General features: G+C 71.5%; 86 protein-coding genes (1 of these 86 running past the window's edge). 24 read left to right on the top strand and 62 right to left on the bottom strand.

Going from position 1 to position 115,343, the window contains the following annotated elements:
* The 5 genes from ACZ58N_RS31705 to ACZ58N_RS31725 all read right to left on the bottom strand — a co-directional run.
* Window positions 1–15,842 (bottom strand): type I polyketide synthase (locus tag ACZ58N_RS31705; protein ID WP_471166891.1); only part of this gene is annotated, 15,842 nt, incomplete at its 3' end.
* A gap of 268 nt (window positions 15,843–16,110) precedes the next feature.
* Entirely contained in the window at window positions 16,111–17,955 is a 1,845-nt protein-coding gene (gene asnB / locus ACZ58N_RS31710) for an asparagine synthase (glutamine-hydrolyzing) (RefSeq protein WP_471166894.1), read from the bottom strand.
* Between the two features lie 299 nt (window positions 17,956–18,254).
* Window positions 18,255–19,793: a PH domain-containing protein gene (locus ACZ58N_RS31715; RefSeq protein WP_471166897.1), complete on the bottom strand. Its 1,539-nt coding sequence runs from the start codon at window positions 19,791–19,793 to the stop codon at window positions 18,255–18,257.
* Window positions 19,794–19,807: 14 nt separating this feature from the next.
* The gene (locus ACZ58N_RS31720) at window positions 19,808–20,308 is read right to left on the bottom strand and encodes a PH domain-containing protein (protein WP_281210584.1); all 501 of its coding nucleotides are present in this window, start codon (window positions 20,306–20,308) and stop codon (window positions 19,808–19,810) included.
* Window positions 20,309–20,312: 4 nt separating this feature from the next.
* The gene (locus ACZ58N_RS31725) at window positions 20,313–20,861 is read right to left on the bottom strand and encodes a hypothetical protein (protein WP_471166900.1); all 549 of its coding nucleotides are present in this window, start codon (window positions 20,859–20,861) and stop codon (window positions 20,313–20,315) included.
* A 172-nt stretch (window positions 20,862–21,033) separates the two neighbouring features.
* Here ACZ58N_RS31725 and ACZ58N_RS31730 point away from each other — a divergent pair, with 172 nt between their 5' ends.
* Window positions 21,034–22,311 carry a sensor histidine kinase gene (locus ACZ58N_RS31730; protein ID WP_471167102.1) on the top strand — a complete coding sequence of 426 codons (1,278 nt, stop codon included), beginning with the start codon at window positions 21,034–21,036 and terminating at the stop codon, window positions 22,309–22,311.
* The gene (locus ACZ58N_RS31735; protein WP_471166903.1) at window positions 22,304–22,936 is read left to right on the top strand and encodes a response regulator; all 633 of its coding nucleotides are present in this window, start codon (window positions 22,304–22,306) and stop codon (window positions 22,934–22,936) included. Before ACZ58N_RS31730 ends, ACZ58N_RS31735 begins: the two co-directional genes overlap by 8 nt.
* A gap of 159 nt (window positions 22,937–23,095) precedes the next feature.
* Here ACZ58N_RS31735 and ACZ58N_RS31740 read toward each other — a convergent pair whose 3' ends face one another.
* From ACZ58N_RS31740 to ACZ58N_RS31760, 5 genes are all read right to left on the bottom strand, one after another.
* A complete protein-coding gene (locus tag ACZ58N_RS31740; RefSeq protein ID WP_471166906.1) occupies window positions 23,096–25,948 on the bottom strand; it encodes a helix-turn-helix transcriptional regulator in 2,853 nt (950 codons plus the stop codon).
* A 217-nt stretch (window positions 25,949–26,165) separates the two neighbouring features.
* Entirely contained in the window at window positions 26,166–26,972 is an 807-nt protein-coding gene (locus ACZ58N_RS31745) for a thioesterase II family protein (protein ID WP_471167105.1), read from the bottom strand.
* A 179-nt stretch (window positions 26,973–27,151) separates the two neighbouring features.
* Window positions 27,152–27,508, bottom strand: coding sequence for a hypothetical protein (locus tag ACZ58N_RS31750; protein ID WP_471166909.1), 357 nt, complete (start codon window positions 27,506–27,508; stop codon window positions 27,152–27,154).
* Window positions 27,505–28,137, bottom strand: coding sequence for an RNA polymerase sigma factor (locus ACZ58N_RS31755; protein ID WP_471166912.1), 633 nt, complete (start codon window positions 28,135–28,137; stop codon window positions 27,505–27,507). The genes ACZ58N_RS31750 and ACZ58N_RS31755 overlap by 4 nt, the downstream gene beginning before the upstream one ends.
* Before the next feature lie 211 nt (window positions 28,138–28,348).
* Window positions 28,349–30,262, bottom strand: coding sequence for an FHA domain-containing protein (locus ACZ58N_RS31760; protein WP_471166914.1), 1,914 nt, complete (start codon window positions 30,260–30,262; stop codon window positions 28,349–28,351).
* A gap of 170 nt (window positions 30,263–30,432) precedes the next feature.
* On the opposite strand from ACZ58N_RS31760, the gene ACZ58N_RS31765 reads away from it, so the two are divergent.
* Window positions 30,433–31,998, top strand: a complete 1,566-nt coding sequence (locus ACZ58N_RS31765; RefSeq protein ID WP_471166917.1) for a protein kinase domain-containing protein — start codon at window positions 30,433–30,435, stop codon at window positions 31,996–31,998.
* A gap of 52 nt (window positions 31,999–32,050) precedes the next feature.
* On the opposite strand, the gene ACZ58N_RS31770 is transcribed toward ACZ58N_RS31765, so the two are convergent.
* The 8 genes from ACZ58N_RS31770 to ACZ58N_RS31805 all read right to left on the bottom strand — a co-directional run bounded on the left by ACZ58N_RS31770 (window position 32,051) and on the right by ACZ58N_RS31805 (window position 40,390).
* On the bottom strand, window positions 32,051–33,064 hold the full coding sequence (locus ACZ58N_RS31770; protein WP_471166919.1) for a TIGR03842 family LLM class F420-dependent oxidoreductase: 1,014 nt from the start codon (window positions 33,062–33,064) through the stop codon (window positions 32,051–32,053).
* 13 nt (window positions 33,065–33,077) lie between these two features.
* Window positions 33,078–34,478 (bottom strand): dihydropyrimidinase, encoded by a 1,401-nt coding sequence (gene hydA / locus ACZ58N_RS31775; protein ID WP_471166922.1) that lies wholly within the window; start codon window positions 34,476–34,478, stop codon window positions 33,078–33,080.
* 10 nt (window positions 34,479–34,488) lie between these two features.
* Window positions 34,489–35,742, bottom strand: a complete 1,254-nt coding sequence (locus tag ACZ58N_RS31780) for an aspartate aminotransferase family protein (RefSeq protein WP_471167107.1) — start codon at window positions 35,740–35,742, stop codon at window positions 34,489–34,491.
* A 38-nt stretch (window positions 35,743–35,780) separates the two neighbouring features.
* Window positions 35,781–36,623 (bottom strand): nitrilase-related carbon-nitrogen hydrolase, encoded by an 843-nt coding sequence (locus tag ACZ58N_RS31785; protein ID WP_471166925.1) that lies wholly within the window; start codon window positions 36,621–36,623, stop codon window positions 35,781–35,783.
* 167 nt (window positions 36,624–36,790) lie between these two features.
* On the bottom strand, window positions 36,791–38,413 hold the full coding sequence (locus ACZ58N_RS31790) for a hypothetical protein (RefSeq protein ID WP_471166928.1): 1,623 nt from the start codon (window positions 38,411–38,413) through the stop codon (window positions 36,791–36,793).
* Window positions 38,414–38,458: 45 nt separating this feature from the next.
* A complete protein-coding gene (locus ACZ58N_RS31795) occupies window positions 38,459–38,839 on the bottom strand; it encodes a PPOX class F420-dependent oxidoreductase (protein ID WP_471166930.1) in 381 nt (126 codons plus the stop codon).
* Between the two features lie 122 nt (window positions 38,840–38,961).
* Window positions 38,962–39,327 carry a hypothetical protein gene (locus ACZ58N_RS31800; protein WP_471166932.1) on the bottom strand — a complete coding sequence of 122 codons (366 nt, stop codon included), beginning with the start codon at window positions 39,325–39,327 and terminating at the stop codon, window positions 38,962–38,964.
* A gap of 811 nt (window positions 39,328–40,138) precedes the next feature.
* Entirely contained in the window at window positions 40,139–40,390 is a 252-nt protein-coding gene (locus ACZ58N_RS31805; protein ID WP_471166934.1) for a helix-turn-helix domain-containing protein, read from the bottom strand.
* 64 nt (window positions 40,391–40,454) lie between these two features.
* On the opposite strand from ACZ58N_RS31805, the gene map reads away from it, so the two are divergent.
* The gene (gene map / locus ACZ58N_RS31810) at window positions 40,455–41,222 is read left to right on the top strand and encodes a type I methionyl aminopeptidase (RefSeq protein ID WP_471166937.1); all 768 of its coding nucleotides are present in this window, start codon (window positions 40,455–40,457) and stop codon (window positions 41,220–41,222) included.
* Between the two features lie 27 nt (window positions 41,223–41,249).
* On the opposite strand, the gene ggt is transcribed toward map, so the two are convergent.
* The 7 genes from ggt to murJ all read right to left on the bottom strand — a co-directional run bounded on the left by ggt (window position 41,250) and on the right by murJ (window position 49,856).
* On the bottom strand, window positions 41,250–43,049 hold the full coding sequence (ggt, locus tag ACZ58N_RS31815) for a gamma-glutamyltransferase (RefSeq protein ID WP_471166939.1): 1,800 nt from the start codon (window positions 43,047–43,049) through the stop codon (window positions 41,250–41,252).
* Between the two features lie 139 nt (window positions 43,050–43,188).
* Entirely contained in the window at window positions 43,189–43,953 is a 765-nt protein-coding gene (locus ACZ58N_RS31820; RefSeq protein WP_471166942.1) for a phosphorylase family protein, read from the bottom strand.
* 184 nt (window positions 43,954–44,137) lie between these two features.
* Window positions 44,138–45,397, bottom strand: coding sequence for a cytochrome P450 (locus tag ACZ58N_RS31825; protein WP_471166945.1), 1,260 nt, complete (start codon window positions 45,395–45,397; stop codon window positions 44,138–44,140).
* A 68-nt stretch (window positions 45,398–45,465) separates the two neighbouring features.
* Entirely contained in the window at window positions 45,466–45,987 is a 522-nt protein-coding gene (locus tag ACZ58N_RS31830) for a hypothetical protein (RefSeq protein WP_471166947.1), read from the bottom strand.
* Window positions 45,984–47,438: an ATP-binding protein gene (locus tag ACZ58N_RS31835; RefSeq protein ID WP_471166950.1), complete on the bottom strand. Its 1,455-nt coding sequence runs from the start codon at window positions 47,436–47,438 to the stop codon at window positions 45,984–45,986. Before ACZ58N_RS31835 ends, ACZ58N_RS31830 begins: the two co-directional genes overlap by 4 nt.
* A 6-nt stretch (window positions 47,439–47,444) precedes the next feature.
* The gene (locus tag ACZ58N_RS31840; RefSeq protein WP_471166953.1) at window positions 47,445–48,125 is read right to left on the bottom strand and encodes a response regulator; all 681 of its coding nucleotides are present in this window, start codon (window positions 48,123–48,125) and stop codon (window positions 47,445–47,447) included.
* Between the two features lie 39 nt (window positions 48,126–48,164).
* A complete protein-coding gene (gene murJ / locus ACZ58N_RS31845; protein ID WP_471166955.1) occupies window positions 48,165–49,856 on the bottom strand; it encodes a murein biosynthesis integral membrane protein MurJ in 1,692 nt (563 codons plus the stop codon).
* 319 nt (window positions 49,857–50,175) lie between these two features.
* On the opposite strand from murJ, the gene ACZ58N_RS31850 reads away from it, so the two are divergent.
* Both ACZ58N_RS31850 and ACZ58N_RS31855 read left to right on the top strand, forming a co-directional pair.
* On the top strand, window positions 50,176–51,393 hold the full coding sequence (locus ACZ58N_RS31850) for a L,D-transpeptidase (protein WP_471166958.1): 1,218 nt from the start codon (window positions 50,176–50,178) through the stop codon (window positions 51,391–51,393).
* A gap of 145 nt (window positions 51,394–51,538) precedes the next feature.
* Window positions 51,539–53,128, top strand: coding sequence for a CocE/NonD family hydrolase (locus tag ACZ58N_RS31855; protein ID WP_471166961.1), 1,590 nt, complete (start codon window positions 51,539–51,541; stop codon window positions 53,126–53,128).
* 40 nt (window positions 53,129–53,168) lie between these two features.
* Here the strand turns inward: ACZ58N_RS31855 and ACZ58N_RS31860 are convergent, their stop codons facing one another.
* The 12 genes from ACZ58N_RS31860 to ACZ58N_RS31915 all read right to left on the bottom strand — a co-directional run bounded on the left by ACZ58N_RS31860 (window position 53,169) and on the right by ACZ58N_RS31915 (window position 63,192).
* Complete coding sequence (locus ACZ58N_RS31860; protein WP_471166964.1) at window positions 53,169–54,047, bottom strand: amino acid ABC transporter permease; 879 nt, start codon at window positions 54,045–54,047, stop codon at window positions 53,169–53,171.
* A complete protein-coding gene (locus ACZ58N_RS31865; protein ID WP_383990085.1) occupies window positions 54,044–54,688 on the bottom strand; it encodes an amino acid ABC transporter permease in 645 nt (214 codons plus the stop codon). The genes ACZ58N_RS31860 and ACZ58N_RS31865 overlap by 4 nt, the downstream gene beginning before the upstream one ends.
* 17 nt (window positions 54,689–54,705) lie before the next feature.
* On the bottom strand, window positions 54,706–55,614 hold the full coding sequence (locus ACZ58N_RS31870) for a glutamate ABC transporter substrate-binding protein (protein WP_471166967.1): 909 nt from the start codon (window positions 55,612–55,614) through the stop codon (window positions 54,706–54,708).
* Between the two features lie 9 nt (window positions 55,615–55,623).
* A complete protein-coding gene (locus ACZ58N_RS31875; RefSeq protein WP_471166969.1) occupies window positions 55,624–56,367 on the bottom strand; it encodes an amino acid ABC transporter ATP-binding protein in 744 nt (247 codons plus the stop codon).
* Between the two features lie 142 nt (window positions 56,368–56,509).
* Window positions 56,510–56,950, bottom strand: coding sequence for a DUF6278 family protein (locus ACZ58N_RS31880; RefSeq protein ID WP_471166972.1), 441 nt, complete (start codon window positions 56,948–56,950; stop codon window positions 56,510–56,512).
* An 83-nt stretch (window positions 56,951–57,033) separates the two neighbouring features.
* The gene (locus ACZ58N_RS31885) at window positions 57,034–57,813 is read right to left on the bottom strand and encodes an exodeoxyribonuclease III (RefSeq protein WP_389709750.1); all 780 of its coding nucleotides are present in this window, start codon (window positions 57,811–57,813) and stop codon (window positions 57,034–57,036) included.
* 30 nt (window positions 57,814–57,843) lie between these two features.
* The gene (locus ACZ58N_RS31890) at window positions 57,844–58,476 is read right to left on the bottom strand and encodes an MBL fold metallo-hydrolase (RefSeq protein ID WP_471166974.1); all 633 of its coding nucleotides are present in this window, start codon (window positions 58,474–58,476) and stop codon (window positions 57,844–57,846) included.
* Window positions 58,477–58,505: 29 nt separating this feature from the next.
* Window positions 58,506–59,096, bottom strand: coding sequence for a hypothetical protein (locus ACZ58N_RS31895; protein WP_471166977.1), 591 nt, complete (start codon window positions 59,094–59,096; stop codon window positions 58,506–58,508).
* The gene (locus ACZ58N_RS31900; protein WP_471166979.1) at window positions 59,093–60,271 is read right to left on the bottom strand and encodes an ROK family glucokinase; all 1,179 of its coding nucleotides are present in this window, start codon (window positions 60,269–60,271) and stop codon (window positions 59,093–59,095) included. Before ACZ58N_RS31900 ends, ACZ58N_RS31895 begins: the two co-directional genes overlap by 4 nt.
* Before the next feature lie 16 nt (window positions 60,272–60,287).
* Window positions 60,288–61,154: an ATP-binding cassette domain-containing protein gene (locus ACZ58N_RS31905; protein WP_471166982.1), complete on the bottom strand. Its 867-nt coding sequence runs from the start codon at window positions 61,152–61,154 to the stop codon at window positions 60,288–60,290.
* The gene (locus tag ACZ58N_RS31910; protein WP_389709740.1) at window positions 61,151–62,188 is read right to left on the bottom strand and encodes an ABC transporter permease; all 1,038 of its coding nucleotides are present in this window, start codon (window positions 62,186–62,188) and stop codon (window positions 61,151–61,153) included. The genes ACZ58N_RS31905 and ACZ58N_RS31910 overlap by 4 nt, the downstream gene beginning before the upstream one ends.
* A complete protein-coding gene (locus tag ACZ58N_RS31915) occupies window positions 62,185–63,192 on the bottom strand; it encodes a sugar ABC transporter substrate-binding protein (RefSeq protein ID WP_471166985.1) in 1,008 nt (335 codons plus the stop codon). The genes ACZ58N_RS31910 and ACZ58N_RS31915 overlap by 4 nt, the downstream gene beginning before the upstream one ends.
* Window positions 63,193–63,334: 142 nt before the next feature.
* Here ACZ58N_RS31915 and ACZ58N_RS31920 point away from each other — a divergent pair, with 142 nt between their 5' ends.
* Entirely contained in the window at window positions 63,335–64,339 is a 1,005-nt protein-coding gene (locus tag ACZ58N_RS31920; protein ID WP_471166987.1) for a Gfo/Idh/MocA family protein, read from the top strand.
* A 34-nt stretch (window positions 64,340–64,373) separates the two neighbouring features.
* Here ACZ58N_RS31920 and ACZ58N_RS31925 read toward each other — a convergent pair whose 3' ends face one another.
* The 3 genes from ACZ58N_RS31925 to ACZ58N_RS31935 all read right to left on the bottom strand — a co-directional run bounded on the left by ACZ58N_RS31925 (window position 64,374) and on the right by ACZ58N_RS31935 (window position 67,344).
* Complete coding sequence (locus ACZ58N_RS31925) at window positions 64,374–65,558, bottom strand: cytochrome P450 family protein (protein ID WP_471166990.1); 1,185 nt, start codon at window positions 65,556–65,558, stop codon at window positions 64,374–64,376.
* A 56-nt stretch (window positions 65,559–65,614) separates the two neighbouring features.
* Complete coding sequence (locus ACZ58N_RS31930; RefSeq protein WP_471166993.1) at window positions 65,615–66,529, bottom strand: DMT family transporter; 915 nt, start codon at window positions 66,527–66,529, stop codon at window positions 65,615–65,617.
* 197 nt (window positions 66,530–66,726) lie between these two features.
* Window positions 66,727–67,344 carry a dihydrofolate reductase family protein gene (locus tag ACZ58N_RS31935; RefSeq protein WP_471166996.1) on the bottom strand — a complete coding sequence of 206 codons (618 nt, stop codon included), beginning with the start codon at window positions 67,342–67,344 and terminating at the stop codon, window positions 66,727–66,729.
* Window positions 67,345–67,540: 196 nt separating this feature from the next.
* Here ACZ58N_RS31935 and ACZ58N_RS31940 point away from each other — a divergent pair, with 196 nt between their 5' ends.
* Window positions 67,541–68,278: an SDR family NAD(P)-dependent oxidoreductase gene (locus ACZ58N_RS31940; RefSeq protein WP_471166999.1), complete on the top strand. Its 738-nt coding sequence runs from the start codon at window positions 67,541–67,543 to the stop codon at window positions 68,276–68,278.
* A gap of 139 nt (window positions 68,279–68,417) precedes the next feature.
* Here the strand turns inward: ACZ58N_RS31940 and alc are convergent, their stop codons facing one another.
* Both alc and allB read right to left on the bottom strand, forming a co-directional pair.
* Window positions 68,418–69,536 (bottom strand): allantoicase, encoded by a 1,119-nt coding sequence (gene alc / locus ACZ58N_RS31945; RefSeq protein ID WP_471167002.1) that lies wholly within the window; start codon window positions 69,534–69,536, stop codon window positions 68,418–68,420.
* Window positions 69,537–69,538: 2 nt separating this feature from the next.
* Window positions 69,539–70,873 (bottom strand): allantoinase AllB, encoded by a 1,335-nt coding sequence (allB, locus tag ACZ58N_RS31950; protein WP_471167110.1) that lies wholly within the window; start codon window positions 70,871–70,873, stop codon window positions 69,539–69,541.
* 336 nt (window positions 70,874–71,209) lie between these two features.
* Between allB and ACZ58N_RS31955 the strand changes: the two genes are divergently transcribed.
* A complete protein-coding gene (locus tag ACZ58N_RS31955; RefSeq protein ID WP_389709724.1) occupies window positions 71,210–72,013 on the top strand; it encodes an IclR family transcriptional regulator in 804 nt (267 codons plus the stop codon).
* 92 nt (window positions 72,014–72,105) lie between these two features.
* On the opposite strand, the gene ACZ58N_RS31960 is transcribed toward ACZ58N_RS31955, so the two are convergent.
* Window positions 72,106–72,798, bottom strand: coding sequence for an ABC transporter ATP-binding protein (locus ACZ58N_RS31960; RefSeq protein ID WP_471167004.1), 693 nt, complete (start codon window positions 72,796–72,798; stop codon window positions 72,106–72,108).
* Window positions 72,795–73,883, bottom strand: a complete 1,089-nt coding sequence (locus ACZ58N_RS31965; protein ID WP_471167007.1) for an ABC transporter permease — start codon at window positions 73,881–73,883, stop codon at window positions 72,795–72,797. The genes ACZ58N_RS31960 and ACZ58N_RS31965 overlap by 4 nt, the downstream gene beginning before the upstream one ends.
* A 133-nt stretch (window positions 73,884–74,016) precedes the next feature.
* Between ACZ58N_RS31965 and ACZ58N_RS31970 the strand changes: the two genes are divergently transcribed.
* The 3 genes from ACZ58N_RS31970 (at window position 74,017) to ACZ58N_RS31980 (ending at window position 76,491) form a co-directional block, all read left to right on the top strand.
* Window positions 74,017–75,210: a sensor histidine kinase gene (locus tag ACZ58N_RS31970; RefSeq protein ID WP_471167009.1), complete on the top strand. Its 1,194-nt coding sequence runs from the start codon at window positions 74,017–74,019 to the stop codon at window positions 75,208–75,210.
* Window positions 75,210–75,842: a response regulator gene (locus ACZ58N_RS31975; RefSeq protein WP_389710390.1), complete on the top strand. Its 633-nt coding sequence runs from the start codon at window positions 75,210–75,212 to the stop codon at window positions 75,840–75,842. Before ACZ58N_RS31970 ends, ACZ58N_RS31975 begins: the two co-directional genes overlap by 1 nt.
* 280 nt (window positions 75,843–76,122) lie before the next feature.
* Window positions 76,123–76,491 (top strand): hypothetical protein, encoded by a 369-nt coding sequence (locus ACZ58N_RS31980; RefSeq protein WP_471167012.1) that lies wholly within the window; start codon window positions 76,123–76,125, stop codon window positions 76,489–76,491.
* A 10-nt stretch (window positions 76,492–76,501) separates the two neighbouring features.
* Here the strand turns inward: ACZ58N_RS31980 and yczR are convergent, their stop codons facing one another.
* The gene (gene yczR, locus ACZ58N_RS31985; RefSeq protein ID WP_471167015.1) at window positions 76,502–77,989 is read right to left on the bottom strand and encodes a MocR-like transcription factor YczR; all 1,488 of its coding nucleotides are present in this window, start codon (window positions 77,987–77,989) and stop codon (window positions 76,502–76,504) included.
* 88 nt (window positions 77,990–78,077) lie between these two features.
* Here yczR and ACZ58N_RS31990 point away from each other — a divergent pair, with 88 nt between their 5' ends.
* The 4 genes from ACZ58N_RS31990 (at window position 78,078) to ACZ58N_RS32005 (ending at window position 82,329) form a co-directional block, all read left to right on the top strand.
* A complete protein-coding gene (locus tag ACZ58N_RS31990) occupies window positions 78,078–78,296 on the top strand; it encodes a hypothetical protein (protein WP_471167018.1) in 219 nt (72 codons plus the stop codon).
* The gene (locus ACZ58N_RS31995; RefSeq protein WP_471167021.1) at window positions 78,239–78,949 is read left to right on the top strand and encodes a nucleotidyltransferase family protein; all 711 of its coding nucleotides are present in this window, start codon (window positions 78,239–78,241) and stop codon (window positions 78,947–78,949) included. Before ACZ58N_RS31990 ends, ACZ58N_RS31995 begins: the two co-directional genes overlap by 58 nt.
* A gap of 241 nt (window positions 78,950–79,190) precedes the next feature.
* The gene (gene aceB, locus ACZ58N_RS32000) at window positions 79,191–80,810 is read left to right on the top strand and encodes a malate synthase A (protein ID WP_389710400.1); all 1,620 of its coding nucleotides are present in this window, start codon (window positions 79,191–79,193) and stop codon (window positions 80,808–80,810) included.
* 316 nt (window positions 80,811–81,126) lie between these two features.
* The gene (locus ACZ58N_RS32005) at window positions 81,127–82,329 is read left to right on the top strand and encodes an SGNH/GDSL hydrolase family protein (RefSeq protein WP_471167024.1); all 1,203 of its coding nucleotides are present in this window, start codon (window positions 81,127–81,129) and stop codon (window positions 82,327–82,329) included.
* 141 nt (window positions 82,330–82,470) lie between these two features.
* Here the strand turns inward: ACZ58N_RS32005 and ACZ58N_RS32010 are convergent, their stop codons facing one another.
* The 9 genes from ACZ58N_RS32010 to ACZ58N_RS32050 form a co-directional block, all read right to left on the bottom strand.
* Complete coding sequence (locus ACZ58N_RS32010) at window positions 82,471–82,956, bottom strand: CAP domain-containing protein (protein WP_471167026.1); 486 nt, start codon at window positions 82,954–82,956, stop codon at window positions 82,471–82,473.
* A gap of 240 nt (window positions 82,957–83,196) precedes the next feature.
* Complete coding sequence (locus ACZ58N_RS32015) at window positions 83,197–84,291, bottom strand: saccharopine dehydrogenase (RefSeq protein WP_471167028.1); 1,095 nt, start codon at window positions 84,289–84,291, stop codon at window positions 83,197–83,199.
* A 410-nt stretch (window positions 84,292–84,701) separates the two neighbouring features.
* Window positions 84,702–86,093: a nucleobase:cation symporter-2 family protein gene (locus tag ACZ58N_RS32020; RefSeq protein WP_471167031.1), complete on the bottom strand. Its 1,392-nt coding sequence runs from the start codon at window positions 86,091–86,093 to the stop codon at window positions 84,702–84,704.
* Window positions 86,094–86,446: 353 nt separating this feature from the next.
* The gene (locus tag ACZ58N_RS32025) at window positions 86,447–87,850 is read right to left on the bottom strand and encodes an 8-oxoguanine deaminase (RefSeq protein ID WP_471167034.1); all 1,404 of its coding nucleotides are present in this window, start codon (window positions 87,848–87,850) and stop codon (window positions 86,447–86,449) included.
* Window positions 87,851–88,042: 192 nt separating this feature from the next.
* Window positions 88,043–88,966 (bottom strand): factor-independent urate hydroxylase, encoded by a 924-nt coding sequence (gene pucL, locus ACZ58N_RS32030; protein ID WP_388902632.1) that lies wholly within the window; start codon window positions 88,964–88,966, stop codon window positions 88,043–88,045.
* A 1-nt stretch (window position 88,967) separates the two neighbouring features.
* The gene (gene uraH / locus ACZ58N_RS32035; protein ID WP_281204049.1) at window positions 88,968–89,357 is read right to left on the bottom strand and encodes a hydroxyisourate hydrolase; all 390 of its coding nucleotides are present in this window, start codon (window positions 89,355–89,357) and stop codon (window positions 88,968–88,970) included.
* A gap of 2 nt (window positions 89,358–89,359) precedes the next feature.
* On the bottom strand, window positions 89,360–89,866 hold the full coding sequence (gene uraD / locus ACZ58N_RS32040) for a 2-oxo-4-hydroxy-4-carboxy-5-ureidoimidazoline decarboxylase (protein ID WP_471167039.1): 507 nt from the start codon (window positions 89,864–89,866) through the stop codon (window positions 89,360–89,362).
* Between the two features lie 154 nt (window positions 89,867–90,020).
* Window positions 90,021–90,416, bottom strand: a complete 396-nt coding sequence (locus ACZ58N_RS32045) for a helix-turn-helix domain-containing protein (RefSeq protein WP_471167041.1) — start codon at window positions 90,414–90,416, stop codon at window positions 90,021–90,023.
* Window positions 90,413–90,664, bottom strand: a complete 252-nt coding sequence (locus tag ACZ58N_RS32050) for a thiamine-binding protein (RefSeq protein ID WP_471167044.1) — start codon at window positions 90,662–90,664, stop codon at window positions 90,413–90,415. The genes ACZ58N_RS32045 and ACZ58N_RS32050 overlap by 4 nt, the downstream gene beginning before the upstream one ends.
* A gap of 126 nt (window positions 90,665–90,790) precedes the next feature.
* On the opposite strand from ACZ58N_RS32050, the gene ACZ58N_RS32055 reads away from it, so the two are divergent.
* From ACZ58N_RS32055 to ACZ58N_RS32065, 3 genes are all read left to right on the top strand, one after another.
* Window positions 90,791–91,624, top strand: a complete 834-nt coding sequence (locus tag ACZ58N_RS32055) for a TIM barrel protein (protein WP_471167046.1) — start codon at window positions 90,791–90,793, stop codon at window positions 91,622–91,624.
* Between the two features lie 75 nt (window positions 91,625–91,699).
* The gene (locus ACZ58N_RS32060) at window positions 91,700–92,590 is read left to right on the top strand and encodes a 2-hydroxy-3-oxopropionate reductase (RefSeq protein WP_471167048.1); all 891 of its coding nucleotides are present in this window, start codon (window positions 91,700–91,702) and stop codon (window positions 92,588–92,590) included.
* Between the two features lie 232 nt (window positions 92,591–92,822).
* Window positions 92,823–94,280 (top strand): catalase, encoded by a 1,458-nt coding sequence (locus ACZ58N_RS32065; RefSeq protein ID WP_471167113.1) that lies wholly within the window; start codon window positions 92,823–92,825, stop codon window positions 94,278–94,280.
* A gap of 433 nt (window positions 94,281–94,713) precedes the next feature.
* Here the strand turns inward: ACZ58N_RS32065 and ACZ58N_RS32070 are convergent, their stop codons facing one another.
* The gene (locus ACZ58N_RS32070; RefSeq protein ID WP_471167051.1) at window positions 94,714–96,198 is read right to left on the bottom strand and encodes an APC family permease; all 1,485 of its coding nucleotides are present in this window, start codon (window positions 96,196–96,198) and stop codon (window positions 94,714–94,716) included.
* Window positions 96,199–96,401: 203 nt separating this feature from the next.
* Window positions 96,402–98,189, bottom strand: coding sequence for a glyoxylate carboligase (gene gcl, locus ACZ58N_RS32075; RefSeq protein WP_389710420.1), 1,788 nt, complete (start codon window positions 98,187–98,189; stop codon window positions 96,402–96,404).
* 266 nt (window positions 98,190–98,455) lie between these two features.
* On the opposite strand from gcl, the gene ACZ58N_RS32080 reads away from it, so the two are divergent.
* Together ACZ58N_RS32080 and ACZ58N_RS32085 are read left to right on the top strand one after the other, a co-directional pair.
* Window positions 98,456–99,283, top strand: coding sequence for a hypothetical protein (locus tag ACZ58N_RS32080; RefSeq protein ID WP_471167055.1), 828 nt, complete (start codon window positions 98,456–98,458; stop codon window positions 99,281–99,283).
* Between the two features lie 133 nt (window positions 99,284–99,416).
* Window positions 99,417–99,905, top strand: coding sequence for a glutathione peroxidase (locus ACZ58N_RS32085; protein ID WP_389710423.1), 489 nt, complete (start codon window positions 99,417–99,419; stop codon window positions 99,903–99,905).
* A 24-nt stretch (window positions 99,906–99,929) separates the two neighbouring features.
* Here ACZ58N_RS32085 and ACZ58N_RS32090 read toward each other — a convergent pair whose 3' ends face one another.
* On the bottom strand, window positions 99,930–101,609 hold the full coding sequence (locus ACZ58N_RS32090) for an AMP-binding protein (RefSeq protein ID WP_471167057.1): 1,680 nt from the start codon (window positions 101,607–101,609) through the stop codon (window positions 99,930–99,932).
* A 45-nt stretch (window positions 101,610–101,654) separates the two neighbouring features.
* Window positions 101,655–102,791 (bottom strand): winged helix DNA-binding domain-containing protein, encoded by a 1,137-nt coding sequence (locus ACZ58N_RS32095; protein WP_471167060.1) that lies wholly within the window; start codon window positions 102,789–102,791, stop codon window positions 101,655–101,657.
* Window positions 102,792–103,064: 273 nt separating this feature from the next.
* Between ACZ58N_RS32095 and ACZ58N_RS32100 the strand changes: the two genes are divergently transcribed.
* From ACZ58N_RS32100 to ACZ58N_RS32110, 3 genes are all read left to right on the top strand, one after another.
* Window positions 103,065–104,231: a magnesium and cobalt transport protein CorA gene (locus ACZ58N_RS32100; protein WP_471167063.1), complete on the top strand. Its 1,167-nt coding sequence runs from the start codon at window positions 103,065–103,067 to the stop codon at window positions 104,229–104,231.
* A 790-nt stretch (window positions 104,232–105,021) separates the two neighbouring features.
* Window positions 105,022–105,651 (top strand): restriction endonuclease, encoded by a 630-nt coding sequence (locus ACZ58N_RS32105; RefSeq protein ID WP_471167066.1) that lies wholly within the window; start codon window positions 105,022–105,024, stop codon window positions 105,649–105,651.
* Window positions 105,652–105,818: 167 nt separating this feature from the next.
* Complete coding sequence (locus ACZ58N_RS32110; RefSeq protein WP_471167068.1) at window positions 105,819–106,868, top strand: serine hydrolase domain-containing protein; 1,050 nt, start codon at window positions 105,819–105,821, stop codon at window positions 106,866–106,868.
* Window positions 106,869–107,065: 197 nt separating this feature from the next.
* On the opposite strand, the gene ACZ58N_RS32115 is transcribed toward ACZ58N_RS32110, so the two are convergent.
* The 4 genes in view from ACZ58N_RS32115 to ACZ58N_RS32130 are tightly spaced (each overlapping or abutting the next) and all read right to left on the bottom strand, a layout consistent with a single transcriptional unit that may run on beyond the window.
* Window positions 107,066–108,370: a TIGR02679 family protein gene (locus ACZ58N_RS32115; RefSeq protein WP_471167070.1), complete on the bottom strand. Its 1,305-nt coding sequence runs from the start codon at window positions 108,368–108,370 to the stop codon at window positions 107,066–107,068.
* Window positions 108,367–112,524 carry a TIGR02680 family protein gene (locus tag ACZ58N_RS32120; RefSeq protein WP_471167073.1) on the bottom strand — a complete coding sequence of 1,386 codons (4,158 nt, stop codon included), beginning with the start codon at window positions 112,522–112,524 and terminating at the stop codon, window positions 108,367–108,369. The genes ACZ58N_RS32115 and ACZ58N_RS32120 overlap by 4 nt, the downstream gene beginning before the upstream one ends.
* The gene (locus ACZ58N_RS32125; RefSeq protein ID WP_382540230.1) at window positions 112,521–113,834 is read right to left on the bottom strand and encodes a TIGR02678 family protein; all 1,314 of its coding nucleotides are present in this window, start codon (window positions 113,832–113,834) and stop codon (window positions 112,521–112,523) included. The genes ACZ58N_RS32120 and ACZ58N_RS32125 overlap by 4 nt, the downstream gene beginning before the upstream one ends.
* A protein-coding gene (locus ACZ58N_RS32130; RefSeq protein ID WP_471167076.1) for a TIGR02677 family protein crosses the window boundary here: on the bottom strand, window positions 113,831–115,343 show its 3' portion. 44 nt of this gene lie beyond the right edge of the window; the window shows 1,513 of its 1,557 coding nt (coding positions 45–1,557); its start codon lies beyond the right edge, outside the window; its stop codon occupies window positions 113,831–113,833. The genes ACZ58N_RS32125 and ACZ58N_RS32130 overlap by 4 nt, the downstream gene beginning before the upstream one ends.

Genomic DNA, 115,343 nt, shown 5'->3' on the forward strand with positions numbered 1-115,343 from the left:
GCCCAACCCGTCCCGTCCGCACCCTCCGCGAACGACTTGCACCGACCATCCGCGGCAAGACCACGCTGACGACTGAAATCGATGAACGTCTCCGGTGTCGCCATGATCGCCACACCACCGGCGAGCGCCATGTCGCACTCACCCTGCCGCAACGCCTGAATCGCCCAGTGCAACGCCACCAACGACGACGAGCACGCCGTGTCCACCGTCACCGCCGGACCCTCAAGCCCGAAGGTGTAGGCGATGCGTCCGGAGGCGATGCTGCCCGCGTTGCCGGTGCCGAGGTAGCCCTCGACTCCCTCGGGTAGTTCGTCGGCACCGCCGGCGCCGTCGCCCATGCCTATTCCGGTGACGTAGTCGTGGTACATGACGCCGGCGAAGACACCGGTGCGGCTGCCACGCATCGAGGTCGGGTCGATACCCGCCCGCTCGAACGCCTCCCACGAGGTCTCCAACAGCAACCGCTGCTGCGGATCCATCGCAAGAGCCTCACGCGGCGAAATACCGAAGAACGCCGGATCGAACTCCGCCGCATCATGCAGGAACCCGCCCTCACGCGTGTACGACGTACCCGCATGATCCGGATCCGGGTGATACAGCCCTTCCACGTTCCAACCACGATCCGTCGGGAACCCGGTAATACCGTCCCCACCCGACGACACCAACTGCCACAGATCCTCCGGCGTCCGCACCCCACCCGGGAAACGGCACCCCATACCCACGATCACGATCGGATCGTCGGCGACGCCCACGGAGTTCCGTACTGGTGTCCGCAGGCCGTGCTCACCTCGCGGACCGGAAGCATCGGTCACAGCGAGTTCGTCCAGCAGGTGGCGGGCCAGAGCGTGCGGCGTCGGGTAGTCGAAGATCAGCGTCGGCGGGAGCCGCAGACCGGTCTCCGCCTTCAGAACGTTGCGCAGCTCCACAGCCGTCAGCGAGTCGAAGCCCAGGTCCCGGAAGGCACGCTCGGCGTCGACCGCCTCGGCACCCCCATGACCCAGAACGGCCGCCACACGACCGCACACCAGCTCCAGCAACACACCCTCGTGCTCCGCCACCGGCAGCCCGAGCAGACGCGACACCAGCACGGACGAACCCGGATCCGCCGCACCACCACCACGCCGCTCCACCATCCGCCGCGCCGGAACCCGCACCAGCGCACGCAACAACGCCGGCACCGAACCCGCCGACACCGCCTGCGCCCGCAACACCGCCACATCCAGATGCATCGGCACCAACACCGCCGCACCCATCACCATCGCGACGTCGAAGAGCGCAAGCCCCTCGTCTGCCGCGAGGGCGGCGACGCCGTCCCGTGCGATGCGGCGCAGGTCGACCTCGTCGAGGGTCGATGCCATGCCGCTGTCACTGCCCGCTTGCGGGGCCCACAGGCCCCAGGCCAGCGCAGTTGCCGGCAGACCCGCTGCCCGACGCTGCTCGGCCAGGGCCTCCAGGAAGGCGTTCGCCGCCGCGTAGTTGGCCTGACCGGCCGCACCGAACGCGGCAGCCGCACCCGAGAACAGGACGAAGGCCGAGAGGTCGAGTTCGCGGGTGAGTTCGTGGAGGTTCCACGCTGCGTCGACCTTCGGGCGCAGCACGGTGGTCACGCGTTCGGGGGTGAGCGAGGAGAGTACGCCGTCGTCCAGGACTCCTGCGGTGTGCACCACGGCCGTCAGCGGGTGCTCGGCCGGTACGAGGTCCAACAGGGCGGCGAGCGCGTCACGGTCGGCGATGTCACAGGCCACAAGATCCACCTGGGCACCCAACCCTGCGAGCTCCGCCACCAGCTCGTCGGCACCCTCGGCGTCGGGACCCCGACGGCTGGTGAGCAGCAGACGCCGCACCCCGTACGCGGTCACGAGATGACGGGCGAACAACCGACCCAGGCTGCCCGTGGCACCGGTGACGAGCACCGTGCCGGATCCGGCTCCGAACCCGGACGGCATCTCGGTGATGCCGTCGGAATCGTTGCCCGAGACGCTGTCCGAGGACGGTACGCGCACCAGGCGCGGCACGCTGACGGCGCCGCCCCGGACCGCGAGTTCCGGTTCGCCGGTGGCCAGCGCGGCGGGTACGGCCGCCGCCGACGCACCCTGGGGGTCCAGGTCCAGCATGACGAGCTGGCCGGGGTTTTCCGACTGTGCCGAACGCAGCAGGCCGCGCACCGCACCGGCCGCCAGGTCCCGCACACCCTCACCGGCACCGACGGCCACCGCACCCGACGTCAACCACACCAGCCGCGTCCCCGCGAACCGATCGTCCGCCAACCAACCCCGCACCGTCTCCAGAGCCGCGTGCACCGCCGCGTGCACAGAACCGACCGTGTCGGCGGGGTCCGAGAAGACATCCGGCAGTACGAAGACGGCGTCGGGGGCCGGAGCCCCGGCGTCCAGGGCCGCGCCCAGGGCGGCGGCATCGGCGTATTCGGTGACCTGCGCATCCGTGGTTCCCAGACCGACCCGGTCGTCGCCGAGCACGGCCCACCGGAGGCCCACGGCCTCGGCTGCGGCGGCGGGCGCGGGCACCCATTCGACGCGGAAGAGGGAGTCCACGTGGCTGCCCGCGGCGGCGTTGACCTGCTCGGCCGAAGCCGGCCGCAGCGTCAGCGACTCCACCGCCGCCACCGCCCGACCCGACTCGTCCGCGACCAACAACGCCAGCGTGTGCGGATCATCCGCGGACACCGGCGTCAACCGCATCCGCAACGCCGAAGCACCCGCTGCGAACAGCGACACCCCGGCCCACGAGAACGGCAACAAGGCACCCTCGGCGGCCGTGGCGGGGTCGCCGTGGCCGATGGCGTGCAGACCGGCATCGAGCAGGGCCGGGTGCAGACCGAACCGCGCCGCGTCACGACGCCCGTCCTCCGGCAGCACCACCTCGGTGAACAGCTCACCACCACGCCGCCAGGCCGCCTTCAAACCCTGGAACAGCGGCCCGTAGGTGACACCGCTCTCGGCGAGTTCCTCGTACAGTCCGCTCACGTCGACGGCGACGGCATCGACGGGCGGCCATACCGCCGGCGCGTCGAAGCCGGCTGCCGCCTCCGACCGGGCACCAACGGCCAGCACGCCGGACCCGTGGCGCGTCCACAGGTCTTCCGTGGCCCCGTCCTGGCGTCGGGAGTAGACGGCGAAGGGGCGTCCGCCTCCTGCGACCGGTGCCTCGACCACGAGCTGGAGCTGTACGCCGCCGCGCTCGGGCAGGACGAGCGGGGCTTCCAGCGTCAGTTCCTCGACCACGTCGCATCCGACCTGGTCACCGGCGCGAACGGCCAGCTCGACGAAGGCCGTGCCCGGCAGCAGCACACCACCGTGGATCGTGTGGTCGGCGAGCCAGGGGTGGGTGTCGAGGGACAGGCGGCCCGCCAGGATCGCGCCTTCGGAGTCGGCGAGCGCGACGGTCGCACCCAGCAGCGGGTGCTCGGCGTCGCCGAGACCGATCGCCTCGGGGTCCCCGCCCACGAACGCCGCCGCGTGGGGCCAGTACCGCCGGCGCTGGAAGGCGTACGTCGGCAGGTCGACCCGGCGGGCACCGCTACCGGCGAAGAACGCGGCCCAGTCGACGGCCACACCGTGAACGTGAGCCTGGGCGACAGCGTCGACGAGGCTCTCGACCTCGGAGCGGCCCTTGCGCAGCACGGGCAGAACGAGGGGGGAAGCATCCTCCTCCGTCACGCACTCCTGCGCCAGTGCCGACAGCACGCCGTCCGGTCCCAGCTCGACGTATGCCGTCGCACCTGCGGCTTCCAGGGCGCGCATGCCGTCGAGGAAGCGGACGGCTTCGCGGACGTGCCGGACCCAGAACTCCGCCGTACCCATCTCCCCTTCGGTGACCAGGGCACCGGTCAGGTTGGAGACGATCGGAGTGTGCGGGGCGCCGAAGGACAGCCCCTCCACGACCCGGCGGAAGTCGTCGAGCATGGCATCCATGTGCGGCGAGTGGAACGCGTGGCTCACCGTGAGCCGCTTGGTCTTCCGGTCCGGGAGGGCCGCCACGACCACGGCCGCCGCGTCCTCGTCACCGGCGATCACGACCGACTGCGGACCGTTCACCGCCGCGATGCTCACCCGGTCCGTCAGCAGCGGAAGGACTTCATCCTCCGACGCCTGCACGGCGATCATCACGCCACCCGCCGGCAGCGCCTGCATCAGGCGACCACGCGCCGCCACCAGTGTGCACGCGTCCTCCAGGGAGAACACGCCCGCCACATGCGCGGCAGCGATCTCGCCAATGGAGTGCCCGGACAGGAAGTCCGGCTTCACACCCCACGACTCGACGAGCCGGAACAACGCCACCTCGACCGCGAACAACGCCGGCTGCGTGAACGCGGTCCGATCCAGCAACTCCACGTCCGACCCGAACAGCACCTCCTTCAGCGGCAGTTCCAGCCGGTCATCCATGTGGGCGCAGACCGCGTCCAGGACGTCCGCGAACTCCGGGAAGGCGTCGTACAGTTCACGTCCCATCCCGAGGCGCTGGCTGCCCTGGCCGGTGAACAGGAAGGCGGTGCGCCCGCCGTCACGGGCCGTGGCCGTGGCCGTGGTGAGTCGGGCCGAGGTCTCGCCGTCGGCGAGGTCCTTCAGGGCGGTCCGCAGGTCCGTGTCCTCACCGATGGTCAGGAGGGTGGCGGCGCGGTGGTCGAGGTGGGCGCGGCTGGTGGCCAGCGAGTAGGCCACGTCGAGGGCGACCGTGGCGGCCGCTCCCTCGATGCGTGCGGCGGCGTCCAGGTGTGCGGTGAGGGCCGCCGCCTGGGCCCGCAGGGCTTCCTTCGTCTTCCCGGACAGGAGGTAGGGAACGATGCGTGCCGGTCGTGCGGCGGGCAGCGCGGGGCTGTTCGTGGACGGCTCGGATTCCGGCGCCTGCTCGATGATGGTGTGGGCGTTGGTGCCGCTGATGCCGAACGAGGAGACGCCGGCCCGGCGCGGGCGGCCCGTCTCGGGCCACTGCACGGACTCGGTCAGCAGCTCGACGTCGCCGGTCGTCCAGTCGACGTGCGGGGTGGGCGCGTCGACGTGGAGGGTCCGGGGCAGGACACCGTGCCGCATCGCCATGACCATCTTGATGACGCCGGCGACACCGGCGGCGGCCTGCGTGTGCCCGATGTTCGACTTCACCGACCCCAGCAGCAACGGCCGCCCCTCGGCACGCTCCTGCCCGTACGTGGCAAGGAGCGCCTGCGCCTCGATCGGGTCCCCGAGCTTCGTACCCGTACCGTGCGCCTCCACCGCGTCAACGTCCGCCGCCGACAGACCCGCACTGGCCAACGCCTGCCGGATCACCCGCTGCTGCGACGGCCCGTTCGGGGCGGTCAGACCGTTGCTCGCACCGTCCTGGTTGATCGCCGAACCACGGACCACCGCGAGGACGGGGTGTCCGTTGCGGCGGGCGTCCGACAGCCGCTCCACGAGCAGCATGCCGATGCCTTCACCCCAACCGGTACCGTCCGCACCCGCCGCGAACGCCTTGATCCGACCATCCGCCGCAAGCCCACGCTGGCGACTGAAATCGATGAAGTTCTCGGGCGTCGACATGACCGTCACGCCACCGGCGAGGGCCAGGGTGCACTCCCCCTGTCGCAGCGCCTGGACGGCCCAGTGCAGGGCGACGAGGGAGGACGAGCAGGCGGTGTCGACGGTGACGGCGGGGCCTTCGAGCCCGAACACGTAGGAGACGCGACCGGACATGACGCTGCCGGCGTTGCCGGTGCCGACGTGGCCTTCCAGACCGTCCTGTTCGCGTGCGACCAGGGAGAGGTAGTCCTGGCCGTTGGTACCGATGAAGACGCCCGCCCGGCTGCCGCGCAGTGTCCCGGCGTCGATGCCGGCGCGCTCGAACGCCTCCCACGACGTTTCCAGCAGCAGGCGCTGCTGCGGGTCCATCGCCGTGGCCTCGCGCGGCGAGATCCCGAAGAAGTCGGCGTCGAAGTCCGTCGCGTCGGCAAGGAACCCGCCCTCACGCGTGTACGACGTACCCGCCCGGTCGGGGTCGGGGCTGTAGAGCCGCTCCAGGTTCCAACCGCGGTCGGCCGGGAAACCGGCCACCGCGTCCGTGCCCTGGGCGAGGAGCTGCCAGAGGTCTTCGGGGGTGCGCACGCCGCCGGGGAATCGGCAGCTCATCGCGACGATCGCGATCGGATCGCCGTCGACGGCCGAGGCGACGGGCAGCAGCGCGCCGGAGACGGGGACGCCACCCACGAGTTCGGCACGAAGGTGGTCGGCCAGGGCCGCGGACGTGGGGTAGTCGTAGATGAGCGTGGCGGGAAGCCGCAGTTCCGTCGCCGCTCCGAGGCGGTTTCGCAGCTCGATGGCCGTGAGCGAGTCGAACCCGAGTTCCTTGAAGGCGCGTTCAGCACCCACTGCTTCGGAGCCGTCGTGGCCGAGGACGGCGGCGACGTGCGTGCGGACCAGAGTGAGGAGCTCTCGCTCCTGCTCGGCGGGCGTGAGGACGGCGAGCCTGCCGGACAGGGTGCGCGGCAGGCCGGCGTGCATGTCGGCCCGTCCGTGGGCGTCGGTCCCCGCCTGCGCCGCCGCGCGGGTCGCGCGTACTTCAGGGAGGTCGCCGAACAGTTCGCTGCGGCGTACGGCGGTGTGCTGGGAGAGGTACCGGTCCCATGCGACGTCGGCCACCGTGACGGCGGCGTCCCGGGAACCGACGGCCTGCCCAAGAGCTCGGATCGCCCGATCGGCGTCCATGGGCGGTACGCCGTCCCGGCGCATCCGGGCCTCAAGGGCCTCGTCGGCGGCCATGCCGCCGTCGGCCCACGGACCCCACGCGATCGACGTCGCCACCAGACCGGAAGCGCGACGCTGCTCTGCCAGAGCATCCAGGTACGCGTTGGCAGCGGCGTAATTGCCCTGCCCGGCAGCACCGACGGTCCCGCTCATCGAGGAGAACAGAACGAACGCCGACAGCTCGATACCGAGCTCGACCGTCAACTCGTGCAGGTTGAACGCGGACGTGGCCTTGGCCCGCAGCACGCTCTCGAACCGCTCCGGCGTCAACGCATCCAGAACGCCATCGTCCAGAATCCCGGCGGTGTGGATCACCGCGGTCAGCGTCTCCGCCTCGGCGGCCAGGACCGCACGCAACGCGTCCCGGTCGGCGGCATCACACGCCACCACCGAAACCTCCACACCCAACCCCGACAACTCCGCCACCAACTCGGCCGCACCGGGCGCATCCGCGCCCCGCCGGCTCGTCAGCACCAGACGTGCCGCACCCGCACCGGCCAACCACCGAGCGACCCGGCCACCCAGAGCACCCGTACCACCGGTCACCAAAACCGTCCCGGACGGAACCCAGGAGGGGTCGCCCTGAACGGCGGCAGCACGGACCAGGCGACGCCCGAACACACCGGAGGAACGAACGGCGAGCTGGTCCTCACCGGTGGCGCCACCGGCCAACGCGCCGGCCAGGCGGGCCATGGCCCGCTCGTCCCACACCTCGGGAAGATCGACCAGACCACCCCAACGCTCAGGGACCTCCAGCGCCGCAACCCGACCCAGACCCCACACCTGCGCCTGAACCGGCGAAACAAGCCGATCCGAACGACCCACACTCACCGCACCACGGGTCACGCACCACAACGGCGCCCCCACCCCGGAATCACCCAACGCCTGCACCAGAACAGCCGTGTCCATCACACCCGCCGCCCCGTCCAGGGCCAGCAGCGACACCACACCCGTGACGGGTCCGGGGGCCACGTCGGACAGCCGCTGGGCCAGCGCTGCCCGATCCGAGCCGGCTTCGACCAGTACCCGGTGGACCTCGGTTCCCCGGCCGGTCAGGGCGTCCGCGACGGCCGTGGTCGAGGATTCGTCCTCGGTCGCGGCGGAAGCGACGACGAGCCACTGCCCCCCGGGCGCCGCCGAGGTGAGCGCCGGAGCCGTGAGGGGCTTCCACGACGCCCGGTACCGCCAGCCGTCGACCTGTGCCTGTTCCAGACCCTGTCGACGCCAGGCCGACAGAGCAGGGACGAAGTCGCTGAAGCTGGCGTCGTCGGCGACCTCCAGTTCGGACAGGAGAGAGGCGAGGTCGCCGCGTTCCACGGCCTCCCAGAACCTTGCGTCCACTCCGTCGACCGCCGGGCCGGGTGCGGGTGCGCCGCTCGGCGCGGTCGTCTCGGGCCAGAATCGCTGTCGCTGGAACGCGTACGTCGGCAGCTCGCCCCGTACGGCGCCCGTACCGCCGAAGAAGGCGGCCCAGTCCACCTCCATGCCCCGGACGTGTGCCTCGGCCACGGCCGTGACCACGGACTCCGACTCCGCTCGACCCGCGCGCAGGACCGGTACGAACGCTGCGTCGGCGTCGCCGGTCAGGCAGTCCTGGGCCAGTGCGGACAGCACTCCGTCGGGGCCGATCTCGACGTACGTCGAGACGCCCGCCGCCTCCAGGGCCCGCACACCATCGGCGAAGCGAACGGCTTCCCGCACGTGCCGGACCCAGAATTCGGCCGAGTTCATCTCGTCGGTGACGAGAGCGCCGGTGAGGTTCGATACCAGCGGGATCCGCGGGGCCTCGTACGTCAGCCCTGCGGCCACCTGGCGGAAGTCGTCGAGCATGCCGTCCATGTGCGGCGAGTGGAACGCGTGGCTCACCGTGAGCCGCTTGCTCTTGCGCTCACCGAGAGACTCCACCACCGCGACAGCGGCATCCTCGTCACCGGCGATCACCACCGACTGCGGACCGTTGACCGCAGCGATGCTCACCCGATCCGTCAGCAGCGGCAGAACCTCCGCCTCCGACGCCTGCACCGCGATCATCACCCCGCCCGCCGGCAGCGCCTGCATCAACCGGCCACGCGCCGCTACCAGCGCGCACGCGTCGTCCAACGACAGCACACCCGCCACATGCGCGGCGGCGATCTCACCGATCGAATGCCCGGACACGAAGTCCGGCCGCACACCCCACGATTCGAGGAGCCGGAACAACGCCACCTCGACCGCGAACAACGCCGGCTGGGTGTACTCGGTGCGGTCCAGGGGTTCTGCTTCGGACCCGAACAGCACGTCCTTCAACGGCACGTCGAGGCGCGAGTCGAAGCGGGCGCACACCGCGTCCAGCGCGTCGGCGAACACGGGCTGGACGTCGTACAGTTCGCGCCCCATCCCCAGCCGCTGACTCCCCTGGCCGGTGAAGAGGAAGGCTCGCGAGCCACCCGACACCGTGCCCTGGACGAGGCCCTGCGCGGGCTCGCCCGCAGCGAGCCGGCGAAGGCCGGCCGTCAGCGTTTCGCGGTCGGCGGGGGCCGAGACCAGGACGGCCCGGGTGTCGAACTTCGTCCGCTCGACGGCGAGGGAGTACGCGGTGTCCAGGGCGACGGCCTGCGGGTTGCCGGCCAGCCACGACGCGAGCCGGCCGGCCTGGGCGCGCAGGACGTCGGGGTTCTTACCGGTGATGATGTACGGAAGGGCCGGAGTGGTGCCACCGGCGTGCTGTTCGGCGGCAGTGGGCTCGGCCGGGACCGGGGCTTCTTCGATGATGGTGTGGGCGTTGGTGCCGCTCAGGCCGAACGAGGAGACGCCTGCCCGGCGCGGGCGGCCGGTTGCCGGCCACTCCCGATCCTGGGTGAGGATCTCGACGTCGCCGGTCGTCCAGTCGACGTGCGGGGTGGGCGCGTCGACGTGCAGGGTCCGGGGCAGGACACCGTGGCGCATCGCCATGACCATCTTGATGACGCCGGCGACACCGGCGGCGGCCTGCGTGTGCCCGATGTTCGACTTGATCGAACCCAGCAGCAACGGCCGCCCCTCGGCACGCTCCTGCCCGTACGTGGCAAGGAGCGCCTGCGCCTCGATCGGGTCCCCGAGCTTCGTACCCGTACCGTGCGCCTCCACCGCGTCCACGTCCGCCGCCGACAGACCCGCACTGGCCAACGCCTGCCGGATCACCCGCTGCTGCGACGGGCCGTTCGGCGCGGTCAGACCGTTGCTCGCACCGTCCTGGTTGATCGCCGAACCACGGACCACCGCGAGGACGGGGTGTCCGTTGCGGCGGGCGTCCGACAGCCGCTCCACGAGCAGCATGCCGACGCCTTCACCCCAACCGGTACCGTCCGCACCCGCCGCGAACGCCTTGATCCGACCATCCGCCGCAAGCCCACGCTGACGACTGAAATCGATGAAGGCATCGGGGGTGGACATCACGGTGACGCCACCGGCGAGCGCCATGGAGCACTCGCCCTGACGCAGGGCCTGAACCGCCAGGTGCAGGGCGACGAGGGAGGACGAGCAGGCGGTGTCGACCGTGATGGCCGGTCCTTCCAGCCCGAACACGTAGGAGAGGCGACCGGAGACGACGCTTGCGGCGTTGCCCGTGCCGACGTGGCCCTCAAGCCCGTCGGCCTCGCCCGCGACCAGGGAGAGGTAGTCCTGGCCGTTGGTGCCGACGAAGACGCCCGCCCGGCTGCCCTTGAGCACAGCGGGGTCGATGCCGGCGCGCTCGAAGGCCTCCCACGACGTTTCCAGCAGCAGGCGCTGCTGCGGGTCCATCGCCGTGGCCTCGCGCGGCGAGATCCCGAAGAAGTCGGCGTCGAAGTCCGCGACGTCGTAAAGGAATCCGCCCTCGCGGGTGTACGAGGTGCCCTGCGTGCTCGGGTCGGCGTCGTAGAGCGCGTCGAGGTCCCAGCCGCGGTCGGCGGGGAATTCGGCGACGGCGTCCGTGCCGTGGGCGAGCAGTCGCCAGAGGTCTTCGGGGGTACGTACACCGCCGGGGAATCGGCAGCTCATCGCGACGATCGCGATCGGATCACCGTCTGTCGGGGTGGCCGTCGGCAGTGCGGAGTCCGCGACGGGCGCTCCGCTGCCGCCCCCGAGTTCGCCCCGCAGGTACTCGGCGAGTGTCGACGAGGTCGGGTAGTCGTAGACGAGGGTGGTGGGAAGCTTCAGGCCGGTGGCCGCGCCCAGGCGGTTGCGCAGGTCCACGGCGGTCAGGGAGTCGAACCCGAGCTCCTTGAAGGCGCGTTCGGCGCCGACGGCGTCCGCGCCCTCGTGCCCGAGCACGGCGGCGACCTGTGAACGGACCAGGGCGAGGAGCTCCCGGTCCTGCTCGGCTCGGGGCAGCTCGCCGAGCTTCGCGAACGCGGCTCCTGCGACGTCGGCGCCCGTGACGACGGTGCCGTGGCCAGTGATCGCGGCTTCGCCCGTGGCCTTGGCGGTGAGGAGGTCGAGAACAAGCGGGTTGGGTCGTACGGCGGCCACGGCGACCGCGAAGCGGTCCCAGTCGATGTCGGCGACGGTCAGGGTGCTCTCACCGGCGCCCACGGCCTGTGCCAGAGCTGCTATCGCGGCGTCCGGCGCCATGGGCGGTACGCCCTCGCGTCGCATCCGGGCGTCCATCGCCTCGTCGGCGGCCATACCGCCGTCGGCCCAGGGACCCCAGGCCAGGGACGTCGCCACCAGACCGGAAGCACGACGCTGCTCGGCCAAAGCATCCAGGTACGCGTTCGCAGCGGCGTAATTGCCCTGTCCGGCAGCACCGACGGTCCCGCTCATCGAGGAGAACAGAACGAACGCCGACAGCTCGATACCGAGCTCGACCGTCAACTCGTGCAGGTTGAACGCGGACGTGGCCTTGGCCCGCAGTACGCTCTCGAACCGCTCCGGCGTCAACGCGTCCAGAACGCCATCGTCCAGAATCCCCGCCGTGTGGATCACCGCGGTCAGCGTCTCCGCCTCCGCCGCGAGGAGGGCACGCAGCGCGTCCCGGTCGGCGGCATCACACGCCACCACCGAAACCTCCACACCCAACCCCGACAACTCCGCCACCAACTCACCGGCGCCAGGAGCATCCGCACCCCGCCGACTCGTCAGCACCAGGCGCTCCGCACCCGCGTCGGCCAACCACCGGGCAACCCGACCACCCAGAGCACCCGTACCACCGGTCACCAAAACCGTCCCGGAAGGAACCCAGGAGGATTCGCCCTGAACGGCGGCAGCCCGGACCAGACGACGCCCGAACACACCGGAGGAACGAACCGCGACCTGGTCCTCACCGGTGGCGCCACCGGCCAGGACACCCACCAGCCGGCCCATGGCCCGCTCGTCCCACACCTCGGGAAGATCAACCAGACCACCCCAACGCTCGGGCGCCTCCAGGGCCGCGACCCGACCCAGACCCCACACCTGCGCCTGAACCGGCGACACGAGTCGATCCGAACGACCCACACTCACCGCACCCCGGGTCACGCACCACAACGGCGCCCCCACCCCGGCATCACCCAACGCCTGCACCAGAACAGCCGTGGCGACGACTCCGGCGGACTCGTCCAGCGCGAGCAGCGACACCACGCCGGCCACAGCCCCGACGTCCGACAGCAGATCGGCCAGGCCCTCCCGACCGGTGCCGGCCTCGACCACGACCCGACGCACCTCGGCGCCTCGCCCGACGAGCGCGTTCGCGACGGGCTCGTCGTCGACGGCACCGGCGGGTACCAGCAGCAGCCAGGTCCCGGACGGGTACCCACGGGTCCCGGCATCGACCAGCGGCTTCCAGGCGTCGCGGTACCGCCAGCCGTCCACCGTGGACCGGGTCCGTACGCGGCGGCGCCAGGCGGACAGGGCGGGGACGACGTCGCTCAGCGGTTGCTCGCCGTCCGCGTCGAGTTCGAGGGTGGCGGCGAGCGCGGCCACGTCCTGGAGTTCGACGGCGTCCCAGAACGCGCTGTCGGCCGGGTCGGTCCGGTGGGCGGGGGCCGTGGCAGGCCCGTCGGTGGGGGTGCGGGCGTCCATCCAGTAGCGCTGTCGCTGGAAGGCGTACGTCGGGAGTTCGACGGTGCGGGCGCCGCTGCCGGTGTAGAGCGCGGCCCAGTCGACGTCGGTGCCTCGTACGAAGATGCGGGCGACGGCGTCGAGCAGGGTGGCGGCTTCGTCGCGGCCGGAGCGCAGGGCTGCGGCGAAGGTCGGGGTGGTGGGCTGCTGCGGGTCGGTGGGCAGGCAGTCCTGGGCCAGGGTGGTGAGGACGGGGTCGGGGCCGAGTTCCAGGAAGGAGTCGGCGCCTCGTGTCCGGAGGGTGTGTACGCCGTCGAGGAAGCGGACGGATTCGCGGACGTGGCGGACCCAGTGTTCGGGGTCGGCCAGTTCGGTGGCGGTGGCCGTGGTTCCGGTGAGGAGGGAGACGACGGGGAGGGTGGGTGCGGCGTAGTCGATGACCTGGGCGATGCGGCGGAACTCGTCGAGCATGCCGTCCATGTGCGGCGAGTGGAACGCGTGGCTGACGGTGAGCCGCTTGCTCTTGCGCTCACCGAGGGACTCCACCACCGCGACAGCGGCGTCCTCGTCACCGGCGATGACGACCGACTGCGGACCGTTGACCGCCGCGATGCTCACCCGGTCGGTCAGCAGCGGCAGAACCTCCGCCTCCGACGCCTGAACGGCGATCATCACGCCACCGCCCGGGAGCGCCTGCATCAACCGGCCACGCGCCGCCACCAGCGCGCAGGCGTCCTCCAGGGAGAACACGCCCGCGACGTGCGCGGCGGCGATCTCGCCGATCGAGTGGCCTGCCACGAAGTCGGGCTTGACGCCCCAGGATGCGACGAGCCGGTACAACGCCACCTCGACCGCGAACAACGCCGGCTGGGTGTACCCGGTCTGGTGGAGGAGGGCGGCTTCGGGGGTGCCTTCCTCGGCGAACAGGACGTCGAGGAGGGGGTGTTCGAGTTGTTCATCGAGGTACCAGCAGGTGTCGTCGAGGGCGTCGGCGAACACCGGGTAGGTGTCGTACAGTTCGCGGCCCATGCCCGGGCGCTGGCTGCCCTGGCCGGTGAAGAGGACGGCGAGGCGTCCGGTGGCGGGGTCGCCGTGGACGACGGAGGGTGTGTCGGTCGCGTCGGCGAGGGCCCGCAGGCCGTGCGTGAGTGCGGTGCGGTCGTCGCCGAGGATCACGGCCCGACGGTCGAAGCGGCCGCGGGTGGCGGCGAGGGAGTGGCCGATGTCGAGGGGGTCGGTCTCGGGGCGGGTGTCGAGCCAGTCGCCGAGGCGTCCGGCGGCGGCGCGCAGGGCTTCGGTGGTCTTGGCGGACAGGATCCAGGGCAGCGGGCCTTCGACGGTGGGGGCGACCGGCTCGACGGCCGGGTCGGGCGCCGGGTGGTCGATCGGGTCGTGGGCCGTTGGCGTCCGGTCGTCGCGGTCCTCGGCCGGCGGTTCTTCGATGATGGCGTGCGCGTTGGTGCCGCTCATGCCGAAGGAGGAGACGCCGGCGCGGCGCGGGGTGTCGGTGGTGGGCCAGTCGACGGGTCGGGTCAGCAGGTTGACGGCTCCGGCCTCCCAGTCGACGTGCGGGGTCGGCTCGTCGATGTGGAGGGTGCGGGGCAGTACGCCGTGCCGCATCGCCATGACCATCTTGATGACGCCGGCGACGCCGGCGGCGGCCTGGGTGTGGCCGATGTTCGACTTGAGGGAGCCCAGCCACAGGGGTCGGTCCGCGGGGCGGTCCTGGCCGTAGGTGGCGAGGAGGGCTTGGGCTTCGATCGGGTCGCCGAGGGTCGTGCCGGTGCCGTGCGCTTCGACGGCGTCGACTTCCGCGGCCGACAGGCCGGCGTTGGCGAGGGCCTGTCGGATGACGCGCTGCTGTGCGGGGCCGCTGGGTGCGGTCAGGCCGTTGCTGGCGCCGTCCTGGTTGATGGCGGTGCCACGGACGACGGCCAGGACGCGGTGGCCGTTGGCGCGTGCGTCGGAGAGGCGTTCCACGAGGAGCATGCCGGCGCCTTCGCCCCATGCCGTTCCGTCGGCGGCGGCCGCGAAGGGCTTGCAGCGGCCGTCGGGGGCGAGGCCGCGCTGGCGGCTGAAGGAGACGAACGAGCCGGGGCTCGCCATGACGGCGACGCCGCCGGCGAGTGCGATCGAGCATTCGCCGGTGCGCAGGGCCTGGACGGCGAGGTGCAGGGCGGCGAGTGAGGAGGAGCAGGCGGTGTCGACGGTGACGGTGGGGCCTTCGAAGCCGAAGGTGTAGGCGATGCGGCCGGAGGCGACGCTCGCCGCGTTGCCGGTGAGGAGGTAGCCCTCGTATCCGTCGGCGGCGTCCTCCAGGCGGGGGCCGTATTCCTGGGTTTCGGCGCCGACGAAGACGCCGACCTGGCCGCCGCGGAGCTGGGCGGGGTCGACGCCCGCCCGGTCGAAGGCTTCCCAGGAGGTTTCCAGCAGCAGGCGTTGCTGCGGGTCCATGGCCGTGGCTTCGCGGGGGGATATTCCGAAGAATGCGGCGTCGAATTGGTCGGCGTCGTGGAGGAATCCGCCTTCGCGGGCATAGGTGGTGCCGGGGCTGTCGGGGTTCGGGTCGTAGAGGGAGTCGAGGTTCCAGCCGCGCCCGGTGGGGAATTCGGAAATGGCGTCGGTGCCGTCGGCGACGAGGTTCCAGAGCGCTTCGGGGGAATCGACGTCGCCGGGGAATCGGCAGCCGATGCCGACGATGGCGATGGGTTCGTCGCTGCTGATGGCCGCCGCGACGGGGGTTTCGGTGGGGGTGGTCAGGCCCAGGAGGAGGGTGTGGATCCGGCGGGCGAGGTGGGCGGGGGTGGGGTGGTCGAAGGCCAGGGTGACGGGCAGCCGGAGGCCGGTGCCGGCGACGAGGCGGGCGTGCAGGTCGACGGCGGCGAGGGAGTCGAAGCCGAGGTCCAGGAAGGAGCGGTGGGCGTCGAGCGTGGTGGGTGCGTTGTCGCGGAGCGAGGCGATCACCAGGGTCGAGACCCAGTCGAGGAGGGTGGTGTGCTGTTCGCCCTCGGTGAGGCCGGCGAGGTGTTCGCGCCACTGTTCGGGGCTGTCGCCGCTGCTGACGTCCTGGGTTCCGCCGGCCTGGGGGGCGCCGTCGATTTCGTCCGCGAAATCCTGGGATTCGTTCAACATCGCGCGCTCCATCACTCCGTGCAGAGAAACCTAAGACCGGTTATGACCCTGGCACGGGAGAGGTGCCGCAGAAACCCCTAACAGGCCCCTAGGGGCCCCTATGCGGTGGCGCTGCGGATTGCGCGATGAATATGTGTGTGCGACCGGATCATAATGCCCTCGGAGTGGGGGTGATGGCAAGAATTCCGGGGATGGTTTTCCGTGTCCGGTGGAAATGGGTGCGGGCCGGCAGGGGTGTTGCCCCTGTCGGCCCGTGGCGCGGTTGGTGCTACATGCGGATCTCGGGGCGGTGGACGTCCAGCCAGATCGCGGTGTCGAGGGCGCGTTCCAGTCCGTTGCGGGCGGCCGGGGTGAGGCTCTCGGGGGGTGCCAGGACCGTTTCGCCGAGCCAGTCGCGGCTGACGATCTGGAAGACGGGGCCGTCGTCGCCGAGGAGTTCCTTGGCGTTCTGTTGGAGTGCCTCGGCGTAGCGCCAGTCCTGGATGACGGGGTAGGGGCTCTTGGTGCGTTCGATCACGGACCGCGGGAGGAGGTTCTTGGTGGCGCCGCGCAGGAGGCTCTTCTCCCTGCCGTCGTAGGTCTTCATGGACCAGGGGGTGTTGTAGACGTATTCGACGAGGCGGTGGTCGCAGAAGGGCACGCGGACTTCGAGTCCGACGGACATGCTCATGCGGTCCTTGCGGTCGAGCATCATCCGCAGGAAGCGGGTGAGGTGCAGGTACGACATGACGCGCATGCGCTGTTCGTGGGGGGTTTCGGAGTCGATGCGGCCGATCTCGGCGAGGGCGGTGGCGTAGTTGTCGGCGACGGTTTCGAGCGGGTTGAGCGCGATGAGGGTGTCGAGGTTGTACATCTCGACGGGTTGGGTGTTGGGGGTGGCGCCGATCATGCCGGCGGTGATCCAGGGGAAGGTGTCGCTTTCCTGGACGGTGGGGTTGTGGAGCCAGCCGTAACCGCCGAAGACCTCGTCGGCGGCCTCGCCGGACAGGGCGACGGTGGAGCGTTCGCGGATGGCTTTGAACAGGAGGTAGAGGGAGACGTCCATGTCGCCGAGGCCCGCCGGGCTGTCGCGGGCGATGACGACCTGGCGGCGTACTTCGGGGTCGGCGACGGAGGCCGGGCTGAGCACGATGTCGGTGTGTTCGGTGCCGGCGTGGCGGGCCATCGCGGTGGCGAAGTCGGCGTCGTGGCTGCCGTGGACGCCGGTGGGGACGAAGTCGTCGGACTCGCCGCTGAAGTCCACGGCGAAGGTGTGCAGGGGTAGTCCCTGGGTGGCGCGGTGTTCGGCGGCGATGCCGGTGACGGCGCTGGAGTCGAGGCCGCCGGAGAGCAGGACGCAGGTGGGGACGTCGGCGACGAGTTGGCGGGCGACGCTGTCGTCGAGGAGTTCGCGGACGTGGTCGATGGTGGTGTCGAGGTCGTCGGTGTGTTCGTGGCTTTCCAGCCGCCAGTAGGTGTGGCTGCGGATGCCGGCCCGGTCGACGGTGACGACGGTGCCCGGTACCACTTCGTGTACGCCGTCCCAGATGGTTTCGCCGGGCGGTCGGTTGAAGGCGACGAACTCGCGCAGGCCGCGGGCGCTGACGACGGGCTTGGCCAGGGGGTTGGCGAAGATCGCTTTGGGTTCGGAGGCGAAGAGCACCCCGTCGGTGGTGGGGTGGTAGAAGAGCGGTTTGACGCCCATCCGGTCGCGGATCAGGACCAGTTTGCGGGTGCGGGCGTCCCAGATCGCGAAGGCGTACATGCCGTTGAGTTTGGGTGCCATGGCCTCGCCCCATTCCAGGTAGGCGTTGAGCACGACCTCGGTGTCACTGGCGGTGCGGAAGTGGTGGCCGCGTCCGCGTAGTTCCTGGCGCAGTTCGACGAAGTTGTACACCTCGCCGCTGTAGGTGAGGGCGACACGGCCGTCGGGGGTGGTGGCGTGCATGGGTTGTACGCCGCCGGCCAGGTCGATGACGGCGAGCCGGCGGTGGCCGAGTGCGGCGGGGCCTTCGATCCACCTGCCTCCGGCGTCGGGCCCGCGCCCGGTCAGGGTCCGGACCATGTGGTCCAGGGTCGTGGACTCCTGGGCCAGATCCCGGTCGTAGGCGATCCAGCCGGCTATGCCGCACATGTGGTGCTCCTCAGTCTCGCGGCGCTTCCTCTCGACGCCCGACGGACGCGCCTGTCGGCCCCGACGCTAGGTCCGGACCACGGCGGGCCACATCCCCTACGAGCCCCTATCGCAAAGAGCAAGGCAAGTCGAGGTAAAGGAAGTTCATGGTCAGAGGGGCTGAGGTAAAGCAAGAATAAAGAGAACGCCGGTGCTGCCACAAGAAGGTATCGCCACGCAAAAAAAGGGGGAGGGGCGGTCACCTGGGACCACCCCTCCCCCTCGCGCGCCCGACTCCCGTCGGGCCGAGGCGTGTCGGACTACCGCCCGCCGGCCCCCTCCGGGACCCGTTCGATGAACGGGGCCAGCAGGCCGGGCACGGCGTCCTCCGCGAAGGCGAGGCCGTCGGAGACGGCCACGTCGCGCACCTTGTACACGCCGTTGCCCGCTGCCGTGGCCGCTCCCAGGGTGAGCAGGCCGGCCCGGCGCTGGAAGGCGGAGCGGGTGATGGACCAGCCGATGATCCCGTCGCGCTGGAGGGCCGCGGTGCGGCGGGTGAAGGTTCCGGAGCGGGTGACCAGGTAGGGGCCGTGGAGGGCGTGGCCGAGGTTGCGGTAGGCGTCGAAGGCGAAGGCCAGGCCGACGGAGAACACGGCCAGGGCGGTGATCCAGCCGGTGTGCACGAGCACGGGGGTGAGCCAGAGGCCGAGCCCCACGAAGGGCGCGGCGATCAGTACGGACCAGATCAGGGCGCGGTTGATCCTGCGCCGCAGGGCGGCCCGGGGGTGCGCAGCGAGTTCCGCCGCGGTGGTCGGGGAGACGCTCTCGCCGAGGACGTCGGCGGCGATGCCCCGGGCCAGCGCGAGCGGCACGGGCGGGGTGAGGCGGCTGCGGCTGCTGTTCTCGTCCTCGTCGCCGAGGCCGCTCGCGACGGCCTTGACGCGGGCTCCTCCGGCCCAGCGCAGCAGCAGTGGTTCGGCCACCTCCGCACCGCGCAGGCGCTGCTCCTCGATGCTGACGGAGCGGGTGATGAGCAGGCCGCGGCGGACGCGGAGCATGCCGGTCTCGGGGCGGTCCAGGTGGTAGCCGCCCCAGCCCTCTATGAAGGTGGCCGTCGAGCCGGCGACGCCGATCAGGACGATGACGGCGAAGGCCACGAGGAGGCCGTACCAGAGGGGTACGGAGCCGAAGCGCTCCTCGATGTCCTTGACGATGCCGAGTTCCAGCGGGTCGATCTTCATCTCGTGCAGCGTGCGGTACACGGTACCGACGGCGATGAAGACACCGCCGACGCCCCACAGGGTCAGCGGCGCGTACCGCAGCCAGGCCCAGTCGAGCGCGGCGAGGGTGGCGTCGGTGTCGGGGTCGGCGGTCTCCAGGCCCTGGCGGGCGTGGCGGAGCTCGCTGAGCCGGCCGCGCAGGGCCTCGGCGTCGTGGGTGCTGAGGCCGTCCAGGGACAGGCCGCCGCCGGAGGTGGCCTGGTCGCCGGTGGCGATCTTCAGGGAGGTGAGGCCGAAGATCCGGTGGAGGGGGTTGGCGGTCAGGTCGACGCTACGGATCCGGTCGACGGGGATCGAGCGTTCGCTGCGGAAGAACCGTCCCTTGTGGAGCTCCACCCGGTCCTCGGTGACGCGGTAGCGGGTGGTGAGCAGGCGCATCATGCTGATGCCGGAGATGACGAGGCAGGTGATGAGGAACGAGGCGAAGGTGATCAGGACCTGGAGGGTGATCTCGCCGGTGATGACGGTGGTGGCGGCGAAGGTGGCCAGCGGTGTGGCCACGACGCTGAGGTTGACGAGGAACAGTCGGGGGTTGAGCCGCCCCCAACCGTCGCTCTCGGCGTGATCCTGCTGTCGCACTGCGGTGTCCGGTGTCACGTGGCGTCTCCCGGTACGGCCTGGGTGGACGTGGTCAGCTGCTCCACGAGTTCGGTGGCCGTCCGGTGGTCGATCCCCTTGATCTTCACGGCGCCCGCGGAGGAGGCGCTGGTGACGGTGATCCCCGAGAGCCCGAACATCTGCTGGAGCGGCCCGCGGAGCATGTCGACGGTCTGGACGCGGGAGAGCGGAACGACCCGCCACCTCTGCCACAGCCACCCCGAGGCGGCGTAGACGGCTTCCTCGGTCATCTCCCAACGGTGCACGCGGTAGCGCCACATCGGCATGACGCCCATGTACAGGAGGCCGGGGACGAGCGCGACGAGGAAGAGCGGACCGAACACGAAGCGTGCGGGCGCGATGGTGAGCCACAGCACGCCGAAGACGATCGGGAGCGGCAGGGCGAAGAGGGACGACTGGAGGGTCCACCAGCCGATGGCGCGGGTCTCGACCCGGTTGCGGGGAGGCCGGAGCCTCAGTTCTTCGTTGTGCAGCACTGCGTCACCCTTGTTCCTGGAACGATGTCGATCGGTCGGTGTCCGTTGCCGTGGCGGCCCGTACGGTCCGCAGCCGGGACAGCAGGACCGCCGTCCGGGCCGCGACCGCCGACAGCGACATCAGCGCGAGCGCGCTCACGAGCACTTCGCTGCCGCTGAGTTGGTATTCGGTGGTCAAGCGGGCCGTCCGCGGCCCGAACCAGTGCTCGCAGCCGTAGGCGAAGAGGAGCTGGACACCGGTGAGGAGGATCCAGACCGCAGCGTAGCCCGCGCCGCCGGTGCTGCGGATGTCTCCCGCGAGGGCCCGGTGGGCCGGGAGCAGGGCACCGGCCGCGAGTCCGCAGATGGCTCCCACCCCGATGCCGGCGAGATGCAGCGACGTGTCGTTGCCCGCCGTCGGGAAGGAGTGTACGCAGGCAGCGATGACGAGGACGGCCACGAGTGCGGGGCCGGCGATCCTCACCCGGGTGACGCGCCGGTTGCCGCAGTCGGACGCGAGGACGGCGGCCAGGATCGTCCCGCAGGTGAGGAGCGCCGTCGTGAACTGGCCCACGTGTACAACCTCGTCCTTCCCGATGTCCGCGACGACCCGTCGTCGCGGATCCCTTCCGCTGTCCCCAACGTAGGGCGGGGCGCGCGGGCCCGGTGCCGACTGATCGGTGGGACCGGCTGTCAACCGATCGACGGACACCGGTCGGCGTCGTGGTAGGACTGGTTCCGTGCACATGTACACGCAGGAGGACGTACCGCGGGGCGTTCGGGAACGAGGGCCGGACTCGGGGGTCCGCTGGTTCGGTCTGTGGGACGGCTATTTCGCCGTTTCCTACCTCGTCACGGTCGTTCTGCTGTTCACCTCGGACGAGGACCAGGCCCACCGGGCCCTCGCCATCGGCGCGCTGACGCTGATGGTGCCCTGGTACGCGGGCCTCGGCCGGAGAGCGATGATCCGGCGGACGCACGGCCGGCGCAACCTCGTGTTCGCGGCCGGCCTGTTCCTGCTGTTCGCGTCCTCCAGCACCCTCGACCTGGGCGGGTCCTTCGCGCTGTTCGCGGTGGTTCCCATGCTCATGATGAGCCTGCCGATGCCGCCCGCGATCGTGTTGGTCGTCCTGGCCAACCTGTGGCCGGTGACGGTGGTGTGGTTGCGGGGCGGGCAGTTCGATCCGCACATCCTCTCGGTGCTGCCCATCTCGCTGCTCGGCACTGCCCTGTCGGTGCTGCTCGGGGTGTGGATCACCCGGGTGGTGCAGCAGAGCTCGGAACGCGCCGTGTTGATCGACGAGTTGCGGCGCAGCCGGGAGCGGGAGGCGCACCTGTCGCACCAGGCGGGCATCTCCGCCGAGCGGGAACGCCTCGCCCGGGAGATCCACGACACCCTGGCGCAGAGCCTGACCAGCATCATCAGTCTGGTTCAGGCTGCGGAGTCCGAGGTCGCGGTCAATCCCGAGCGGGCGCGGTCCCGGCTCGGGCTGGCCGGACGGGTCGCCCGGGACAGTTTGGACGAGGCCCGCGGTTTCGTCTCCAAGTTGACCCCGCCGGCCCTGCGGGAGAGCTCGCTGATGCAGGCCGTGCGCCGGCAGGCGGACCTGCTGATGGAGGAGACGGGCCTGACGGTGCGGTGCACGGCCCGGGGCGAGGAGCAGCCGCTGCCGATGGCCGTCAGCGTGGTGCTGCTGCGCTCGGCGCAGGAGGCGTTCGCCAACGTGCGCAAGCACGCCGGGGAGGCCCGTAGGGTGGACGTACTGGTGGCGTACGCGCCGGAGGCGGTACGGCTCGTCGTCCGCGACGACGGCGCGGGCTTCGACGCGCGGGGCCGGCTCGACGCCCTGCCCGCGGCCGACTCCGAGGGTGACGCGCGGGGCGGTTTCGGGTTGCGCGGGATGCGGGCCCGGGTGAGGGAGATCGGCGGCATGGTGCAGGTCGACAGCAGCCCCGGAGCGGGCACGACCATCGAGATGACGGTGCCGCTGGGCCCGGTGGGAGAGGAGCCGGACGATGAGTGAGCGCGAGCCGATCGGGGTGTTGCTCGTCGACGACCATCCCGTGGTCCGGGAGGGCCTGTCCGCGATGCTGGAGCTCGACGAGGGCATCCGGGTCGTGGGCCAGGCCGGTTCGGGTGAGGAGGCGGTGCTCCAGGCCGGCCGGTTGAGGCCGGACATCGTCCTGCTGGACCTGCGGATGGGCGCGATGGACGGCGTCGCGGCGACGGGCCACATCCTGCGCGAGTCACCGCGGACCAAGGTGGTCATCGTGACCACGTACGAGGACGACGCCGACATCCTGCGCGCGGTGGAGGCGGGCGCGGCGGGATACCTGCTCAAGGGCAGTTCCCGGGACGAGCTGGTGCAGGCGGTGAAGGCGGCGGCCCGCGGCGAGACGGTGCTGACGCCGTCGTTGGCGCCGAAGCTGTTCCGGGCGCGGGTGGTGGAGCCGCCGGTGCTGTCGGAGCGGGAGCGCGAGGTGTTGCAACTGGTCAGGCAGGGCCGGACCAACGCGGACATCGGGCGCCGGCTGTTCATCAGTGAGGCGACGGTCAAGACGCACCTGCTGCGGTCGTTCAAGAAGTTGTCGGTGTCGGACCGCACGGCGGCGGTGATGGCCGCCCTGGAGCGGGGTCTGCTGTCCTGACGGGCGGGCCGTCGGGCGGGAGGCCGACCGTCCCGGGGGTTGTCGTGGGCGTCGGCCGCATGCTGCGGGGGTCGGGCACCCGGGGTCGCACTGCCCCGGGTGTCCGACCGCTTCCCGGGTCGGGTCCCCCGCACGGGGCCCGACCCGGGCGCCCGGCCCTCAGGCGATGCCGGGCAGGCTCAGGTCCCACAGCCGGGCGGGTAGGTCCCGACGCCGTTTGACCTGGAGCTTGCGGTAGATCCGGGTCAGGTGCTGCTCGACCGTCGAGACGGTCACGTACAGCTTGGTGGCGATCTCCCGGTTGGTGTGTCCGCGCGCCGCGAGGAGCGCCACCCGGGCCTCCGCCTCGGACAGCACCTCGGCCTCGCTCGGCGGCTCCGCCTCGCGTCCGGCGGCGGGGACGGGCTCGCCGTCGCCCTGTCCCGGTGTGAACTCCTGGCACAGTGGTTGCGCCCCGCAGGACTTGGCCACGTGCCAGGCCTTGCGGACGAGCATCCGGGCCCGGTTGAAGTCCCCGGCCGCCCGATAGGCGCTGCCCAACTCGCCCAGGGTTCGCGCCAGTTGAAGCCGGTCATCGCCTTGTTCCAGGACTTCCACGGCCTCGGTGAGCCGCTTGAGCCGGTAGCCGAGGTCGCCGCTGGTGCGGGCGAGCGCGAACAGCAGGGGTCCTCGCGGCCGGCTGCCGGCCGGGCCCGTCTCGCGCTGCCGCTGCTGCTCGACGTACTCCCGGGCCCGCGGCACGTTGCCGATGGCCAGCCACGCCTCGGCGGCGTCCAGCCGCCACGGCACCGGCTCCGCGGCTTCCATGCCCCAGGCCTGCATCAGCTCGCCACAGGTGAGGAAGTCGCGCAGGGCGGCGTGGTAGCGGCCGGTGGCGAGGTGGCAGCGGCCTCGGGCGCGCAGGTAGTGCAGACCCGTCCGGGTTTCCAGCATCGTCTCGGGCACGGGCTGCTCCAGCAGGGCCATCGCCTCTTCGAGGTTTCCCATCCGGGTCTCGGCCTCGATGAGCACACCCAGCGGCAGGGCGATGCCCACGCCCCAGCACGGCACGGATATCAGGGACATGGCCTGGCGGGCCTGGGTGGCGGCGCCCGGCAGGTCGCCCTGGCGCAGCGCGATCTCGGCCCGGACGGCGCCGAGGGCCGCCTGCCAGGTCGGCGCGTTGCTGGTGGCGCACTCGCCGAGCAGCCGGTCGATCCAGGTCAGGGCGAGGTCGAGGCGGCCCGCGTAGACGAGGGCGAGTACGGCGAGGACGAGGGAGGTGAGGGTGCGGTCGCTGAGGTGGTAGCGCTGCAGGACCCGGGTGGCCTCGGCGACGGCCGCCTCCCCCTGGCCGCCGCGCAGCGCGGTCCGCATCGCCTCGGCGGCCGGGACGTGGGCGTCGTCGGGCATGTCGTGGGACGCGGCCCGGCCGGTCGCGGGCGCGGTGGTGCCGGGGGCCGCGGAGGGCGCGAACACGTCCCGCACCGGAGGGCTGATCAGGGACAGCCAGTTCTGCGCGGCGGCGAGGGTGTCGGGTTCGTAGGCGAAGGGCAGGCCGGCGCCACGGGCCCGGTCGGCGGCGGTCCGCAGGCCCTGTATCGCCTCGGCGGCCTGGCGGGCCTCTCCCATCCAGGCCAGGCAGGACACGGCGTGCAGGAGGTCCCGGTCGGTGAGGCGGCCGGCGCAGAACTCCCGGGACAACTGCCGCAGGTGGCCCTCGGCGGCTGCCGGGCTGCTGCGCCAGACGATGCTGACGAGGCGGGACTTCAGGGCCGTGCGACGGGAGCCCTCCGGGCACGAGTCGACGGCCAGTTCCCCGCAGCGCAGGGCGAGTTGGGGGTCGTCCTCGACGAGGGCGTACTCGGCGGCCTCCTGGAGGACGGGGATCGCCCATCCCTCCACCGGCTTGCGGGCGGCGAGGAGGTGCCGGGCGACGTCGAGGGCGGGCGCCCCTTCCTGGTGCAGCAGTCGCGCGGCGCGCTGGTGGAGCGCGGAGAGGGCCCCGGGCGGGGTCGCGGTGAGTACGGCGTGGCGGGTCGCGGCCTCGCGGAACGCCCCGTCGCGCAGGATCCCGCACCGGCCGAGGTCCTGGAGTGCCAGCTCGGCGGTCTTGACGTGGACGTCGGTGATGCGGCTGAGCAGGGCGGGCGGGCAGGCGTCACCGAGCACGGCGACACCGCGCGCGACGGCCGGCATCTCGGGGTCGCCGCGGTGGAGGCAGTCGAGCACCGCACGTTCGAAGGTCTCGGCGGGGACGAACGGCTGGAACGGCTCGCTGTCGCCGAGGGTGGCCAGGCCGTCCTCCAGCAGGGCCTTGACCAGCAGCGGGTTCCCGCCGGTGGCCTCCTGGCAGTCGGCGGACAGGCGCTGGGCGGCGGCGGTGGAGAAGTGCCCGGCCAGGAGGCGGCCGGTCCCGTCCGCGCTGAGCAGCGGCAGCCGGATGCTGGTGCAGTTGGGTTGGCGCTTGAGTTCGGCGTGGAAGTCGAGTTGCGCGGGCAGCAGCCGGACCGCCTCGGTCAGCACGATGAGGACACCCGCCTGCCGGACCCGGCGTGCGAGGCAGAGGAGGAACGCGCGGGAGAGTTCGTCGCCGTGGTGGACGTCGTCGACGGCGATGACGACGGTCCGGCCGCGGGCGATCCGCAGGAGCGAGGCGCAGACGTGGGGCAGGACGCGCATGCCGGCCTCGACCGCGCCCGCCGCGTCCCGGGCGCTCTCGGCCTCGGCGCTCACGCCGTCGAGGAGCGCGGTGGTCTCGGCGTGGACGGCCGGGTCCAGTGGTGCGGCGCTGTCGAGGATCCGGCGCAGGATCCCGAAGGGGAGGTAGCGCTCGGCGCGGGAGCCGGCCGCTTCCAGGACCAACGCCCCCTCGGACAGGGCTTGCTCGGTGAAACACTCCAGCAGGGTCGTCTTTCCGCCGGCGATGGGCCCACTGATGACGGCGACGCGCCCGCGACCCCGGCGGGCGCTGCCGAACAGGTCGTTCAGCGTCTCCCACTCGTGTTCGCGCTCGACCAGCCTTGCCGCCACGGCCTCGTTCCCTTCCCCCGGAGCACCTGAGATTGCCCTGCACTGCACTGCGTCGTGCCTCCTCGCACCCCCGCCGGGCGGGCGGGGTGGTTGCGGGCACCGCGGGCCGGATCGGGCTCGTCCTCCGTGCGGGGAGGGCGGCCGGTCCGGCCCGGGTGCCTTTGGTCCGTGCGCCGCCGGGTGGGCCGCCGGTCGTGCGGCCGGCCCGGCGTGCGGCTCAGCCCTTCCGGATGGGGGCCGCTGCGAGCTCGTCGGAAATTATCTTCAGAACCCGCGCCTGGTGGTTGGCGAGAAAGAAATGGCCACCGGGAAAACGGTGGATGTCGAATTCTCCGCCGGTGTGGCCTTCCCAGGCGTCCGCCTCCTCCGCGCTGGTGCGCGGGTCGGACTCACCGGTCAGCACGGTGATGGGGGCCTTCACCGTTTCCCCGGGTTCGGCGCGGTAGTTCTCGATCGCCGTGTAGTCGCTCCGAATGGCGGGAAGCACCATCCGCAGGATCTCCTCGTCGCCGAGAATGGCCGAGTTCGTTCCACTGAGCTCACGCATTTCGGCCACGATGCCGTCGTCATCGCGGAGGTGAACGGATTCATGGCGGAAACTCGACGGTGAGCGGCGTCCGGAGGCGAAGATGCGTACGGGGTCCACGCCATGGTCGCGTTCCAGCCGGCGGGTCACCTCGAAGGCCAGGACGGCGCCCATGCTGTGGCCGAAGAACGCCACCGGCCGGTCGGTCCAGGGCAGGAGCGCCCTGGTCAGGGCGTCGGCGTAGACGCCGATGTCGGTGATCCCCGGCTCGTGCCGGCGGTCCTGACGTCCGGGGTACTGGACGCTCAGGACGTCCACCCCCGGGGCCAGGGCCTGGGACATGGGGAAGTAGAAGGAGGCGGATCCACCGGCGTGCGGGAGGCAAACCAGTCGGATCGGGCTTTCGTCCGCGGCGTGATAGCGGCGGATCCAGCCGTCGGCATTCTGCTTGTCGATCAAGGGATGAAAACTCCGTGTTCCAGTCCGGAAGCAGCACATGAACTCGATGAGTCGAGTCCCTTTGCGACTTCCGCACACGCGTTCCGTTGCTCCATGTCTAGCAGAGAGCCAATCTCGCCAGTACCCCTAGGTTTGAAACGGCCTCGACCCCTATAGCGGCTGAAAATCGCCTGCCGCGCTCCCCCGGAGGCCGAAACCGTTCGCAATTCAACTGTTGATCACGGAATGACCTTCCCGGTAGCCGGTCGCGCCGGTACGAGGGTGCACGTGCCGGATTCGTCCCCGCATTGTCGTTCCAGTCGACCGCGGGAAATGGTCTGGGCCAATCCGACCATCCAGCAGGTGGGGCAGCCCCGGAAGGCGATCAGGGCCAGCGGCGCGGCGAGCAGGGAGACCGGGCCGGCGAAGGGCACCAGGGCGATCGATCCACCGATCAACCCGAAGCCGATGGCGCCGCGCACCAGGTGGCGCGGGACGGACCTGCTGGCGAAATCCGGCCCGGTCGGCCCGGCACGGCCGGTGGCCGGAACCGTCACGGACAGCTCGGGCCGCTCGGGCCGCTTCACGATGTTCATCCCCTTGCCTTTCCCGCGTCGTGCGGGTCGATCGATCGACAGGCCCCGTCGTCGCCGGAGGCAGCCTTTCCGGTCTCCCGTTCGGTCGCCGCCAGTGAGTGCCGCACCGCCGCGCGCGCCCTGTGCAGCCGCGACTTCATCGCGGCGTCACTCAGACCGAGCGAGCGGGCGACGACCCTGCCCGGCAGGCCCTGGAGGTCCCGCATGACCAGGACCTGGCGCTGGTCGCGGGGAAGGGCGCCGACCGCGGCCGCGATCCGCGCCACCTCCAGTCCGTGCAGCACCTCCTCCTCCGCGGACGGCTCGACGCACGCCTGCGGCGCGGTCGATGCCGCCTCCTCCTTCCGCGAGACGAGGACCCGTACCTGCCGGAGGCACTCGTTGCGCACGATCCGGAACATCCACGAGGCGAGCGCGCCCGTCGCCCGCAGGGTGCCGATCTTCCGGTACAGGATGATCAGCGCTTCCTGCGCCGCGTCCTCGGCGTCCTGCGGCGAGGCACAGAGCGAGAAGGCGAACTTGCGGACATGGGGCTGCGATTCCATGACGACGGCGCCGAGCGAGGCGACGTCACCGTCCTGGGCGGCTCTGATCAGCCGTTCGTCCGGCCAGCGAAAACGTTGCTTCATGTCCTCAGGCCCGACGTCCGTAGCGCCGCAGCAGGTGGCGGACGCACGCGCCGACGAGCAGGACTGCGACCACCACGATGGCAGTGACCATCATTGACGTTCCTCCCGGTTGTGTGGGCCGACCCGTTCGACCGGCACACACATGAGAGACGGCGAGGCCCGGAAAGGGTTCATCCCCGGCCGAGATTTTTCCGCCGGCGGGCCGCGCCGGCTACCCTCCGACCGGGGACGGGCTGCGGGGGTCGGCCGGGCGCGGCACGAAGACCGGGGACTCGGACTGGTAGAAGAGGTCGATGTCGGCCTCCTCGCCACCGACGATCAGCGTGTCCCAGGCACCGCTCTCGCGCAGCGTGCGGAGGGTCGCGGGGGCGATCCCGGCGAGGTGGGCGCGCAACTCCGCGTCCGTCGGCAGGCCGGGCATCCGCGGGGCCAGCCGTTCGCGGATCCCGACCATCCGGTCCAGCAACGCCTCCAGGTCCTCCCCCTCCGCGCCGACCACCGCGCCGCCGACCACCGGCTCGGCGGCGCGCGCGATGATGTCCCTGATGGCACGGGTGACGCCCTGCTCGTCCGTGGTCACCATGGCGTTCCACGCCCGGCTCTTGTGCCGGTACTGGAGCATGGACATCGCCGCCTCGTGGCGGATGAAGTCGGCGTCCCGCAACGGCTTGCCCCGCCAGGCGCGGCTCAGCGAGCGGGCCAGCGAAGTGGCGGACCCCAGACCGCTGTTGAGACCCCGACCGGGCCAGAAGTGGATCGCGTTGGCCGCGTCGCCCAGCAGGAAGCCGTAGGTACCGGGGCTGGTCGCGGTCGGCCGGTGCAACTGCGCGGTGAAGCGCGGACGTTGCACCATGTCCAGCCGGAAGGAGGTGATCGCCGACAGGTCGTCCTCGGCCACCCCGAACAGGCGCAGCCCCTGCCGGATCTCCTTCCACAGCGGGGAGCCGCGCAGCAGGGCGGGGAGGAAGAGGGTGCCGTGGGTGGGGCAGCGGAACTCGCTGTCCTCCTCCTGCCGGCTCATCAGGCAGGGTCGGGCGGCGATGCACTCCTCGAAGACGTGGCGCACCGGGTCGATGCCGATGACGTTCCTCGCCTCCTCCCGGGTGAGCCGCATGTTCAGGAAGCCCTCGCCGCGCAGCGAGTTGAGGAGGAAGCGGTTCTGGGACACCGTGAGCAGCACGCTCATCGGGTCGGGCAGCCTCGACTTGACGCGCAGCCCCAGGACGACGTCCTGGAGGTGCTCGCCGTCGAGGGAGTAGATCGAGGTGTCGGCCGCGCCGAACCGGTCGGCGTAGTGCTCACGGGTGCGGGAGCGACCGCCCTCGCAGACCACCAGGACGTGCTCCTGCGTGAGTCGGTTCCGTTGCTCCGCCGCGTCGAAGCGCTTCGGGACGAGCCGGATGGCCGGTGCGCGGTTCGCCAGGTCCAGCAGTCGGTCCTCGATGTGGGCGATCCGGATGTTGCGGGGCGGGCGACCGTCGACCGAATCCGGGCCGACGGGCCACATCTCGGAGTACTGACCCTCGTCGTCGAACAGTGCGGAGAGCGCCTCGTCGGGCAGGGCGAGGTACTGCCGGCTCTGGACGGTCACCACCTGCTGCCGACGGAAGTTGCCCTGGGTCTCGTCCTTCCAGACGACCTCGGAACCCTTCCTGGTCCAGCGGCCGTCGTAGAGGGTGATGGCCGTGCGCCCGGGCAGCATCCCGTCGAGCGCCAGGGCGAAGGCCAGGCCCACCGGGCCGCCGCCCGTGATGGTGACCCGTAGCGTTCCGGGGTCCGCCGCGCTCGCCCGGGGGACGTCCAGGAGGGAGAGGTCCATGACCGTTTCCAGGGCGTCCTGCGCCTCGTAGAGAAACGTTTCGTCACCGATCCGGATGCAGTCGCTCGGGCGCAGGACGTGCCGCTTGACCCGTTGGTCGTTGACGAACGTGCCGTTGCGGCTGTCCCGGTCGTGGAGGACGAACCCGGCGTCCTCCACGAGGATCTCGGCGTGCAGCCGCGAGGCACTGGGGCTGACGATCACGACGCCGTTGTCGCTCTTGCGCCCGAAGCTGAGGGGCTCGCTGCCCAGGACCACGCTCTGCCCGGTGAACGGACCCGTGCGCCCGACGATGACCGATGGCACTCCACACCCCTTGAGAAAGACGCCTGCTGACCTCGTACGACAGCAACACGCCCCCGCGAAGGTGTTCGGTTCAACCAATCCTTGGAAATTTTCGCGCACCGTTGAACCGGGGGCCCCGGTCCGTACGTGATGTCTCGCGTCGGCCGGCGACCAAAGGGAGAACTGCCCCCATGCACAACGATGAATCCGATACCGCGACCGTGGCGGAGACCGCGCTCACGTCCACCACCGGGGTCACCACCACGGCCGTCGCATCGGGCGCGGAGGGTACGTCGGGCGCCGCGGCCACGGCGGGCGCAACGGCCGCGGCGGGCGGGGACCGGCTCATCGCGGGCCGCTACCGGCTGCTGTCCCGGCTCGGCGAGGGCGGCATGGGCACCGTGTGGCGCGCCCGTGACGAGACCCTGCAACGGGAGGTCGCCGTCAAGGAAGTCCGGGCCCCCGCAGGCCTGTTGGCCGATGCCATCGCGCGGATGTACAGCCGGCTGGAACGGGAGGCGTGGGCGGCGGCCCGCATACCCGACCGCAACGTGGTGACGGTCCACGACGTGGTCACGGAGGACGACCGGCCCTGGATCGTGATGGAACTGATCCGCGGACGGTCGCTGGCCGATCTGCTCCGCGCCGAGGGGCCGCTCACACCGCGGCACGCCGCGCACATCGGCGCGGAGGTGCTGGGCGCGCTGCGCGCCGCGCACGCCGTCGGGGTGGAGCACCGGGACGTGAAGCCGGCGAACGTGCTGCTCGCCGAGGACGGCCGGGTGGTGCTCAGCGACTTCGGCATCGCGGTGGTCGAGGGCAGCACCGCGCTGACGATGACCGGTGAGGTGGTCGGCTCTCCCGAGTACCTGCCGCCGGAGCGGGCGCTCGGCCGCCCCTCGGGACCCGAGTCGGACCTGTGGTCCCTCGGTGTGCTGCTGTACGCGGCCGTGGAGGGGGTTTCCCCGTTCCGGCAGGACACCGCGCTGAGCACCCTGCGGGCCGTCGTGGACGAGGAACCGCCCGCGCCGGTCCGGGCCGGCCCGCTCGCCCCGGTCATCGCCGGGCTGCTCCGCAAGGAGCCCGCCGACCGGCCCCCCGCCGCCCGCGTCACGGAGGCCCTGCGGGACATCGCGCACGAGCCGGACGCCACCACGGCCGCCGCCCGTATCCTGCCGACGCCCGCCCCGGCGCCGGAACCCGCCATGGCGCCGACGCCCGCGCCCGAGCCCGCGCCGCAGCCCGCGGCGACCGCGCCGGTCCTGCCGGCCACGGCCGAGGCCCCGGTCGTGCCCCCCGCGTCCCCGCCCCGCAAGCGCCGTACGGCGGTCCTCGTCGGGGCCGGCGCGACCGCGTGCGTGCTGATCGCCGGCGGCGTGGCCATCGCGTTGAACGGCGCCGGCGGGGACGCGGCCTCCGGTTCGGGCGTGCGGATGTCGGTGGTCGGCGCGAACACCACCTACACCGGTGACTGCCCCTCCCCCGAGGGCCGGGCCCCGGCCTTCACCGCGACGTTCACCGCCTCCGAGCCGACCCTGATCTCCTACCGCTGGGTGTCCGGTGACGGCTCGGTGGTGGATCCGCACTGGCGCACCATGTCGATCGGGTCGAAGGACGACCCGACGGGCCACGACACCGTGCGCCTGACGACGTGGGCGAAGGCGGGCAACCTGACCACCGGTATGGCCGTGGAACTCCAGAGCCCCACCCGCACCACCTCCAACCCGGTGCCTTTCTCCATCACCTGCACGGGCTGATCATCGGGGGGATCCACTGAATACGGGTCCGTTCCACGACGGGCCCCGGGGGTCAGCCGAACAGCGGGATGATGTCGGAGCCGTACGCGTCGATGGTCGCCTCCCGCGCGTCGTGCATGTCGTACACGGCGAACTGGTCGACGCCCAGGTCACGCAGGGCGCGGAGCTTTTCGACGTGGGCCTCGGCCGGGCCGAGCAGGCAGAACCGGTCGACGATCTCGTCGGGGACGAAGTCGGCCGACGGGTTCCCGGCCCGGCCGTGGTGGCTGTAGTCGTAGCCCTGGCGGGACTTGACGTACTCGGTGAGTTCCTCGGGGACCATCGAGGAGTGCTCGCCGTAGCGGGAGACGAGGTCGGCGACGTGGTTGCCGACCATGCCGCCGAACCAACGGCACTGGTCGCGGGCATGGGCGAGCGCCGCGGGCGAGTCGTCGGCGGTCACGTACGCGGGCGCGGCCACGCACATGGTGATCGCGTCCGGGTCCCGGCCGGCGGCGACGGCGGCCTCGCGGACCGACTTCACCATCCACTCGGTGAGGTAGGGGTCGGCCAGTTGGAGGATGAAACCGTCCGCCTTCTGCCCGGCCAGCGCGAGCGCCTTGGGCCCGTACGCGGCCATCCAGACGGGCAGCCTCCCCTCCCGGATCCAGGGGATGCGCAGCGGCTTCCCGTCCACCTGCGCCTCGCGGCCCTCGGCGAGGTCGCGGATCACGTCGATGGCCTCGCCGAGCCGGGCCAGGGTGTTCGGCGCCCGGCCGGCGACCCGCATCGCGGAGTCGCCGCGACCGATGCCGCAGACCGTGCGGTTGCCGTACATGTCGTTGAGGGTGGCGAAGGTGGAGGCGGTCACCTCCCAGGTACGGGTACCCGGGTTGGTGACCATGGGCCCCACGTGGAGCCGCTGCGTGTTGGCGAGGATCTGGCTGTAGATGACGAACGGTTCCTGCCACAGCACGGCCGAGTCGAAGGTCCAGCCGTAGCGGAACCCGTTGCGTTCGGCGCGCTTCATCAGGCTGACGACCTGGGAGGCGGGCGGGTCGGTTTGCAGGACGAGGCCGAAGTCCATGGCGGGACTCTCCTTACAGGTACTGGCAGGTGGAGCGGTGGACGAAGGCCCCGTGACCGGCCCGGCCGGTGTACTCGCGCCGGTCGATGACGAGTTCGCCGCGTGAGAGGACCGTGTCGACGCGTCCGGTGATCCGCCTGCCCTCGTACGCCGAGTAGTCCACGTTCATGTGGTGCGTCTCGGCGGAGATGACCTGCTCGGCGTGCGGATCGTAGAGGACGATGTCGGCGTCGGCGCCCGGTGCGATGGTGCCCTTGCGCGGGTAGAGGCCGAACATCCGGGCCGGGGTCGCGCAGGCGATCTCGATCCAGCGTCGGCGGCTGATGTGCCCGTCCAGGACGGCCTGGTGGAGGAGGTCCATGCGGTTCTCCACCCCCGGCAGCCCGTTCGGGATCTTCGAGAAGTCCCCGCGGCCCAGCTCCTTCTGGCCCCGGAAGCAGAACGGGCAGTGGTCGGTGGACACCACCTGGAGGTCGTTCGTGCGCAGCCCCCGCCACAGTGCGGCCTGGTGCTCGCGCGGCCTGAGCGGGGTGGAGCAGACGTACTTGGCGCCCTGGAAGTCGGGCTCCGCGAGGTTGTCGGTGGACAGGAACAGGTACTGCGGGCAGGTCTCCCCGAAGACGGGCAGGTCCTTGTCACGGGCCGCGGCCAGCTCCGCGACGGCCTCCGCCGCCGAGACGTGCACCACGTACAGCGGGGCGCCGGCCACCCGGGCGAGCTGGATCGCCCGGTGGGTGGCCTCGGCTTCGAGGAGGACCTTGCGGACCTCGCCGTGGTGGCGGGGGTCGGTCTCCCCGCGCGCCAGGGCCTGTTCGACGAGCACGTCGATGGCGATGCCGTTCTCGGCGTGCATCATGATCAGCCCGCCGTTGCCGGAGGCCCGCTGCATGGCCCGCAGGATCTGCCCGTCGTCGGAGTAGAAGACGCCGGGGTACGCCATGAACAGCTTGAACGAGCTGACGCCCTCCTCGACGAGGAGGTCCATCTCCTTGAGGGTGCTCTCGTTGACGTCCGAGAGGATCATGTGGAAGGCGTAGTCGATCGCGCAGTTGCCGTCGGCCTTGGCGTACCAGGTGTCGAGCCCCTCGCGCAGGGAGCGGCCCACGCTCTGCACGGCGAAGTCGACGATGGTGGTGGTGCCGCCCCAGGCCGCGGCCCGGGTGCCGGTCTCGAAGGTGTCCGAGGCGGCGGTGCCGCCGAAGGGGAGTTCCATGTGGGTGTGCGCGTCGACGCCGCCCGGGATGACGTACTTGCCGGAGGCGTCGATCGTGCGGTCGGCCGTCCAGGCCCGGGCGGCGTCCGAGCCGTGTGCGGCGAGGGCCGCCACCCGACCGTCCTCGATCAGGACGTCCGCGTGGAGCTCGTCGGCGGCGGTGACGACCAGCCCGCCGCGGATCAGGGTGCGGATGCTCATGTGAATCCCCCTACGTGATGCTGCGGAGCGCCTGTTCGAGGATGGCGGCGCCCTCTTCCGCCTCGGCGACGGTGAGGGTCAGCGGCGGTGCGATGCGCAGCACGCTGGTGTCGTGGCCGCCGCCCTTGCCGAGCAGCAGGCCGGCCGCGCGGGCGGCCTCCAGGACGGCCGTGGCGGCTTCCGGGGCGGCCCGGTCGGTGCCGGGTACGGTCAGTTCCAGTGCGGCCATCAGGCCCCGGCCGCGGACCTCCCGTACGGCCGGCACGTGGGCGGCGATGGCGCGCAGCCGTTCCAGGAGCAGGCCTCCGACCCGGCGGGCATTGCCCTGGAGGTCGTGTTCCAGCAGGTAGGAGAGGTTGGCGAGGCCGGCGGCCATGGTGATCGGGGAGCCGCCGAAGGTGGAGATCGAGTTGGCGTCGAGGCAGTTCATCACCTCGGCGCGGGCGACGACGCCGCCGATGGACATGCCGTTGCCGATGCCCTTGGCGAAGGTGAGGATGTCCGGCGGCCCGTTCCGGCCGTGGGCCTGCCAGCCCCAGAAGTGTTCGCCGGTGCGGCCCCAGCCGGTCTGGACCTCGTCGCTGATCCACAGGATGCCGTGCCGGTCGAGGACCTCGCGGAACGCCCCGTACAGCCCGTCGGGCGGGGAGGTGAAGCCGCCGACGCCCTGGATGGGCTCCGCGATGAGCGCGGCCACTCCCCCGCGGGCCTGTCCGAGCACGTCCTCCAGGTCGGCGACGGCCGCCGCGGTGAACTCGGCGTCGGGCAGCGCCGCGAAGGGGCCCCGGGAGCGGACGGCGCCGTGCACGTAGTACGTCTGGAGCGGCGAGAGGCTCGTCGGGGACCAGCCGCGGTTGCCGGTGATCGAGACGGTGGAGAAGGACCGGCCGTGGTAGCTGTTGCGCATGGCCAGGATCTGGTTGGAGCGGCGGTACGTCGTCGCGAGCAGCAGGGCGGCGTCGTTGGCCTCGGTGCCGGAGGTGGTGAAGAAGACCCGGGCGTCGGGGATGCCGGACAGGGCGGCGACCCGTTCGGCCAGTTCGATCATCGGCCGGTTGAGGTACAGCGTCGACGAGTGGATGATCCGACCGGCCTGTTCGGAGACGGCCTTGGTCACCTCGGGCAGGGCGTGCGCGGTCATCGTGGTGAGGATGCCGCCGAAGAAGTCGAGGTAGCGGTTGCCGTCGGCGTCCCAGACGTGGCGGCCCTCGCCGTGCGTGAGCTCGATCGGCCGGTCGTAGTACAGCGCGAGCCAGTCGGGCATGACGGTGCGGTGGCGGCTGTGCAGGGGGATGGGGTTGGTCACGGCTGTACGAGCCCTCCGTAGGCGTCGGGGCGACGGTCGCGGTAGAAGGCCCACTGGTCGCGGACCTCCTTGATCAGATCGAAGTCGAGGTCGCGGACGAGGAGTTCCTCGTCCTTGTCGCTGGCGACGTCGCCGACGAACTTGCCCCGCGGGTCGACGAAGTAGCTCGTCCCGTAGAAGTCGTTGTCGCCGTACTCCTCGCGGCCGACTCGGTTGATCGCGGCGACGAAGTACTCGTTGGCGACGGCGGAGGCGGGCTGTTCCAGCTGCCACAGGTGCGCGGAGAGGCCTCGGTGGGTGGCGGACGGGTTGTACACCAACTGGGCTCCGGCCAGGCCCAGCTGGCGCCATCCCTCGGGGAAGTGCCGGTCGTAGCAGATGTAGACGCCCACCCGGCCGACGGCCGTGTCGAAGACGGGCCAGCCGAGGTTGCCCGGGCGGAAGTAGTACTTCTCCCAGAAGCCCTTGACCTGGGGGATGTGGTGCTTTCGGTACTTGCCGAGGTAGCTGCCGTCGGCGTCGATGACGGCGGCGGTGTTGTAGTAGAAGCCCTCGGACTCCAGCTCGAAGACGGGTACGACGATCACCATGCCGGTCTCGCGGGCCAGGTCCTGCATCCGGCGGACGGTGGGGCCGTCGGGGACGGCCTCGGCCCAACGGTAGTGCTCGGGCTCCTGCACCTGGCAGAAGTAGGGGGCGTTGAACACCTCCTGGAAGCCGATGATCCGCGCGCCCTGGGCAGCCGCCGCCCGGGCGTGCTCCTCATGCTTGGCGATCATCGACTCGGTGTCGCCGGTCCAGGTGGCCTGGACGAGTGCGGCGCGGACGACTTGGGCCATGAGCTGCTCCTCGCGACGGGAACGCCGACTTCTACGCACGTAGACGGGGTGCGTAGGGAGTCGAAGGTAGGCCGCGTCCCAGCCCGGGGCAAGACCGCCGTGCGCAGTTGGAGTAGTCGATCAAGTTACGTCACCACGCGGTCGATTACGGTCGACAGTCGGGCGGTTCAGGCATCGGGAAGTCCGGCGACCCGCAGGGCGTGCGCGAGGTCCCGGTGCCGGGTGCCGGGCTGGGAGCGGGCCGCGTGCAGCAGCCGCGGCACGAACCAGCCCGGGTCCCGACGGGCCAGGGCGGCGGCCTCCTCGGCGGTGCGCAGTCCCACGAACGCCCCGAGCAGGGCGTGGACCTCGCCCTCCCGGCCCGCGACCCCCAGGGCGAGCGCGACGTCCGCCACTTCGGCGGCGGGACGGGCGACGCCCTGACGCAACAGCCGGCCGCTGTCGGTCCCGCGGCCCGCGTCCCCGAGCGCGGCGGCGACCTCGGCGAGTCGGGCGGGCGGCAGCGAGGCGGCCTCCCACAGCAGGGTCGCCCAGTCGGAGGCGAGACCGGCCCGGCCGAGCCCGGTGGCGAGGGCGGGCAGCAGTGGCGCGGGCCAGCCCGCGGCCTCGCACAGCAGGGCGTGCGCCTCGCCTCCCCGACCCCGGGCCCGCAGATCGAGGAGTCTCGCCACGAAGACCGCCACGGGGGCCCGCGCCGGCCCGGGGGCCGCCCCCTCGGCCGGGGCCGGTGCTCCTACGGCCGGGGCCGGTGCTCCGGATGCGGCGCCGGCCTGCGGGACCGGAGTCTGCGGTGGGGTGTGCGGGGCGCCGTAGCGGGCGCCGCGGGGCGCCGGGAGGGCCCCGTCCGGAGCGGGCGCGTCGGGACCCTCCGGCTGCCCCGGCGGCGGGGCGAAGGTCGGGGGCCGCACGCTCGCCGCCCCCGCGTACCGGGCTCCGCCGGTACGCCGCGACCCGCCGCGCGGCCACCGTCCCTCGGCCCGCCCCGCCGCGGCGGGGGCGACGGGTGGCGCGGACTCCTCGGGGCGGGCGTGGGCCGCCCGCGGGCGGGGTACGGCGGGCAGCGGCTCGCCGGGAGCACGGCCCACGGGGGCGTGGTCGACCGGAGCGCGGTCGGCGGGGGCGTGGTCGACCGGAGCGCGACCGGCCGACGCGCGGCCCACGGACACGTGGTCCACGGGCACGTGGTCGGCGGGGGCACGGTCGCCGGGTTCCGCGAACCACGGCGCCCCCGGGGCGGGGGCCGGCCGGACGGGCCGGGGGTGGGAGTCCGGTGCGCGCAGGGGGGCCGGCGCGTACACGCGGGCCGTCAGGTCGGCGTGCCGCGCGGCCGCGCGGGCGGCGTCGTCCCGGCTCCAGGACAGCTCCCGCGCGAGCGCGGCCGCCTCCGCCGGGTCGACCCCCGCCCCGAGCCGCTCGGTCAGGTTCCGTACCGCCGCCTCCGAAACGGCCCGCTGCTCGACGGCGGCCGCGAGCAGCGCCGGCAACTCCCGCGCCCCGTCCGGGTCGGCGTCCCGGGCGGCGACCGCCGCCGCCCGCAGCCGGGCGCCGTACTCGGCCTCGCGCGCCACCGCCCCGGCGCCGGCGGCTCCGGCACGCCCCGCGAGATCGGCGAGCAGGGATTCCACCACGTCCCACGGCGGCACCGCGGCACCCTCCAGACAGGCCCGCATCCCCTCGGGGTCCCGCCGCAGGAACTCCCCGTACCAGCCCGCCCCGGGATCCAGCCTGCGGGTCAAACCCCGCAACCAGTCCGCGAGTTGTTCGATCACCAGTGAAGTCGGCGTCTCCATGACCGCATTGGATCCCACCCGTGTTACGGGCGGGCTACGGGAGTCTCAAAGCTTGACGGCGATCCCGGTGTGCGGCCGCTTGCCGCCCCGCGCCAGCGCGGCGGGTACGTCCACCATCCAGAACTGCCACGTGTACTTGCGCCTCATCAGCCGGCGCACGCGCTTGAGGCCCTCCTCCTCCAACAGGCGCGCCTGCCCGTCCAGCACGGGGGCTCCCGCGATGATGCGTCCGCGCACGTCACAGGCCACGACCGTGACCCTGCTGTCGTTGCGGATGCGCTTGACCTTCCAGGAGTCGCTGCGCGTCCACACGTAGAGTTCGCCGCCGTCGGCGACGGCCCACACGGGGGTGGCGACGGGGGTGCCGTCCTTGCGGAAGGTGGTGAGGCTCACGTACCGGGCCCGGCCCAGTTGTTCAAGGGACATGGGGGTGAGCCTAGGACCTGTCGTCGAACTCCCCCGGACCAGTCCCCCTGCGGACCGGTTCGCCGGGTCGTCGCGCCGGTGGGGCCCGGGATGTCGAATGCGCCGCCCGGGCCCGGCGGGAGCTACTCCCGGGGTCCACCCCGGTGCGGAAGGACGACGTCGCCCGGGTCGGGGGCGGGGGGCCGGTCGTCCGGGACGGTACAGGCGGCGAGGAGCAGTCCGCCCGCGAGGAGGGCTCCGAGGAGCCCGAGGCCGAGCCGCTTCGACGCGTTGGCCGCGTTCAGGGCGTGGACGGATGGAGCGAGGTCGAGGACGTGGACCGGAAGGGACGTGCGGAGTTCGGCGATCGGGACCGCCCCGGTGGGGGCGGACGTGGTCGGGGCTGCCACGGCGGGGGCAGCGGTGAGGGCGCCGGCCGCGGTGGGTGCGCCGGCTGCGTTCGTTGCGTTGGCGGCGTGCGTTGCCTTCGTTGCGTTCGTTGCTGACACGCCCTCACGTTTCCCCCGCGACCGGGCGGTCCCTCACCGATTGGGCTGATCGGCCGTCGGACTCTCCCCGGGCGGCGGCCCGGACCCGCACCCTGTCGGATCATCCCACCGGCGGCGTACGGTGTCCGGGCGCGGCGCCCGGTCCCCGCCGATCGGGGTCGGCGTTGCGCCGGAAGGAGTCACGATGGCCGGGAGGGCGGCGCACATATGCCGTGACTGCGCGCACGGGAGGGGTGTCCACGTGCCCTCGTTGGGCCGGTGCCTGGGCGTCGCGGGCGGGCCGCCCTGCGACTGCCGACTGTTCCGGCGCGTGGACGAGCCCGAAGCCGCGCGGCAGGAGCCGACGGAGCCCGCCGAGCCGCCGTGCGCGGAGTGCCGGTCGCCGTTCGGGGTGTGCCGGTGCGAGTCCTGGTGGGAGCGGCAGCGGTCGCCGTTCGCGCCGTGCGGCGGATGAGGCGGCGGGGTCGGTGAGCGGGGGCGACCGGTTCCCGCCGGCCTTCGCCACGGCGCCGCTCGCCCTGTTCGCGATCGGCCTCACCGTCGCCACCGTCCCGCGTCGCGCCGACCCTCCTCCGCGCGCGGGCTGCCTGCACGGCTTCGAGGAGCACGCTGCGGGCCGTTGCGCGGGGCACGGCAGCCCGTGCCCGTGCACCGGCGACCGCACGCAGTGGACGGACCACGCGGGTCGGCCGCCCATCGGGTGCGGAGGCTGACGGACCCCACCACCCGGGAACGCCCGGCGTGCACACCCGACGTCACACGTCACACATCGCACGTCCCCCGTGGAGCGCCGGGAGCCGGGCGCCCGATGTCAGGCCGGTACGAGGGCGCAGCGCCGCATCACGTCGTCCAGGGACAGCCCGAGGGCTCCCGCGAGCGCGGCGACCGTGAAGAAGGCGGGGGTCGGGGCCCGGCCGGTCTCGATCTTGCGGAGGGTTTCGGCCGAGAGTCCGGCCCCCGCCGCGACCTCGACCATGCTGCGGGTGCCGCGGGCCTCGCGCAGCAGGGCGCCCAGGCGCTCGCCGCGTTCACGCTCTTCGGGTGTCAACGGGGTACGGACCATGGGGCCAGCATACCCCGGACCCCGATTACTATCCCGGTAAAGTTATACCGGTATAGTTATTGGCATGGTGAAACTGAAGACGAACCCCGAGATCGACGAGATGCGCGAGGCCGGCCGGGTCGTCGCGCACGCCCTGGCCGCCGTTCGGAACGCGGCCGCGGTCGGGGTGTCCCTGCTGGAACTGGACCGTACGGCGCGCGAGGTGCTGGACGAGGCCGGTGCGTCCTCGCCCTTCCTCGGCTACCGGCCGCAGTTCGCCCCGGTGCCCTTCCCGGCGGTGGTGTGCGCCTCGGTCAACGACGCCATCGTGCACGGCATCCCCGACGACTACCGGCTGCGCGACGGTGACCTGGTCAGCATCGACTGCGGGGCACAGCTCGGCGGCTGGGCCGGTGACTCGGCGATCAGCTTCACGGTCGGTCGGGCCCGCCCGGCCGACCTGCGGCTGATCGCCACGGCCGAGGAGGCGCTCGCCGCCGGCATCGCCGCCGCCCGTCCGGGCAACCGGATCGGCGACATCGCGTACGCGGTCGGCAGCGTCTGCCGCGCCGCCGGCTACGGCATTCCCGACGGTTTCGGCGGTCACGGCATCGGCCGCAGCATGCACGAGGACCCGGGCGTCCCCAACGAGGGCCCGGCCGGGCGCGGGATGAGGCTGCGCGCCGGCATGGTCCTCGCCATCGAGCCGATGCTGACCGCCGGCGGCACCGACGACTACACCTGTGACGCCGACGGCTGGACCCTGCGCACCGTGGACGGCAGCCGCGCCGCGCACGCGGAGCACACGGTCGCGGTCACCACCGACGGCCCCAGGATCCTCACCGCTCCGTAGGTCCCGGGGCCGCCGACGAGGCGGTGTCTACGGCTTGCCGTGCGGGTGGACGACCATCGCGGACCCGCCGCCGCGGCGGGAGGTCTCGGCGGCCGCGAGCCAGCGGCCGTCCGGGAGGCGTTGGACCCCGGTGGCGGCGCCGATCTCGGGATTCTGCCGGAAACCCTGGCCGAGGGCTTCCAGTTCGGCCCGCAACGGGCTGTTCCACAGGCCCGGTTCCAGTTCGGTGGTGGTCTGGTTGCGCTGGCTGGCGCGCGGCGCCGCGATGGCGTCGACGAGCGGCAGCCCCCGGTCCAGGTGGCCGAGCAGGGTCTGGAGGACGGTGGTGATGATCGTGGCGCCGCCCGGGGAGCCGACCGCCAATACCGGACGCCCGTCGTCCAGCACGATGGTCGGGGACATCGAGGAGCGCGGCCGCTTGCCGGGGCCGGGCAGGTTCGGGTCCGGGACGCCGGGGGCGGCCGGCGCGAAGGAGAAGTCGGTCAGCTCGTTGTTCAGCAGGAAGCCCCGCCCCGGGACGGTGATCCCGCTGCCGCCGGTGGACTCGATGGTCAGGGTGTACGACACGACGTTGCCCCAGCGGTCGGCGACCGTCAGGTGCGTGGTGTTCTCCCCCTCGTACGTGGTCGGCGCCGCCTGCCCGGTGGTGGCGCAGGGCACGGGCCGGCGCGGGTCGCCGGGTGCCAGCGGGCTGGTCAGCGCCCGGTCGGGCCGGATCAGGCAGGCGCGGGAGTCGGCGAAGCGCTGCGAGAGCAGGTCACGGGTGGGGACGTCCACGGCGGCGGGGTCGCCCACCCAGCGGCCCCGGTCGGCGAAGGAGATCCGCGAGGCCTCGATGAAACGGTGCAGGTACTGGCTCTCGGAGAGCTCGCGGACGTCGGAGCGCTCCAGGATGTTCAGGGCCTCGCCGACGGTGGTGCCGCCGGAGGAGGAGGGCGCCATGCCGTACACGTCCAGGCCGCGGTACCCCACCCGGGTGGGTTCCTGCCGCTTCGTCGCGTACGAGCGCAGATCCGCGGCGGTCAGGTCACCGGGGCGGACGATGCGGGTGGCCGCCGGGTCGACCGGGGGCTTGCGGACGGTCCGGACGATGTCGTCCGCGATCGGGCCCCGGTAGAGGGCTCCGGTCCCCTTGCGTCCGAGTTCGGCGTACGTGTCGGCCAGGTCGGGGTTCTTGAACGTGGAGCCGACGACGGGCAGTGCCCCACCCGGCAGGAACAGTGCGCGGGTGTCCGGGAAGTCCCTGAACCGCTCCTCGTTCGCGGCCGTCTGGGCCCGGAAGGTGGCGTCGACGGTGAACCCGTCGCGGGCCAGTTTCTCGGCGGGCCTCATGAGTTGGCGCAGCGGCCGGCTGCCCCAGGAGTCCAGGGCGCTCTTCCAGGTGGCGGGGGTGCCGGGCACTCCGACGCCGCGCCCGCTGGTCTGTCCCTCGGCGAAGGGGATCGGGACGCCGTTCTCCTGGAAGAGGGTGTCGGTGGCCGTGGCGGGGGCGGTCTCGCGGCCGTCGATGGTGTGCACGCGGCGGGTGCGGGCGTCGTAGTACACGAAGTAGCCGCCCCCGCCGATGCCCGCCGAATAGGGCTCGGTGACACCGAGCGCGGCGGCGGTGGCGACGGCCGCGTCCACGGCGTTTCCGCCGGCGCGCAGTACGGCGATCCCGGCGGCGGAGGCGTCCGGGTCGACGCTGGCGACGGCCCCGCCGTACCCGGCGGCGACGGGCACCTTCGGCGGGGCCCCGGGGGACGACGGCGGGGCGGCCGCGCCGGTGGAGACGAGCGCTCCGACCAGGGCGAGCAGTGGTAACGAACGTGCGGCAGGACGGTGCATGGCGGACCTCCGGTCGACAACGTCCGCAGAGCCTAGCGGTCGCCCCGCCGCCGCGTCAGGGGACCGGCCGGCCGCTCGGGGCCGGTGCCGGACCCCACGGCCCGGGACCGGCCCCGACGCCGTGGATCGGGCGGGACGGTCACACCACGCCCTGGTCGACGCTCCCGGCGGTCAGTGCCTCCAGGGCCAGCCCCATCGCCCGGTCGAAGCCGGCGCCGATGAGGGCTCCGTCGGTGGGCAGGCCGAGGCCGGGGTGGTCGCTGGCGACGAGGAGGGTGGCGGCCCGCATCCCGGAGAGCCGGGCCGCGGTGAGGACCGCCGCGGTCTCCATGTCGATGCCGGACACGCCGGTGCGCCGGCATTCCTCGACGAGCGCCGAGTCCTGCGTGTAGACGGCGTCCAGGGTGTGCACCAGGCCGTCGCGCAGGGTGCCCGGGGCGGTGTCGTGCAGGGCCCGTACGAGCTGGTGGTCGGCGACCGCCGGGTAGCGTCCGGGGCACAGGGCGGCGCTGGTCCCGTCGGCGGATACCGCGCCGGTCGGGACGAGGAGGTCGCCGCAGCGCAGGTCGTCGGCGACGGCCCCGCAGTAGCCCACGCCGACCAGGCTGCGCACGCCGCGGCCGGCCGCCGCCTGGATGGCCATCGCGGCGGCGGGAGCGCCGAGCTTGGCGTTGAGGACGGCGATGCGCCGGCCCGCGTACACGCCGATGGAGACCGTGCGGTAGCGCTCCACGATCTTCAGGTGCTTGTCCCACACACCGGAGTCGTAGAGGTCGGGGTTCTCCAGGGGCAGGACCGCCTCGGCCGGCAGCGGGCCGTCGACGTCGGCGAAGAGCCAGTCGTCGGCGATGGAACGGAAGGCGGTTCCCCAGTCCGGCCGGTCCCCGGTCGGTGCGTCAGACATGTTCACGGCTCTTTCTCCACGGGTCGGTGCGTCGACGTCGCCGCGGGGGGCGGGGCGGACCCCGTCCCCGTGCGGTCCCCGCCCCGGGTGGCTGTCCGTCCCCGGCCGCGTGAACGACGACGTGCGCACCATTGTCCCCGGACCGCCGGCCGGCGCCCTCGGCGGGGTTCGGCGGGCGGCGCCGTCAGGCGGGCGGCCCGGACACCCGGAGCGGGAGGCGGGTGATCCCGTTGATGAAGTTCGACACCAACCGGCGCGGCGGTCCCGTCAGTTCGGGGGCGGGTAGCGACGCGCGCCATTCCTCGTGGAGGACGCGGAGCTGGAGGCGGGCGAAGTGCGCCCCGAGGCAGACGTGCGGGCCGTCGCCGAAGGAGACGTGCGGGTTGGGCGAGCGGGTCGGGTCGAGGCGGTGCGGGTCGGTGAAGACGCGTTCGTCGTGGTTGGCGGAGGCGTGGAACACCACCACCTTGTCCCCCGCCCGGATCCGGGCGCCCGCGAGGACGGTGTCGCGGGTGGCGGTGCGGCGGAAGCTGAGCACGGGCGGGTGGACGCGCAGGAGTTCGTCGACCGCCCGGTCCACGGGCGCGCTGCCGTCCGCGAGGCGGCGGTAGGCGTCGGGGTGGCGGGCCAGGGCGAGGAGCCCGCCGGGGGCGGCGCTGCGCACGGTGTCGTTGCCCGCGACGGTCAGCAGGAAGAAGAACATCTCCAGTTCGGCGGGGTCCAGCCCGGCCTGGGCGAGGGCGGTCATGACGTCCTCCCCGGGATGGGCCCGTTTGTGCGCGGCCAGTTCCCGCGCGTACGCGAACATCTCGCCGAGCAGGGCCGGGGAGCGGGGGTTCAGCGGTGTTCCGTCCGGACCGGTGACGGGCTCGGGTGCGTCCTCGGGGTCCTGGTAGCCGATGATCCGTACGGTCCACTCCAGCAGCAGGGCCCGGTCGGCGGGCGGGACGCCCAGCAGGTCCGTGAGGTTCAGCAGCGCGTACTCGTCGGTGACGGCGGCCACGACATCGGTGCTGCCGTCCTCGGCGCGGTCCCGGGCGGCGGTGAGGAGCGTACGGGCGCGGTCGCGGGCCCGGTCGGCGAAGGCGTCGACGCGGGCGGGGGTGAAGGCACGGGCGACGAGGCGGCGGAGCCGGCCGTGCCCGGGGGGATCCTGGTTGAGCATGGTGCTCCGCAGGAACGGCAGGTCGGCCGGGTCCGGGTCGCGGATCTGGGTGGCGCCCGCCCAGGAGGAGTACGTGGCGTGGTCGCGGAGCACGTGCACGACGTCGGCGTGCCGGGTGACGGCCCAGAATCCGGGGCCGGCGGGCCACCCCAGGATCTCGGGCTCGGCCTGCCAGGAGACGGGGTGCCGGTCGCGCAGGGTCCGGTAGCGCGCGTGCGGGACGCCTTCGGCGTAGACGCGGGGGTCGAAGACGTCGGGGACGTCGGCGGCGCGTTGCATGGTCCACACGGTGGCGGGCGGGCGGGGCGTCCGCAAGGGGGCCGCGCGGGAGGCCGGGGCGGCGGCCTTCAGTGGTCCGGCCGGCAGCGTTCGGGGTCCAGGGCGGTGTCGGTGCCGTGCAGGAAGACCTCGTGGTCGGAGCCGAGGGTGGAGGTGGCGCTGCACACGAGCTGGCCGCGGGCCACGGCGTCGAGGCCGGAGACGGGGAAGGGCAGGCGGACGTCCAGGCCGTCGTCGGCGACGGGGACGACGGACACGGCGGCGATGTCGGGGCCCTCGACGGCGGGCAGTCGGGTGCCGAGGCCGGCCCGGAGTTCGGCGCGGCCCGGGCCGCGCAGCAGCCCGAGGACGCCGCTCAGCGGGCCGCTCGTCGCGCTGCGGGGCTGCGGTGAGGGGACCAGCCGTCCGTCGGGGCCGATGAAGAAGGCGAGCGGGCCGCGGGCGGGCGAGGCGACGGCGACCCGTGCGGGAGCGCCGCTCTCGATGACGCCGGTGGGGGCGATCCCGCAGGCGGTGAGCAGCAGGGGGCCGGCGAGGGCCATGCCGGCGAGGGCGGTGGTGCGGCGGCCGGGGGCGGGCGTGCGGGTCACGCGACGGCCTCCAGCGGCATGTCGACGGTGAACACGGCGCCGGCGGCGAGGGCGTTGGCGGCGCGCAGGGTGCCGCCGTGGAGGCGGACGTTCTCCAGGGTGATGGCGAGGCCGAGGCCGCTGCCGGCGGAGCGGGTGCGGGCGGCGTCGGCCTTGAAGAACCGGTCGAAGATGTGCGGGAGCACGTCGGGGGCGATGCCGGGTCCGCTGTCGGTGACCTCGATCAGCAGGCGTTCCCCGTCGGGGTGGGGCTGGGTGCGGACGCCGATCCGTACGGGGGCGGCGCCGTGCCGCAGGGCGTTGCCGACGAGGTTGGCGAGGATGACGTCGAAGCGGCGGGGGTCGAGGCGGGCCCGGATCTCCCGGGGAAGGTCGGCGGTCACCCGGTCGTCGTCCCAGTGGCGCAGTTCGAGGGTCTTTCCGACGGCTTCGGCGATGTCGACGTCGTCGAGGTTGAGTTCGGCGGCGCGGGCGTCGAAGCGGGAGATCTCCATCAGGTCCTCCACGAGCACGGCCAGCTTCCCGGTTTCGGAGCTGATCAGGCGCAGGGCCTTGGCGGTGTCGGGGTCGAGGTGTTCGGCGTCGGCGTCCTCGTCGAGCACTTCGGTGACGGCGAGCATGCCGGCGAGGGGGGTGCGCAGTTCGTGGGAGACGTCGGAGGCGAAGCGGCGGGCCCGGACCTCGGCCTCGCGGAGCTCGGCGACGGATTCCTCCAGGGCGCGTGCGGTCTCGTTGAAGGTGCGGGCGAGGCCGGCGAGTTCGTCGGAGCCCCGTACCTCGATGCGGGTGTCGAGCCTGCCGCGGCCCAGGTGGGTGGCGGCGCGCCGCATGTCCCGTACGGGCCGCAGGACGCTGCGGGCGGCGAGCAGGGCGGGGATGACCGCGATGGCGAGGCCGGGGACGGCGCCCTGGCGGGCGGCTTCGACCATGGCGTCGACGGTCTGTTCCTCGGCGCCGAGCGGCATGACGGCGTAGAGGACGACGCCGGTGGGGCGGGCGGAGCCGTCGGCCGAGTCCATGACGGCGGGCATGCCGATGGTGAGGTAGGACTCGCCGCGGCCGTCGTCGACGCGTTGGAAGGCGCCGTGCGGGTTGGCGGCGACCTGGCGGCGGAGCCGGTCGGTGAGGACGGCGGAGGTCGCGGGGGTGACGTTGGAGGAGGCGCGCAGGGTGCCGTACTCGCCGAAGACCACCCAGGGGTGCGGTTTGCCGCGTTTGCCGATGTCGGTGACGAGGCGTTGCAGTTGGTGCTGTTCCATCGGCAGCGCGAGGGTCTGGCCCTCCAGTTGGTCCCGCAGGGTGCTGACGGCGGTGTCCTGGCTCTGGGTGAGGATCGCCGTGCGGGCTCGCTGGTAGGTGAGTGCGGCAGTGCTCACCGCGCTGATCGCGGCGACGAGGAGGAACGCCGCGATGAGGCGGGTGCGCAGGCCGGGGGGAGCGAGGTTGCGCACGGTCGGCTACAGCGGTCCGAAGCGGTAGCCGAAGCCCCGCACGGTCTGTATGTAGCGGGGGCTGCCGTCGGGGTCCTCGATCTTGTTGCGGAGCCGGCGCACGCAGGCGTCCACGAGCCGGGCGTCGGCGTGGTAGCTGTGCTCCCACACGTACTCCAGCAGTTGCTGCCGGGAGAAGACCTGCTCGGGCGAGGCGCTGAGGTGCAGCAGCAGTTTGATCTCGCTGGGGGCGAGGGGGACGCGCTCCCCGTTCTTCGCGACGGTCAGTCCGGCGCGGTCGACGGCGAGCTCGGCGTGGTGCTCGATGCCCTGGCGGACGGTGGCGTCGCCGAGTCGGCGCAGGACCGCCTTGATGCGGGCCTCGATGATTTCGGTGCGGACGGGTTTGACGACGTAGTCGTCGGCGCCGGCTTCGAGGCCGACGACTATGTCGAAGTCGTCGCCGCGCGCGGTGAGCATGATGATCGGGACCTCGCTGGTCTCACGGATCCGGCGGCAGACCTGGACGCCGTTGATGCCGGGCAGCATGAGGTCGAGCAGGACGAGTTCGGGGTGGAAACCCGCCATGAGGGCGAGGCCCTCCTCGCCGGTCTCCGCGGCGCCCACCTCGTGACCGCGGCGGCGCAGCCCGAGTGCGACGCCTTCCCGGATGGAAGGGTCGTCCTCGATCAGCAGTACGCGTGGCATCCGGTCAGTATCCCCAGAAGGTCGGTGGCTTTCCTCCCGCTAACGGCCGATCCTGCGCCGCAGGGAGTTCAGCAGGGCGGTGATCTCCGTCAGGCGCAGCGGCCCGGCGAGGACAACGACGACGATCACGATCGCCGTGGTTCCCGCGCCGGCGGCGGCGATGTCGCCGAACCGGTCGGCGCCGCGGGCGGCGGCGTACCCGACGGCGCCCGCCGGCAGGCAGGCGGCGAGCAGCCGCAGGTGGGTCCGTACGGCGGTGTCGGCGGCCCGCACGGTACCGACCCCGGTCGTGGGGCGGGGGCCGAGCCGTCGGGCGAGGGCGTACGCGGTGACGGCGGCGCCCGCGGTGAAGGCGACGGTGGTGGCCGCGGCCATGCCGGTGACCGCCCAGCGGGTGGGGAGCAGGAAGTACGCGGCGGCCGACAGGGCGGCGTTCAGCCCGGCGATGACCAGGTTGAGGAAGAAGGGGGTCCGGGTGTCGGAGAGGGCGTAGTAGGCGCGGGAGAGGACGTACTGGCCGGAGAAGGCGATCAGGCCGGGCGCGAAGGCGACCAGGATGCCGGCCATGACCTCGACGTCGGCGGGGGTGGTGGCTCCGTGGCCGAAGACGCCGCCGATCACCCAGGGGGCGAGGACGGCGAAGACCGTGGCCGCGGGCACCACGAGTGCGGCGCTGGAGCGCAGCGCGTACGAGACGTCGCGGCGGACGGCGGCGAGGTCGCCGTCGGTGGCGGCGGCGGCCATGCGGGGGGTGAGGGCGGTGACGAGGGAGACGGTGATGATGCCCTGCGGGACGACCCACAGCTGGTAGGCGTTGCTGTAGGCGGTGTAGCCGACGCCGGCCGCGAGGCCCGCCCGGTCGCCGACGTCCCCGGCGGTGGTGGAGAGGCGGGTGATGACCCAGTAGGCGATCTGGTTGGTGAGGACCAGCAGGACGAGCCAGCCGGCGTTGCGCAGCGGGCGGGCGAGGCCGCTGCCGCGCCAGTCGAAGCGGGGGCGCCAGCGGAAGCGGGCGGCGCGCAGGGAGGGGATCAGCGCCAGGGCCTGGATGACGATGCCGGCGGTGGTGCCGATGCCCAGGAGGCGGGTCTCGGCGGCGGTGAGACCGTCGGGGGCGTCGTGCGAGAGGACGAGGAAGAGGCCGAAGACGCCGATGACGACGAGGTTGTTGAGGACCGGGGTCCACATCATGGCGCCGAAGCGACCGCGGGCGTTGAGCACTTGGCCGAGCAGGGTGAACAGGCCGTAGAAGAGGATCTGGGGGAGACAGAACCGGGCCAGGGCGACGGTGGTGTCCAGCCGGTCGCCGGCGTAGGGGGTGTACGCGCCGATGATGGCGGGGGCGGCGAACACGGCGGCGGCGGTGAGCACGACGAGGGCCGCGGTGCAGGCGGTCAGCAGCCGGTCGGTGTAGGCGGCGCCGCCGTCGGCGTGTTCCCTGGCCGCGCGCACCAGCTCGGGGACGAAGACGGCGTTGAGGGCTCCGCCGACGAGCAGCATGTACAGGATGTTGGGGACGGTGTTGGCGACGGCGTAGGAGTCGCCGAGCCACAGGACGCCGAGGGCCGCGACGACGACCGCGGAACGGACGAAGCCGGTGGCGCGGGAGACGATCGAGCCGGCGGCCATGACGGCGCCGCTGCGCATGAGCGAGCCGCCGCCCCTGACGGGGTCCTGCGTGGCGGTGGGGCCGGCGGGGGCCGCGGCCGGACTCGTTCCGGTGGCGGTCATCGCGGCCTCCAGGTCGGTGACGCCTCGACGGGGCGTCGTCGGGCGGGCGGAAGTCGGAGCGTATCCGCCCGTCCGGCACGCTCCCGAGGCAGGTCTTCGTGAGGGGCCTCCGCCCTCGTGGGGGGTTCTCCTCCCGGATAGGGACTTTCGACCCTGCTTTCGCGGCGATGGTCCCGGGCAGGGGGTCGGGATGGGGGCGAGAGGGGCCTCGGGCGGGTCCGGAGGAGATCGTCCGGATATTTTCCGCAAAACGCGCAACCCGAAGGCGCCCCGTGCGCTCCTTGCTTACGGACGATCGATACTTTCGGAGGGGTTTTCGTTGAGCCGCACACGCCGTACCGCACTGCCGCGCCGTCGGGGCCGCCACGCCACGTTGGCGGGCACCGCACTCCTGGCCGCCGCACTGACCGCCTGCGGGGGCGGTTCGGACGCCGGTGGGGACGGCAAGGCCGAGATGAAGCAGAAGCCGGCCATGGCGGTCTCGGTGAACCTGACGGGCGACCAGGTCAAGGCGGGCGAGCCCGTCACGGTGACGGTGGCCGAGGGCAAGCTCGCGCAGGTGAAGGTGACGGACGGCAAGGGCGGCGAACTGCCCGGGCGGATATCCGCCGACGGGAAGAGCTGGACCTCCGAGCGCAACGCCTCGCCGGGTACCGAGTACAAGGTGGAGGCGCAGAACACCGACAGCCAGAGCGCGAACACCCAGTTCAAGACCTCGGCCGCGGACAAGGTGAACAAGGTCTCGATCAACATCTCCAAGGGCAGCACGGTGGGTGTCGCGATGCCCGTCTCGCTCGTCTTCGACAACCCGGTGAAGAACAAGGCCGAGGTGGAGAAGCAGCTGAAGGTGACGACTTCGGACAACACCGAGGGTTCGTGGGGCTGGTTCAAGGACTACTCCGGCAAGGACCGGGTGGACTGGCGGCCCAAGGAGTACTGGAAGTCCGGCACGGACGTGAAGGTCGAGATGAACCTGAACGGTGTGGACTCCGGGCAGGGCGGCGGACTCTTCGCCCGTGACTACAACACCGAGTTCAAGATCGGCAAGGATCGGCGGATCGAGGTCAGCCTCGACACGAAGAAGCTGTCGATGACCGAGGGCGGTCAGGTGGTCAGCACCATCCCCGTATCGGCGGGCACTCCCGGCGGCCAGAAGGCCTCCTGGTCCGGGAAGATGGTGCTGATGGCGAAGGAGGGCACCATCCGGATGGATTCCCAGACGGTGGGCCTGGGCGACTCCTACGACAAGATGGTCGACTATTCGATGCGGCTGACGTGGTCGGGCATGTACGCGCACGCGGCCCCGTGGAACACCGCCAACTTCGGCAATGCCAACACGAGTTCCGGATGTGTGGGCATGAGCGACGCCAACGCGAAGACCTTCTACGGGCAGGTGCAGGTCGGCGACCCCTTCGAGGTCGTCGGCAAGGGCTCGAAGGGCAACGCCGAGCTCGGCAACGGCTACGGCGAGTGGAACCTGTCCTGGGACGAGTGGAAGACCAAGAGCGCGCTGGGCACCGGCGCGCAGAACGGCTGACCCCGGCGGAGGCCACCGCCCGCCTCCCGCGTATTGACTATTGGTCAATTGTTACCACCACGTAACTTACTCATGGGTTACCCCGAGTAAGCCCCTCCCGTTACCGTCGGGTCACTTTGACACCGGCGCACGTGAGGAGCGACCGATGCCAGTCCGCACCACCACCGCAGCAGCCGTGGCGGGCATGCTCGCCGCCGCCGCCCTGGGCCTGGCCCCCCACCAGGCCCAGGCGGCGACCGCGAGCGTGCCCACCTCGGCCGTCGCCGCTCAGCCGGAGCTGCGTTTCCACGACATCCCCGGCTCCGGCGGCATCACCCTCAAGGGCAACGTCTTCACCCCCGCGGGCGCGACGCCCGGCCGCACCTACCCGCTGATCGTGCTCCCCACCAGCTGGGGCATGCCGCAGATCGAATACATCGCCCAGGCCCGCAAGCTCGCCGACTCCGGCTACGTCGTGGTCGGTTACACCTCCCGCGGCTTCTGGCTCTCCGGCGGCGAGATCGAGACGGCCGGCCCCGCGGACGTCGCCGACGTCTCCGCCGTCATCGACTGGGCCCTCGCCACCACACCGGCCGATCCCGCCCGCATCGGCCTCGGCGGGGTCTCCTACGGCGCCGGCATCAGCCTGCTGGCCTCCGCGCACGACCCGCGGATCAAGGCCGTGGTCGCGCTCAGCGGATGGGCCGACCTCATCGACTCCATCTACTCCGGCCGCACCCAGCACCTCCAGGCGGCCGGCCTGCTCGGCGCCGCCGGCGCCATCACCGGCCGGCCGGGCCCGGAACTGCGGCAGATCCTGGGCGACTTCCTCGGCTCCAGGCTGGACAAGGAACAGGCGATGATCGACTGGGGCCGCAAGCGGTCCCCCGCCGAGAAGGTCGACCGGATCAACGCCAACGGCGCCGCCATCATGCTCGGCAACGCCTGGGGCGACACCATCTTCCCGCCCAACCAGTACGCCGCCTTCTTCGAGAAGCTCACCGGCCCCAAGCGCCTGGAGTTCCGCCCCGGCGACCACGCCACCGCCGAGGCCACCGGCCTGCTCGGGCTGCCCAACGACACCTGGACCAACGCCCACCGCTGGTTCGACCGCTACCTCAAGGGCGAGCGCAACGGGGTGGACACCGAGGCCCCGGTGCAGATCAAGTCCCGCGGCACCGGCGGCTACGAGGGCTACGCCGACTGGAAGTCCGTCGGCTCCGGCGGCACCGAGCGGATCGCCCTCTCCGACAGCGAGCACGTCTTCGCCAACGTCGACTCCGGCGCCAACGGCGGCATCGTCATGCTCTCCAACCTCCTCGACCAGTTCCTCAGGACTCCCCCGGTCGCCTCGATCCCCCTCCTGCCCCGGTCCTTCGCCGCGGTCTGGCAGTCGCAGCGCTACGACGCCGAGCGCCGCATCCGGGGCACCGTCAAGCTCCACACCACCGTGACGCCCACCAAGGGCGACGGCACCTTCGTCGCCTACCTCTACGACGTCGGCCCGCTCGGCCTCGGCAAGCTGGTCAGCAACGCCCCGTACACCTTCCACGGCAAGACCCCCGGACAGGCCTTCGGGGTGGACCTGGAGCTCTTCTCCACCGCCTACGACGTGCCCGAGGGCCACCGGCTCGCCGTCGTCGTGGACACCGTCGACCCGCTCTACATCGAGCACAATCCGACCGGCGCGCAGCTGACCTTCTCCTCGCCGCGCACCGATCCGAGTTGGGTCTCCGTGCCGCTGCGCGAGCAGTGATCCACGGCTGCTGCCGGGCGGTGGGGGCGCCCGCGCGCCGCTACCTCCCCGGCAGCAGCCCGCCGGGGCCGGCGTCCGGGACGGCCACCGCCTCGGTCTTCGGGTTGCCCCGCTCGCGCCGGGCCACCCAGGTCGCGAACCAGGACAGCAACATGCACATGCCGATGTAGATCGGCGAGATGATCATCACGACGGGGATGAACGGCAGGTCGTAGTCCAGGTTGGAGGCGATCAGCTTGCCCGCGTGCAGGAACTCCTCGTAGGTGATCAAGTAGCCCAGCGAGGTGTCCTTCAGGGCCACCACGAGCTGGCTGATGATCGTCGGCAGCATCGCCCGCACGGCCTGCGGGGCGAGCACGTACGTCATGACCTGCGTCTTGCGCATGCCCAGCGCGTACGCCGCCTCGCGCTGCCCCTTCTCCACGGCGTTGATGCCCGTGCGGAAGACCTCGGCCAGGACCGACCCGTTGTACAGGGTCAGCCCGGCGACCAGGGCGGGCAGCGGCTGGACCTTCAGCGCCACGAAGATGAAGAAGATCATCACCAGCACCGGCATGGCCCGGAAGAACTCGACGAAGAGCGTCGCCAGCCAGCGCACGGGACGGTGGACGGAGAGCCGACCGCATGCGAGGACCGCGCCGAGCAGGAGCGAGAGCACCGAGGCGTAGACGAAGGCCTTGAGGGTGTTCCACAGCCCCCTGAGCAGCAGCTCCTGGATCCCCTCGTAGGTGAAGGGGCTCCACTTGGCGGCGGTGAACTGCTCGGTGTCGAACAGCAGGTAGAGGATCCAGGCCAGCAGCCCGAGGATCAGCACCGTGGAGCCGATCCCGTAGAACAGGTGCCGACGTCGGGCCCGCGGGCCCGGGATGTCGTAGAGGGCGGAGGACCCCAGGTCCCCGTGCAGCCCGTGCGCGGTCATCGGGCGACTCCGAAGCGCTTCTCCAGCACGTGGAAGAGCAGGCTGATGGACAGGGTGATGATCAGGTACCCCACGGCGATCCAGACGAAGGTCCAGATGATGCTGTAGCCGAGTTCGTTGAGGGTCTTGTAGGTGCCCAGCAGCTCGGTGACGCTGAAGGCGCCGGCGATCGCGGAGTTCTTGGCGAGGGCGATCAGCGTGGAGCCGATCGGCGGGATGACGGAGCGGAAGGCCTGCGGGAGGATCACCGACCCGAGGTTCTGCTCGAAGGACATGCCGAGGCTGCGGGCCGCCTCGCCCTGCCCCTTGGGCACGGTGTTGATGCCCGAGCGCAGCACCTCGCAGATGAAGGCGGACGTGTAGCAGCCCAGGGCGAGGACGGCGAAGAGCTGGAAGGGCAGCACGATCCCGAAGCGGGGCAGGCCCAGCAGCACGGCGAAGAAGAGCAGGGTGAGGGGGGTGTTGCGCAGCACGGTCACCCAGACCGTGCCGAAGACACGGAAGGAGCCGACGGGCGCGACCCGGAAGGAGGCCATCAGGAAGCCCAGGACCAGGGCCAGCAGGCTCGCGTAGACGGTCAGCTCCACGGTGCCGAGGAAGCCCTCCCCGTAGAGGGCGAAGTTGTCGGTGAGTACGTCCATGGTGGTGCGCTCTCCCCTCAGCCCGCCGGGTAGCGGTCGATGGCGGGCGGTGTCGGGGCCGGCTCGCCGGACAGGCCGAGGGTGGCCTCGTAGGCCTTCTGCCAGTTGCCGTTCTTCTCGTTCTCCTCCAGCGCGTCGTCGAGGGCGAAGCGCAGGGCGTTGTCCGAGCGCGGTACGCCGATGCCGTAGGGCTCGTTGGAGAAGCGGTCGCCGACCACCTTGAGCTCCTCGGGGACCTTGGCCGCGTAGCCCAGCAGGATGGAGTCGTCGGTGGAGACGGCGTCGACCTGGTAGGTCAGCAGGTTGTCCACGCAGACGGAGTAGGTGTCGTAGGCGACCAGGACGGCCTTCGGGTACTCCTTCTGGAGCCGCTGGTAGGGGGTGGATCCGGCGGCCGAGCAGACCTTCTTGCCGGCCAGGTCGTCGGGGCCCTTGATGTCCTCCTCGTCCTTGCGGACCAGGAGCGACTGACCGGCCATGAAGTAGGGCCCGGCGAAGCCGACCTGCTTCTTGCGGTTGTCGTTGATCGTGTAGGTGCCGACGTAGTAGTCGATCTGGCCGTTCTGCAGGGCGGTCTCGCGGTTGGCGGAGGCGATGGTCTTGTACTCGATCGTCTTGGGATCGAAGCCGAGGGCCGCCGACATCATCTTGGCGATCTCGACGTCGAAGCCGGAGTACCGGCCGCTCGCGGGGTCCTTCTCCCCCATGTACGGCTGGTCCTCCTTGACGCCGACCACCAGGTGGCCGCGTTTCCTGGCCCTCTCCCAGGTCGGCGACTGCGGCAGCCGGAAGCCGGTGGCGACCTTGTAGACGGGGAGGTCCTCGGGCTGCGGTCCCTTGACGGAGGGGCTGCCGGGTTTGCCGCAGCCGGCGACGGCGAGGAGCAGGACGAGCAGGAGGGCGCCCAGTGCGCGGGTGTGTTTCATCGGGGCCCCTCAGTGCTTGAGGATCTTGGAGAGGAAGTCCCTGGCCCGCTCGCTCTCGGGGGCGGTGAAGAACTCCTCCGGGGTGCGGTCCTCGACGATCCTGCCGTCGGCCATGAAGACGACCCGGTTGGCCGCGGAGCGGGCGAAGCCCATCTCGTGGGTGACGACGACCATCGTCATGCCCTCGGAGGCGAGCTGCTGCATGACCTCCAGCACCTCGTTGATCATCTCCGGGTCGAGTGCCGAGGTGGGCTCGTCGAAGAGCAGTGCCTTCGGGCTCATGGCCAGGGCGCGGGCGATGGCCACGCGCTGCTGCTGGCCTCCGGAGAGTTGGGCGGGGTACTTGTCCGCCTGGTCGGCGAGGCCCACCCGGTCCAACAGCTCCCGGGAGCGCTTGTCCGCCTCGTCCTTCTTTCGCTTCCTGACCTTGATCTGCGCGAGCGAGACGTTGGCGAGGACGGTCTTGTGCGCGAAGAGGTTGAAGGACTGGAAGACCATGCCGACCTCGGCCCGCAGCCCGGCGAGGTCCTTGCCCTCCTCGGGGAGCGGCCGGCCGTCGAGGGTGATCGTGCCCGACTCGACGGTCTCCAGCCGGTTGATCGTCCGGCAGAGGGTGGATTTCCCGGATCCGGAAGGGCCGATGATCACCACCACCTCCCCGCGGCCGACGGTGAGGTTGATGTCCTGGAGGACGTGCAACGTCCCGTAGTGCTTGTTGACGTCCCGCAGCTCGATCAACGGATCGACGGCCATACGCTGCCCTGCCCACTTGTCGGTGTGTCGAGGTCAGCGCAAACTATCCAGCCGCCGAAGGCGACTTCCCCCCGACACGCCTGAAAGGCGCATAAAGCACACCGGGTGCGTCGCGGGTACCGGGCGGGTGTGGGCGGCGGGGTCAGGCCTCGGAGGCCTCGGCGTGGGCCTGGCTGAGTTCGGGGGAGCCGGTCATCGCCCAGGAGACCCCCGACGCGAGTACGTCGAGCTCCCGCCCCGATTCCAGCCGGATCATCGGGCGGCCGTTCGGCCAGACCTGCCAGGCGGCTCCCGGGACGGTCCGGACGACCACCGTCCCGAGGTAGAAGCCGGCGTCGTTGCCCAACCAGGGCACGGCCTCGGGGTCCCGCCGCCAGCGCGGCATCAGTTGGTCGAGGGCCTCCAACGAGCCCGGGGTCTGGTCGAGTTCGAGACCGGCCGATCTCGCCTGGGCCCGCAGCATCTCGCATTCCGAGAACAGTTCGGCGATGCCCTCAGGATCGTCCGCGAGGGCGACGGCGAGTCCCGCACCCTGTTCCGTTTCGTGCCGGTTCAGCCAGTTGGCCAGGAAAGGGATGTGCATGCAGCCCAGCGTGGCACCAGGAAGCGCCGCCGGCCACAGGGCGCGCCTGTCCGGCCGGGATCCCGGAATCCCGGCCGGGGTCCTCAGACCTCCAGGTCGACGACGACCGGCGCGTGGTCGGAGGCGCCCTTGCCCTTGCGTTCCTCGCGGTCGACGTACGCGTCCTTGACCGCCTTCACGAAGGGCTCGTTCCCGTAGACGAGGTCGATGCGCATGCCCCGGTTCTTGGGGAACGCGAGCATCCGGTAGTCCCAGAAGGTGTACGGCCGGTCGTACTTGAGCGCCCGCGGGAAGACGTCGGACAGGCCGGCGGCGCGCAGTGCCTCCAGGGCGGCCCGCTCCGCCGGGGTGACGTGCGTGAGCCCCGCGAAGACCGCCGGGTCGTAGACGTCCTCGTCGGTCGGCGCCACGTTGAAGTCGCCGAGCACCGCGAACGGTCGTGATCCCTTCGCGTCCTCCGCGATGGCGGTCGTGAGGGCGCCGAACCAGTTCAGCTTGTAGCCGTAGTGGTCGTGCTCGACCTCGCGGCCGTTGGGCACGTAGACCGACCAGACGCGCACGCCGCCGCAGGTGGCGGAGATGGCGCGGGGCTCCTGGACGCCCTCGTAGTCGGGCCCGTCGGGCAGGCCCGTCACCACGTCCTCCAGGCCGACCTTGGAGAGGAGGGCGACGCCGTTCCACCGGCCGGTGGCGTTGACGACGGACTCGTAGCCCAGCTCGCGCAGCTCGGCGGCCGGGAACTGCTCCGCCGAGCACTTGGTCTCCTGGATGCAGAGCACGTCCGTGCCGGAGCTCTCCAGCCAGGCGAGCAGCCGCGGCAGCCGGGCGGTGATCGAGTTGACGTTGTACGTGGCGATGCGCATGCGTCCCAACCTACCGCCCCGCACCGACAGTCACAGGTCGGTGTGGTCGCCGGCGGTGAGTCGGCCGTGGGGTGCGCCGGACAGGGCGTTCAGGGCCGTGTCGTAGACGGGGCGGGCGATGTCCGAGAGGTAGGCGTCGTGGATGTCGATGGTCCGGTTCGGCTTGACCTCACGGACGTAGTCGATCACCTCGGCCACCTTGTTCCAGGGGGCGTGCACCGGGATCATCAGCGTCTCGACGGGCTGCTCGGGCACCGTCAGCGCGTCCCCGGGGTGGAAGAGCGAGCCGTCCACGAGGTAGCCGACGTTGGTGACGCGCGGGATGTCGGGGTGGATCACCGCGTGCAGTTCGCCGTACGCCCGGACCTCGAACCCGGCCGCCTCGAAGGCGTCGCCGTGGCCCACGGTGTGCACGCGACCCGGGTAGGCGGGGGCGAGCCTTTCCGCGACGGAGCGCAGCGTCCACAGCCGGGCGGCCGGGTTCGCGTCGAGCGCGGCACGCAGCCGGCCCTCCTCGAAGTGGTCGGGGTGCTCGTGCGTGACCAGGAGGGCGTCCGCCCCGAGGCCCGCGTCGGGTTCGCTGAAGGCGCCCGGGTCGATGACGAGCGTGCGCCCGTCCTTCTCCAACTGGACGCAGGAGTGGAGCCGCTTGGTGAGCTTCATGATCCCAGGCTAAGGGCTGCCCCTGTCCCCTACGGAACGGTGGTGGAGACCACGTAGACCCTGGGGTTGGCCGGGTTGGTGAGGTCGACCGTGACGTCCCGGGTGGGGCGCGGGTCCTTCGCGTCCAGGGTGACCCCGTACCACCGGTGCTTGGGGCTCCAGCTCCAGCCGGCGACGCCTGCGTCGTGCGCGGAGATCGACACCCCGGGGGTGAGCGCCTCCCGGTCGGTGCCGATGTCGGCGAGGAAGGCGTCGAACTGCGCGGGCGTGACCCCGAACTGGACGTAGAGGCGGCTGGTGCGCCAGTTGTTGGTCTCCAGGTAGCCGACGCGTGAGGCCAGCAGTGGGATGGGCACCTCGTAGATGCTGCGCTGCACCTTGGACGGCCAGGCCTCGCGCACCTTGACCGCGCCGACCTTCGCGGCCTTGTCGCGGCCGCTCTGCCGGCTCTGCTGGGCGGAGACGGCGAGGTAGCCCGCCGGGACCCCGACGAGCAGCAGGATGATGATCGCGGTGATCCAACGGCGTCGGACGACGTGTCTGCGGTCCTCGGCGGTGGGCGCGGGCGTGCCGCCGGCTCCGGGGGGCGGGGCCTGGCGGGGCAGGGAGGGCGGGGTCACTGCTGTCCTGTGTCCTTGGCGTCCGGGGCGTCGGAGGAGCCGGTGGCGGCGCGCCGGCCGAGCTGCGCGTAGCGTTCGTGGCGCTCGACGCGGCGGCGGGTGGCGCGCCGGAAGCGGCGGGCGACGAGCCGGGCCAGGTCCGCGGCCCCGACCATGCCGGCCTCGGGTCCGAGCTGGGCCTTGGCGATGCGGGCCTCGGGGCGGTAGCCGCGACCGGTGAGGTGGCGCCGGAAGGCGTCCCGGGCGGGGCCGATGAGCAGGTCGTCGGCGGCGCTGACGCCGCCGCCGATGACGAAGCAGGAGGGGTCGAGGGCGGCGGCGAGGTTGGCGATGCCGACGCCGAGCCACTGGCCGATGTCCTGGAGGAGCTCGACGCACATGGCGTCGCCCTCGCGGGCCAGCTCGGTGATGAGCGGGCCGGTGATCTCGGCGACGTTGCCACCGACGCGGGCGATGATGTTGTAGGCGACCGGGGAGTCGGCGGCGGCGAGTTCGCGGGCCTCGCGGACCAGGGCGTTGCCGGAGCTGTACTGCTCCCAGCAGCCGCGGTTGCCGCAGGGGCAGCGGTGCCCGCCGGGCACGACCTGCATGTGGCCGAACTCGCCGGCGACCCCGTAGCGGCCGCGTTTGACCTGGCCGCCTTCGAGGATCGCGCCGCCGATGCCGGTACCCAGTGTGATCATGACGAGGTGGTCCTCGCCGCGGCCGGCGCCGAAGCGCCATTCGGCCCAGGCCGCCGTGTTGGCATCGTTGTCGACCATGACCGGGACCGCGAGCCGCGACTGGAGGGCGTCGCGCAGCGGCTCGTCGCGCCAGGCCAGGTGGGGGGCGAACAGGACCCGCGAGCGGTCGGCGTCGACCCAGCCGGCCGCCCCGATGCCCACGGCGTGGACGTCGTGCCGGTCGGACAGGTCCAGCACCAGCTCGACGATGGTGTCCTCGACGACCTTGGGGCTCTTGGACTTGTCGGGGGTCTCGGCGCGGATCTTCTCCAGGATGACCCCGTCGGCGTCCACGACACCGGCCATCACCTTGGTGCCGCCGATGTCGATGCCGACGGTCGGAACGCGCGGGGCGGTCAGCAGCGACCTGCGCTCACGGGTCCCGACGGTCCGCAGGACGGTGCCCCGCGCCGCCCCCCGGTGGGCGAGCGTGAAGTCCCGGTACGTGCTCATCGAGTCGTGTCGTCCCTCAGTGTGCGGTGGTGCCCGGTGCGGCGCCGGGTGCGGCGTCCGGTCCTGATTCTGCCACCCGCTCCAGCTCGTGGCTCAGCTCGTCCAGCTCGGAGCCGCCCGCCATCTGGCGGGTGAGCTCGTCCAGGGTGATCGATTCACGGGTGTGGCTGCCTGCCATCGTGCCGCGCTTGAGGAGCACGAAACGGTCCCCCACCAGGTACGCGTGGTGCGGGTTGTGGGTGATGAGGACGACGCCCAGGCCCGCGTCGCGGGCGGCGGCGACGTACTTGAGGACGACCCCGGACTGCTTCACGCCGAGGGCGGCGGTCGGCTCGTCCAGGACGAGCACCTTCGCGCCGAAGTACACGGCCCGGGCGATGGCCACGCACTGGCGCTCGCCGCCGGACAGGGTACCGATGGGCTGGTCCACGTCGCGCAGGTCGATGCCCATGCGCAGCAGCTCGGCGCGGGTGGTGCGGCGCATCAGGTCCACGTCGAGGCGGCGGAACGGGCCGCGGCCCTTCGTCGGCTCGGAGCCGAGGAAGAAGTTGCGCCAGACGGGCATGAGGGGGACGACGGCCAGGTCCTGGTAGACGGTGGCGATGCCGTGGTCGAGGGCCGCCCGGGGGTTGGCGAGGACGGTTTCCTCGCCCTCGATCTCGAAGGTGCCGGCGTCGTGCCGGTGCAGCCCCGCGATGATCTTGATGAGGGTGGACTTGCCGGCGCCGTTGTCGCCGAGCACGCAGGTGATCTCGCCGGCCGAGACCTCCAGGGAGACTCCCTGGAGGGCGCGGATGTTGCCGTAGTACTTGCTGACGTCCGTCAGCCGCACCAGGGCCTCACCGGCCGCGGCGCCCGCCGCGGACTCGCTCCTCGCGCTCACTTGCTCGCCTCCGCCCGCTTGCGCACCCACGCGTTGAGCAGCGTGGCCAGCAGCAGCATCCCGCCGAGGAAGAACTTGAACCAGTCCGGGTTCCACTGGGCGTAGACGATGCCGTTGCTGGTCATGCCGAAGATGAAGGCGCCGACGGCCGAGCCGATCGCCGAGCCGTAGCCGCCGGTCATCAGACAGCCGCCGATGACGGCCGCGATGATGTACAGGAACTCGTTGCCGACGCCCTCGCCCGACTGGACGACGTCGAAGGAGAACAAGATGTGCTGCCCGGAGATCCAGGCGCACAGCGCGACGCCCATGTAGAGGCCGATGCGGGTCTTGACCACGGGCACGCCGGTCGCGCGGGCCGCGTCGGCGCCGCCGCCCACGGCGAAGATCCAGTTGCCGGCGCGGGTGCGCAGCAGGATCCAGGTGGCGACGGCGACGAGGACCAGCCACCACAGGATGGTGACCTTGAGGGTGACGGAGCCGACGTTCCACTGGGACGCGAAGAGCGCCCGGGCGGAGGAGAAGCCCTCCATGTCGGCGATGCTCTTGGTGGAGACGGAGCCGCTGATCAGTTTGGTGAAGCCGAGGTTCAGGCCGGTCAGCATCAGGAAGGTGCCGAGCGTGATGATGAAGCTCGGCAGTTTCGTGCGGGTCAGCATGAACCCGTTGAAGAAGCCGATCGCGAGGGTGACCAGCAGCGACACGAGTACGCCGACCCAGACGTTGGCCGTCATCTGATAGCTGAACATCGAGCTGAACAGGGCCGACGTGGTGACCATGACGCCCGCGGAGAGGTCGAACTCCCCGCCGATCATGAGCATCGCGACCGGCACCGCCATGATCCCGATGGTGGAGGCCGAGTACAGGATCGTGCTCAGGCTGGAGGCCCGCAGGAAGCTGTCGGCCGCGAAGGAGAAGAAGACGAACACGGCGACCGCTCCGACGACCGCGCCCAGCTCGGGCCGGGCGAGGAGGCGGCGCAGCAGCGAGGCCGGTGCGAGGCGCTCGTCCGCGGTGGGGGCGGCGGCGCTCACCGGGTGCCCCGCTCGATGTACTTCTCCAGCTCGGCGGCCTCGGTCCCGGTGACGATCTGCGGCCCGGTGAGCACCGGGCGGCCGCCGCCGAGGACGTCCGCGTTGTAGCGGTAGAGCCACAGCAGGTCCACGGCCTGGTAGCCCTGGAGGTAGGGCTGCTGGTCGACGGCGAAGCCGAGGGCGCCGGACTTCAGGTCCCGGGCGACGGATTCGTTGAGGTCGAAGGTGTCCACCTCGGCCTTGCTGCCCGCCGCGTCCTTCGCCTTGACCGCGGTCGGGGCGAACGGGGCGCCCAGCGTGACGAGCGCGTCGACGGACGGGTCCGCCTGGAGCTTCGCCTGGATGGCCGCCTGCACGGACGGCATGTTCGTGCCCTCGACGTACAGGTTCTCCATCGTCCCGCCGAAGGTCTTCTTGGCTCCGGCGCAGCGCTGCTCGTGGCCGACGTTGCCCTGCTCGTGCAGGATGCAGACGGCCTTCTTCCTGCCGCGCTTGGTGAGCTCGGTGCCGACCGCCTCACCCGCGATCTCCTCGTCCTGCCCGATGTGGGTGAGGGCCCCGTAGGCGGCGGACTGGGCGGATCCCGAGTTGACCGTGATCACCGGGATGCCGGCCTTGACCGCCTTGCCGATGACGTCCTTGAGGGCGTCGGGCTTGGCGAGGCTGACGATGATCCCGTCGACCTTCTGGTCGATGGCGTTCTGCACGAACTGGGCCTGCTGCTGCGCCTGGTCGTCATGGGAGTAGACGAAGTTGATGTTGTCCTTCGCCGAGGCCTCCTTGGCGCCCTTCTGCACGATGTCCCAGAAGGTGTCCCCGTCGCCCGCGTGGGTGACCATCGCGAAGGTCCAGCGCGGTGTGGACACGGCCGGTCGGCCCGCATCGGCCTTCGCCCGCTCCTCGGCGCGCTTGCCGCCGGTGCTGCTGCAGCCCGCGAGGGAGGCTCCCAGTACCACCGCGAGCACCGCGCCCACGACGCGTACCCCTGTCCGAACCCTAGCCACGTCGCCGCGCCCTTCCCTCGTCCGCCATCAATCGGTCATTCCGGTTCCAGCCGCCCAGTATCCGCCACAGTGGACCATGAAGGGCCATCGGGGCATGCGCGGGCAGATTGACAGGTCCCCCGTACGGGGTCAGGTTGAGTGCATGCGCATCGGGCTCATCGGAACCGGCCGCATCGGTTCGTTCCACGCGGCCACACTGGCCCGCCACCCGGACGCCGGCTCGCTGCTGCTCGCCGACGTCGATGCCGGTCGGGCCGCACGGCTCGCGGACCGGCTGGGGGCCACCGCCGCGCCGAGCGTGGACCAGGTCTTCACCTGGGGGGTGGACGCCCTGGTCGTGGCCTGCTCGACGCAGGGGCACGCCGAGCTGGTGCTGCGGGCGGTGCGCGCCGGGCTGCCGGTGTTCTGCGAGAAGCCGATGGCCCCGGACCTGGCACGCGGCCTCACGGTGTTGCGGGAGGTGACGGCCGTCGGCGGGGTGCTGCAGATGGGCTTCATGCGGCGCTTCGACGCGGGGCTGACCGCCGCGCGGGACCTGGTCCGTTCGGGCGCGCTGGGCCGGCTGCACACGGTACGGACGATGACGTCCGATCCGGCTCCGCCGGCCGCCGGGTACCTGGCGACCTCGGGGGGCCTGTACCGGGACTGCCTGGTCCACGACTTCGACACGGTCCGCTGGGTGACCGGGCACGAGGTCGTCGAGGTGTACGCGGCCGCCTCGGACGCGGGGCCGCCGCAGTTCCGCGAGAGCGGCGACGTCGACACCGCCGCGGCCCTCCTGACCCTGGACGACGGGACGCTCGTCACATGCTCCGGGACCCGGTGCAACGGTGCCGGGTACGACGTCCGGATGGAGCTGGCCGGCGAACGGGACCAGGTTTCGGCCGGGCTGGACGACCGTACGCCGATCGCCTCCACCGAGCCGCAGGGCCCGCCCGCGGCGAGCAAGCCCTGGGGCGGGTTCCTGGAACGCTTCGGGTCGGCGTACGAGGCCGAACTGGCGGCCTTCGTCCGGCTGGTCCGGGGCGAGGGCCCCAATCCGTGCGACGGCCGGGAGGCGCTCGCCGCCTTCCGGATCGCGGAGGCGTGCGAGCTGTCCCGGCGGGAACGCCGGCCGGTGCGGCCGGCGGAGCTCCCGGATCTGTGAGCGGGCCCGGTGACGGGCGTTCACGGCGCGGCGCCTACCAGCGCACCGGGTACTGCTTGACGCCGCGGACGAGCGCGCCGCTGATCCATTCGCGCTGTCCGGGCACCTCCGCGAGGTCCGGGAAGCGCTCCAGCAGGGCGCGCAGGGCGATGCGGCCCTCCATGCGGGCCAGCGGGGCGCCCAGGCAGAAGTGGATGCCGTGGCCGAAGGCCATGTGGCCCGGGCCCCGGCGGCGGATGTCGAAGACGTCGGGCTCCGCGAAGCGGGACGGGTCGCGGTCGGCGCCGGCCAGGGAGATCAGTACCGCCGAGCCCTCCTCGATGAAGGTCCCGCCGATCTCCAGGTCCTCGCGGGCGAAGCGGAAGGTGGAGGTCTCCACCGGGCCGTCGTAGCGCAGGATCTCCTCGACCGCCCCGTCGATCAGCCCGTCGAAGTCGGCGCGCAGCGCAGCGAGCTGCTCGGGGTGGGCGAGCAGCGCCCGTACCCCGTTGGTGATGAGGTGGCTGGTGGTCTCGAAGCCGCCGATCATCAGCAGGAACGCCATGGCGACGAGTTCCCGCGGGGTGAGGCGGTCGCCGTCGTCGTCACGGCTCAGGGTCCAGGCGCTGAGCAGGTCCTCGCCGGGGTCGGCGCGCTTGGCGTCGGTGAGTTCGGTGAGGTAGGCGGTCATCTCCCGCAGGGCGGCGTCCTCGGCCGCCTGGCCGGTGGGCGAGACGATCTCGACGGACCAGGCACCGAAGGGCTCGCGTTCGGCGTCGGGCACGCCGAGGAGCTCGCAGATCACGGTCATCGGCAGCGGGTGCGCGAACGACGTGACCAGGTCCGCGCCGCGGGAGGGGTCCGCCTCCATCGCGTCGAGCAGGTCGTTCGTGATCTGTTCGACGCGGGGGCGCAGGTCCTCGACCCGGCGCGAGGTGAAGGGGCGGGAGACCAGCCGGCGCAGCCGCGTGTGGTGCGGCGGGTCGGCGCGGTGCATGTTGTCACTCGCGTCGGTGGTCTCGCGGTCCGCGTAGCTGCGGCCGGAGGTCAGCCAGTTCTTCGAGATGGCGGGGTGGACGAGGGCCTGCCGCGCCGCCTCGTCCCCGACGATGAGACAGATTTCCGTGCCGTCCGTCGCCTTGACCCGGTGGACGGGTCCCTCTTCCCTCATCCGCGCGTAGTGCGGGTACGGGTCTTCGTTGAAGTCTTCGGCGATCGAACTGATGTCGAGAACGGGCATGACGGCCACAGTAGGCCCGACGATCAAGCGACCAGGAGCTACTTTCGGACAATCGTTCAGCCTGCCGTGCGCCGGCCCCACGCGGTACCGACCAGTACGAGGACGACGCCGGCCAGGCCGACGGCGCCGAGGTGCTCCCCGCCGATGGCGATGCCGGCCGCGGCCGCCCAGAGGGGTTCGGTGCCGAGCAGCAGGCTGACCCGGGAGGGGGAGGTGCGACGTACGGCCCACATCTGCACGAAGAAGGCGAAGAGGGTGCAGAAGACCGAGAGGAAGGCGAGTCCGACCCACTGGGCGACGCCGAAGTCGGCCGCGGCCGACCACGGGGAGGCGCCCGTACCGGGCAGCGCCGCGAGCACGGCGAACACCAGGACGGAACCGCCGAGCTGAACGGTGGTCAGGGAGAGCGGGTCCGCGTCCTGGACGGCCTTGATCCGGGCCATCAGCAGCACGTGGACGGTGCGGGCCAGGGCCGCTCCGAGGATGAGCAGGTCACCGAGGCCGGGGGCGGTGAACCCGGCGCCCTGGGTGAGCAGCACGACCCCCGCGACGGACACGGCCGCCGCGCCGAGGAAGGCGGGCGAGGGGGCGGTGCGGCGGACGGCCGATTCGGCGAGCGGCGTGAAGATCATCGTCAGGCTGATGATCAGCCCGGCGTTGGTGGCGGAGGTGTGGACCACCCCGTACGTCTCCAGCAGGAAGATCCCGCCGAGCACCAGGCCCAGCACGCCCGCCCCGCGCAGCTGGGCGGCGTTCAGCGCGCGCAGCCGCGACCAGCCGGCGATGACGAGGACGGGCAGCACGAGCGCGAAGCGCAGCACGAGCACCGCGATCACGGTGTGGGTGGTGGTGATGCCCTTGGCCGCGAGGTAGCTGCCGCCCCAGACGACGGCGACGAGCAGCACGGGGAGGTCGGCGAGCCAGGCCCGGCGGGGGGCGAGGGCGGGCGAGGCGGCGGCGAGGGTGGTCACCGGGGCGTCTCCAACGGTGGGAAGGGGTGGAGACTTCGGCGGCTCGCACGGGTGCGGGCCCACGGTAGCCGAGTCGATCTTCCCGGTCGACCGGGTTTCGGGCACCGCGGCCGGGCCCGTGGGCGGCGGCCACCGGCCCCCGCACCGGCCGCCCCGGCCCCCTCGCCGCCCGTCGGCCGGCGCCCCGGGGGCGCCCCCTATTCGCCGATCGTGCCGAACCCGGCGCGGCCCGTGGGCCGGTAGGTGTGGATGGACGTGCCGCTCGTGGTGGTGCGGGAGGCCGTCAGCTCGAAGGCGGTCGGCAGGCCGCCGGTGGGGAACAGTCGGCGGCCCCCGCCGAGGAAGACCGGGAAGGTCAGCAGGTTCAGCTCGTCGACGAGGTCCCGCGCGAGCAGCCACTGCGCCAGCTGTCCGCTGCCGTGCACCTGGAGCTCGCCGTCCGTCGCGTCCTTGGCGCGCACCACCTCCGCCTGGAGGTGCTCCCCGTCCACGACCGTGGTGCCCGGCCAGGCGGGTTCCTTGAGCGTCGTGGAGGCCACGTACTTCGGCAGGGCGTTCAGCGGGCCCGCGATCGGGTCGGTGGGGTCGGTCTGCTTCGGCCAGTACCCGGCGAAGATCTCGTACGTCCTGCGCCCGAGGAGGAAGGCCCCTGCGCGGTCGAACACCTCGGTCATGAACTCCCCCATGCCCTCGTCGGCGAAGGGGGCCAGCCAGCCGCCGTACTCGAACTCGCCGGTGGTGTCCTCCTGCGGCCCTCCGGGGGCCTGCATCACGCCGTCGAGGGTGAGGAAGGTGGTGAGGGTCAGCTTGCCCATGGCTCTGCGCTCCTTGGATCGGTCCGCTTCGGGTACCCCGTACACCGCTTCAGACTCCCCGGCCGACCGGAACTCATCGGTGCGGCGCGCGTGAACGCCGTGTCCGATTCCCGCCGGCGCCCGACCTCCCGCCTCCCATTTCATTGAACCCGCAACGATTTATGGGGCGCGAGGCCCCTTGACGGGAGGAAGCACGATGAACGGTGCCAACACGGTGGCCCTGGTGACCGGAGGCAGCCGCGGCATCGGGGCGGCCACCGCCCTGCGCCTGGCGCGGGACGGCATGGACGTAGCGATCACCTACGCCCGGGACGCGGGGGCCGCCGCCGGGGTCGTCGGCGGGATACAGGCCTTGGGCCGGCGGGCCCTGGCCGTACGGTCCGACGCGGGCAGCCCCGACGGACCGGAAGCGGCCGTCGAGGAGACGGTGCGCGCGTTCGGCCGCATCGACGTGGTCGTCAACAACGCGGGCGTCGGCGTCCTCGGCCCGTTGGAGTCCCTCAGCCCGGCGGACGTGGACCGGGTCCTCGACGTCAACGTGCGGGGCGTCCTCCTGACCTCTCGGGCCGCGGTCGGGCGGATGACGCGCGGCGGACGGATCATCACCGTCGGCAGCTGCATGACCCAGCGGGTGCAGGAGCCCGGCGGGACCCTGTACGCGATGAGCAAGGCCTCGCTGACGGTCCTGACCAGGGCACTGGCCCGGGAACTCGGCGACCGCGGCATCACCGCGAACCTGGTGCACCCCGGCCCGGTGGACACCGACATGAACCCGGCCGACGGGCCGAACGCCGGGCCGCGGGCCGCGATGACGGCCCTCGGCCGGTTCGGCGCACCGGACGAGGTCGCCTCGATGGTGTCCTTCCTGGCCGGGCCGGATGCCGCCTACGTCACGGGCGGCGAGTTCTCCGTGGACGGCGGGTACGCGGCGTAGCGCGCCGGGCGCCGGGCTCGGGGGACGGCGCTTCGGCCGGACACGCCGAAGGGGCGCACCGCGTCGCGGTGCGCCCCGTCGGGCAGGGCCCGCGCCCCGGGGGTGTCGGCCCCCGGGGCAGTCGTCGGGAGGGGCTGCGTCAGCCGCCCAGCTCCTGGTGACGGGCGGCGTGCGCGGCCGCGCCCGCCTCCGTCAGCGAGCCGAACAGGCGCAGGCGGGAGAAGCCGCCGTCCGGGAAGATGTCGATCCGCACGTGCGTGCCGACCGCCGGGACGTCCAGGACGAAGCGGTGGTTGGTGTCGGGCTGGAGGCGGGTGCGCGGCAGGAACTCGGTCCACTCGCCGTCCTCGCCCGTCCTGATGGACAGCGAGGCCCAGCCGGCCGAGTTGCCCTTGAGGTACGCGGTGTCGATCTCGACGGCGCGGATCTCGGACTCGGCGACGAGCTGGTAGCGGATCCAGTCGTTGCCGTTGTCGCGGCGGCGGGCGGTCTCCCAGCCGTCGTCCATCTTGCGGGAGCGGCCCGGGTTGATGGTGTTGGTCGGCGGGGAGTAGAAGCGGTTGGACGCGTCCTGGACCGAGCCGCCGTTCTCCAGGGCGACCACGTCGAAGGTGCCGAGCGTGGCCAGCCACCGCGGGTCCGGGACGACCTCGCCGTAGACCCGCAGGCGGGCGATGCCGCCGTCGGGGTGCTGGTTGACGCGCAGGTGCGTGAAGCGCTGCTCGGCGGTGACCTCGTAGCCGTTGGCCGCGTGGCCGCCGACCGCGGTGCGCGGGACGAGCACGGTCCACTTGACGTCCTCGCCGAGGAGCTCCTCCGGGGTCGGCGCGAGGGCGCCTTCCCAGTTGGTGCCCTCGATGGAGACGGCCTGCGGCATGTTGCCGCGGAAGTGGGCGGTGTCGACGACGATGCCGCGGATCACGCCGGGGGCGCCGAGGCGCACCAGGGCGTAGTCGTGGTCCTCGGGGGTCGGCCACGGCTGGGTCGCGGAGACGCCGCGGCGGCGGCGGGTCTCCCAGCCGTCCATGACCTTGCCCTTGTGACCGAAGTGCTCGGGGTCGAAGTGCGCGGCCTCGGCGATGAGGAGGTTCTCCCGCATGGCGAAGAACTCGTCGTTGGCGAAGGTGACACCGGCGCCCAGCTCACGGGCGGCGAGGTTCGCGTACTGGGTGAACGGGAAGTCCGCGGTGCGGTAGTCCGCGTACGGGTCGCCGCCCCCGTACGGGTTCGCGTTGCCGGTGAAGGATTCAATCGCCACTGTCAGTTCTGCCTTTCGAGGAGGAGGCCCTTGGGCTCGGTCGGGGTGCCGTGGTCGGCGATCTGCGCGCCGCGCAGCCAGGTGGACTTCACGACGCCGTGCAGGGTCTTGCCCGCGTACGCCGTGACCTGGTTGCGGTGGTGCAGTTCCGCGGGGTCCACGGTGAAGGTCTCTTCGGGTGCCAGGACGGCGAAGTCGGCGTCGCGGCCGACCTCGATCGCGCCCTTCTGCGCCAGTCCGGCGAGGGCCGCCGGGGCGGTGGACATCCAGCGGACGACGTCCTCCAGGCCGCGGCCTCGCTTGCGCGCCTCGGTCCAGATCGCCGGGAGGCCCAGCTGGAGGGAGGAGATGCCGCCCCACGCGGTGGCGAAGTCGCCGGTCTTCAGGTCCGCGGTGGAGGGCGAGTGGTCGGAGACGATGCAGTCGATGGTGCCGTCGGCCAGCGCGTCCCACAGGATGTCCTGGTTGGCGGACTCGCGGATGGGCGGGCAGCACTTGAACTCGGTCGCGCCGTCCGGGACTTCCTCGGCCGTGAGGGTGAGGAAGTGCGGGCAGGACTCGACGGTGATCCGTACGCCCTCGGCCTTGGCGGCGGCGATCAGTGGCAGCGCGTCGGAGGAGGACAGGTGCAGCACGTGGACACGGGCGTTCAGCCGGCGCGCCTGGTCGATCAGGTTCTGGATCGCGGTGTTCTCGGCGTCCTTGGGACGGGAGGCGAGGAAGTCGGCGTACTTGGGGCCCGGGTTCTGCGGTGCGGACTCCAGGTGGTGCGGGTCCTCGGCGTGCACGATCATCAGGCCGCCGAAGCCGGTGATCTCGGCGAGGGAGGAGGCCAGTTGCTCCTGGTCGAGCTGGGGGAACTCGTCCACGCCCGAGGGGGACAGGAAGCACTTGAAGCCGTAGACGCCGGCGTCGTGCAGCGGGCGCAGGTCCTTGACGTTGTCCGGCAGCGCGCCGCCCCAGAAGCCGACGTCCACGTGCGCCTTGGTCCGTGCGACCTCCTGCTTGACGCGCAGGTGGTCGACCGTGGTGGTCGGCGGCAGGGAGTTGAGCGGCATGTCGAGGATGGTGGTGATGCCACCGGCCGCGGCGGCGCGGGTGGCCGTCCAGAAGCCTTCCCACTCGGTGCGGCCCGGGTCGTTCACGTGGACGTGGGTGTCGACCAGGCCGGGGAGCAGGACGTCGTCGCCGAAGTCCTCCAGCCGGGCTCCGGCCGGTACCTCGGCCTCGTACGCCAGCACGGCCGTGATCTTCCCGTCGGCGACGGCCACCGAGGCGGCGCGCGTCCCTTCGGGGGTGATGACGCGCGTCGAGCGCAGTACCAGTTCCACAGCCACGTCGGCCACCGGAACCTCCCCATCTACTTCCACAGAGCGAAATTCAACGTTCTGTTGACGGAGTCTTCACCCCGATCCGGACCCCGTCAAGAGCGACCGGACGGACCGCTGACCCACCGGGGCCGCAATTGGATGTTTCCACAGGATGGAATTAAGATTTCACTATCCAGAATGTAGCTACCACCACCAGGAACTGGACGGGTAACTTCCCGAGGACGTCCGCCACCAGGACAAACCCCCTCTGACCGGCGGGTACGGCAAGGGCCCGGCTCTAGGGCCGGCGCCGACCGACCGGTAGGCTGCTCCCTTGCCTGCCAGCACCGAAAGGACCGCGCCGTGCCGACGTCCAGCGCCAGCACCACCGACGCTTCCGCCAAGCCCACCGCCGCCGGCGGGGGCGTCCAGTCCCTTGAGCGCGCCTTCGATCTGCTCGAACGCATGGCCGATGCCGGCGGCGAGGTAGGACTCAGCGAACTCTCCGCCGCCAGCGGTCTGCCGCTGCCCACCATCCACCGGCTGATGCGCACCCTCGTGGCGTGCGGCTACGTCCGGCAGCAGCCCAATCGACGGTACTCCCTCGGTCCCCGGCTGATCCGCCTCGGCGAGTCCGCCTCGCGCCTGCTGGGCACCTGGGCCCGCCCCTACCTCGCCCGCCTGGTCGAGGAGACCGGCGAGACGGCGAACATGGCCCTCCTCGACGGCGACGAGATCGTCTACGTCGCGCAGGTGCCGTCCAAGCACTCCATGCGCATGTTCACCGAGGTCGGCCGCCGCGTGCTGCCGCACTCGACGGGCGTGGGCAAGGCCCTGCTCGCACACACCCCCGCCGACGAGGTCCGCGCGCTGCTCTCCCGCACCGGGATGCCGGCCGCGACCGAGAAGACCATCACCACGCCCGACGGCTTCCTGGAGGCGCTGGAGAAGGTCCGCAAGGCAGGCTACGCGGTGGACGACAACGAGCAGGAAATAGGAGTCCGCTGCCTGGCCGTGTCGGTGCCGAACTCGCCGACCGCCGCCGCGATCTCCATCTCGGGACCCGCGGGCCGGGTCACCGAGGCCGTCGCCGAGTCCTTCGTCCCGATCCTCCAGGGCGTGGCCGCCGAACTGTCGGTGGCCCTCCAGAGCCAGAACCCGGCCTGATCACCCTCGTACGGAGGCCTCCGCCACCCCTCGGGAGAGGGGCGGCGGAGGCCTCCGTACGTCGTGGGCGGAACGGCCGCTCCCGGGCGGGCTCAGGCCGTCGGCAGGGACGGCGCCGCCGCGGCGAGACGGCCGTCGGTCATCGTCACCGTCCGGTCCGCGCGCTCCAGGTGGGCGTGGTCGTGGGTGACGAGCACCGTGGCCGTGGAACGCTCGCGCGTGAGGGCGACCAGCAGGTCGAGCACGGCCGCGCCCCGCTCGTGGTCGAGGGCGCTGGTGGGTTCGTCGACGAGCAGCACGGACGGCTCGTTCATCAGGGCGCGGGCCATGTTCACGCGCTGGCGCTGGCCGCCGGACAACTCGTGCGGGCGCTTGTTCGCCTTGTCGGCCAGGCCGACCGCCTCCAGCAGCTCCACCGCGCGCCGGCGCAGCAGCCGGGCCGGTCGGCCGGAGATGTGGCTCATCACCTGGAGCTGCTCCAGCGCGGTCAGTGACGCCAGCAGGTTCGGCTGCTGGAAGACGATGCCGATCTCCTCCCGCCGCAGCGCCGACTTCTGCGCGGCGCCGAGCGTCGCGGTGTCGCGGCCCGCGACGACGACCCGACCGGAATCGGGGGTGACCAGGGTGGCGGCGACGGCCAGCAGGCTGGACTTCCCGGAGCCGGACGGGCCTATGACCGCGGTCATGGTGCCCGCGGGCACCTCCAGGGACACCGCGTCCAGGGCGGTGAGGCGGCCGTCCCCGTCGGGGTAGGTGAGCGTGACGTCGTGGACGAGCAGGGTCATCGGGCGCTCCCGAGGGCGGTCAGCGGGTCGACGGCGGTGATCCGCCGGATGGACAGGGCGGCGCCCAGCACGCCCAGCACGATCATGATCGCGGCCGGGACCAGCACCGTGGCCGCGTCGAGGACGAAGGGCACGTCACCACCGCTGATCAGCGCGCCCGCGGCGACGGCCAGGCCGGTACCGGCCCCCGTACCGATGGCGAGCATCACCACGGCCTGCCCGAGCGCGTCCTTCAGCAGGTACGGGGTGGAGGCGCCGAGCGCCTTCAGGACGGCGATGTCGCCACTGCGCTGGATCGTCCACACCGTGAAGAAGGCCCCTATGACCAGGGCCGAGATGGCGAACAGGAACCCGCGCATCAGCTGGAGCGAGCCGTTCTCCGCCTGGTAGGACCCTATGGCGCCGAGGGCGTCCTCGACGGTCAGGGCGCTGGTCGAGGCGGCCCGGTCGCCGGCGGCCCAGTCCACGGACCCGTCACCCGTCAGCGCCAGGACGGTGGCGAGGGACTCCAGGGACGTGCCCGGGTTGCCGACGCGCTGCCAGTCGTTGATGTCCATCCACACCACCGGGGTGTGGCTGTAGGAGGCCGTACCGGCGACGGCGGCCACCGTCAGCTCCAGCGGACCCGCCTTCAACCGGCCCCCCGCGACGAGCCCGCCGAGCTCGGCGGCGGCCTTCTCGCTGAGGACCACCTGTCCCTGGGTGAGCCCGGCCCCGGCGGGGGCGAGGGCGCCCGCCGACTCGACGCCGAACAGGGACACGGCCGCCGTGCGCTCACCCGAGACGGCGTTGGTGGTGCGGATCCCGATCGGCTCCACCGCCTTCACCCCCGGCCGCTCGTGCCAGGCCCGCCACGCGCCCTCGGGCACCAGGGAGCTGGTGAAGGACACCTTCTGGTCCCCCGCGGGCGCGGCGAAGGCCAGTCGGGTCGCGGGCAGCCCCGTGATGGCCGAGATGTTCTCCCGGGCCAGTCCGGAGGTGAGTCCCGACAGCAGGCCGACCAACAGCGTGATCAGCAGGACGACGGAACCCATGAGCGCGAACCGGCCCTTGGCGAACCGTAGGTCTCTCCATGCGACGAACATGTCCCCACCTTGGTCTTCCGTGTGGGCACGGGACATCGCGCCACAGTGGAGATCCTCGTATCGAAAGAGGGCTCCCGACATCGAACTTTTGGTTGACCGGTGGCCCCGGCCAGCGACTTACGCTGGTCGGGCCATGTCCGACACCCCGCGCCCGCGCCCCCTCACCCCCGTCTCCCGCGTCCTGCGCCTGTGCCTGCACGCGCTGCTCTTCGGGCTGCTCGCCCTCGCCGCCGGCCGGGCCGTCGCCGGATCCGCCCCGCACTCCGGGGCGGTGGCGGCGGCCTGCGCGCTGCTGGCCGCCGTCTACGTGGCCGGCGTCCTGGCCCCGGCCGTGCAGAGCTCCCCGCGCGCCGCGGCCGTGTGGTTGGCCGGCGTCGGGGCGGCCTGGGCCGCGCTGCTGGTGGTCTCCCCCGACGGGCTGTGGATCGCCTTCCCCCTGTACTTCCTGGAACTGCACCTGCTGCGGCTGCGCTGGGGCATCACGGCCGTCGCCGTCACCGCCTGCGCGGCGATCGGCGGGTTCCTCGCCCACAGCGGCGCGGTGACCCCCGGGGCCTTCCTGGGACCGCTGCTGGGCGGGGCGGTCGCCGTCGCCACGGTCCTCGGCTACCAGGCCCTCTACCGCGAGAGCGAACGCCGTCGCGAGCTCATCGAGGAGCTCATGGCCACCCGGGCCGAACTGGCCGCCGCCGAGCGGAGCGCGGGCATCCTCGCCGAACGCGAACGCCTGGCCCGGGAGATCCACGACACCCTGGCCCAGGGCCTGTCCTCGATCCAACTGCTGCTGCGCGCGGCCGAACGCGCCCTGCCGGCCGACGCGCCGGCCGCCGAGCACATCGCCCGGGCCCGGGAGGCCGCGCAGGAGAACCTCGCCGAGGCGCGGCGGTTCGTACGGGCCCTGACGCCTCCGGACCTGGAGCACGGTTCGCTCGCCGGGGCCCTGGAGCGGCTGTGCTCGGGGGTACCCGGTCCGCGCGTGCGGTTCTCCGTGAGCGGCGACCCGCGCGTCCTGCCCACCCCGTACGAGGTGGCGTTGCTGCGGATCGCCCAGTCGGCGCTGGCCAACGTGGTACGGCACGCGCGGGCCGGGCGCGCCGAGATCACCCTGACCTTCATGGACACCTCGGTGACGCTGGACATCGTTGACGACGGCCGGGGCTTCGACCCCGCCGCCGCCCCGTCGACCCCGGCGGGCGGGGGCGGCTTCGGCCTGCCCGCGATGCGCGCGCGGGCCGAGACCCTCGGCGGGCTGTTCACCGTCGAGTCCGACCCGGGCCAGGGCACCGCCGTGGCCGTCACCCTGCCCCTGCCCCTGGAGGCGTCCTGATGACGATCCGGCTGCTGCTCGCCGACGACCACCCCGTGGTGCGGGCCGGGCTGCGCGCGGTCCTCGACACCGAACCGGACTTCGAGGTGGTCGCGGAGGCCGCGACGGCCGAGCGGGCGGTGGAACTGGCGGCGTCCGAGCCGGTGGACGTGGTCCTGATGGACCTCCAGTTCGGGGCAGGCATGCACGGCTCGGCGGCCACCGCCGCGATCACCGCGCGCGCGGGCTCCCCCCGGGTGCTGGTGCTGACCACCTACGACACCGACGCGGACATCCTGGCGGCGGTGGAGGCCGGCGCCGCCGGCTACCTGCTGAAGGACGCCCCGCCGGAGGAGCTGGCGGCGGCCGTCCGCACGGCGGCCGCCGGCCAGTCGGCGCTGGCCCCGGCGGTGGCGCTGCGGCTCATGGACCGGATGCGGACGCCCGCCGAGGCGTTGACGAAGCGGGAACTGGAGGTGCTCCAGTTGGTCGCCGACGGCCTGTCGAACCAGCAGATCTCCAAGCGGCTCTTCCTCAGCCAGGCCACCGTCAAGTCACACCTGGTACACGTCTACGCGAAGCTCGGTGTCGACTCCCGGACGGCGGCCGTCGCGGTGGCCGGCTCCCGCCGACTGATCCGCCGCGCCCCGTAGTCCGGCCGGGGTGGGGCCCGCCCCCCTGCCGGGACACCGGCAGGCCGGCGGGCGTGCGGGCCCCCGGTGGCAGGAGCATCGGGGGGTCGCGTCCCCGACCCGAGAGCGAGTGCCCGTGTCCGCCGAGTTCCGACCCGCCTCACCCGACCCAACCACAGCCCGTGCCCCCAGGATCGGTACCCGCGCCCCTGGTTCCCGCCCGCCCGGGCCGGCCGCGGACGCCTCCGTCGCCGGTCCGCCCGCGGTCGTCCGTACCTCCTGGCTCCTGTGGCTCACGGCCGTGGGGGCAGGCGTCTTCGAGACCGCGCTCATGGTCGGACGGACGCCGGGCGACGCGGGAGCGGGCCTGTTGTTACGGTTCGCCGTGTTCACCGTCGCCGTCGTCGTCGCCTTCAGGATGCGCTCGGGCGCCGGTTGGGCCCGGATCGCGCTGGCCGTCGGACTCGGAGTGCTCGGCACCGCCTCGTTGGTCGTCGGGCCGATCGGGTACCTGCTCGACGGCGGCGGGCTCGGCGACGCGCTCGGCCGGGCCGACTTCCTGGACCTGGTCTTCGGCGCGAGCCGAACCCTCCACCTGGCGGCCGTCCTGACGGCGGTGGTGCTGATGTTCCGGCCGGCGGCGAACGCGTACTTCCGCTCCCGCCGCTGACCGCCGGGAGCTACGCCACCCAGTGCGGGCGCTCCACCGCCGGAGCCAGGGGCACGCCGTCGTGGAAGGCTTCCGCGAGGAGCCGTACGCCCTCGTCCAGGCGGTCCGCGGGCAGGGTGTACGGGATCCGCAGGCGGTGTTCGAAGGTGCCCGGGTCGACCCCGAAGCGGGCTCCGCGCCCGATGTGCACGCCGACGGCCGCCGCCCGTTCCGCGAGTGCGGAGCTGACCGGTTCGCCGAGGTCCACCCAGAGGGAGAGGCCCCCCGGGGGCAACTGCCAGGACCACTCGGGCGTGTGCCGCTGGAGGGAGGCGACGAGGGCGTCGCGCCGGTCGCGCAGCTGGTCCAGGCGCTCGGGCAGGGTCCGGTCGAGGGCGTCCATCAGGGGGAGCGCCACGACCTGGTCGAGCACGGAGCCGGTCATGTCCGCCGAGACCCGTACGGCCGTCAGCTCGGTGATCATCTTCGCGGTGGCCCGGACCCAGCCGACGCGCAGGCCGCCCCAGTGCGTCTTGCTGAGCGAGCCGATGGTGATGACGTGGTCGGCGCCGCCGCGCGGGGCCAGCGAGGCCAGTGGCGCGGGCGCCGGCACGTCCAGGGCGATGTCGGCGATGGTCTCGTCGACGACCAGCCAGGTGCCGGTGGCCCGGGTGGCGGCGAGGAGGCGCAGCCGCTGCTCCGGCGGCATCAGCGCGCCCGTGGGGTTGTGGAAGTCGGGGATCACGTAGGCGAGGCGCGGGACGGTCTGGCGCAGCGTGGACTCGGCGATCTCCAGGTCCCAGCCCGCGTCGGAGACGGCGATGGAGCCGGTCCGCAGCCGGGCGTGACGCAGGGCGTCGAGGGCGTTGGCGTAGGTGGGGTTCTCGGTGACGACCCGGTCCCCCGGCCGGCAGAGCAGGCTGACGACCAGGGCGAAGGCCTGCTGGGCGCCGGCGGTGACCAGGATCTGCTCGGGGATGGTGGGGAGCCCGCGCCGGGTGAACCGTTCGGCGACGGCGGCGCGCAGGTCGGGAAGCCCGAAGGGATGGTAGCCGGGGGTGCGGGCCAGTTCGGGAAGCCGGGGCGCCGCCCAGGCCAGGGCTTCCGTGAGGCTGCCGTCGGGGGCTCCCATCGCGGCGATGGCGAGGTCGATGCCCGGTTCGTCGTCGGCGCGGCCGCCGATGCCTCCGACGAGGGCGTGCGCGCCGACGGGGCGGTGGCCGTCGGGTAGTTCGGTCCAGGTGCCGGAGCCTCGGCGGCTGCGTACGTAGCCGCTCTCGCGGAGCAGGTCGTAGGCGCCCGTGACGGTGGCCCGGGCGGCGCCGACGGCCTCGGCGAGCTCGCGTTCGGCGGGGAGGCGGACGTGCAGGGCGATCCGGCCGTCGAGGATCAGGGTGCGGAGCGCGTCGGCGAGGGCCCGGTAGCCGGGGCGGGCCAGGACCTCCGCGGGCAGCAGCGCCGCGAGCTGCCGGCTGCCGATCATTCTGTCCGCCGTGTGGACCACTCGCCCGTTTGCCATGCCAACCTCCCCCGATTGGCTCTGCCTGCCAGGCCAATCCGGGTCCAGACTCGCCTTATTGGACCCCGATTGGCAAGGAGAACCCTCGATGTACACCTCCACGCTCACCGATCGTGACGAGCGGGCCCTGGCGGCCGCGACCGAGAACCGGATCTCCGAGCCGCTGCGGATCGGTGCCGCGCTCGCGGCCGTACGACGCGCGGTGGCGCGGCGCTCGCCCCGTGCGGGGAAGGGGCGAGAATCGGTGCCATGTCAGCAGCCGAACACCTCACCGGGCGCCCCGCCGAGTCGCCCACTGCCGCAGTAGCCGACCCGACCGAAGGGGCGCCGACCGAAGGAGGGGCGGCCGTCGCGGGGCTGCTGCTCGCCGCCGGCGGCGGGCGGCGGCTCGGCGGACGCCCCAAGGCCCTGCTGCCGCACCGGGGCCGCCCGCTCGTCGAGAACGCGGTGCGGGTGTTGCGCGAGGCGGGCTGCGGTCCGATCCACGTGGTGCTCGGGGCCTCGGCGGCCGAGGTCCGCGAGCGCGCCGACCTGACGGGCTGCGTCGTGGTGGACAACCCGGACTGGGAGGAGGGCATGGGCTCCTCCCTGCGGGTCGGCCTCGACTCCCTGGCCGGCTCGGGGGCCGGCGCGGCCCTGGTCTCCCTCGTGGACCAGCCCGGCATCGGGGCGGCGGCCGTGACCCGGGTCCGGGAGGCGTACCGCTCCCCGACGAGCCTGGTGGCAGCGGCGTACGACGGGGAGCGCGGGCATCCGGTGCTGTTCGGGGCGGACCGTTGGGCGGACATCGTGAGGTCCGCCACGGGTGACCGGGGTGCACGCGTCCATCTGAGGGAACACGCGAAGGAGGTCATGCTGGTGGAGTGCGGGGACATCGCGCAGGACTACGACATCGACACCCCACCCGACCTGGCCCGTCTCGACCCGCCCGGGCCGGAGGGCGGCCTGCGCGGGGCGTGACCGTCGTGGCACCGAGGGCCACCACAAGACGGAATCTGTCGACTCGGAGAATCTCGATATCAACAAACCATTGAACTTCCACCATGAGGAAATTACTATCCACTGGTCAGAAGCGCCCTGAACCCCCAGACGGCGCCCGCGACCGTATCCCGGAACTCTCCACACCCGACGGCACTGCGTGCCGTCCAGCGCGAGCATTCCCCCGCGGCCGCCAGGCACCGCCGCTGAAGGAGTGACAGATATGTCCGCACCAGCGCCGTCCCCGCTGGCCATCGTCGACGCCGAGCCCCTGCCCCGGCAGGACGAAGTCCTCACCGAAGCGGCCCTCGCCTTCGTGGCCGAGCTCCACCGGCGGTTCGCCCCCCGCCGCGCCGAGCTCCTCGCCCGACGCGGCGAGCGGCGCGCCGAGATCGCCCGGACCTCCACCCTCGACTTCCTCCCGGACACCGCACAGGTCCGCGAGGGCGACTGGAAGGTCGCGCCGGCCCCGGCCGCGCTGAACGACCGCCGCGTGGAGATCACCGGTCCGACGGACCGCAAGATGACCATCAACGCCCTGAACTCGGGCGCCAAGGTCTGGCTCGCCGACTTCGAGGACGCCTCGGCTCCCACCTGGGAGAACGTCGTCCTCGGCCAGCTGAACCTCATCGACGCCTACGAGCGCCGCATCGACTTCACCGACCCGCGCACGGGCAAGGCGTACGCGCTGAAGCCCGCCGACCAGCTCGCGACCGTCGTCATGCGGCCGCGCGGCTGGCACCTGGAGGAGCGCCACCTCCGCTTCGAGGGAGGCCCCGCCTCCGGTTCCCTCGTCGACTTCGGCCTCTACTTCTTCCACAACGCCCAGCGCCTGATCGACCTCGGCAAGGGCCCGTACTTCTACCTGCCGAAGACCGAGTCCCACCTGGAGGCGCGCCTCTGGAACGAGATCTTCGTCTTCGCCCAGGACTACGTCGGGATCCCGCAGGGCACGGTCCGCGCGACCGTCCTCATCGAGACCATCACCGCCGCCTACGAGATGGAAGAGATCCTCTTCGAGCTCAAGGACCACGCGGCGGGCCTGAACGCGGGCCGCTGGGACTACCTGTTCTCCATCGTGAAGAACTTCCGCGACGGCGGCGCGAAGTTCGTCCTGCCGGACCGCAACGCGGTGACGATGACCGCCCCCTTCATGCGGGCGTACACCGAACTGCTGGTCCGCACCTGCCACAAGCGCGGCGCGCACGCGATCGGCGGCATGGCGGCCTTCATCCCGTCCCGCAAGGACGCCGAGGTCAACAAGGTGGCCTTCGAGAAGGTCAAGGCGGACAAGGACCGCGAGGCCGGCGACGGCTTCGACGGCTCCTGGGTCGCCCACCCCGACCTGGTCCCGATCGCGATGGCCTCCTTCGACGCCGTCCTCGGCGACAAGCCGAACCAGAAGGACCGCCTCCGCGAGGACGTCTCGGTCGCCCCCGGCGAACTGATCGCGATCGACTCCCTGGACGCGAAGCCGACCTACGAGGGCCTGCGCAACGCGGTCCAGGTCGGCACCCGCTACATCGAGGCGTGGCTGCGCGGCCTCGGCGCCGTCGGCATCTTCGGGCTCATGGAGGACGCGGCCACCGCCGAGATCTCCCGCTCGCAGATCTGGCAGTGGATCAACGCCGGAGTCGTCTTCGAGAACGGCAGGACCGCCACGGCCGAGCTCACCCGCGAGATCGCCGCCGAGGAACTGGCCGCCATCCGCGCCGAGGTCGGCGAGGAGGCCTTCGCGGCCGGCAAGTGGCAGCAGGCCCACGACCTGCTCCTGCAGGTCTCCCTGGACGCCGACTACGCGGACTTCCTCACCCTCCCCGCGTACGACCAGCTCATCGGCTGACCACCGCTTCGGCTGTCACGCACAGCAGTCGAATCACCGGCTCCGCCCCCGTCGCCCCCGAGGCGACGGGGGCGGAGCCGTTTTCGGACCGCCGCGAACACGGCCTCCCCGGCGCCCGGTTCGGCCGAACAAGCGGAATCCGCATGCCCCGAACGACCGATCGGTCGTTACTCCATCGTGATCTGCGGCTACCTAGCGGTAACAACCGTTGGCGTGTCACCTTTCCGAAAGCCACCGGCCGGCGGTACCCCCACTTCCCCAGCCACACACCGGAGTTCTTGCCGTCTCCGGCGTGGCCTACCGCAGGAGTTCCGCAGTGATCGGATTCCGCAACGCCAGCAGGAGCAGGACGGGCGGCCGGGTGCGACGGTCCGCCAGGACGGTCGTGGCCCTCTCCGCCGCCGCCGGAGCGCTGATGACCGTCGGCGCCGGCACCTCCACGGCCGTCCCGCGCCCCGGCCCGGGCACGGGACCCACGGCCGTGGTGTCCATGGGCGACAGCTACATCTCCGGTGAGGCCGGACGCTGGAAGGGCAACAGCCTGACGAACAGCGGCAGCAGGAACGGGACCGACCGGGCCTGGACCGGCGCCAGCTCCTACGATCCGGGCAAGGTGTACGGCGCCACCGCGGGCGGCTGTCACCGGTCGGACTCGGCCGAGGTGTTCAGCGCCGGCCCCATCGCCGAGACGGCCGTCAACCTGGCCTGCTCCGGCGCCGTCTCGGCGAACGTGTTCCGGGCCTCCAACGGCGGCGTCGCCTTCAAGGGAGAGGCCCCGCAGGCCGATCAGCTCGCGGCGGTGGCCGCGAGCCGGAACGTGAAGGTCATCGCCCTCTCCGTCGGCGGGAACGACCTGGGCTTCGCCGACATCATCAAGGACTGCGCGCTCGACTTCGTCATCTGGAACTCGTACTGCTACGACGACCAACAGGCGGGCGTGGACCGGAAGATCGACGGGGTCATGGCGAACGTCGGCAAGTCCGTCGACGAGATCCGGGCCGTGATGAGCGCGGCCGGGTACACGGACTCCTCGTACCGCATCGTGCTCCAGTCCTACCCGTCGCCGATCCCGCGCGGCGCCGAGAACCGCTACACCCAGAGCGACTGGAGCCGCCTGAACACCGGCGGCTGCCCCTTCTGGAACCGGGACTCGGACTGGGCGCGGGACTCCCTCGTGCCGCAGATCGCGGGCCGTCTCAAGGCGGTGGCCGCGGCGAAGGGGACACAGTTCCTGGACCTGCGGGACATGATGCAGGGGCGCGAGGTGTGCGCGAAGGCCAGCAAGCAGGTCGGTTCCTCGGTGCCCGCCTCGGCGAGGACGAGCGAGTGGGCCCGCTGGATCGACAACAACGAGTCGCAGGGCCTGATCCAGGAGTCCATGCACCCGAACCACTTCGGGCAGTTGGCCGCCGGCCGCTGCCTGGCCCTGGCCGTCGCCCAGCCCGCGGGCTCCGCCGTCGGTTGCCGGAACACGGCCGGGGGCGACCACACGGGGATGTACCTGACGCCCGTGCCGTAGTCCGGACGGCAGGTGAGCCGAAGGGCCGCGTCCCGGGCGGCCCGCAAGAAGACGGGGCGGGCCGCCACGACCACGTGTGGCAGCCCGTCCCGCTCGTTCCGGCAGCCCCTCCTCGCGCTCGACGCGCGGGTGTCGGGTCCGTCAGTTGGTGAAGACCTGCACGACCCTGTCCCCGGACGCCGCGACGCCGGTCTTCGTGAAGTTGCAGTTCTTGATGTTGCCCGCGTGGCCCGTGCTGTTGAGCCAGCCGTCCACGTGCGTCTTCTCGTCCACGTTGCCCCAGGCGATGTTCTCCGCGGAGGAGGTGAACGTCGCTCCGGCCTTCTTCAGCCGGTCCGGAACCGTGGAGCCGTCCGACCCCGTGTGGCTGGTGGTCGTGTCGTTCGCGTACTCCTGGGCCGCCGCGGTGAGCTTCGGGTCGACCGTGAGCGGTTGGCAACCAGCGGCCGTACGCGCCTGGTTCACCATGTCGAGGATCTTGTTCGGGTCTGCCACGGACGGGGCAGCGGCCCGAGTGTCCGTCGGCGCCGCTACGGCGGCCGAGGCGGTGCCTACGGCTCCTGCGAACAGGAGCAGCGAGGACGCACACGCGATGGTGCACCTGCGCCGTATGGATCCTGAAGCCATGGGGATACCTTCCTTCTTCCGACAAAGGAGCGGCGAGCGCGGTCGCGTCACCGCTCGACCCCCATCACCGATGATTCTCCGCCGGGCCCCGCCGGCCCGCATCTCCCCGCGATGAAAACGCAGGTCAGGTGGCATATCAAGGGGTGGATGCGGGCCTACCCACTCCAGCGGGTGGGGGCGGCCCGGCGGGCGGCACCGCGCCCGATGCACACTTCGCCGCCGAACGCACCCCGGCCGGTCCTACGTCGACACCCCCTCGAACCTCCCCTGGGACGCGTCCGGTTGCCGCGGCAGGCCGGCCAGGGCCGTGGTGAAGGCGGCGCGGCAGCGCAGCCAGTCCGGGTCCGCCGTGGTGGTGTGCAGATCGGCGAGTTTGGGCAGCAGGTCCGCCGAGAAGGCGCGGGCGGCCTCGGCGGGGAGCAGGGACGGCAGGTTGTCGATGGCGATCACGTCGAGCGGCCGGTCCCCGCCCCGCAGCCGCCGGGCCGGGACCGTCCAGTCCGTGAGCCGGTCGTAGACGGGCAGCAGATGCAGCTCGGACCCGGTGTCACAGGTGATGTCGGCGATGACCGAGAGCCTGCGGGAGTCCGTCTCCAGATCGGCCGGGGTCAGGAGCGGCGGCACGGGCCGGGTGGTGAGGACCGCGTTGATCAGGATGTCGTGCTCCAGCAGCGCGGCCCGGTCCAGGCGGACGGTCGCGGTGCGCCCCCAGCGGGTGACCGGTATCCCCGCCCTGGTGAGGGCGTCGCAGGCGCCGCGTCCGCTACGGCCGCCGGCACCGATCACCAGGGCCCGCAACCCGTCGGGCGAGGGGGTCCGCAGGCGGGTGTCGAGTTCCTCGCGGGCCAGCGGTACGAGGGGGGCGGCGAGCCGGCCGCGGGCGTGCAGCGCGGCCAGGGCGGCCCCCGCGTAACCCGCCCAGTAGCCGAAGGCGGCCAGCCTGCGGCCCTGCGCGTCGGCGAGGTACTCCAGGTCGAGCAGGGTTCCGCCGCCCGCGACGAACCGCCGCAACAGTCCGGAGGCCTGCGCCTGCCCCTTGTAGGCGTGCCCGAAGTAGACGTGGCGGTGGTGGAGGCGCTCGGGCGTGGGCGGGAGTTCCTTCAGGCCGAGGACGTACGCGTCCGCCGGCGCGGCCTCGGCCCAGGATCCGGCCGGGGCCGCCCGGCAGCCGGCGGCGAGGTAGTCGTCGAGGGGGAAGACCCGGTGCGCGGAGTCCTCCACGGTGATCCGTACGCCCTGCCGGACGAGCCGTCCGGCGTCCTCGGGGGTCAGCGGCGCGCGCCGTTCGGTGGGGCGGGTCTCGTTGCGCATCCAGAGCTGCGGAAGATCTGCCATCGCTGTGCCACCTGTCTGCTCAGAGGGGTGGGGACGAGCGGGCGGCGCGCGGCCCGGTGAGGGGTACCGCGCGCTCATGCGATGTCTTTCCGCGCCGTATCCGGCGCACGCGGGATCGGGCCCGGAACTCCGGGCCCGGGAGCACCGTGCGCACCTCCCGGGCGCACGGGTCCCAGGACGGCCGCGGGTGCGTCCGGGCGCCGGGGGCGTGCGCCGTGTGGAGGCCGGCCGTGCGGGTGCGGGCGGGCGCGCGACGGGGCCGGACGCGGGGAGGCGGGGACGCGTCGAGGGCGCGCCGCGGCCCGGGCCCGGCAGGTCGTGCGGGGCGCGCGAAAGGCGTGCGGCGGTGCGCACGCCACACCCGCAGTGGGTGACGTACACACCGCCGCACGCCGGTCGGTGAGGGGGCGTCAGTGCACGAAGGCCGGTTCCTTGGCCGGTTCGGACGCTGCGCCCTTCTTGGCGCCGAGGTGGTTGAAGGCCAGGTTGAGGAGGATCGCCACCACGCAGCCGGTGCTGATGCCGGAGTCGAGGACGACGAGGAGGTCCTTCGGGAAGGCGTGGTAGAACTGCGGCGCGGCGATCGGGATCAGGCCGATGCCGATGGAGGCGGCGACGATGAGGGCGTTCTCGCCCTTCTCCATGGCCGCGCCCGCCAGGGTCTGGATGCCGCTGGCCGCGACGGAGCCGAAGAGGACCACGCCGGCGCCGCCGAGGACGGGCAGCGGGACGACTCCGATGACGGAGGCGGCCATCGGGCACAGGCCCAGCAGGATCAGGATGCCGCCGCCCGCGGCGACGACGAACCGACTGCGCACCTTGGTCATGGCCACGAGGCCGATGTTCTGTGCGAAGGCGCTGCACATGAAGCCGTTGAACAGTGGGCTGATCGCGCTGCCCAGGGTGTCGGCGCGCAGGCCGCCCTCGATGGTCTTCGCGTCGGCGGGCCGGCCCACGATCTTGCCGAGGGCGAGGATGTCGGCGGTGGACTCGGTCATGCACACGAGCATGACGATGCACATCGAGATGATGGCCGCGACCTGGAACTGCGGTGCGCCGAAGTGGAAGGGGGTCGGGAAGCCGACGACGTCCGCGTTGCGGATGGCGTCGAAGTTGGTCATGTTCAGCGGTATCGCGATGAGCGTGCCCGCTATCAGGCCCAGCAGGATGGAGATCTGCTGGAGGAAGCCCCGCAGGAACTTGCGCATCAGCAGGACGATCGCCAGGGTGAGGGCGGCCATGCCGATGTTCTGCATCGAGCCGTAGTCGGGGGCGGCGCTGTTCCCGCCCTGGGACCAGTTGAAGGCCACCGGGAGCAGGGAGACACCGATCAGGGTGATGACGGTGCCGGTGACCACGGGTGGGAAGAAGCGGACGAGCTTCCCGAAGTAGGGGGCGGCGAGGAAGCCGACGAGTCCGGCGACGATGATCGCGCCGAAGATGATGGGGATGGCGTTGTCCCCCTCCCCCTTGCCGATGGCGATCATCGGGGTCACGCCGGCGAACGAGACGCCGTTGACGAAGGGGAGTTTGGCGCCGATCTTCCAGAACCCGAGGGTCTGGAGGAGGGTGGCGAGGCCCGCCGTGAAGAGGGAGGCCCCCATCAGGAAGGCCGTCTCGGTGGCGGAGAGTCCGACGGCCGGGCCGACGATCATGGGCGGGGCGACGACACCCGCGTACATGGCGGCCACGTGCTGGAGGCCGCTGGTGAACATCTTCAGCGGAGGCAAGGTCTCGTCGACCGGGTGCTTCCCCTCCGGTACTACGACTGCATCTTTGCGAAACCTGGGCGTTGCGGCCACGGCTTCCTCCGGTCGGTTAGACACGTCGGCAGGGACGTGGGTGTCATGGAGGTGGTGCGAAAGCGTGCTGGTCGAGCCTGTCTTCAGTTGTGGGTGGCACTTCGACTGCTTGTCCCAAGGGGTGCGGAAACGATTCGCCCAAATCGGTTCCACGGATGGCCCGCGCCGGGGCCGGTGGTGCCGTGGCACGGGCCCGGGGCCTGTGCCGCGGTCGGGTGGTTGTCACGAGTCACCGCCCCCGGGGGCGCCCTCGGATCTCTCCTCGGGCGCTTCCCGGGAACGGCTGCCGCGGACCCCGCTCGGGTCCGCGACCGCCGGTCGGGGGCCGTCCCCCCCGACCGGACTCCGGGGGATCAGGCCTGCGCGGAGATCCGCGCGAGGCGCTGGGCCTCTTGCCGCGTGGACACCGCGATGGCGTCCTCGTCGGCGAAGAGCAGTCGGTTGTTCTCGACGATCTGCTTGCCGTTGACGAACGAGGCCGTCACCGGGGCCGCCGCACCGAAGACCAGCGCGGTGACCGGGTCGGCGATCGAGGAGTGCAGGAGGGTGTTCAGGTTCCACAGGACCAGGTCGGCGCACTTGCCGACCTCCAGCGAACCGATGTTGTCCGCGCGGCCGAGGACCTGGGCACCGCCGTAGGTGCCGAGGCGCAGGGCCTGGCGGGCGTTGAGGGCCCGCTCGCGGTGGACCGGGTTGAGGCGGTTGATCAGCAGCGCGTTGCGCAGCTCGGTGTGCAGTTCACCGGACTCGTTGGAGGCGGTGCCGTCCACGCCGAGGCCGACCGGTACGCCGGCGGCCAGCATGTCCGGGACGCGGGCGATGCCGGCGGCCAGACGGGCGTTGGAGGACGGGCAGTGCGCGACACCGGTCTTGGTGCGGGCGAACGCGGCGATGTCGGAGTCGTTCATGTGGACGCTGTGCGCCATCCACACGTCCTCGCCGAGCCAGCCGGTCGACTCGAAGTAGTCGGTCGGGCCCATGCCGAACAGTTCCTTGCAGAACTGCTCTTCCTCGACGGTCTCGGAGCCGTGCGTGTGCAGGCGCACACCCAGCCGGCGAGCCAGCTCGGCGCCCTGCTTCAGCAGCTCGGTGGAGACGGAGAAGGGGGAGCAGGGGGCGACGGCGACCTGCGTCATCGCGTCGAAGGAGGCGTCGTGGTAGCGCTTGACGGTCGCCTCGGTGTCGGCCAGCGCGCCTTCGAGGGTCTCGACGGCGTGGTCCGGCGGCAGGCCGCCGTCCTTCTCGCTGCGGTCCATCGAGCCGCGGGCGAGGGTGAAGCGGACACCCATCTCGGACGCGGCGCGGATGATCGAGCCGGACAGGTCGCCGGAGTTCGCGGGGAAGACGTAGTGGTGGTCCATCGCGGTGGTCACACCACCCTTGGCCATCGCGGCGAGGGAGCCCTGCGCGGCCGTGTACGTCATCTGCTCGTCGATGCGCGCCCACGTCGGGTACAGCGCGACGAGCCAGTTGAAGAGGTTGTGGTCGGTGGCCAGGCCACGCGTGATCCACTGGTAGAAGTGGTGGTGCGTGTTGACCAGACCGGGAGTCACGAGGTGCCCGGTGCCGTCGATGCGGCGGACTACGTTTTCGAGGTTCGCGGGGGCTTTGCCCGCGCCGACGAACTCGATCCTGTTGCCGGCGAGGACGACGTGACCCGAGGCGTACTCGGTGTCGTTCGCGTCGACCGTCGCGATCGCACAGTTCTCGATGACGATGCGCTCGACGGCGCTGTCAGGGGCTGCCGATGCTGCCATGGGACTTCCTCGTGCTTTCAGTGGCGGTGCGGGCACGGCAAAACCCAGGGGATTTGAGTGCCGGAGCCGGGGGCCTTGGCAGCTGACAGTACTGCCGCCCCGTGTGTTGCGTCCGGGTGCCGATTCAGGAAGTTGTGGGGGTGTCGCGCACCCCGGGGCCACTGCGGAGCCCCGGGGAACGCGTGCCGCGCCCTAGAGGTTGGTCATGTCCACGGGGATACGGGCGTCAACGCCGTCGCGGAGGACCGTCGCCTCGATGAGCCCGTACGGGCGGTCGGCGGCGAAGTACACCTCGTTGTCGTTCTTGAGGCCGAAGGGCTCCAGGTCGACGAGGAAGTGGTGCTTGTTCGGGAGCGAGAAGCGGACTTCGTCGATCTCCGAACGGTGGTTGATGATGCGCGAACCCATCTGGTACAGGGTCTGCTGGAGCGACAGGGAGTAGGTCTCGGCGAAGGCCTGCAGCATGTGCTTGCGGGTCTCGGCGTAGGACTTCTCCCAGTTGGGCATGCGCTGGTCGTCGTCCGACCAGGCGAAGCGCCAGCGGGCCGACACCTGGGTGGCCAGGATGCGGTCGTAGGCCTCCTTCAGCGTCGTGTACTTGTCCTTCACGTAACCCCAGAACTCGGAGTTCGTGGAGTTCATGACGACGAGGTCCTTGAGGCCGGAGATGACCTCCCAGTTCTTGCCGTCGTACGTGATCTGGGTGACGCGGGTCTCGCCGCCGTTGCGGACGAAGGAGTGGTTCACCTCGTCGGAGCCGATGAACTTGGAGTTGGCGTCCGAGGTGGCGATCCGGGACCAGGAGTACTCCTCGATCCGGATGCGGGCCTTCTGGATCGGCTCCTGGCTGTTGACGAACCAGCGCGCCAGGTGGATGCCGAACTGCTCGGCGGACTCGATGCCGTACTCCTTGGCGAACGCGTACACCGTGTTCTTGGTGGTGTCCGTCGGCAGGACGTTGGCATTCGAGCCGGAGTAGTGGACGTCGTCCATGTCGCCGGAGAGGGCGACCGAGACGTTCAGGTCCTTGATGTGGTGGGTGTCGCCGTCCCGCGTGATCTTGACGACGCGGTTCTCTGCTTTGCCGTACTGGTTCTGGCCCAGAATCGTGGCCATGCTAGCTCCCTCGGTAAACGGAGTAGCCGAACGGGTTGAGCAGCAGCGGTACGTGGTAGTGCTCGCCCGGGTTCACCGCGAAGGTGATGGTGACCTCGGGGAAGAACGCACCGCTGTCCCTTACGCGGGGGGCGTCCTGCTGCGCCTCGGCTTGCTTCTTGGAGAAGTACGTCTCGGTCTCGAAGTCGAGACGCACGTGGGTGGTGCCCTCCGGCAGCGCCGGCAGGTCCTTGCAGCGTCCGTCCGCATCGGTGGCGGATCCGCCCAGGGCCGCCCACTCGCCGTCGAGACCCGTACGGGCCGACAGGGAGATGGCGACGCCCTCGGCGGGCTTGCCGATGCTGGTGTCCAGGATGTGAGTGGACACCGAGGCGGTGGTTGCCGTGCTCATGGTCACTCTCCTTCTACGAGTCGGGTCAGGCGGATCTTGTTGATCTTGACGAGCTCGCCGCGGGCGATTTCCCGCTCCTGCTCCGGCGAGTTGTCGATCCGGACCTTGACCGCGTCCCGCATGAACTCACCGGTCGCACCGGTGGCGCAGATGAGGAAGACGTGGCCGAACTTGTCCTGGTAGGCCAGGTTCAGTTCGAGGAGCTCGTTCTTGAGCTCCTCCGAGGCGCCGGCCATGCCGCGCTGCTCGCGGGCGGAGGTCGGGTCCCCCGGCTTCGGCCGGCCGATCGGCGCGTGGCCTCCCATCGCCTCGCCCAGGTCCTCCGCGGTGAGCTCCGCCATGGCGGATTCGTTCGCGGCGAACAGGGAGTCGGCGGTGGCGAAGGGGCGCTGGGCGAGGAGCTTGTCGCCCCACGCCGAGCTGGCGCACACCTCGTGCAGCTCGGCCGTGGCCTCGCTGTCGGCCAAGGCGTTGAACCGGGTGAGACCCGGGGTCGGACTCGAAGTCACGGTAGGCCTCCGTGGCCTGTTGTTGCTTGGACGGGCTGCGCATAGCTAACGCCCTCGACAACACGGCGTCAACACTTTGTTGAAACTTCCCGTACACAAAAGCCGCCGCCCGGGTGAATTGGGCGGCGGCTCGTGACCAATGGTGATCGTGGGTTCACTCTTGGCTGTTCTTGGGCCCTTTCGGAGTGGCCGAATCCCGGTTCAAGTAGTTGTAGACGGTGAAGCGGCTCACGCCCAGCGCTCCGGCGACCGTCTCCACCCCGTGTCGCACGGAGAAGGCGCCCCGCGCCTCCAGTATCCGCACCACGTCCTGCTTGGCCTTGCGGTCCAACTGCGCCAACGGTACGCCGTGCCGGCGCTCCAGGGCGGCCAGGATGTGGTCCAGCGAGTCGGACAGCTGGGGCAGGCGCACCGCCAACAGCTCCCGACCCTCCCAACTCAGCACCACGTCGTCGGGCTGGGCCAGGGTCGGATCCATCAGCTCGCCGCCCATCGCGTCGATCAGCGGCTTGACCGCGGCGACGAAGGGGTGATCACGGGGCTCGGTCACGAGGTCTCCTCCCTGATCACGTTCACCTGGAGCGAGACGCGCGTCGCGCCGGCCTCCAGGGAATCGCGCAGCAGCGCGGCCACGGCGCCCAGCACCCGGTCGGCCTCGCCCTCGGCGGTGTTGCCGAACGGGCCGACGTCCACCGCGTCCAGCTGGGCCTTCTGGATGACCTCGCGAGCGGCCACGGCATGGGCGGGGGCCTCTTCGAGATCGAAGGGCTCGGTCGTGAACTCCACTCTCAATCGCACGCAGGTCAACCTACTGCGCGGTCACGATTTTTCGGGAGTCCGCACTTGACATCGGCGCAGAATCCCATGCAGTCTTCCATCAAGCAGAAAATAACTTCCGCAATACGGAAGGAGCGCACACCCCTCATGGGATACACGGACCAGCGCTTCGATGTAAACCTGTCGATCCTCTTCACGGAACTCCCGCTCCTGGAGCGTCCCGCGGCTGCCGCCGCGGCGGGCTTCACGGCGGTCGAGCTGTGGTGGCCCTGGATCGAGACCCCCACCCCCGCACAGGCTGAGCTCGACGCCCTCAAGAAGGCTCTTGAGGACGCGGGCACCCAGCTCGTGGGCCTGAACTTCTACGCCGGCCAACTGCCGGGCCCGGACCGCGGTGCGGTTTCGGTACCCGGTGACGAGTCGGACCGCTTCAACGCCAACATCAACGTCGCGGCGGACTTCGCCGCCTCGGTGGGTTGCAAGGCGCTGAACGCCCTGTACGGCAACCGCGTCGAAGGCGTGGACCCGGCCGTCCAGGACGAGCTCGCGCTGAAGAACCTGGTCGTGGCCGCCCGTGCCGCCGACCGCGTCGGCGCGATCCTCCTGATCGAGACCCTCAACAAGCCCGAGTCGCCGCTCTACCCCTTGGTGAGCGCGCCGGCCGGCATCGAGGTCGTGGACAAGGTCAACGAGGCCACCGGCCTCGGGAACGCCAAGTTCCTGCTCGACCTGTACCACCTGGCGATGAACGATGAGGACCTCTCCGAGGTCATCGAAAAGTACGCCGCCAAGACCGGTCACGTCCAGATCGCGGACAAGCCCGGACGCGGCGCCCCCGGCACCGGCGAGCTGCCTCTTGAGGCGCTCCTGGACCAGCTGAAGAAGGCCGGATACGAGGGCTGGGTGGGCCTGGAGTACAAGGCGGCCGACGCCGCCGCGTCCTTCGCATGGCTGCCCGCCGAGGCCCGCGCCGCCCGATAGGCGGACAAAGTCCAGGCGATCAGCCAGGCACCCCCCGCACTTTTCGTACAAAGCATTAAGAGAAGGACCCTCATCATGAGCAACCTCCCCAAGATCGCCTGGATCGGTCTCGGAATCATGGGCTCCCCCATGGCCGAGAACCTCCTGAAGGCCGGCTACACGGTCACCGGCTTCACGCTGGAGCAGGACAAGCTGGACCGCCTGGCCGCCGCCGGCGGCAGCGCGGCCGGCTCGATCGCCGAGGCCGTCAAGGACGCCGACGTCATCATCACGATGGTGCCCGCCTCCCCGCAGGTCGAGGCCATCTCCTACGGTGAGAACGGCATCCTGGAGAACGCGAAGTCCGGTGCGCTGATCGTCGACATGTCGTCGATCACCCCGCAGACCTCGATCGACCTCGCGAAGAACGCCGCCGAGAAGGGCATCCGCGTCATCGACGCCCCGGTGTCCGGTGGCGAGGCCGGTGCCATCGAGGCCGTCCTGTCGATCATGGTGGGTGGCGAGCAGGCCGACTTCGACGAGGCCCTGCCGGTCCTGGAGACCCTCGGCAAGACCATCGTCCTGTGCGGTCCGCACGGCTCCGGCCAGACGGTGAAGGCCGCCAACCAGCTCATCGTCGCGGTGAACATCCAGGCGTGCGCCGAGGCCGTCGTCTTCCTTGAGAAGTCGGGCGTGAACCTCCAGGCCGCCCTGGACGTCCTCAACGGCGGTCTGGCCGGTTCCACGGTCCTGACCCGCAAGAAGGACAACTTCCTGAACCGCGACTTCAAGCCCGGTTTCCGGATCGACCTGCACCACAAGGACATGGGCATCGTCACCGACGCCGCCCGCAACGTCGGTGCGGCCCTTCCGGTCGGCGCGGTCGTCGCCCAGCTGGTCGCCTCGCTGCGCGCCCAGGGCGACGGCGGCCTGGACCACTCCGCGCTGCTGCGCGCCGTCGAGCGCCTCTCCGGCGACCAGGTCTGATCCCGCCGCGGCCCGCCCCGCGGGCCGCTCCTCCCCTCACGGGGACCCCGAGTGTCCGGATGGTGCCGGTGCTGACACCTGTCCTGTCGCGCCCAAGCACCGGCACCGTCCGGATTTCCTCTCCTCCAATCTTTGTTCAACAAACTGTTGACGTCGCGTTCGAGCCGAATTTAGGCTGTTCCGCATGACGGAAGACCGATTCCGTCAGCAGTTATCCGTACGGAAGGTCACCATGTCGAAGCGCACGCTGACGACCGAGTCCGGCGCCCCGGTCGCCGACAATCAGAACTCCGCCACCGCCGGCGTCGGTGGCCCGCTCCTGGTCCAGGACCAGCAGCTCCTCGAAAAGCTTGCCCGCTTCAACCGTGAGCGCATCCCGGAGCGCGTGGTGCACGCCCGCGGTTCCGCCGCGTACGGCCACTTCGAGGTGACGGACGACGTCACCGCGTACACCAGCGCCGCGTTCCTGAACACGGTCGGCAAGAAGACCGAGACCTTCCTGCGGTTCTCCACCGTCGCGGACTCCCTCGGTGGCGCGGACGCCGTCCGCGACCCGCGCGGCTTCGCGCTGAAGTTCTACACCGAAGAGGGCAACTACGACCTCGTCGGCAACAACACCCCGGTGTTCTTCATCAAGGACCCGATCAAGTTCCCCGACTTCATCCACTCCCAGAAGCGCGACCCCTTCACGGGCAAGCAGGAGCCGGACAACGTCTGGGACTTCTGGGCGCACGCCCCCGAGGCGACGCACCAGATCACCTGGCTGATGGGTGACCGCGGCATCCCGGCGTCCTACCGCCACATGAACGGCTACGGTTCGCACACCTACCAGTGGACGAACGAGCAGGGCGAGTCCTTCTTCGTCAAGTACCACTTCAAGACGAACCAGGGCATCCGCTGCCTGTCGGGCGACCAGGCCGCCGAGCTCATAGGCAAGGACGCCAACTCGCACCAGACCGACCTGCTCCAGGCGATCGAGCGCGGCGTGAACCCGAGCTGGACCCTCTACGTCCAGATCATGCCCGCCGCCGAGGCCGCGGACTACCGCTTCAACCCGTTCGACCTCACCAAGGTGTGGCCGCACAGCGACTACCCGCTGCAGCGCGTGGGCCGTCTGGTCCTCGACCGCAACCCGGACAACGTCTTCGCCGAGGTCGAGCAGTCGGCGTTCTCCCCGAACAACTTCGTCCCGGGCATCACCGCCTCGCCGGACAAGATGCTCCAGGGCCGCCTCTTCGCCTACGCCGACGCCCAGCGCTACCGCCTCGGTGTGAACCACACCGTGCTGCCGGTCAACGCCCCGAAGGCGACGAAGGCCGACAACTACGGCCGCGACGGCGTCATGGCGCTGCGCAACGGCTCGCGCCACGACAAGAACTACGAGCCCAACTCGTACCAGGGTCCGGCCGAGACCGGTCTCGCGCTCGGCGCCCCGAAGGCCGTCTCCGGCTGGACCGGCACCCACGAGGCCCCGGCCCACACCAAGGATGACAACTTCTTCCAGGCCGGCGAGCTGTACCGGCTGATGTCGGAGGCCGAGAAGGAGCGTCTGGTGGCGAACATCGCCGGCGGTCTCTCCCAGGTCACCCTGGAGGACGTCATCGAGAAGAACCTGGCTCACTTCCACGCCGCCGACGCCGACTACGGCAAGCGCGTCGAGGAGGCCGTCCGCGCCCTGCGCGACGCCTGAGCCTGAAAGCTGTACCGGGGGCCTGACGGGAGGTCAGGCCCCGGGTGCTGAGCCCGACCCGTGGACCCGGATGAGGGGTGGTACGCGGTGAGGGCAGGACGAGGACCGTGGCGAGCGTGCGAGCCAGTGCGGTGGTAATGGGTTCCGAGGCCCGTCTCTTGACCTGAGGGAGACGACGCCGGAGTTCTCGTCGCCCGCCCGCCACGGTCCCAGCCACATCCTCCTCGTAAGAGGGGCTACGCACAGAGCCCCCTCCTACGGGAGAGGACAACCTCCCCCCGGCACTCCGCCCGGCGGTGCGAACGTCCTGTCGCGCCAGCCTCGCCCCGTCGGGCGGTACCAAACCAGAGCGCCGAGTCACGGACGGTCCCGTGACTCGGCGCTTTGTCGTGTGCGATGCCCGGTGGGCGGTGTCCGCCGTGCCGGTGCCCGGTCAGACGCGGTCGGCGGACGCGTGTGCGTCGTCGCCGGGCGCCCTCCGCAGCGCCTCGCGGTCGAAGATCAGCATGCCGAGGAAGAACAGCCCTCCCAGCAGGAGCAGGCCGGCCACGATCACCACGGAGACCAGTGCCTCCGCGGGCGCCACCAGGACGAACAGCGCCAGGAGCGTCCACACCAGTGCGCAGACCGCGACGGGAAGCTCCAGACGGCCGAGGCCGAAGGCGCCCTCCTGGCGGCCGAGCCGGCGGCGCACAGCCATGTAGAGGACGATCGTCGCGCCGTAGATGAGGGCCGGGAGGATCGTCGACGCGGTGATCAGCTCCAGCAGCGCGGCGCCGGGCAGTCCGACCATCAGGACGACACCGAGCCCGAGGATCAGGAGGGTCGCGGGGATCGGCGTCCGTGTACGCGGGTTGACCCGGCGCATCGTGCGGTACGCGGGGAACCGGCCGTCGCGCGACATCGCGTAGACGAGGCGCGAGCAGGCGACCATCACGACGACCCCGGCGCCGAAGAACGCGAACGAGATCGCGACCAGCAGCCCGCTCTCCGCCGCCGGACCGAGGCGCTCGCGCAGGATCGCCGCGACGGGCGAGGGGTCGGCGCTGATCCGCGGCAGGTCCTCGATCGCGACGGTGAGCGTGATCAGGAAGAGCATGCCGAGGACCCCGGCCGCCACGACCGACCCCACGATGGCGCGCGGGACGCTGCGGTAGGGGTCCTTGGCCTCCTCCGCCAGGTTGGCCGCGGAGTCGAACCCGACGAGGGTCGCCAGCCCCATGATCATGGCGAGCATCAGCCCGCCCCCGACGCCGAAGTAGTCCGGGGCGTGGACGGCGACGCCCCGCGAGGTGAGGTTGCCGGTCGAGCCCCCGCCCGCGACGAGCACGGCGACGACGAGGGCGGCGGCCACCAGCACCACGAGGATCACTTCGAGTCCCACCGCGACCGAGTTGATCCAACTGACCAGGCGCGTCGAGGCGATGGCCACCAGGGCCTGGACGGCCAGCACCACCACCGTGATCAGGCGCGCCGTGCCCTCTTCCGGCGCGAGGCCGACGAGCGGCATGAACGCCTGCGAGGCGAGGGCGCTGTCCATGGCCACCACGGCGATCGCCAGGTAGCAGAAGGTCAGCCAGCCGAACCACCAGCCCGTGCGCGGGCTCGCCAGCCGTGAGGCCCACTGGTAGGAGGAGCCGCTCAGCGGGATGCGGGCCGCGAACTGCGCGACGACCAGCGCGACCAGGGTCTGCCCCACCGCCGCGACGATCCAGAGCCAGATCCCGACCGGCCCGGAGGTCAGCAGCACCTGGTCGTACGTCGCGAAGATCCCGACCGCCACCGAGATGAACGCGAACGAGATCGCGAACACCTGGAACGAGCCGAGGGTGCGTTTCAGTTCCTGTCGGTAGCCGCCGGGCCCGTCGGGGGCGCCGCCGTCCCGTCCGCCCGTAGGAGCCTGTGCCACCTCGGCCACCGCCTCTCCGCGCCCTGGGGTCGGGGGCCCGGGGCCCGGCCAGTGTGCCCCCGCGGCCGCCCGCGTTCCGCACCCGCGGGCCCGACGCGCACGGCCGGGCCCCGAACGGGCGCCGCGGACCGCAGACCACCTGCCCCCCGCGACGCGGCCGGCCCCCGCCGCTCCTGGTGGAGTGACGGGGGCCGGCGGGTGGTGCGGGGTGATCAGACCTGGAGGGCCTTGATCGCGGTCGGGGCGTGGCCCGGCTCGGTCGCGAGCTCTTCGAACTCGGTGACGTCGCTCATGTCGACCGTCTTGCTCATCGCGATGTTGGTGATGCGCTCCAGGATGGCCTCGACGACGACCGGGACCTGGAACTCCTGGGCCAGCTTCTTGGCCTCCTCGAAGGCCTCGCCCAGCTTGTCCGGGTCGGTGACGCGGATGGCCTTGACGCCCAGGCCCTCGGCGACCTTGACGTGGTCGACGCCGTAGACGCCCAGCTCGGGGGTGTTGATGTTCTCGAATTCGAGGTTGACCTCGAAGTTGATGCCGAGGCCGCCCTGCGCCTGACGGATCAGACCCAGGTAGGCGTTGTTCACGAGGACGTGGACGTAGGGGACCTTGTGCTGGGCGGCGACCGCCAGCTCCTCGATCATGAACTGGAAGTCGTAGTCGCCCGAGAGCGCGACGATCGGGGTCTCCGGCTCGGCGGTGGCGGCACCGATCGCGGCCGGGATGGTCCAGCCGAGCGGGCCGGCCTGGCCGCAGTTGATCCAGTTGCGCGGGCGGTAGACGTGCAGGAACTGCGCGGCGGCGATCTGCGAGAGCCCGATGGTGGTGACGTAGCGGGTCTCGGGACCGAACGCCTTGTTCATCTCCTCGTAGACGCGCTGCGGCTTCAGGGGGATGTTGTCGAAGTGCGTACGGCGCTGCAGGGTCGCCTTGCGGTCCTGCGCCGAGGCGGTCCAGGCGGAGAAGTCCGGCAGCTTGCCCTCGGCCTTGAGCTCCTTGGCGATCTCGATGAAGAGCTCCAGCGCGGCCTTGGCGTCGGAGGCGATGCCGAAGTCCGGGGCGAAGATCTTGCCGAGCTGCGTGGGCTCGATGTCGACGTGGACGAACTTGCGGCCCTTGGTGTAGGCGTCCAGGTTGTAACCGGTGTGACGGTTGGCCCAGCGGTTGCCGATGCCGAAGACGAAGTCCGACTCCAGGAACGTCGCGTTGCCGTAGCGGTGCGCGGTCTGGACACCGACCATGCCGGCGGCCAGCTCGTGGTCGTCCGGGATGGTGCCCCAGCCCATCAGGGTGGAGATGACGGGAACGTTGACCAGCTCGGCGAACTCGACCAGCAGGTCGGAGGCGTCGGCGTTGATGATGCCGCCACCGGCGACGATCAGCGGGCGCTCCGACTCCAGCAGGAACTGCAGGGCCTTGGCGGCCTGGGCGCGGGTGGCCTGCGGCTTGTAGACCGGCAGCGGCGCGTAGGTCTCCGGGTCGAACTCGATCTCGGTCAGCTGGACGTCGATCGGGAGGTCGATCAGGACCGGGCCCGGACGGCCGGAGCGCATCAGGTGGAAGGCCTCCTGGAACACGCCCGGGACCTGCGCGGCCTCCAGGACGGTCGTGGCCTTCTTGGTGACGGGCTTGGCGATCGAGGCGATGTCGACGGCCTGGAAGTCCTCCTTGTGGAGCTTCGAGACCGGGGCCTGACCGGTGATGCACAGGATCGGGATGGAGTCCGCGATCGCCGAGTACAGGCCGGTGATCATGTCGGTGCCGGCGGGGCCGGAGGTACCGATGCAGACACCGATGTTGCCGGCCTTGGCACGCGTGTACCCCTCGGCCATGTGCGAGGCGCCCTCGACGTGGCGGGCGAGCGTGTGGCTGATGCCGCCCACGTTCTTGAGCTCGCGGTAGAACGGGTTGATCGCTGCGCCGGGCACGCCGAAGGCTTGCGAAACGCCCTCAAGCTTGAGGATCTCCACTGCAGCGGCGGCGGCTGTCATACGGGGCATCGAGTTCTCCTGCGGGTCCGACGGTCAGGCTTTTCCGTAATCCGGAAGTTTTGTTCTGCTATACGGAACAAGCTAAGCGGCGGCTTGTCGCACGTCAAGGCGGGAGGACACCCCGGAACGCACCAAAAGCCGCATCTGTTTCGGTGAGTTGCACAAATGACCGGGCCGCCGGCTCGATTCCGGGGCAATCCGCGGGCCGGCACGCCCCCTCGGTCGCGGGTGGTGGAGCATGGACCTACGCACAGCGACGAGGGGGTCCTTTTCACATGGCGGAAGCGGTACCGGTGCGCTGCCCGGAGTGCATGCGCGAGAACGGCTACACCTCACCGGTCTTCCCCTGCGCCTGCGGGAGCCCGGTCACACCGGCGCTGGACCTGACCGCGCCACCGCTCACGCTCACGCACCGCACCTGGTCGCAGAGCTGGGTGACCGTGCGGTGCGGGGCCTGCGGGCGGGACAGCGAATGGCCGCACCCGGAGGTGGGGTGCGGATCGTGCGGAACGGTGGTGCTGATCCCGGTCCACCCGCCCGAGGCGCGGCGGGCCGCTCCCGCGGACGACGCCGACCGGGTCGGTGGTGCGACGCCGCCGACCGCCACCCCATCCGCCGCACCCCCGGCACCCGGGCGCCCCGGCGCGGGTGCGGGTGCGGGGGCGGACGTGGGTGGGGGCCCGGGTGCGGGTGCGGGCGGGAGGCCACCGGTGCCGCGGCCCGCGTTCCGGCCGGTGACCATCCGCACGGCCCGGGACGCGGTGGCGACGGCCGCGCTGTACCTGCGGTGGCTCGGCTTCCAGGACGTCCGCCGGCCGGACGGGCTGCCCATCCCGTCGGCCGCGGTGGACCTGCGGGCACCCGGAGTCGTCGCGCAGGTGGATCCGACGACGACCCCGGCCGGACTACGGGCCGTGGAGTGCGTCTGGCTGAACGGTCTGACGGCCTCCGCGACGAGCGTCTACTTCTCCCTCGCCGGGTATACGGAGGACGCCCGCAGCCGGGCGGACGACCTGGGCATACCGCTGTTCGTCATGGACCTGACCGGCATGCCGCAGCCGGTCAACGACCCGGCGGACGAACTCGTCGCGACGGGGGCCTAGGCTCGGAGATCGTTGTCGTCGACACCGTAGGCATTGGCATCGGTGTTGCCGCTGCCACTGTTGTCGCTGTTGTTCCTGTCATTGCTTTTATTGCTGTTGTTGCTGTTGTTGCCGCCCCGCCGAGGAGAGCCCGATGAGCCTGTACGACATCCCGCTGACCACCCTTGCCGACGAACCGACGAGCCTCGCGGCCCACAAGGGCAAGGCCATCCTGCTGGTGAACACCGCCTCGCAGTGCGGCCTCACCCCCCAGTACTCGGGTCTGGCCCGCCTGCAGTTCAAGTACGAGGAGAAGGGCTTCACCGTCATCGGCGTGCCCTGCAACCAGTTCGGTGGCCAGGAGCCCGGCAACGCCGAGGACATCCAGACCTTCTGCGCGGCCGGCTTCGGCGTGACCTTCCCGATGCTGGAGAAGACCGAGGTCAACGGCGAGAACCGGCACCCGCTCTACCAGGAGCTGGTCCGGACTCCGGACGCCGACGGTGAGGCGGGGGACATCCAGTGGAACTTCGAGAAGTTCCTGATCTCCCCCGCCGGCGAGGTCGTCGCGCGCTTCCGCCCGCGCACCGAGCCCGAGGCCCCCGAGGTCATCGCCGCCATCGAGGCGCAGCTCCCGGCCTGAGGCCGCAGGCCCCCGTACGTCCGCTCAGCGCAGGTCGGCCTCGTCGTACTCCCCCGCGGAGCCGGCCGCGGTGAGCTCCCGCAACTCCACCCGCCGGATCTTGCCGGACACGGTCTTGGGCAGTTCGGCGAACTCGATGCGGCGGATCCGCTTGTACGGGGAGAGGACCGCCCGGGAGTGCTCGAAGAGCACCCGGGCGGTCTCCTTGTCCGGCTCCCAGCCCTCCGCGAGGGTGATGTACGCCTTCGGGACGGAGAGCCGCAGCTCGTCCGGCGCCGGTACGACGGCCGCCTCGACGACGGCCTCGTGTTCCAGTAGGGCGCTCTCCAACTCGAACGGACTGATCTTGTAGTCGGAGGCCTTGAACACGTCGTCGGCGCGCCCGACGTAGGTCAGATAGCCGTCCGCGTCGCGGGCTGCGATGTCACCCGTGCGGTAGAGCCCGTCCGCCATGGCCTCGGCGGTGCGGCTCGGGTCGTCGCGGTAGCCGGTCATCACCCCGGCAGGGCGGGTGCGCAGGTCGACGCAGAGCTCGCCCTCGTCGGGCGACGGCTCACCGGTGACGGCGTCCAGCAGCACGATCGTGTAGCCAGGCGCCGGCCGGCCCATGGAGCCGGGCTTGACGGGGACACCGGGGAAGTTGCCCACCTGCAGCGTGGTCTCCGTCTGGCCGAAGCCGTCGCGGATGGTGACGCCCCAGGCCTCCCGTACCCGCTCGATGACCTCGGGGTTGAGCGGCTCGCCGGCCGCGACGACCTCGCGCGGCGGCTTCCGCAGTCGGGTGAGGTCGGACTGGATCAACATCCGCCAGACGGTGGGCGGTGCGCAGAAGGTGGTGACGCCGCCCCGGTCCATCTCGGCCATCAGCCGCTCCGCGTCGAAGCGGGCGTAGTTGTGGACGAAGACGGTGGCGCCGGCGTTCCACGGCGCGAAGAGGTTGGACCAGGCGTGCTTGGCCCAACCGGGCGAGGCGATGTTGAGGTGCACGTCGCCGGGGCGCAGCCCGAGCCAGTACATGGTCGACAGGTGCCCGACCGGGTACGAGGCGTGCGTGTGCTCGACCAGCTTGGGGCGGTCGGTGGTGCCCGAGGTGAAGTACAGCATCAGCGGGTCGGTGGCTAGGGTCTCGCCGTCCGGACGGAACTCCCGGTCGGCCCGGCGCATGTCCTCCAGCCGCCGCCACCCGGTGGGCACGTCCTCCCCCGCGGCGATCCGGGTGTAGGTGCCCGGCACCTCGTCGAACTTGGGGGTGTCCTCGGTGCGGGCGATGACGTGGCGGACCGCTCCGCGCTCCACCCGGTCGCGCAGGTCGGCCGGCCCGAGCAGGGGGGTCGCGGGGATGACGACGGCGCGGAGCTTCATCGCGGCGAGCATCACCTCCCACAGTTCGACCTGGTTGCCGAGCATGACCAGGATCCGGTCGCCGGCCTCCACGCCCTGGGCCCGGAGCCAGTTCGCGGCCGCCGCGGAGCGGGCGCTCAGGTCCTCGAACGAGACGCTGCGGCCGGTGCCGTCCTCCTCCACGATGCGCAGCGCGTCGGCGGCGTTGTCGGTCGCGATCCGGTCGAACCAGTCGAGTGCCCAGTTGAACCGCTCCGGGCGGGGCCAGGTGAATCCGGTGTGGGCGGCGTCGTAGTCCCCGCGGTGCGCGAGCAGGAAGTCCCGCGCGGCGAGGAAGCTGTCGGTGGCGCTGTTCTCCGTCATGACAGGCATCGTGCCGCGCCGGACGTACCGTCCACCAGGGCGGCGTCAGCCCAGGATTGACCCGAAGCGGACGGATCCGGGGCCGCCGGCCATCCCGGTGAGCAGGACCTGCCCCTCGGCCTCGATCTCCTCCTTCCGTGCCCGGGACTGCGTGTCGAACAGCTCGACGGTGAGGACGGGGCCCGTCCCCGGGCCCTCTTTTCCGGCGTCGTCCAGGCGCCAGAGCCCGGCGAGGAACCCGTCGACGAGGAGGGTTCGGTGGGCCTGGTTCCCCGTCCAGGTGCGGCCCTTGATCTCGGGGGCGACGACACGGGTGCGGTCGGCGTGGGAGAGCAGCAGGTTGTCGAACTCGGGCAGGAAACGCGGTGGGGCGGGCGTGTCGGCGTCGGGGCGGGGTGCGTCGGGCAGGTCGAACAGCTCGGTGCCGTTCTCGTCCCGGAAAGTGATCAGGCGCGGCCTCAGCCGCTCGAAGGCCTCCCGCAGCCGGGTGAGACCGGCCCAGGTCTGCATGTCCTTGACGGAAGCGGGGCCGAAGGCGCCGAGGTAGCGCAACACCACCTCGTCCACGGGCTGCGCCGCGGCGGCTTCCGCCCCGAGCCAGCTTTCGACGGTGGCCAGCCGGACCTGCCCACTGCGACCCCACACGCCGCGGGGGGTGACCTGCACGAGCGGGAGCAGACAGCGGGCCGCGACCGACAGCGACTGCGGGTCCGCGGTCGGCCAGTGGACGAGGAGCTCCTCGCGGATCTCCACCATCGTGCGGGGCTCCGCCGCGATGAAGGCCCGGGCCCGCTCGGCGAGCCGGTCCAGGTCCACGCCCGTGAGCCCCTTGCGGAAGTAGGCGACCTCACGGTCACGGGCGGCCTGGACGAGGGGCCGCAGGGTGAGGGCGTCGTGCGCGGTGTGGGTATGGATGGTGGAGCGCATCGTCACCATCCGGACCACCTCCCGGGACTCCATGAGCCCGGCCAGCTCGGCGGGCCGGAACCCGGCGAGGCGGGCGTGGAGCTGGAAGTAGGGGGGCTTCACGTTCTGCGCCTGCAACCCGAGGAGGTGCGCGACGGCGTCCCTCGCGGGCATCCCGACCCGGCTCAGCAGCAGCTGCCGGGCAAGGGTCGCTCGGTTCAGGGCACGGGTCCCGATCAGGGGACTCCGGTCGGGGGTCTTCGTCCTGGAGGCCATGCCCACACGCTAACGGCGATTGCGGACCATTTCTGTCCGCAATCCCGAACTTCCGCCCCGGCCCTTCCGGGCTTCCGCCCCGCCCCTCCGGGCTTCCCTCCCGCCCCCTCCGGGCTGCCGCCCGGATCCCCTCCCTCCAGCACTGCCCACCCCGCCGCCGCCTCCCCTCCCCGCTCTCCCCTCCCTACCGGCCCCGGCATCTATCGATATCGCCCTATATCCTGCCTTTGGCCCGTAAACGTCCGTCTGTTCAACCGGGAGCTGAGACCTGCGATGTCGGAGCGACCAGACCGCCGCCCCACCCCGCCTGCGAAGCGCCCGGGCCGGCTCCGCCCGTCCGGCCACGGCCCCACTCCCCCGACCGGGCCCGCCCCTACCGACGGCGGACCGGAGGCCACCGCGGCTGCCCCACCGAACCACCGCAGCGTGATCGACTCCGCCGTCTACCGCGACGGCGTGCGCATCGCCTCCCCGGCCACCCTCGCCGACACCTTCCGGCAGCTGCGCGAACAACCCGACGGCATGGCCTGGATCGGACTCCATCGACCCACTGAAACCGAACTGCACTCCCTCGCGCACGAGTTCAACCTCCACGAACTCGCCGTCGAGGACGCCCTGGAAGCCCACCAGCGCCCCAAACTGGAACGCTACGGCGACACCTTGTTCGTCGTCCTGCGCGCGGCCCGCTACCTGGACGCCCTGGAGGAGGTCGAGTTCGGCGAACTCCACGTCTTCGTCGGCCCGGACTTCCTGATCACCGTCCGACACGGCGGCGCCCCCGACCTCTCCTCCGTCCGCCGCCGCATGGAGGAGAACCCCGCCCTCCTCTCCCTCGGCCCGGAAGCCGCCCTGTACGCGATCCTCGACGCGGTGGTCGACGGCTACGCGCCGGTCGTCGCGGGCGTCCAGACCGACATCGACGAGATCGAGACCGAGGTCTTCCGCGGCGACCCGGCGGTCTCGCGCCGCATCTACGAACTCTCCCGCGAAATGGTCGAGTTCCAGCGCGCCACCCGCCCCTTGGTCGGCATGCTCCACGGCCTGATGGCCGGCTTCGCCAAGTACGGCACCGACGAGGAACTCCAGCGCTACCTCCGGGACGTCGCCGACCACGTCACCCACACCAGCGAACGCGTGGACGGCTTCCGCCAAGCCCTCACCGAGATCCTGACGGTCAACGCCACCCTGGTCTCCCAACAACAGAACGCCGAAATGCGCGCCCTGGCCGAAGCCGGCTTCGAACAGAACGAGGAGATCAAGAAGATCTCCTCGTGGGCCGCCATCCTCTTCGCCCCCACGTTGGTGGGAACCATCTACGGGATGAACTTCGAGGACATGCCCGAGCTGAAGTGGGCGGGCGGCTACCCCTTCGCGATCCTGCTGATGGCGGTGGTCTGCGTCAGCCTGTACGTCATCTTCAAGAAACGCGACTGGCTGTAGACGGCAGGCCGATCTGCCGATTAACTTCGCTGCAGCGAACGCTACTGAGAAGTCAACTCTGAGCCCTGGGGAGAATCTGGGGAGAATGCGCTGCACAGGGATCAGCGGATCCTTAGGGGGCCCCACCCCAGCCACGCGCCCCTTGGGCCCGCAACCTCAGCCCACCGACCACCAATCGTCACCGAGAGTGTCGGCGTCGAGTGCGGAGACGGCCCTCCAGCGGCCGCCTTGGCTACGCTTCCTGGGGCGGCGCCCAGCGCGTTCCCACCTCACCGCGCTCCGCGTGAACAGGCCATTCAGCACCCCGGGCATAGGCGCGGTACGGCAAGCACTCGGAACCGAGCGGTGCAGGTCACGCGACCATGAGGGCCAATACGCGCCGCCGACCGCTATGGCTGACTTGCACCCTTGCCTTGCACTCATCGTGACGAGGCCTCAGTTTTTGTCAGTGGTCACGGCTACAACCGATCCAGGGCCGCACAGGGCGACCGTATGGGGAGGGACACAGCATGCCTAAGGTTCCGGACGGATTCGTGCACGTTCGCAGCCACAACCGCCGCAAGCCGGGGCCAAAGTCCGCCAAAGGGATGAGCTTCTGGGCCGTGGCCGGCGTCTGCGCACTCGTGTGGCTATGGGGGCAGATCTTCGGATTCGGCGACAGCTCGACGGAACAGCAGCCCGCTCCGATTCCAGCTGCCTCCGTGCCGGTGGGCGGGCAGTGACGGCGCGATTCCGACGAAAGCTGCGATGGCGTCCGCGCAGCACCGTGGACCTCCTGGGTGCAGCAGCCGTGGCTCTGGCGCTCGCGGTCGCCTTGGCTCAGGCCGCATGGAACCTGCTGGCCAGGCCTGCCGTGGCCTGGCCGATACTGGCGTTGATCACCGTCTCGCTGGCCACCGTCGTGGCCGGACGCCAGGTTCGGATTTCCCGTCGGCGTCGCGCGGATGGCGAAAGGATGGATCTCCTGCGCATCGCCCTACTGGAGTTCGACCTGATGGGCGACAAGGAGTTCGAGTACGCGCTGCGCGACCTCCTCGTCCGCGACGGCTGGGTAGCCAGAAAAGTGGGCGGAGGCGGGGACCAGGCAGCCGACGTAATCGGCGACAGGGTGCCGCTCGGGCGGATCGTCCTGCAGGCCAAGCACACTCGCGTCGGCGGAAAAGTCGGCTCGTCGGTGATGTACCAGGTGAAGGGCACGGCAGGTCCGGTGCACGGAGCACACCACGCGGTCGTCGTCACCAACGGCACGTTCACCCGCGACGCCATGGCCTGGGGGGACCGGCACGGCGTGTTCTGGATCGACCGCAACCGACTGGAGCACTGGGCCCACGAAGGCAGACCCTTGGACAAGCTCCTCAAGCTGCGCCCCGCGAGTTCCCGCCTGCCATGGCGCCGAGCGGGCATAGCAGGGCCCAAATAGGGCGCGCCAATGAAAGCGGGGGGCACAGCATGTGCTGTGCCACCCGTTGTTCACGCCGTGACCAGGCCTTCCGGTACGTACTCGGGCACCATGCCGAGCGGTGCGTCGATGGCCGCGTCACTAACCTGGCCAGCGGACCACCTGCGGCCCACGACGATCGGGAGACCATGACCCACACCATCGACCGGATCGAAGACCTCCTCCAAACCGGCGTACGCGACGAGGTCTATCCCGGCGCAGTGTGGGCGGTCGGGAACGCCGACGGCATCCAGGCCAGCGGAGCCGTCGGCCTCCTGGACCCCGACCACCCGGACGAGCCGATGCGGCTGGACACCGTCTTCGACGTCGCCAGCCTCACCAAGATCCTCGCCGTCTGGTCCACGATCGGCACCCTGGTCGAAGAGGGAAAACTTCAGCTCCACACACCGCTGGGCACCTTCTGGGACGAAGTCGCGGGCCATCCCCTAGCCCGGGCCACGGCCCACCACCTTCTCACCCACACCTCCGGCCTGCCGCTGCGCGCCAACCTGAAGAACCTCTACGGCACCGACCCCCAGGACATCCGCGACGGAGTCCTCCACGAGGCCCTCCACCGCCCGCCAGGCGAAGCCGTCGAATACACCGACCGAGCCGCCCTCGTCCTCGGCTACCTCGCCGAGCACCTCTCGGGCCAGCCCCTGGACCAGCTCGCCACCGACCGCATCTGGCACCCCCTGGGCATGACGCAGACCCGCTTCAGCCCGCTATCCGATGCCGAGGCGGTCCGTTGCGCCCCCACCGAGTACGACGAGGCCACGAGCACCTACGTCAAGGGCACCGCCCACGACTTCTCCGCCCGCCTCCTCGGCGGCGTCTGCGGCATCGCGGGCACCTTCTCCGTCCTCTACGACCTCGCCCGCTTCCTTCGCCACATGCTCACCCCCACCCAGACCGCCTTCGGCTCGACCTGGATCAAGGATTCGCTCCGCCTCCACACCGGCGACCTCGTCCCCGCCCGCGGCCTCTTCTGGCACCCCGCCCCCGGCACTGCACCCGAGCAAGACATCTGGGTCCACTACGGGTTCACCGGCACCGGCATGTGGATCGGCCCTGCCCAAGATCTCTGGGCCGTCCTACTCACCAACAGACTCCGATTCAACCGCGACCGCGAGCCCCTCACGATCGTCCGGAACAAGTTTCGGTTGCTCGCCTTCGCTAAGGACGATCTGCGGCCGTAGGACTGGTTTTGTCGGGGGAAGAGCCCAAATCCAATCATGTGGAACAGCGGTGAGGTCCGTTTGGTACAAGATGACCGAGCCGTCGGGCACCAAATCGACTCCTATGAGATCCAGGTCGCCATCCCCACCGACGACGACGGATTTCTCGGCCGCGAGAGCCCGGCATGTTCAAGGACCTTCCGGATGGACGCGGATGACTACCAACTCCGCCCCGGTGAAATGACGTTGTGGTGCGTGTACTGCGGCTGTACCAGATGGCCGAGGTCTTCTAACAACGCATCAGCCACCAGCTCCTCGACCACGGCAGTACCGTGGTCTGCCATGGCCTCTGCCAGCTCGGCATCCCACGGCGCTTCGGTAATGCGCCCGGGCTGAGGACCGCGCGGGTTGCGGACGACTGCGGCACGATAGTCCGCAGCCGTCATGCGCCAAGGGAGCGCCGATGTCTTGTCCAGGACGTATGCGGCGATACGGATGCCTTCGCCATCGAAGTCACCGTGGTAGCGGAGAGCGGCGCCGTGGTTCGCGATCAGGCGCAGGAGCTGGATGGCAGCGCTGTTGGGCCAACCGGAGGTACAGACGAGCGGAGGACAGTGGGCACCGAAACGGCGCAGGGCCAGTGCGAGGATGCTGGGGTTCTCCACCACGTGGACCACGGGTACGGAAGCTGCGGGCAGGGCGAACTCGCCCGGGTACCGGACGTGGGCGAGGGTGAGGCTGGCGGCATGGCCGGCATCTGTGCATGCACGGGTCAGGCGGGCGAGCAGGCCGTCACCGGGGGGACGTAGTCCACCGACGAGGACGGTGGAGGACAGTTCGTCGTCGGCGACGCCCGCGCGCGCCCACAGTCCCCGCCGGTCCGCCGCGGACTGCGGCGGACCAGTGTCGTACAGGGCCGCCAGGGCACGCAGGACGAGGGTGGACAGAGAGGTCCCGTCGTCGAGCTCGTGGGTACGGCCGCTCAGAACCCGGGCGGCGAAAACGGGCAGTGGTTCGGCCTGGGCGGGCAGCTCGGCAAGCACCTTGAGCCCGTCCGTGAGCTGGGCACGGGTGTGTTCCACTGAGCCGCCCACCAGTCCGGCGGCGCGGCAGGAGTCGGCCCATCCGGAGAGCACCGGCTGGGCCCGCACGATGTCGTGGTCGGTCAACCAGGCCCACAGCTCGGCTCGTTCGCGTTCCTGACTGCGCCGCTCACCCGCTCTGTCACCGATGGGGCCCACGAGCTCGGTGACGATGTCCCGCACGGTCCGGCCTGCGGACAGGTCGATGACGGCCTCTTCAAGGCGGCGCAAGGGGATGGAGGGGCTGAGGTCGGGCAGACGGTCCAGGCCGAGAAGGTCGGCGAGTGCCTCGCGCTGGCCGTCGTCGAGCGGTCCGAGGCGCACCCGCGTGACGGGGCGACCGGAGGAGAGTCGACTGTGGACCATGTGCCAGAGCGGCTGGAGTTCGGGGCGGCGCAGGGTGTCGTCACCGGGGGCCGACTCCGCGGGGATGGTGGTCATCCCGCCTCCATGCCAGTGCCGTTCCAGACGAAGCGCGCGCTGGTGACGGCGTCGTCGTCGCCGTCGGTGAGGAGTTGGTGAACAGCGATGCCCGGCAGCTCGCGGTAGGTGCCCCACTCGTGGTCGGAGGTGATCACGAGATCCAGGTCCAGTGCGGCGAGCAGGGCGAACACCTGTCCGCGGTTGACCGTGTCGACGCCGACGAAGACCTCGTCGAGGAGGATCGGGCGGGGCGCCAGAGGCACGTCCTCGTAGTGGGCGGCGACGGCGGCGAACAACGGCAGGTGCAGGGCGATGGCCTTCTCCCCGCCGGAGAGCGCGCCGTGCAGCCTCTTGGTCAGTGCCTGCCAGCCGTTCCCGTCCGCCCGGTCGACTTGGACGGTGAAACTGTGCCAAGCGGTGTAGTCGAGCACCTCGCCGAGGTGTTCCTCCCAGGTCGCAGCCGTGTCACTGCCCTTGGCGTCCTCGATGCGGGCGCGGAAGAAGGTGTGCAGGGCTTCCCGGTCGGACTCGGTGACACCGCTGGGGTCCTTCAGAAGCAACTGGCGGGCGGTGCGTGTGCTGTCTGGGAGGTCGGGCCGGACGTTCCAGACGAGTTGGACCGCAACCTTGGAGGCGGTACGGACCCGCTCCAGATGCGCGTTCATGTGATCGACGAGTTCGCCGGCCCGGCGGATTCGGGCGGCGAGATGGCGTCGAATGTCGCCCGTGAGGATCTGGTCGAAGAGCCGGCGCTCACCGGTGCTGATGTCGCCACGGCTGCGGTCACGTTCCTGAGTGAGCGTGGTGAGCAGGGCGGTCGCGCCGACGCGTACGCCGTCCAGGGTGGCGGTGAAGAGCTGGACGTCTTCGTCGGGTTCCAGTTCCAGGTCCGCACGGATTCCGAGGCGTCCACGTGCCTCGTGGACGGCTTCGGAGAGTCGGGTCGCTGCGTCGCCGAGGTTCCGGGGTGCGTGCGGGAGGTCGGGCCACCGAGCCGCGGTCGTGCGGGCGGCCTCCAGGGTGGCCTTCGTGCCGTCTCCGGCGTCGAGTTCCGGTGCGATTCCGGCGTCCTGGGCCAGGCCGACGAGGCACAGGTGCCGGAAGCGGTATGCCGCTCCGTCCCGGGCCGCAACTGCCCTCTCACGTCGCTCGACGTCCTGGCCGCTCCTGGCCTTGAGCTCCCCGATGCGACCTTGCAGGTCCACGAGGAGTCGGTTCGCCCTCCGGACGTCCTCCCGGCAGCGGTTCCGCTCGGCACGCGCCTCCGCTACGCGGGCGACGATCTGCCGGTAGTCCTCTCCGACGGTCGCCTCCACCGCCTCCAGACGCGCCGTCATCCCGGCAGCCTTCGCCTCGGCGGTGGCCGCGTCCCCGGCCCTCTCGTCCGCGATGCGGCGGGACTGGTCCGCCTGCACGGCCGTCTGCCGAGCCCGCTCGGTGGCGGTGGCCGCGGTGAGACGGGCGTCGACCCAGCTGTCGGCACGGTCGCGGAACCGCTCGACGTCGTCGGAGAGGGTCCGCAACCGGTCGCGGTCGGTGGGCAGTCCGTGTTCCGCGGCTCGGCGGCTCAGCGTGCGCAGGGCGTCCGCCACGCCGGTCTCGCGCCGGCCGAGGTTGGCCGTCGCGTCACGTACGACCTCGTCCCGGGCGGCCACCCTGTCCTCGGCCCGGTCCCAGTCTCGTCGGCGGGCGTCGAGTTCCTGGTGGTCGGGCAGGGCGGCGCGATCGGCCTCCAACCGGGCGGCACGGGCGTCGAGCTCGTGGAGCTGCTCGTCGAGGACCCCGAGGGCGGCGTCCGCCTCCTCGATGTGCCCGGTCAGTTCGGCGATCCTGCGTCGCCGGGACCGCTGCCTGGCGAGAGCACCGATGAAAGCGGGTTCGGGTTTGCTCCAGGTCCCGGTGACCGGCGCGAGGCGCCAGGCTCCTTCGGCGGAGACGGCCGCGGGGTGGCCGCTGGGCAGAGTGGTGCCGTACGCGACACCGGCGAGGATGCGGGCCACGGCGTCGGCCGGTACGGGGATGTCGTCCTCGGCCCGCAGCACGTCGAGCAGGCTGGGGCCAGGCGCCGTCGCGGCCAGGGCGGCCTCGACACGGATGTCATGACCCGGCAGCGTGATTCCGTCCGAGGGGCTGACCCACGCGTCAAGGAGGCCCGAGGCCTCCAGCGCGGCTTCGACCGCGGCCTGGACGCCGACCGGGACGCCCTCGCGGAAGGCCACCAGGCGCCACAACGGCGCTCCCGCCGCCATTGTGCGAACGGTGGTGCGGGTGGGAGGAGCAAGTGGCGGGAGGTCGGCTTCGCCGCTGAGCCGGCGCACCTCTTCGTCGAGCTTGCCCCGTTCCTCCCCCAATTTCCTGCACGCGGCCCGGACACCGGCTCGCGCCGTGGTGATCTCCTGGTCCAGCGGTCGTGCGGCGGTATCGGCCAATGCCCGTACCTCCGCTTCGACCGCCGCCCGGGCCGCCAGTTCACCGGGGTCGGCGATGCGCAGTTCCGTGCAACCCGCGGCCCATGTCAACAGCCGTTCCGCCTGCGCGGTAACGGCGTCGTCCCAGGCTCGGGCGGTTCCGTCCCTGTGGACGATCGCCTCCCCGAGCCTGGTGCGTGTTTCGTCCAGCAGGGCCTCGGCGGCTCCCCGGTCGCGTACCGCCCGGTCGTACTCCTCGATCGCCTCCGTCATGTGCGTGACCTGCTCGCGTCGGGCGGTGACCGCACCCCGGAGCAGTCCGCGGGCCCGGCGGGCCGCGTCCTCACCCACTGTACGAGCGAGGACACCGGAGCCGTTGGGCCGTCGGCCGCTCGTCCCGGTCCCCTGGCCGTCGGTGAGGGAATCCGCCTGTTCCACCTCGAGGATCGCCCTCATCTCTTGGTGAACTGACTCCATGCCCGCGGCCCGGGCCGACCGGTTTGCTACGTCAGCGGCGTCACGTGCGTGCTCGTCGAACGTGCGGGCGTGCCCCGCGGTCTCATCGGCGATCTTTCGGACCTTCTCAGCCTCGGCCTCGGCGGACCGAGCGGAGGCGCTCCGCTCTTTGGCAGCCACGACCAGACCTGTGGTGTCGCGGCGGAGCCGATCGAGTTCCTCACCCTTCTGGTACGCGTCGCTCTCACGCAGACCCTCGACGGTCTCGTCCAGTGCGTGTGCCCGCAGCTCCCCTTCGTCGCGCACGCTCTGCGTCGATTCGCTTTCTGCGAGCGCCTCGTCGAGATCCTCGGCACTCTGCCGTGCGGCACGGGTGAGGTTGTCCATGTCGGTCGTCGCGGAGATCAGACCGGCTGCGCCGGCGCGCAGGACCCGGCGTGCGTAGGCACGCTGCCGGGAAGCGACGGTCCCGGCCGCCGTCACTTCGGCGTCGAGCCGGTCGAGGTGGTCGCGCTGCCGGTCCAGACGTTCGAAGCCCTCAGCGAGTTCAGTGACCTCTCCCTCACCGAGCGGCGGCAGCGCGCGGGACAACAGGGTGGACAGCAAGGACGGGTCGAGCCGTTCGGACAGCTTGGGCTGACGCAGCTGGAGCAGCGCGGAGACCAGCGAGTCGTACCGCTGCTCCGCCATGCCGGCGAAAAGTGCGCGCCGGACAGCGGTGCGGTAGTCGGTGGCTGACGAGTGCACCTCACCTCGGTCGCGGAGAGCCTCGGCGAGAGCGGCTTTGGTCAGGGGCTGGGCCGCCTCGTTGACGAGGGATACGCCGTCGGGGTGGGCGATCCGGGATTCGGTGGTGAAGTAGTCGGCGTGTGCCGTGCTGGTGTGCGCGCTCGCGTGCAGGCGAGCACCGCAGCCGAACCACTGTTCGGCGCCGTCGTCGCCGACGCGGCGGAACTCCATCCACACGTACCCGACGCGCGTCTTGCCCGAGGCTCCCGCGCCGAGCAGGTTCCAGTGCATGGTCCGCTCCGAACCGCCGAAGGTGGAGAGGCGGTTGGGGCGGAGGCTGGCGTCGAAGAGGAAGGGGAGGAGCAGCTCCAGGGCCTTGGACTTGCCGGAGCCGTTCTGGCCGCGCAACAGCAGGCGCCCCTGATGGAAGGTGAAGGCCTCGTCGTAGTAGCGCCAGACGTTGAGGATGCCCGCGCGGTGGGGCTGCCAGCGGCTGCGGGCGGCGTCCGCCCATCGGGGCGGTGGCAGCTCGGCGATCTCCTCGGGCCGTCGCTGGAGGGGGAACTCCGTCACGCTCACTGCATGTCTCCTTGCGCGGCGACGCCGTTGGAAGCGGTGGTGTCTTGCGGGTCGTTCTTCGGTCCCGGACTCGTTGTCTCTGTCAAGCGGTAGCGGTACGCGGCCGGTCGTGCGACGACGCGGCCCCTGGCTCTGCCGGCCAAGCCGAGGTCGAGCAGGACGCCTACGGCGTCGTCGGCCAGTCGCGCCGGTCCGTCCTCGGACTGGTACGCCTTGGCCCAGCCCGGGAAGCGGCGCAGCTGATCGGCTCCGGCCCCGGCCAATTGCTCGGGCAACATCCCTGCGGGAGCCGCACAGAGCGGTTCGAGGAGGAGCAGCGCGGCGACGCGGGCGGTGGACGTGTCATCCGGGAAACGGACATCAGTGGCGATGGCATCCGGGTCGACGAGGAGGAAGCCCTCGGCCCGTTCCTCCAGGAGGAAGCCAGCCTGTTCGACCGAGCGTCGCAGGATCTGGCGGCCGGTCAGGGAGGAGGCGTACGAGAGCTCGTCCTCGGCGAGGTCCGCCCGGTACAGCACGGGGTCGTCGAAGAGGCGGCGGAGTACCGAGTGGCGCAGCCTCAGGTTGCGTTGGGCATCCGTAGTGGCGGTCTCGCCCGACGACTCGTCGGCCAAGCCATCGACGGCCGCGCCGCCGTAGCGGCGCTCCCGCACCAACCCGGCGAGGAGGTCCTCGAACCGTGCGGGCACCTCATCCGGGGGCGCGGCGAGCCGGGAGGCACCGACTGGCGCGGCCGGCAGCCGCATCAGAAGTGTGTTGTCCACCCGATACAGGACCTTCGCCCCCGCGGAGTCGACGTACGCCTCGGTCGTCCCGTCGACGGCGCGCAGCACGTCGTACGACTCCAACAGCTTCAGGACGTCGACGAACGCCGTTCGCTCCGGCCGGTGGACCGGGTCGAACGCCGGCAGTGCCCTGTCGGCCGCCGTCGCCTGGACGACGCGGTCGGCGAGCATGCCGATGGTCGTCATCGGCATGGACAGCAGCTCGGCTGCGGTGACGCAGAGCAGGACGTACCGCCGGCGGTCGAACGGGGCTCTGCCGGACCTCGCCCTGCGTGCCGGGCGGGAGCCGTCGGGGCTCGCGCGAATCTTGGTGAGGCGGGCATACCCGCGGCGCGGCTCCACGACCAGGCTCCAGCCACACGTGTAGTCGAACCAGCGGGCCAGTGGGTCTCGACGGCGTCGCACCAGTTCGAAACCGGTCGGGTCGGCCGTCTCGGTGAGCAGCGGACGGGCCAGGAGGAGACGAATGGCGCGGCCGACCTCCTCCCGCTCCGCTGAGGCCAGTTGGTTGGCGAGCGTGCTCATCCCGCCGCCTCCTGTCCCGCGGCGGCGCGGCCTGCCGGGAAGGCGGTCGCTCCACCCGCGGCCATGATGTGGACGACGTAGTCCGGGCCTGCCAGGGTCCCTTTCGAGGTGTGCAGTAGGGCGGTACGGACATCGGGAGCCCGCGACAGCACGACCTCCACCCCGCCGTCCCCGGTGGTGGCCCGCCGCCGACCGCCCACGTCCGGCGGGGCGGCGAGGGCCCGGCCCAGCAGGTCCAACAGGCGGTCGAGAACCGCCGGATCCAAGGTGCCGAACGAGGAGAGCCGCACTGGGCCGTCCGTCTCCAGCACCTTCCAGGCGCGCGTGAGTTCCGAGCGCTCCGCACGTGCCCGCTCGGCGCGCTCGGCCCTCACGGCTGCGACGTCCCGCACCTTGCCGGTGCGTGTGAAGCGCTCGGTGCGTCCGCTGGTCCGCAGCAGCGCCGACACCTCCACGGGCGGCGCCTCGGACCAGGAATGGGACGAAGGGACCAGTTCCGGATCGGGGTGGGCGAGGTGGGCGTGGCGCGCCGGACCAAGACCGAAGGCCGTCGACCACAGGCGGTGCAGGTCGTCTTCATCGGGAGCCGCCGCAAACCAGCGCGCCAGCTCCCGGAAGTCCTGTACGACGCTGGAGGAACGGCGCCGGGACTCGTTGATCCGCTCCAGGACCTGCAGGAGGGAGACGATGGCGCGCCGGGCGACGTCGTGCAGCTGCTCGATCCGGGGGCGCGACCCGTCATCCGGCAGGAACCAGGCCCTCAAACCTGCCCAGCGCGCCCGCCGACCCTCCAGCCACCCGGCTGCGGGGTCCTCCCCCGGCACCGGCGGCAGCTCGGCGCCGCACAAGGCCCTCTCGCGCAGCACCGCGATTCCCTGCTCCTCCACGCGAGCCACGGCGGCGGCGACCGTCTCGCCCCGCCGGTCGAGATCGACCAGGAACTCCTGTAGGTACGCGACGGTGGCGGCCTTGACCTCACGGAACACGTCCAGGTCCACGCCCTCGGCGCGCAGGAGCCGTTGAAGCTGACCGTTGAAGGCCTTGGTGTTCTCCACCAGGGCCTCCAGATGACTTTCCAGCTCCCGCAGGGTGCTGAAGATCCGTCGGTCGGCCGCAGCGGGTTCACCGGACAGCACGGTCAGCTCGTCGAGCCGATCGGTGATCGCCTCCAGCACCGCGGTCTGGAGCGCCCCCGTCGAGGCCAACACCTCAAGGGCGTGCCGCACCCCGGCGAGCGCGGCCTCCCCCTCACGGGTCAGTGAGTAGTGCAGGTTCCGCCGCTCGTACTCCTCGGCCGTGCGGTAGTTCTCGGCGTGGTTGTGGACCACGTCGAGGAGTCTCCACCCCACCAGCCGCTTCAGCGCCTCGTGTAGTTCCTCGTCCTCGATGTCGGCGATCCATCCCACCGTACGGAGCCGCTCACGTACGCCGTCGAGCCCGAGCGTGGTCTCCAGGTGTTCGCCTGCCACACCGAAGGCCTCGAGCACGGCCCCGTTCAGATCGGCCTTC

The sequence above is a fragment of the Streptomyces sp. NPDC040432 genome, from assembly GCF_055595445.1.

Bases quoted from the DNA above. Each gene is read 5' to 3' on its own strand.
- ACZ58N_RS32025 (WP_471167034.1), bottom strand. From the start codon at position 87,850: ATGGCAGCATCGGCAGCCCCTGACAGCGCCGTCGAGCGCATCGTCATC.
- ACZ58N_RS32085 (WP_389710423.1), top strand. From the start codon at position 99,417: ATGAGCCTGTACGACATCCCGCTGACCACCCTTGCCGACGAACCGACG.
- ACZ58N_RS31755 (WP_471166912.1), bottom strand. From the start codon at position 28,137: ATGAAGCAACGTTTTCGCTGGCCGGACGAACGGCTGATCAGAGCCGCC.
- ACZ58N_RS31925 (WP_471166990.1), bottom strand. From the start codon at position 65,558: ATGCCCGTTCTCGACATCAGTTCGATCGCCGAAGACTTCAACGAAGAC.
- ACZ58N_RS32010 (WP_471167026.1), bottom strand. From the start codon at position 82,956: ATGGCTTCAGGATCCATACGGCGCAGGTGCACCATCGCGTGTGCGTCC.
- pucL (WP_388902632.1), bottom strand. From the start codon at position 88,966: ATGGCCACGATTCTGGGCCAGAACCAGTACGGCAAAGCAGAGAACCGC.
- ACZ58N_RS31790 (WP_471166928.1), bottom strand. From the start codon at position 38,413: ATGGAGACGCCGACTTCACTGGTGATCGAACAACTCGCGGACTGGTTG.
- ACZ58N_RS31935 (WP_471166996.1), bottom strand. From the start codon at position 67,344: ATGGGCAAGCTGACCCTCACCACCTTCCTCACCCTCGACGGCGTGATG.
- ACZ58N_RS32095 (WP_471167060.1), bottom strand. From the start codon at position 102,791: ATGGCCTCCAGGACGAAGACCCCCGACCGGAGTCCCCTGATCGGGACC.
- hydA (WP_471166922.1), bottom strand. From the start codon at position 34,478: ATGAGCATCCGCACCCTGATCCGCGGCGGGCTGGTCGTCACCGCCGCC.
- ACZ58N_RS31865 (WP_383990085.1), bottom strand. From the start codon at position 54,688: ATGGACGTACTCACCGACAACTTCGCCCTCTACGGGGAGGGCTTCCTC.
- ACZ58N_RS31890 (WP_471166974.1), bottom strand. From the start codon at position 58,476: ATGAAGCTCACCAAGCGGCTCCACTCCTGCGTCCAGTTGGAGAAGGAC.
- ACZ58N_RS31765 (WP_471166917.1), top strand. From the start codon at position 30,433: ATGCACAACGATGAATCCGATACCGCGACCGTGGCGGAGACCGCGCTC.
- ACZ58N_RS31770 (WP_471166919.1), bottom strand. From the start codon at position 33,064: ATGGACTTCGGCCTCGTCCTGCAAACCGACCCGCCCGCCTCCCAGGTC.
- ACZ58N_RS31975 (WP_389710390.1), top strand. From the start codon at position 75,210: ATGACGATCCGGCTGCTGCTCGCCGACGACCACCCCGTGGTGCGGGCC.
- ACZ58N_RS31920 (WP_471166987.1), top strand. From the start codon at position 63,335: ATGCGCATCGGGCTCATCGGAACCGGCCGCATCGGTTCGTTCCACGCG.
- ggt (WP_471166939.1), bottom strand. From the start codon at position 43,049: ATGCACCGTCCTGCCGCACGTTCGTTACCACTGCTCGCCCTGGTCGGA.
- ACZ58N_RS31940 (WP_471166999.1), top strand. From the start codon at position 67,541: ATGAACGGTGCCAACACGGTGGCCCTGGTGACCGGAGGCAGCCGCGGC.
- ACZ58N_RS31870 (WP_471166967.1), bottom strand. From the start codon at position 55,614: ATGAAACACACCCGCGCACTGGGCGCCCTCCTGCTCGTCCTGCTCCTC.
- ACZ58N_RS31880 (WP_471166972.1), bottom strand. From the start codon at position 56,950: ATGCACATCCCTTTCCTGGCCAACTGGCTGAACCGGCACGAAACGGAA.
- ACZ58N_RS31795 (WP_471166930.1), bottom strand. From the start codon at position 38,839: ATGTCCCTTGAACAACTGGGCCGGGCCCGGTACGTGAGCCTCACCACC.
- ACZ58N_RS32015 (WP_471167028.1), bottom strand. From the start codon at position 84,291: ATGGCAGATCTTCCGCAGCTCTGGATGCGCAACGAGACCCGCCCCACC.
- ACZ58N_RS32065 (WP_471167113.1), top strand. From the start codon at position 92,823: ATGTCGAAGCGCACGCTGACGACCGAGTCCGGCGCCCCGGTCGCCGAC.
- ACZ58N_RS31860 (WP_471166964.1), bottom strand. From the start codon at position 54,047: ATGACCGCGCACGGGCTGCACGGGGACCTGGGGTCCTCCGCCCTCTAC.
- ACZ58N_RS31780 (WP_471167107.1), bottom strand. From the start codon at position 35,742: ATGCCCGACTGGCTCGCGCTGTACTACGACCGGCCGATCGAGCTCACG.
- ACZ58N_RS32055 (WP_471167046.1), top strand. From the start codon at position 90,791: ATGGGATACACGGACCAGCGCTTCGATGTAAACCTGTCGATCCTCTTC.
- murJ (WP_471166955.1), bottom strand. From the start codon at position 49,856: ATGACCGCCACCGGAACGAGTCCGGCCGCGGCCCCCGCCGGCCCCACC.
- ACZ58N_RS31900 (WP_471166979.1), bottom strand. From the start codon at position 60,271: ATGAGCACGTACCGGGACTTCACGCTCGCCCACCGGGGGGCGGCGCGG.
- ACZ58N_RS31735 (WP_471166903.1), top strand. From the start codon at position 22,304: ATGAGTGAGCGCGAGCCGATCGGGGTGTTGCTCGTCGACGACCATCCC.
- uraH (WP_281204049.1), bottom strand. From the start codon at position 89,357: ATGAGCACGGCAACCACCGCCTCGGTGTCCACTCACATCCTGGACACC.
- ACZ58N_RS31840 (WP_471166953.1), bottom strand. From the start codon at position 48,125: ATGCCACGCGTACTGCTGATCGAGGACGACCCTTCCATCCGGGAAGGC.
- ACZ58N_RS32080 (WP_471167055.1), top strand. From the start codon at position 98,456: ATGGCGGAAGCGGTACCGGTGCGCTGCCCGGAGTGCATGCGCGAGAAC.
- ACZ58N_RS31960 (WP_471167004.1), bottom strand. From the start codon at position 72,798: ATGACCCTGCTCGTCCACGACGTCACGCTCACCTACCCCGACGGGGAC.
- ACZ58N_RS31820 (WP_471166942.1), bottom strand. From the start codon at position 43,953: ATGTCTGACGCACCGACCGGGGACCGGCCGGACTGGGGAACCGCCTTC.
- aceB (WP_389710400.1), top strand. From the start codon at position 79,191: ATGTCCGCACCAGCGCCGTCCCCGCTGGCCATCGTCGACGCCGAGCCC.
- ACZ58N_RS31885 (WP_389709750.1), bottom strand. From the start codon at position 57,813: ATGCGCATCGCCACGTACAACGTCAACTCGATCACCGCCCGGCTGCCG.
- ACZ58N_RS31990 (WP_471167018.1), top strand. From the start codon at position 78,078: ATGTACACCTCCACGCTCACCGATCGTGACGAGCGGGCCCTGGCGGCC.
- gcl (WP_389710420.1), bottom strand. From the start codon at position 98,189: ATGCCCCGTATGACAGCCGCCGCCGCTGCAGTGGAGATCCTCAAGCTT.
- map (WP_471166937.1), top strand. From the start codon at position 40,455: ATGGTGAAACTGAAGACGAACCCCGAGATCGACGAGATGCGCGAGGCC.
- ACZ58N_RS31745 (WP_471167105.1), bottom strand. From the start codon at position 26,972: ATGTGCTGCTTCCGGACTGGAACACGGAGTTTTCATCCCTTGATCGAC.
- ACZ58N_RS31825 (WP_471166945.1), bottom strand. From the start codon at position 45,397: ATGCAACGCGCCGCCGACGTCCCCGACGTCTTCGACCCCCGCGTCTAC.
- ACZ58N_RS32060 (WP_471167048.1), top strand. From the start codon at position 91,700: ATGAGCAACCTCCCCAAGATCGCCTGGATCGGTCTCGGAATCATGGGC.
- ACZ58N_RS32090 (WP_471167057.1), bottom strand. From the start codon at position 101,609: ATGACGGAGAACAGCGCCACCGACAGCTTCCTCGCCGCGCGGGACTTC.
- ACZ58N_RS32115 (WP_471167070.1), bottom strand. From the start codon at position 108,370: ATGACCACCATCCCCGCGGAGTCGGCCCCCGGTGACGACACCCTGCGC.
- ACZ58N_RS31875 (WP_471166969.1), bottom strand. From the start codon at position 56,367: ATGGCCGTCGATCCGTTGATCGAGCTGCGGGACGTCAACAAGCACTAC.
- ACZ58N_RS31730 (WP_471167102.1), top strand. From the start codon at position 21,034: ATGTACACGCAGGAGGACGTACCGCGGGGCGTTCGGGAACGAGGGCCG.
- ACZ58N_RS32110 (WP_471167068.1), top strand. From the start codon at position 105,819: ATGACCCACACCATCGACCGGATCGAAGACCTCCTCCAAACCGGCGTA.
- ACZ58N_RS32100 (WP_471167063.1), top strand. From the start codon at position 103,065: ATGTCGGAGCGACCAGACCGCCGCCCCACCCCGCCTGCGAAGCGCCCG.
- ACZ58N_RS31805 (WP_471166934.1), bottom strand. From the start codon at position 40,390: ATGGTCCGTACCCCGTTGACACCCGAAGAGCGTGAACGCGGCGAGCGC.
- ACZ58N_RS31965 (WP_471167007.1), bottom strand. From the start codon at position 73,883: ATGTTCGTCGCATGGAGAGACCTACGGTTCGCCAAGGGCCGGTTCGCG.
- ACZ58N_RS31785 (WP_471166925.1), bottom strand. From the start codon at position 36,623: ATGGCCCAAGTCGTCCGCGCCGCACTCGTCCAGGCCACCTGGACCGGC.
- yczR (WP_471167015.1), bottom strand. From the start codon at position 77,989: ATGGCAAACGGGCGAGTGGTCCACACGGCGGACAGAATGATCGGCAGC.
- ACZ58N_RS31750 (WP_471166909.1), bottom strand. From the start codon at position 27,508: ATGAACATCGTGAAGCGGCCCGAGCGGCCCGAGCTGTCCGTGACGGTT.
- ACZ58N_RS31970 (WP_471167009.1), top strand. From the start codon at position 74,017: ATGTCCGACACCCCGCGCCCGCGCCCCCTCACCCCCGTCTCCCGCGTC.
- ACZ58N_RS32125 (WP_382540230.1), bottom strand. From the start codon at position 113,834: ATGAGCACGCTCGCCAACCAACTGGCCTCAGCGGAGCGGGAGGAGGTC.
- ACZ58N_RS31855 (WP_471166961.1), top strand. From the start codon at position 51,539: ATGCCAGTCCGCACCACCACCGCAGCAGCCGTGGCGGGCATGCTCGCC.
- asnB (WP_471166894.1), bottom strand. From the start codon at position 17,955: ATGTGCGGCATAGCCGGCTGGATCGCCTACGACCGGGATCTGGCCCAG.
- ACZ58N_RS31995 (WP_471167021.1), top strand. From the start codon at position 78,239: ATGTCAGCAGCCGAACACCTCACCGGGCGCCCCGCCGAGTCGCCCACT.